Source organism: Mesorhizobium sp. M0998 (assembly GCF_040318885.1).
Taxonomy (GTDB): Bacteria; Pseudomonadota; Alphaproteobacteria; order Rhizobiales; family Rhizobiaceae; genus Mesorhizobium.
The window spans coordinates 53,862-162,715 of record NZ_JAMYND010000010.1; the positions used below are offsets into that span (position 1 = coordinate 53,862).

At 63.4% G+C, this 108,854-nt stretch carries 118 protein-coding genes, 2 tRNA genes, 3 pseudogenes and 1 riboswitch (2 of these 124 cut by a window edge); of the genes and pseudogenes, 61 read left to right on the forward strand and 62 right to left on the reverse strand.

Annotation, left to right across the window (positions count from 1 at the left end):
- From NKH59_RS11910 to NKH59_RS11925, 4 genes are all read left to right on the forward strand, one after another.
- Positions 1–356, forward strand: partial view of a VOC family protein gene (locus NKH59_RS11910; RefSeq protein ID WP_352540230.1) — the final stretch only. The gene continues 577 nt to the left of window position 1, outside the view; the window shows 356 of its 933 coding nt (coding positions 578–933); the start codon falls outside the window, past its left edge; its stop codon occupies positions 354–356.
- A 10-nt stretch (positions 357–366) separates the two neighbouring features.
- Entirely contained in the window at positions 367–1,002 is a 636-nt protein-coding gene (locus NKH59_RS11915) for an alpha/beta hydrolase (protein WP_353021994.1), read from the forward strand.
- Positions 995–1,294, forward strand: a complete 300-nt coding sequence (locus NKH59_RS11920) for a GNAT family N-acetyltransferase (protein WP_352451160.1) — start codon at positions 995–997, stop codon at positions 1,292–1,294. Before NKH59_RS11915 ends, NKH59_RS11920 begins: the two co-directional genes overlap by 8 nt.
- A 188-nt stretch (positions 1,295–1,482) precedes the next feature.
- A complete protein-coding gene (locus tag NKH59_RS11925) occupies positions 1,483–2,541 on the forward strand; it encodes a dipeptidase (protein WP_353021997.1) in 1,059 nt (352 codons plus the stop codon).
- Positions 2,542–2,583: 42 nt separating this feature from the next.
- Here the strand turns inward: NKH59_RS11925 and NKH59_RS11930 are convergent, their stop codons facing one another.
- Together NKH59_RS11930 and NKH59_RS11935 are read right to left on the reverse strand one after the other, a co-directional pair.
- Positions 2,584–2,844, reverse strand: a complete 261-nt coding sequence (locus NKH59_RS11930) for a hypothetical protein (RefSeq protein ID WP_352814978.1) — start codon at positions 2,842–2,844, stop codon at positions 2,584–2,586.
- 2 nt (positions 2,845–2,846) lie between these two features.
- Positions 2,847–3,107 carry a hypothetical protein gene (locus NKH59_RS11935; RefSeq protein WP_352831459.1) on the reverse strand — a complete coding sequence of 87 codons (261 nt, stop codon included), beginning with the start codon at positions 3,105–3,107 and terminating at the stop codon, positions 2,847–2,849.
- A 72-nt stretch (positions 3,108–3,179) separates the two neighbouring features.
- Here NKH59_RS11935 and betI point away from each other — a divergent pair, with 72 nt between their 5' ends.
- The 4 genes and pseudogenes from betI (at position 3,180) to NKH59_RS11955 (ending at position 6,587) form a co-directional block, all read left to right on the forward strand.
- A complete protein-coding gene (gene betI, locus NKH59_RS11940) occupies positions 3,180–3,896 on the forward strand; it encodes a transcriptional regulator BetI (protein WP_502895733.1) in 717 nt (238 codons plus the stop codon).
- A gap of 76 nt (positions 3,897–3,972) precedes the next feature.
- Positions 3,973–5,274, forward strand: coding sequence for a flavin monoamine oxidase family protein (locus NKH59_RS11945; RefSeq protein WP_353022000.1), 1,302 nt, complete (start codon positions 3,973–3,975; stop codon positions 5,272–5,274).
- Between the two features lie 12 nt (positions 5,275–5,286).
- Positions 5,287–5,478 (forward strand): annotated as a pseudogene (locus NKH59_RS11950) (aspartate aminotransferase family protein); the annotation flags it as partial.
- Positions 5,479–5,792: 314 nt separating this feature from the next.
- Positions 5,793–6,587 carry an inositol monophosphatase family protein gene (locus tag NKH59_RS11955; RefSeq protein WP_353022003.1) on the forward strand — a complete coding sequence of 265 codons (795 nt, stop codon included), beginning with the start codon at positions 5,793–5,795 and terminating at the stop codon, positions 6,585–6,587.
- Between the two features lie 20 nt (positions 6,588–6,607).
- Here the strand turns inward: NKH59_RS11955 and NKH59_RS11960 are convergent.
- The 6 genes and pseudogenes from NKH59_RS11960 to NKH59_RS11985 form a co-directional block, all read right to left on the reverse strand.
- A pseudogene (locus tag NKH59_RS11960) lies at positions 6,608–6,873 on the reverse strand (substrate-binding domain-containing protein); the annotation flags it as partial.
- A 225-nt stretch (positions 6,874–7,098) separates the two neighbouring features.
- The gene (locus NKH59_RS11965; protein WP_353022006.1) at positions 7,099–9,630 is read right to left on the reverse strand and encodes an NAD-dependent epimerase/dehydratase family protein; all 2,532 of its coding nucleotides are present in this window, start codon (positions 9,628–9,630) and stop codon (positions 7,099–7,101) included.
- Positions 9,631–9,818: 188 nt separating this feature from the next.
- Positions 9,819–10,706: an arginase family protein gene (locus NKH59_RS11970; protein ID WP_353022009.1), complete on the reverse strand. Its 888-nt coding sequence runs from the start codon at positions 10,704–10,706 to the stop codon at positions 9,819–9,821.
- 370 nt (positions 10,707–11,076) lie between these two features.
- A complete protein-coding gene (locus tag NKH59_RS11975; RefSeq protein ID WP_352451168.1) occupies positions 11,077–11,577 on the reverse strand; it encodes a DUF6496 domain-containing protein in 501 nt (166 codons plus the stop codon).
- A gap of 122 nt (positions 11,578–11,699) precedes the next feature.
- A complete protein-coding gene (locus NKH59_RS11980) occupies positions 11,700–12,377 on the reverse strand; it encodes a dienelactone hydrolase family protein (RefSeq protein WP_352471474.1) in 678 nt (225 codons plus the stop codon).
- A gap of 11 nt (positions 12,378–12,388) precedes the next feature.
- Positions 12,389–13,105: a phosphoribosyltransferase gene (locus NKH59_RS11985; RefSeq protein ID WP_353022012.1), complete on the reverse strand. Its 717-nt coding sequence runs from the start codon at positions 13,103–13,105 to the stop codon at positions 12,389–12,391.
- 297 nt (positions 13,106–13,402) lie between these two features.
- On the opposite strand from NKH59_RS11985, the gene NKH59_RS11990 reads away from it, so the two are divergent.
- Positions 13,403–13,831, forward strand: coding sequence for a CBS domain-containing protein (locus tag NKH59_RS11990; RefSeq protein ID WP_023677862.1), 429 nt, complete (start codon positions 13,403–13,405; stop codon positions 13,829–13,831).
- Between the two features lie 87 nt (positions 13,832–13,918).
- On the opposite strand, the gene NKH59_RS11995 is transcribed toward NKH59_RS11990, so the two are convergent.
- A complete protein-coding gene (locus NKH59_RS11995; protein ID WP_352471471.1) occupies positions 13,919–14,398 on the reverse strand; it encodes an Hsp20/alpha crystallin family protein in 480 nt (159 codons plus the stop codon).
- Between the two features lie 279 nt (positions 14,399–14,677).
- On the opposite strand from NKH59_RS11995, the gene NKH59_RS12000 reads away from it, so the two are divergent.
- Positions 14,678–15,115: a DUF2267 domain-containing protein gene (locus NKH59_RS12000; protein WP_353022015.1), complete on the forward strand. Its 438-nt coding sequence runs from the start codon at positions 14,678–14,680 to the stop codon at positions 15,113–15,115.
- A 49-nt stretch (positions 15,116–15,164) separates the two neighbouring features.
- Entirely contained in the window at positions 15,165–15,635 is a 471-nt protein-coding gene (locus NKH59_RS12005) for a YbhB/YbcL family Raf kinase inhibitor-like protein (RefSeq protein WP_352471470.1), read from the forward strand.
- A gap of 24 nt (positions 15,636–15,659) precedes the next feature.
- On the opposite strand, the gene NKH59_RS12010 is transcribed toward NKH59_RS12005, so the two are convergent.
- On the reverse strand, positions 15,660–17,135 hold the full coding sequence (locus NKH59_RS12010) for an FAD-dependent oxidoreductase (RefSeq protein WP_353022018.1): 1,476 nt from the start codon (positions 17,133–17,135) through the stop codon (positions 15,660–15,662).
- Between the two features lies 1 nt (position 17,136).
- Positions 17,137–18,189 carry a hypothetical protein gene (locus NKH59_RS12015; RefSeq protein WP_353022021.1) on the reverse strand — a complete coding sequence of 351 codons (1,053 nt, stop codon included), beginning with the start codon at positions 18,187–18,189 and terminating at the stop codon, positions 17,137–17,139.
- A gap of 232 nt (positions 18,190–18,421) precedes the next feature.
- On the opposite strand from NKH59_RS12015, the gene NKH59_RS12020 reads away from it, so the two are divergent.
- A complete protein-coding gene (locus NKH59_RS12020; RefSeq protein WP_352471467.1) occupies positions 18,422–18,691 on the forward strand; it encodes a hypothetical protein in 270 nt (89 codons plus the stop codon).
- A 24-nt stretch (positions 18,692–18,715) separates the two neighbouring features.
- Positions 18,716–19,150: a YqaA family protein gene (locus NKH59_RS12025; protein ID WP_353022022.1), complete on the forward strand. Its 435-nt coding sequence runs from the start codon at positions 18,716–18,718 to the stop codon at positions 19,148–19,150.
- Positions 19,151–19,349: 199 nt separating this feature from the next.
- Here NKH59_RS12025 and NKH59_RS12030 read toward each other — a convergent pair whose 3' ends face one another.
- The 4 genes and pseudogenes from NKH59_RS12030 to NKH59_RS12045 form a co-directional block, all read right to left on the reverse strand.
- On the reverse strand, positions 19,350–19,805 hold the full coding sequence (locus NKH59_RS12030; protein ID WP_353022025.1) for a TSUP family transporter: 456 nt from the start codon (positions 19,803–19,805) through the stop codon (positions 19,350–19,352).
- Positions 19,806–19,842: 37 nt separating this feature from the next.
- Positions 19,843–20,127, reverse strand: a pseudogene (locus NKH59_RS12035) (TSUP family transporter); the annotation flags it as partial.
- 224 nt (positions 20,128–20,351) lie between these two features.
- Positions 20,352–21,239 carry a DUF1259 domain-containing protein gene (locus NKH59_RS12040; RefSeq protein WP_352471465.1) on the reverse strand — a complete coding sequence of 296 codons (888 nt, stop codon included), beginning with the start codon at positions 21,237–21,239 and terminating at the stop codon, positions 20,352–20,354.
- A gap of 92 nt (positions 21,240–21,331) precedes the next feature.
- Complete coding sequence (locus tag NKH59_RS12045) at positions 21,332–21,958, reverse strand: hypothetical protein (protein WP_353022028.1); 627 nt, start codon at positions 21,956–21,958, stop codon at positions 21,332–21,334.
- Positions 21,959–22,221: 263 nt separating this feature from the next.
- Here NKH59_RS12045 and NKH59_RS12050 point away from each other — a divergent pair, with 263 nt between their 5' ends.
- Complete coding sequence (locus tag NKH59_RS12050; RefSeq protein ID WP_353022031.1) at positions 22,222–23,127, forward strand: alpha/beta fold hydrolase; 906 nt, start codon at positions 22,222–22,224, stop codon at positions 23,125–23,127.
- Here NKH59_RS12050 and NKH59_RS12055 read toward each other — a convergent pair.
- Both NKH59_RS12055 and NKH59_RS12060 read right to left on the reverse strand, forming a co-directional pair.
- Positions 23,122–23,198: transfer RNA gene (locus NKH59_RS12055), tRNA-Arg, on the reverse strand. The genes NKH59_RS12050 and NKH59_RS12055 overlap by 6 nt on opposite strands.
- Before the next feature lie 47 nt (positions 23,199–23,245).
- Positions 23,246–23,938 carry a winged helix-turn-helix transcriptional regulator gene (locus NKH59_RS12060; RefSeq protein ID WP_352457625.1) on the reverse strand — a complete coding sequence of 231 codons (693 nt, stop codon included), beginning with the start codon at positions 23,936–23,938 and terminating at the stop codon, positions 23,246–23,248.
- 338 nt (positions 23,939–24,276) lie between these two features.
- Here NKH59_RS12060 and NKH59_RS12065 point away from each other — a divergent pair, with 338 nt between their 5' ends.
- From NKH59_RS12065 to NKH59_RS12080, 4 genes are all read left to right on the forward strand, one after another.
- Complete coding sequence (locus NKH59_RS12065; RefSeq protein ID WP_023677873.1) at positions 24,277–24,603, forward strand: DUF1330 domain-containing protein; 327 nt, start codon at positions 24,277–24,279, stop codon at positions 24,601–24,603.
- 127 nt (positions 24,604–24,730) lie between these two features.
- Positions 24,731–25,255 carry a hypothetical protein gene (locus tag NKH59_RS12070; protein ID WP_502908698.1) on the forward strand — a complete coding sequence of 175 codons (525 nt, stop codon included), beginning with the start codon at positions 24,731–24,733 and terminating at the stop codon, positions 25,253–25,255.
- Between the two features lie 135 nt (positions 25,256–25,390).
- Complete coding sequence (locus NKH59_RS12075) at positions 25,391–25,681, forward strand: hypothetical protein (RefSeq protein WP_353022036.1); 291 nt, start codon at positions 25,391–25,393, stop codon at positions 25,679–25,681.
- Between the two features lie 38 nt (positions 25,682–25,719).
- Positions 25,720–25,866 (forward strand): glycine zipper domain-containing protein, encoded by a 147-nt coding sequence (locus NKH59_RS12080; protein ID WP_353022038.1) that lies wholly within the window; start codon positions 25,720–25,722, stop codon positions 25,864–25,866.
- A gap of 72 nt (positions 25,867–25,938) precedes the next feature.
- On the opposite strand, the gene NKH59_RS12085 is transcribed toward NKH59_RS12080, so the two are convergent.
- Positions 25,939–27,102: a M20 aminoacylase family protein gene (locus tag NKH59_RS12085; RefSeq protein WP_352616115.1), complete on the reverse strand. Its 1,164-nt coding sequence runs from the start codon at positions 27,100–27,102 to the stop codon at positions 25,939–25,941.
- 270 nt (positions 27,103–27,372) lie between these two features.
- On the opposite strand from NKH59_RS12085, the gene NKH59_RS12090 reads away from it, so the two are divergent.
- Together NKH59_RS12090 and NKH59_RS12095 are read left to right on the forward strand one after the other, a co-directional pair.
- Positions 27,373–28,551, forward strand: coding sequence for a D-alanyl-D-alanine carboxypeptidase family protein (locus tag NKH59_RS12090; RefSeq protein WP_353022126.1), 1,179 nt, complete (start codon positions 27,373–27,375; stop codon positions 28,549–28,551).
- A 4-nt stretch (positions 28,552–28,555) separates the two neighbouring features.
- Positions 28,556–29,653: a CobW family GTP-binding protein gene (locus tag NKH59_RS12095; RefSeq protein WP_353022040.1), complete on the forward strand. Its 1,098-nt coding sequence runs from the start codon at positions 28,556–28,558 to the stop codon at positions 29,651–29,653.
- Between the two features lie 190 nt (positions 29,654–29,843).
- On the opposite strand, the gene NKH59_RS12100 is transcribed toward NKH59_RS12095, so the two are convergent.
- The 5 genes from NKH59_RS12100 to NKH59_RS12120 all read right to left on the reverse strand — a co-directional run bounded on the left by NKH59_RS12100 (position 29,844) and on the right by NKH59_RS12120 (position 33,774).
- On the reverse strand, positions 29,844–30,119 hold the full coding sequence (locus NKH59_RS12100; protein WP_352683120.1) for a sulfurtransferase TusA family protein: 276 nt from the start codon (positions 30,117–30,119) through the stop codon (positions 29,844–29,846).
- A 5-nt stretch (positions 30,120–30,124) separates the two neighbouring features.
- On the reverse strand, positions 30,125–31,450 hold the full coding sequence (locus NKH59_RS12105; RefSeq protein WP_353022127.1) for a L,D-transpeptidase family protein: 1,326 nt from the start codon (positions 31,448–31,450) through the stop codon (positions 30,125–30,127).
- Positions 31,451–31,660: 210 nt separating this feature from the next.
- The gene (locus tag NKH59_RS12110; protein ID WP_352471457.1) at positions 31,661–32,611 is read right to left on the reverse strand and encodes an acetyl-CoA carboxylase carboxyltransferase subunit alpha; all 951 of its coding nucleotides are present in this window, start codon (positions 32,609–32,611) and stop codon (positions 31,661–31,663) included.
- Between the two features lie 99 nt (positions 32,612–32,710).
- Positions 32,711–33,628, reverse strand: a complete 918-nt coding sequence (locus NKH59_RS12115) for a site-specific tyrosine recombinase XerD (RefSeq protein WP_353022043.1) — start codon at positions 33,626–33,628, stop codon at positions 32,711–32,713.
- Positions 33,625–33,774: a hypothetical protein gene (locus tag NKH59_RS12120; protein ID WP_023677884.1), complete on the reverse strand. Its 150-nt coding sequence runs from the start codon at positions 33,772–33,774 to the stop codon at positions 33,625–33,627. The genes NKH59_RS12115 and NKH59_RS12120 overlap by 4 nt, the downstream gene beginning before the upstream one ends.
- A gap of 158 nt (positions 33,775–33,932) precedes the next feature.
- Between NKH59_RS12120 and NKH59_RS12125 the strand changes: the two genes are divergently transcribed.
- Genes NKH59_RS12125 through NKH59_RS12140 form a run of 4 tightly spaced genes read left to right on the forward strand, consistent with a single transcriptional unit; the run spans position 33,933 to position 37,414 of the window.
- The gene (locus NKH59_RS12125) at positions 33,933–34,535 is read left to right on the forward strand and encodes a shikimate kinase (protein WP_352457618.1); all 603 of its coding nucleotides are present in this window, start codon (positions 33,933–33,935) and stop codon (positions 34,533–34,535) included.
- Positions 34,532–35,674 carry a 3-dehydroquinate synthase gene (gene aroB / locus NKH59_RS12130; RefSeq protein ID WP_353022045.1) on the forward strand — a complete coding sequence of 381 codons (1,143 nt, stop codon included), beginning with the start codon at positions 34,532–34,534 and terminating at the stop codon, positions 35,672–35,674. Before NKH59_RS12125 ends, aroB begins: the two co-directional genes overlap by 4 nt.
- Positions 35,671–36,567, forward strand: coding sequence for an HlyC/CorC family transporter (locus NKH59_RS12135; RefSeq protein ID WP_353022048.1), 897 nt, complete (start codon positions 35,671–35,673; stop codon positions 36,565–36,567). The genes aroB and NKH59_RS12135 overlap by 4 nt, the downstream gene beginning before the upstream one ends.
- A 40-nt stretch (positions 36,568–36,607) precedes the next feature.
- On the forward strand, positions 36,608–37,414 hold the full coding sequence (locus NKH59_RS12140; protein WP_353022050.1) for an alpha/beta hydrolase: 807 nt from the start codon (positions 36,608–36,610) through the stop codon (positions 37,412–37,414).
- Between the two features lie 3 nt (positions 37,415–37,417).
- Here NKH59_RS12140 and NKH59_RS12145 read toward each other — a convergent pair whose 3' ends face one another.
- Positions 37,418–37,720 carry a BolA family protein gene (locus NKH59_RS12145; protein WP_352770023.1) on the reverse strand — a complete coding sequence of 101 codons (303 nt, stop codon included), beginning with the start codon at positions 37,718–37,720 and terminating at the stop codon, positions 37,418–37,420.
- Positions 37,721–37,853: 133 nt separating this feature from the next.
- On the opposite strand from NKH59_RS12145, the gene NKH59_RS12150 reads away from it, so the two are divergent.
- The 6 genes from NKH59_RS12150 (at position 37,854) to NKH59_RS12175 (ending at position 43,548) form a co-directional block, all read left to right on the forward strand.
- A complete protein-coding gene (locus NKH59_RS12150; protein WP_036238769.1) occupies positions 37,854–38,483 on the forward strand; it encodes a J domain-containing protein in 630 nt (209 codons plus the stop codon).
- Positions 38,484–38,606: 123 nt separating this feature from the next.
- A complete protein-coding gene (gene cobS / locus NKH59_RS12155; RefSeq protein ID WP_352451201.1) occupies positions 38,607–39,593 on the forward strand; it encodes a cobaltochelatase subunit CobS in 987 nt (328 codons plus the stop codon).
- A gap of 11 nt (positions 39,594–39,604) precedes the next feature.
- Positions 39,605–41,503 (forward strand): cobaltochelatase subunit CobT, encoded by a 1,899-nt coding sequence (gene cobT, locus NKH59_RS12160; protein ID WP_353022053.1) that lies wholly within the window; start codon positions 39,605–39,607, stop codon positions 41,501–41,503.
- Entirely contained in the window at positions 41,500–42,525 is a 1,026-nt protein-coding gene (locus NKH59_RS12165) for an esterase-like activity of phytase family protein (RefSeq protein WP_353014806.1), read from the forward strand. The genes cobT and NKH59_RS12165 overlap by 4 nt, the downstream gene beginning before the upstream one ends.
- A gap of 175 nt (positions 42,526–42,700) precedes the next feature.
- Positions 42,701–43,069 carry an ArsR/SmtB family transcription factor gene (locus tag NKH59_RS12170; protein WP_353022056.1) on the forward strand — a complete coding sequence of 123 codons (369 nt, stop codon included), beginning with the start codon at positions 42,701–42,703 and terminating at the stop codon, positions 43,067–43,069.
- A complete protein-coding gene (locus NKH59_RS12175) occupies positions 43,066–43,548 on the forward strand; it encodes an SRPBCC family protein (RefSeq protein ID WP_352505072.1) in 483 nt (160 codons plus the stop codon). Before NKH59_RS12170 ends, NKH59_RS12175 begins: the two co-directional genes overlap by 4 nt.
- 55 nt (positions 43,549–43,603) lie before the next feature.
- Here NKH59_RS12175 and NKH59_RS12180 read toward each other — a convergent pair whose 3' ends face one another.
- The 3 genes from NKH59_RS12180 to rpmB all read right to left on the reverse strand — a co-directional run bounded on the left by NKH59_RS12180 (position 43,604) and on the right by rpmB (position 45,414).
- A complete protein-coding gene (locus tag NKH59_RS12180; RefSeq protein WP_353022058.1) occupies positions 43,604–44,278 on the reverse strand; it encodes a spermidine synthase in 675 nt (224 codons plus the stop codon).
- Between the two features lie 76 nt (positions 44,279–44,354).
- Positions 44,355–45,035 carry a queuosine precursor transporter gene (locus tag NKH59_RS12185; protein ID WP_352451206.1) on the reverse strand — a complete coding sequence of 227 codons (681 nt, stop codon included), beginning with the start codon at positions 45,033–45,035 and terminating at the stop codon, positions 44,355–44,357.
- 82 nt (positions 45,036–45,117) lie between these two features.
- Positions 45,118–45,414 carry a 50S ribosomal protein L28 gene (gene rpmB / locus NKH59_RS12190; RefSeq protein WP_006328411.1) on the reverse strand — a complete coding sequence of 99 codons (297 nt, stop codon included), beginning with the start codon at positions 45,412–45,414 and terminating at the stop codon, positions 45,118–45,120.
- A 612-nt stretch (positions 45,415–46,026) separates the two neighbouring features.
- Between rpmB and NKH59_RS12195 the strand changes: the two genes are divergently transcribed.
- The 3 genes from NKH59_RS12195 to NKH59_RS12205 are packed head-to-tail and all read left to right on the forward strand — an operon-like array spanning position 46,027 to position 48,416.
- A complete protein-coding gene (locus NKH59_RS12195) occupies positions 46,027–46,818 on the forward strand; it encodes a DUF3108 domain-containing protein (protein WP_353022060.1) in 792 nt (263 codons plus the stop codon).
- 42 nt (positions 46,819–46,860) lie between these two features.
- Positions 46,861–47,748, forward strand: coding sequence for an aromatic amino acid exporter YddG (gene yddG / locus NKH59_RS12200; RefSeq protein ID WP_352831635.1), 888 nt, complete (start codon positions 46,861–46,863; stop codon positions 47,746–47,748).
- Complete coding sequence (locus tag NKH59_RS12205; RefSeq protein ID WP_353022129.1) at positions 47,748–48,416, forward strand: lysoplasmalogenase family protein; 669 nt, start codon at positions 47,748–47,750, stop codon at positions 48,414–48,416. Before yddG ends, NKH59_RS12205 begins: the two co-directional genes overlap by 1 nt.
- Before the next feature lie 4 nt (positions 48,417–48,420).
- Here the strand turns inward: NKH59_RS12205 and NKH59_RS12210 are convergent, their stop codons facing one another.
- Both NKH59_RS12210 and gloB read right to left on the reverse strand, forming a co-directional pair.
- On the reverse strand, positions 48,421–48,849 hold the full coding sequence (locus tag NKH59_RS12210) for a cupin domain-containing protein (RefSeq protein WP_353022063.1): 429 nt from the start codon (positions 48,847–48,849) through the stop codon (positions 48,421–48,423).
- Between the two features lie 21 nt (positions 48,850–48,870).
- Positions 48,871–49,638: a hydroxyacylglutathione hydrolase gene (gene gloB, locus NKH59_RS12215; protein ID WP_352471442.1), complete on the reverse strand. Its 768-nt coding sequence runs from the start codon at positions 49,636–49,638 to the stop codon at positions 48,871–48,873.
- A 98-nt stretch (positions 49,639–49,736) separates the two neighbouring features.
- Between gloB and NKH59_RS12220 the strand changes: the two genes are divergently transcribed.
- From NKH59_RS12220 to NKH59_RS12230, 3 genes are all read left to right on the forward strand, one after another.
- Positions 49,737–50,519, forward strand: a complete 783-nt coding sequence (locus NKH59_RS12220) for a class I SAM-dependent methyltransferase (protein ID WP_353022066.1) — start codon at positions 49,737–49,739, stop codon at positions 50,517–50,519.
- Positions 50,520–50,741: 222 nt separating this feature from the next.
- Positions 50,742–52,574, forward strand: coding sequence for an ABC transporter ATP-binding protein/permease (locus NKH59_RS12225; protein ID WP_353022069.1), 1,833 nt, complete (start codon positions 50,742–50,744; stop codon positions 52,572–52,574).
- Between the two features lie 76 nt (positions 52,575–52,650).
- Positions 52,651–53,457: a DUF1194 domain-containing protein gene (locus NKH59_RS12230; RefSeq protein ID WP_353022071.1), complete on the forward strand. Its 807-nt coding sequence runs from the start codon at positions 52,651–52,653 to the stop codon at positions 53,455–53,457.
- Between the two features lie 18 nt (positions 53,458–53,475).
- Here NKH59_RS12230 and NKH59_RS12235 read toward each other — a convergent pair whose 3' ends face one another.
- Together NKH59_RS12235 and NKH59_RS12240 are read right to left on the reverse strand one after the other, a co-directional pair.
- Positions 53,476–54,501, reverse strand: a complete 1,026-nt coding sequence (locus NKH59_RS12235) for an RNA polymerase subunit sigma-70 (protein WP_353022074.1) — start codon at positions 54,499–54,501, stop codon at positions 53,476–53,478.
- Positions 54,502–54,543: 42 nt separating this feature from the next.
- Positions 54,544–55,290 carry an SDR family NAD(P)-dependent oxidoreductase gene (locus NKH59_RS12240; protein ID WP_353022077.1) on the reverse strand — a complete coding sequence of 249 codons (747 nt, stop codon included), beginning with the start codon at positions 55,288–55,290 and terminating at the stop codon, positions 54,544–54,546.
- Between the two features lie 235 nt (positions 55,291–55,525).
- On the opposite strand from NKH59_RS12240, the gene NKH59_RS12245 reads away from it, so the two are divergent.
- Positions 55,526–55,846: a DUF1330 domain-containing protein gene (locus NKH59_RS12245; RefSeq protein ID WP_353014819.1), complete on the forward strand. Its 321-nt coding sequence runs from the start codon at positions 55,526–55,528 to the stop codon at positions 55,844–55,846.
- Positions 55,847–55,931: 85 nt separating this feature from the next.
- Here NKH59_RS12245 and NKH59_RS12250 read toward each other — a convergent pair whose 3' ends face one another.
- The 3 genes from NKH59_RS12250 to metX all read right to left on the reverse strand — a co-directional run bounded on the left by NKH59_RS12250 (position 55,932) and on the right by metX (position 58,309).
- Entirely contained in the window at positions 55,932–56,279 is a 348-nt protein-coding gene (locus NKH59_RS12250; RefSeq protein WP_352471436.1) for a hypothetical protein, read from the reverse strand.
- Positions 56,280–56,409: 130 nt separating this feature from the next.
- The gene (gene metW / locus NKH59_RS12255) at positions 56,410–57,024 is read right to left on the reverse strand and encodes a methionine biosynthesis protein MetW (RefSeq protein ID WP_352471435.1); all 615 of its coding nucleotides are present in this window, start codon (positions 57,022–57,024) and stop codon (positions 56,410–56,412) included.
- A 115-nt stretch (positions 57,025–57,139) separates the two neighbouring features.
- On the reverse strand, positions 57,140–58,309 hold the full coding sequence (metX, locus tag NKH59_RS12260) for a homoserine O-acetyltransferase MetX (RefSeq protein WP_292661143.1): 1,170 nt from the start codon (positions 58,307–58,309) through the stop codon (positions 57,140–57,142).
- Between the two features lie 76 nt (positions 58,310–58,385).
- Positions 58,386–58,463, reverse strand: a riboswitch (SAM riboswitch).
- A gap of 139 nt (positions 58,464–58,602) precedes the next feature.
- On the opposite strand from metX, the gene hisC reads away from it, so the two are divergent.
- Together hisC and NKH59_RS12270 are read left to right on the forward strand one after the other, a co-directional pair.
- A complete protein-coding gene (gene hisC, locus NKH59_RS12265) occupies positions 58,603–59,712 on the forward strand; it encodes a histidinol-phosphate transaminase (protein ID WP_352683092.1) in 1,110 nt (369 codons plus the stop codon).
- 6 nt (positions 59,713–59,718) lie between these two features.
- Entirely contained in the window at positions 59,719–60,654 is a 936-nt protein-coding gene (locus tag NKH59_RS12270) for a prephenate/arogenate dehydrogenase family protein (RefSeq protein WP_352471433.1), read from the forward strand.
- Positions 60,655–60,787: 133 nt separating this feature from the next.
- On the opposite strand, the gene NKH59_RS12275 is transcribed toward NKH59_RS12270, so the two are convergent.
- Positions 60,788–61,789, reverse strand: coding sequence for a DUF2125 domain-containing protein (locus NKH59_RS12275; RefSeq protein ID WP_352502688.1), 1,002 nt, complete (start codon positions 61,787–61,789; stop codon positions 60,788–60,790).
- Positions 61,790–61,903: 114 nt separating this feature from the next.
- Between NKH59_RS12275 and NKH59_RS12280 the strand changes: the two genes are divergently transcribed.
- Complete coding sequence (locus NKH59_RS12280; protein ID WP_352979344.1) at positions 61,904–62,437, forward strand: gamma-glutamylcyclotransferase; 534 nt, start codon at positions 61,904–61,906, stop codon at positions 62,435–62,437.
- Positions 62,438–62,482: 45 nt separating this feature from the next.
- Here NKH59_RS12280 and NKH59_RS12285 read toward each other — a convergent pair whose 3' ends face one another.
- On the reverse strand, positions 62,483–63,463 hold the full coding sequence (locus tag NKH59_RS12285; RefSeq protein ID WP_353022080.1) for a quinone oxidoreductase family protein: 981 nt from the start codon (positions 63,461–63,463) through the stop codon (positions 62,483–62,485).
- Positions 63,464–63,809: 346 nt separating this feature from the next.
- Between NKH59_RS12285 and NKH59_RS12290 the strand changes: the two genes are divergently transcribed.
- Positions 63,810–64,757 carry an aldo/keto reductase gene (locus tag NKH59_RS12290; protein ID WP_353022083.1) on the forward strand — a complete coding sequence of 316 codons (948 nt, stop codon included), beginning with the start codon at positions 63,810–63,812 and terminating at the stop codon, positions 64,755–64,757.
- 78 nt (positions 64,758–64,835) lie between these two features.
- On the forward strand, positions 64,836–65,456 hold the full coding sequence (locus NKH59_RS12295; protein WP_353022086.1) for a LysE family translocator: 621 nt from the start codon (positions 64,836–64,838) through the stop codon (positions 65,454–65,456).
- 27 nt (positions 65,457–65,483) lie between these two features.
- Here the strand turns inward: NKH59_RS12295 and NKH59_RS12300 are convergent, their stop codons facing one another.
- Both NKH59_RS12300 and NKH59_RS12305 read right to left on the reverse strand, forming a co-directional pair.
- A complete protein-coding gene (locus NKH59_RS12300) occupies positions 65,484–66,284 on the reverse strand; it encodes a lysophospholipid acyltransferase family protein (RefSeq protein ID WP_352540198.1) in 801 nt (266 codons plus the stop codon).
- 106 nt (positions 66,285–66,390) lie between these two features.
- On the reverse strand, positions 66,391–67,299 hold the full coding sequence (locus NKH59_RS12305) for a LysR family transcriptional regulator (protein ID WP_352540197.1): 909 nt from the start codon (positions 67,297–67,299) through the stop codon (positions 66,391–66,393).
- Positions 67,300–67,431: 132 nt separating this feature from the next.
- On the opposite strand from NKH59_RS12305, the gene NKH59_RS12310 reads away from it, so the two are divergent.
- The gene (locus NKH59_RS12310; RefSeq protein WP_353022089.1) at positions 67,432–68,052 is read left to right on the forward strand and encodes a pyridoxamine 5'-phosphate oxidase family protein; all 621 of its coding nucleotides are present in this window, start codon (positions 67,432–67,434) and stop codon (positions 68,050–68,052) included.
- Positions 68,053–68,081: 29 nt separating this feature from the next.
- Here the strand turns inward: NKH59_RS12310 and NKH59_RS12315 are convergent, their stop codons facing one another.
- The 3 genes from NKH59_RS12315 to ftsE all read right to left on the reverse strand — a co-directional run bounded on the left by NKH59_RS12315 (position 68,082) and on the right by ftsE (position 70,567).
- Positions 68,082–68,669, reverse strand: a complete 588-nt coding sequence (locus NKH59_RS12315; protein WP_502898558.1) for a YdcF family protein — start codon at positions 68,667–68,669, stop codon at positions 68,082–68,084.
- Between the two features lie 262 nt (positions 68,670–68,931).
- Positions 68,932–69,915 carry a cell division protein FtsX gene (locus tag NKH59_RS12320; RefSeq protein ID WP_353022094.1) on the reverse strand — a complete coding sequence of 328 codons (984 nt, stop codon included), beginning with the start codon at positions 69,913–69,915 and terminating at the stop codon, positions 68,932–68,934.
- Positions 69,908–70,567 carry a cell division ATP-binding protein FtsE gene (ftsE, locus tag NKH59_RS12325; protein WP_023677923.1) on the reverse strand — a complete coding sequence of 220 codons (660 nt, stop codon included), beginning with the start codon at positions 70,565–70,567 and terminating at the stop codon, positions 69,908–69,910. Before ftsE ends, NKH59_RS12320 begins: the two co-directional genes overlap by 8 nt.
- 236 nt (positions 70,568–70,803) lie before the next feature.
- Here ftsE and NKH59_RS12330 point away from each other — a divergent pair, with 236 nt between their 5' ends.
- From NKH59_RS12330 to NKH59_RS12340, 3 genes are all read left to right on the forward strand, one after another.
- Complete coding sequence (locus tag NKH59_RS12330; RefSeq protein ID WP_352471420.1) at positions 70,804–71,094, forward strand: hypothetical protein; 291 nt, start codon at positions 70,804–70,806, stop codon at positions 71,092–71,094.
- A 185-nt stretch (positions 71,095–71,279) separates the two neighbouring features.
- Positions 71,280–71,822 (forward strand): hypoxanthine phosphoribosyltransferase, encoded by a 543-nt coding sequence (gene hpt / locus NKH59_RS12335; RefSeq protein WP_254816654.1) that lies wholly within the window; start codon positions 71,280–71,282, stop codon positions 71,820–71,822.
- 196 nt (positions 71,823–72,018) lie between these two features.
- Positions 72,019–72,390, forward strand: coding sequence for a response regulator (locus tag NKH59_RS12340; protein ID WP_352471419.1), 372 nt, complete (start codon positions 72,019–72,021; stop codon positions 72,388–72,390).
- Between the two features lie 18 nt (positions 72,391–72,408).
- Here the strand turns inward: NKH59_RS12340 and NKH59_RS12345 are convergent, their stop codons facing one another.
- Entirely contained in the window at positions 72,409–73,359 is a 951-nt protein-coding gene (locus NKH59_RS12345) for a DMT family transporter (RefSeq protein WP_353022096.1), read from the reverse strand.
- Positions 73,360–73,582: 223 nt separating this feature from the next.
- Here NKH59_RS12345 and NKH59_RS12350 point away from each other — a divergent pair, with 223 nt between their 5' ends.
- On the forward strand, positions 73,583–74,440 hold the full coding sequence (locus NKH59_RS12350) for a LysR substrate-binding domain-containing protein (RefSeq protein WP_352616019.1): 858 nt from the start codon (positions 73,583–73,585) through the stop codon (positions 74,438–74,440).
- Between the two features lie 72 nt (positions 74,441–74,512).
- On the opposite strand, the gene NKH59_RS12355 is transcribed toward NKH59_RS12350, so the two are convergent.
- Positions 74,513–77,128 (reverse strand): TIGR02302 family protein, encoded by a 2,616-nt coding sequence (locus NKH59_RS12355; RefSeq protein WP_353022099.1) that lies wholly within the window; start codon positions 77,126–77,128, stop codon positions 74,513–74,515.
- 212 nt (positions 77,129–77,340) lie between these two features.
- Complete coding sequence (locus NKH59_RS12360) at positions 77,341–78,282, reverse strand: threonine/serine dehydratase (RefSeq protein ID WP_352979300.1); 942 nt, start codon at positions 78,280–78,282, stop codon at positions 77,341–77,343.
- Positions 78,283–78,332: 50 nt separating this feature from the next.
- Here NKH59_RS12360 and NKH59_RS12365 point away from each other — a divergent pair, with 50 nt between their 5' ends.
- Positions 78,333–78,635 carry an ArsR/SmtB family transcription factor gene (locus NKH59_RS12365; protein ID WP_352471409.1) on the forward strand — a complete coding sequence of 101 codons (303 nt, stop codon included), beginning with the start codon at positions 78,333–78,335 and terminating at the stop codon, positions 78,633–78,635.
- Positions 78,636–78,645: 10 nt separating this feature from the next.
- Here NKH59_RS12365 and lysA read toward each other — a convergent pair whose 3' ends face one another.
- The 3 genes from lysA to argH all read right to left on the reverse strand — a co-directional run bounded on the left by lysA (position 78,646) and on the right by argH (position 81,608).
- Positions 78,646–79,914 carry a diaminopimelate decarboxylase gene (gene lysA, locus NKH59_RS12370; protein ID WP_352540189.1) on the reverse strand — a complete coding sequence of 423 codons (1,269 nt, stop codon included), beginning with the start codon at positions 79,912–79,914 and terminating at the stop codon, positions 78,646–78,648.
- A gap of 15 nt (positions 79,915–79,929) precedes the next feature.
- Positions 79,930–80,136, reverse strand: coding sequence for a hypothetical protein (locus tag NKH59_RS12375; protein WP_023677931.1), 207 nt, complete (start codon positions 80,134–80,136; stop codon positions 79,930–79,932).
- A gap of 71 nt (positions 80,137–80,207) precedes the next feature.
- Positions 80,208–81,608: an argininosuccinate lyase gene (gene argH, locus NKH59_RS12380; protein ID WP_353022102.1), complete on the reverse strand. Its 1,401-nt coding sequence runs from the start codon at positions 81,606–81,608 to the stop codon at positions 80,208–80,210.
- Between the two features lie 35 nt (positions 81,609–81,643).
- Here argH and tlpA point away from each other — a divergent pair, with 35 nt between their 5' ends.
- Complete coding sequence (gene tlpA / locus NKH59_RS12385) at positions 81,644–82,327, forward strand: thiol:disulfide interchange protein TlpA (protein WP_352489427.1); 684 nt, start codon at positions 81,644–81,646, stop codon at positions 82,325–82,327.
- A gap of 2 nt (positions 82,328–82,329) precedes the next feature.
- On the opposite strand, the gene NKH59_RS12390 is transcribed toward tlpA, so the two are convergent.
- Entirely contained in the window at positions 82,330–84,762 is a 2,433-nt protein-coding gene (locus tag NKH59_RS12390) for a bifunctional diguanylate cyclase/phosphodiesterase (RefSeq protein WP_353022105.1), read from the reverse strand.
- Positions 84,763–85,059: 297 nt separating this feature from the next.
- On the opposite strand from NKH59_RS12390, the gene ugpB reads away from it, so the two are divergent.
- The 4 genes from ugpB to ugpC all read left to right on the forward strand — a co-directional run bounded on the left by ugpB (position 85,060) and on the right by ugpC (position 89,268).
- The gene (gene ugpB / locus NKH59_RS12395; RefSeq protein WP_353022106.1) at positions 85,060–86,370 is read left to right on the forward strand and encodes a sn-glycerol-3-phosphate ABC transporter substrate-binding protein UgpB; all 1,311 of its coding nucleotides are present in this window, start codon (positions 85,060–85,062) and stop codon (positions 86,368–86,370) included.
- Positions 86,371–86,451: 81 nt separating this feature from the next.
- Entirely contained in the window at positions 86,452–87,336 is an 885-nt protein-coding gene (gene ugpA, locus NKH59_RS12400; protein WP_353022131.1) for a sn-glycerol-3-phosphate ABC transporter permease UgpA, read from the forward strand.
- Between the two features lie 8 nt (positions 87,337–87,344).
- A complete protein-coding gene (gene ugpE / locus NKH59_RS12405) occupies positions 87,345–88,193 on the forward strand; it encodes a sn-glycerol-3-phosphate ABC transporter permease UgpE (protein ID WP_352616000.1) in 849 nt (282 codons plus the stop codon).
- A 7-nt stretch (positions 88,194–88,200) separates the two neighbouring features.
- The gene (ugpC, locus tag NKH59_RS12410) at positions 88,201–89,268 is read left to right on the forward strand and encodes a sn-glycerol-3-phosphate ABC transporter ATP-binding protein UgpC (RefSeq protein ID WP_352452447.1); all 1,068 of its coding nucleotides are present in this window, start codon (positions 88,201–88,203) and stop codon (positions 89,266–89,268) included.
- Between the two features lie 22 nt (positions 89,269–89,290).
- On the opposite strand, the gene NKH59_RS12415 is transcribed toward ugpC, so the two are convergent.
- From NKH59_RS12415 to NKH59_RS12425, 3 genes are all read right to left on the reverse strand, one after another.
- Positions 89,291–90,373 (reverse strand): ABC transporter ATP-binding protein, encoded by a 1,083-nt coding sequence (locus NKH59_RS12415; RefSeq protein ID WP_023677939.1) that lies wholly within the window; start codon positions 90,371–90,373, stop codon positions 89,291–89,293.
- Complete coding sequence (locus tag NKH59_RS12420) at positions 90,370–91,953, reverse strand: ABC transporter permease (RefSeq protein WP_352540184.1); 1,584 nt, start codon at positions 91,951–91,953, stop codon at positions 90,370–90,372. Before NKH59_RS12420 ends, NKH59_RS12415 begins: the two co-directional genes overlap by 4 nt.
- 169 nt (positions 91,954–92,122) lie before the next feature.
- Positions 92,123–93,130, reverse strand: a complete 1,008-nt coding sequence (locus NKH59_RS12425) for an iron ABC transporter substrate-binding protein (RefSeq protein ID WP_352540183.1) — start codon at positions 93,128–93,130, stop codon at positions 92,123–92,125.
- A 202-nt stretch (positions 93,131–93,332) separates the two neighbouring features.
- On the opposite strand from NKH59_RS12425, the gene NKH59_RS12430 reads away from it, so the two are divergent.
- A complete protein-coding gene (locus NKH59_RS12430) occupies positions 93,333–93,875 on the forward strand; it encodes a sigma-70 family RNA polymerase sigma factor (protein WP_352489432.1) in 543 nt (180 codons plus the stop codon).
- Positions 93,876–93,882: 7 nt separating this feature from the next.
- Entirely contained in the window at positions 93,883–94,521 is a 639-nt protein-coding gene (locus tag NKH59_RS12435) for an NrsF family protein (protein WP_352471395.1), read from the forward strand.
- An 8-nt stretch (positions 94,522–94,529) separates the two neighbouring features.
- Here NKH59_RS12435 and NKH59_RS12440 read toward each other — a convergent pair whose 3' ends face one another.
- From NKH59_RS12440 to NKH59_RS12470, 7 genes are all read right to left on the reverse strand, one after another.
- Positions 94,530–95,408, reverse strand: a complete 879-nt coding sequence (locus tag NKH59_RS12440) for a 3-hydroxybutyryl-CoA dehydrogenase (protein WP_023677945.1) — start codon at positions 95,406–95,408, stop codon at positions 94,530–94,532.
- Positions 95,409–95,522: 114 nt separating this feature from the next.
- Positions 95,523–96,452: an electron transfer flavoprotein subunit alpha/FixB family protein gene (locus NKH59_RS12445; RefSeq protein WP_352615990.1), complete on the reverse strand. Its 930-nt coding sequence runs from the start codon at positions 96,450–96,452 to the stop codon at positions 95,523–95,525.
- Between the two features lie 19 nt (positions 96,453–96,471).
- Complete coding sequence (locus NKH59_RS12450) at positions 96,472–97,221, reverse strand: electron transfer flavoprotein subunit beta/FixA family protein (RefSeq protein ID WP_023677947.1); 750 nt, start codon at positions 97,219–97,221, stop codon at positions 96,472–96,474.
- Positions 97,222–97,429: 208 nt separating this feature from the next.
- The gene (locus NKH59_RS12455) at positions 97,430–98,233 is read right to left on the reverse strand and encodes a rhomboid family intramembrane serine protease (protein ID WP_353022108.1); all 804 of its coding nucleotides are present in this window, start codon (positions 98,231–98,233) and stop codon (positions 97,430–97,432) included.
- A 25-nt stretch (positions 98,234–98,258) separates the two neighbouring features.
- The gene (locus NKH59_RS12460; protein WP_352540181.1) at positions 98,259–98,840 is read right to left on the reverse strand and encodes a cob(I)yrinic acid a,c-diamide adenosyltransferase; all 582 of its coding nucleotides are present in this window, start codon (positions 98,838–98,840) and stop codon (positions 98,259–98,261) included.
- A 25-nt stretch (positions 98,841–98,865) separates the two neighbouring features.
- Positions 98,866–99,057 carry a twin transmembrane helix small protein gene (locus NKH59_RS12465; RefSeq protein ID WP_023677950.1) on the reverse strand — a complete coding sequence of 64 codons (192 nt, stop codon included), beginning with the start codon at positions 99,055–99,057 and terminating at the stop codon, positions 98,866–98,868.
- Between the two features lie 23 nt (positions 99,058–99,080).
- A complete protein-coding gene (locus tag NKH59_RS12470) occupies positions 99,081–99,947 on the reverse strand; it encodes an SDR family oxidoreductase (protein WP_352540180.1) in 867 nt (288 codons plus the stop codon).
- 57 nt (positions 99,948–100,004) lie between these two features.
- Here NKH59_RS12470 and NKH59_RS12475 point away from each other — a divergent pair, with 57 nt between their 5' ends.
- On the forward strand, positions 100,005–100,859 hold the full coding sequence (locus tag NKH59_RS12475; RefSeq protein ID WP_352540179.1) for a YihY/virulence factor BrkB family protein: 855 nt from the start codon (positions 100,005–100,007) through the stop codon (positions 100,857–100,859).
- Here the strand turns inward: NKH59_RS12475 and NKH59_RS12480 are convergent.
- Positions 100,826–101,716, reverse strand: a complete 891-nt coding sequence (locus NKH59_RS12480; RefSeq protein WP_352540178.1) for a DMT family transporter — start codon at positions 101,714–101,716, stop codon at positions 100,826–100,828. The genes NKH59_RS12475 and NKH59_RS12480 overlap by 34 nt on opposite strands.
- Positions 101,717–101,843: 127 nt before the next feature.
- A complete protein-coding gene (gene gluQRS / locus NKH59_RS12485; protein ID WP_352471387.1) occupies positions 101,844–102,719 on the reverse strand; it encodes a tRNA glutamyl-Q(34) synthetase GluQRS in 876 nt (291 codons plus the stop codon).
- A 122-nt stretch (positions 102,720–102,841) separates the two neighbouring features.
- Here gluQRS and NKH59_RS12490 point away from each other — a divergent pair, with 122 nt between their 5' ends.
- On the forward strand, positions 102,842–103,483 hold the full coding sequence (locus tag NKH59_RS12490; protein WP_352471385.1) for a DNA-3-methyladenine glycosylase family protein: 642 nt from the start codon (positions 102,842–102,844) through the stop codon (positions 103,481–103,483).
- 129 nt (positions 103,484–103,612) lie between these two features.
- Complete coding sequence (locus NKH59_RS12495) at positions 103,613–104,170, forward strand: HNH endonuclease (protein WP_023677956.1); 558 nt, start codon at positions 103,613–103,615, stop codon at positions 104,168–104,170.
- A 151-nt stretch (positions 104,171–104,321) separates the two neighbouring features.
- On the opposite strand, the gene NKH59_RS12500 is transcribed toward NKH59_RS12495, so the two are convergent.
- Entirely contained in the window at positions 104,322–104,840 is a 519-nt protein-coding gene (locus NKH59_RS12500) for a disulfide bond formation protein B (protein ID WP_352540177.1), read from the reverse strand.
- Positions 104,841–104,869: 29 nt separating this feature from the next.
- Positions 104,870–105,457, reverse strand: a complete 588-nt coding sequence (locus NKH59_RS12505; RefSeq protein WP_023677958.1) for a YqaA family protein — start codon at positions 105,455–105,457, stop codon at positions 104,870–104,872.
- 456 nt (positions 105,458–105,913) lie between these two features.
- Between NKH59_RS12505 and NKH59_RS12510 the strand changes: the two genes are divergently transcribed.
- The 3 genes from NKH59_RS12510 to NKH59_RS12520 all read left to right on the forward strand — a co-directional run.
- Positions 105,914–105,998 (forward strand) — tRNA-Leu (locus NKH59_RS12510).
- Positions 105,999–106,641: 643 nt separating this feature from the next.
- Positions 106,642–108,081: an NAD(P)-binding domain-containing protein gene (locus NKH59_RS12515; RefSeq protein WP_353022110.1), complete on the forward strand. Its 1,440-nt coding sequence runs from the start codon at positions 106,642–106,644 to the stop codon at positions 108,079–108,081.
- 24 nt (positions 108,082–108,105) lie between these two features.
- A protein-coding gene (locus NKH59_RS12520; RefSeq protein WP_352540175.1) for an acyl-CoA dehydrogenase family protein crosses the window boundary here: on the forward strand, positions 108,106–108,854 show its 5' portion. The gene runs 427 nt beyond the window's last position; the window shows 749 of its 1,176 coding nt (coding positions 1–749); it begins with the start codon at positions 108,106–108,108; the stop codon falls past the right edge of the window.

Consider the following 108,854-nt stretch of genomic DNA (forward strand, 5'->3'; position numbering starts at 1 on the left):
GCAACGGCGCCGACGTCGTCGATATCGAATCGCTGCCAGGGGCCGGCTTCGCCAATCTCGGCGCCGGCTCGGTCCACCATGTTGCTTTCGCCGTCGAGAACCGCACCAAGCAGCTCGAAGTGCGCAAGGCACTCCTCGACACAGGTTATCAGGTGACGCCGGTGATCGACCGCGATTATTTCTGGGCGATCTACTTCCGCACACCGGGGGGCGTGCTGTTCGAAGTCGCCACCAACGAGCCGGGCTTCGACCGCGACGAGGATACCGCCCATCTCGGCGAGGCGCTGAAACTGCCGTCGCAACACCAGCATTTGCGGCCCTATCTCGAGCAGCATCTGCAGAAACTGGAAGACTGAGGGCAGGGTTATGAGCAAGGATTCGTATATTCACAAGGTGCTGCCCGGTTCGCTGGACGGACCGTTGCTCTTCGTCTTCCATGGCACTGGCGGCGACGAGGATCAGCTTCTGTCGCTTGGGCGCGATCTTGCGCCGCAAGCGACGATCGTCGCCCCGCGCGGCGATGTCTCGGAACAAGGCGCCGCACGCTTCTTTCGCCGTACCGGCGAGGGCGTTTACGACATGGGCGATCTCACGCGAGCGACGGACAAGATGGCCGGCTTCGTCAAGGCACATGTCGAGGCGGCAAAGCCATCTTCGGTGCTAGGCCTCGGTTATTCCAACGGCGCCAACATCCTGGCCTCGGTGCTGTTTGCCGAACCGTCGCTGTTCGACGCAACGGTGCTGATGCATCCGCTGATCCCGTTCGAGCCGGAGGTCAAGGGCAGCCTTGACGGCAGCCGCATCCTGGTCACCGCCGGCAGGCGAGACCCGATCTGTCCGCCTGATTTGACGGCGCGGCTCGAAGCCTATTTGCGCGCCGATGGTGCCGATGTCACAGTCGAGTGGCATGACGGCGGCCATGAGGTGCGGCCGAGCGAGATCGAGGCGGCGCGGCAGTTGTTCGCCGTAACGTCGGATGAAAGGACCGCAAGCCATGTCTGACCTATTGCCGGAGATCGAGCTGGAGGACCGCGGCTCTAAGGGCCGCTACTTCCTGCGTGGGCCGAGCGGCGCCGAGGCGGAGATGACCTTCACCAAGGTCGGCGAGCACCAGATCATCATCGACCATACCGAAGTGCCGGATGCATTTCGCGGCCAGGGCGCGGGACTTCGCCTCGTCACCCGTGCCGTCGAGGATGCACGTGCGGCGGGCAAGACGATCATCCCGCTTTGCCCGTTCGCCAATGCTCAGTTCCGCCGCCATCCGGAATGGGCGGACGTGCTGAAGCGGTAAGAGAGACAGCCCCTCGATGAATGAAAGGAGAAAGGGTGCGCGGCTTTACCGCGTGCCCCTTCGACCATTGGCGGCGTACAAACATAAGGCAAACATGCGGGATTTGCGCAGAGCGCCCGTCTTGCCTAAGTATTGGCAACAACCGGCTCGCCCTCTGCGGCCCGACCACTTCAACCGAATGGCCCTCCATGACCGAATCCGATCTCGTTCCCGTCTTCGACGGCCACAACGACACGCTGCTCAGGCTCTACCAGTCGAAGGATGCGGACATCGAAAAGCTGTTCGTCGAGGGGACGCCGAGTGGCCATGTCGACCTGCCGCGCGCAAAGAAAGGCGGATTTGCCGGCGGCATGTTCGCGATCTTCCCGCCGCCTGTCGAGAAATCCAAGCGCGGCGCGGTGCCGCTGGCGCCGAGCGACAGCGAGCCCATGCCGCCCGAGGTTCCGCGCGCCGATGCGCTCAACTCCACCATAGCGATGGCCTCGATCCTGTTCAGGCTGGAGCGGGCTTCGGCGCTCACTGTCTGCCGCACCGCCGGCGATGTGAGGAAGGCGATGGCGCAAGGCTCGATCGCGGCGGTCTTCCACATCGAAGGGGTCGAGGCGATCGACCCTGAGCTCACCCTGCTCGATGTCCTCCACGCAGCCGGCCTGCGCTCGCTCGGTATCGTCTGGAGCCGTCCCAATGCCTTCGGCCACGGCGTGCCGTTCCGTTTCCCGTCGTCGCCCGATACAGGGCCGGGGCTGACCGATGCCGGCAAGGCGCTGGTGAAAGCCTGCAACCAGCTGAAGATCATGATCGATCTTTCGCATCTCAACGAAAAAGGTTTCCGCGACGTCGTCGAGATCAGCGACGCACCGCTGGTCGCGACCCATTCCAACGTGCACGCGATCTGCGGCCATTCGCGCAACCTCACCGAATGGCAGCTCGGCGCGATCCGCGACTCCGGCGGCATGGTCGGGCTGAATTTCGCCACCGGGTTCCTGCGTGAGGACGGCAGGATGAACGCCGACACCAGTCTCGACATCATGGTGCGCCATGTCGATTCGCTGCTGCAGGCGCTGGGCGAAGACGGCGTCGGCCTGGGCTCGGATTTCGACGGCGCCATGATCCCGGCCGTGATAGGCGACGTTGCCGGCCTGCCAAGATTGCTCGACGCTTTCGCGGCTCGCGGCTTCGGGCGCGCGCTGATCGAGAAGATCGCCTATCGCAACTGGCTCGGCATGCTGGAAAAGACCATCGGCTAAGCGGGTGATGCCGGCTTGACCGGAATGCGATTTGGAGGCCGACTATTCGAAACCCATGCGTTTAAGCCAGTCCTGGCCAATGCCGCGGTCGCGGATGATCGGCAGCGGATCGGTCGAATCCAGCCTGGCACAAATACGGTAGGCCTCCAGCGTTTCAGCGCTCATCTCACCGCGTTTGTAGAAGAACATGGCCGCAGCATAGCGGGTGCGGCCCGACCATTTTTCGCCGAGCGGTGTGTTGATCAGCTGCCACTGTTCGGCGGCTTCGGCGGCGAGTTTGGGACTGTCGGTGTCGTCGGCCATATTTAGAAATCCGCAGGCGGATTGGCAGTGCGGCGGCCGAGCCTGACGACCAGCCGCGGCACCAGTTTGGCACGCTTCAGCAGCTTTTGATATTGCAGCTCGCGCCCGGCGTAGATCTCGACCCAAGGTCCGCTGCAGGCGGGCTCGGCGGCGCTGATCTGGTCTCCATCGCCGGGATCGCTGCCTTTCGCCGACGGATGCCTTCGACGACGTTTTATCCAAGGATGCAATCTCGACGAGAACATTCGAATATGGGCAGCCATGCAGAAGGTGCTTGACAGTGGCAAACACCGTCCCACTGATCTTCGCGGCCGATGCCGGTCGGCTAGCCGGCGATGCTGGAGACCATCACCCCGATGAAGACAACAGAGGCGCGCGAAGCCCTCCTCGAACCGGCGCGAAAAAGCGATTCCGAAAAGCGCGGCCGCAAAGCGTCGAAAGAGACAAGGCAGGTTCAACTGATCGAAGCGACTATCGATTCATTGGCCAAGCGCGGTTATTCGGAAACGACTATGGCCGACGTCGCCGACGGCGCCGGCCTGTCGCGCGGCATCGTCAATTTCCATTTCGAGAGCAAGGAGAAGCTGCTCGTCGCCACTTTGCAGTACATGCATGACGAGTATTCGGCGCATTGGCGCAGCGCCTTGCAAAGGGCCGGCGATGATCCCGCCCGCCAGCTGCAGGCATTGGTGGCAGCCGATTTCAACCGCTCGATCTGCAACAAGCGCAAGCTGGCTGCTTGGTGTGCCTTCTGGGGCGAGGCCAAATCGCGACCGAAATATCAGGCGCTGAGCAGCGCACGCGATGCCGTCTACCAGAATATATTCATCGATCTTTGCGCGGCGCTCAAGCAGAGCGGCTTCTATGCCTATGAGCCGCAAGTCATGGCGCTGGCGCTCAGCGCCATGCTGGATGGTCTGTGGCTGCATTTGATGATGGGCACCGAGGACGCCACACGCGAGACGGCGCTGCAGGCCGCGAACGAGTTCCTGTCTGCGGCATTCCCCAAGCACTATCCGAACTCAGCAGCCCGCGGTGCCAGGCCGGCGTGAACCATCAAAAAGAGGGTGGATCAGCAATGAAGACAATGATCCGGCGCCTGACATTCGAGAAGATCAAGGCCGGCTAATGAAGTTCAAGATCGAACGAGCCGATGTGGCCATCGTCGGCGCCGGCTTCACCGGCCTGTCGGCCGCGCGTGAATTGAACCACGCCGGCATCGATGTCGTGCTGCTCGAAGCCCGCGACCGTGTCGGCGGCCGCGTCGAAGCCGTGCAGAACGGGCTCGGCGAGCGGATCGACAGCGGCGGCCAGTTCTTGTGCGAAGACATGCCGGAATTAATGGCGCTGGTGCGAGCGCGCGGCAAGACATTGGTCGAGACCCATGTCGCAGGCGAATTCGTCACGCAGCCGCGAATGAGCGAGGCGCAAGCCGGGCGCACTTACGGCACCGCGATGCGAATGCGCGAGCGGATGAACGCGATCGCACCGACCGACCCGGCCATCGCCGGCTTGACAGTCGCGGCATGGCTCGATCGCCAGAACGATCCCGACGATGCCAAGGCCGCCTTTCGGTCGATGATCGAGGGCCTGTGGTGCCTGGCAATGGAAAGGCTGCCGCTGTGGTACTTGATCGACAATGATCGCCGCATCACCAACGAGGTGTCGGAGCTGCAGTATTTCGTGGGCGAAACCATGCATTCGCTGGCAGATGATCTTGCGCGGGATCTCGGCGATCGACTGCGGCTGAATACAGCCGTCGAGGCTATTGAGCACGGCCCGGGAGGGGTTCGCGTCGTTTCGCCTGCCGGCGTGACCGAGGCACGAGCGGTACTGGTCGCGCTACCGCCGATGATGGCCTCGAGAGTCGATTTCGTGCCACCGCTGCCGGCTGCGCTGGAGAGAGCCCTCGGCGTCTGGGAAAGCGGCGCAGTTATCAAAATGCTTGTGCGCTATCCCAAGGCTTTCTGGCGCGACAGGGGCTTGAGCGGCATGGTGATGTGGCGGGAGCCGCACGGACTTTTTGCCTGCGATGCCAGCAAGGACGAGGATCATGCAGCACTTGTCGTCTTCATCGGCGGGCCGCTGGCGCAGCGCTGGCGGGATATGGACAGCGCGGCGCTACGCGCTACGGTGACATCAAAGCTGCAAGATGCGCTCGGTATCGAGGCCGCCGGCGTCACCGATCTCAGCTATCGCGACTGGACCGGGGATCACTGGAGCGGCGGCGGTTACAGCGATTCGATCGTCGATGCGACGGCAACGGATGCCGAACGCATTATCCGGGCGGGCGCCCCGCCGGTGCATTTTGCCTCGTCGGAGCTGTCGCCGTCATTTCCGGGCTATGTCGAGGGCGCGATCGTCGCCGGTCGCACTGCTGCGCAAAAAATTATTCAGTCGGTTATCGCCAGCAGAGCCTCAGGGTCATAAGCGAGGCGGATCGAGGTGCCGACCGGCATCGACGCGCATTGCCACGAGCTCGGCCTGTTGGTCCGGCTACTGATCAACATGTGCGTGATGTCGCCGCCATTAATCATCAAGCGCCAGCAGATCGACGATATGGTGTCGATCCTGCGCGAAGGCATTTCGCGCGCGATGGACGATCTGCGCCGCGAAGATGTCTGGCGGGGATAGGCGTTTATCGCCGGCAAGCCGTGGCATTGGTCGGCCGCTGGCAAGGTGGGCGAGGTCGATGAACTGGGCGGTGCTGCGATCTTCCCGGTTTCCGACGCGTCGAGCTTCATGACCGGCCAGATCATCTATATCGAAGGCGACATGACCGGACCCGTATGAGCGCGACTGTCGCTGTCGGGCGCATGGAAGACCGGTCGGCCTCGGGGCCGCCCCGCAAAAGGCAGGGCTCGTCATTTGCACGCTCTTAGCTTCACCGCTAAGCTTCTTTGGCTGGGGTATTTTCCTCAGATCACATTCGCCATCCCAAGGATCTCATGACACCCGACACAGCAACGCGCGAACAGTTCGCCATCGATCTCGCGCGGCGCGCCGGCGCGCTCGGCCTGAAGTATTTTCGCGACCTCGACAGCCTCGCCATCGAGAGCAAAGGTCATCAGGACATGGTCTCGCAGGCTGACCGCGAGGTCGAGCTGTTCATCCGTGCGGCAATGAAAGCCGCTTACCCGACCGATGGAATTGTCGGCGAGGAGCATGCCTCGGTCACCGGATCGAGCGGGCATGTATGGGTGATCGATCCGATCGACGGCACTGCGAACTTCGTGCGGGGCATTCCGGCCTGGTGTGTGGTCATCGCCTGCGCCAAGGACGGCGACACTGTCGTGGGTGTCATCCACGAGCCCTCTACCGGCGAAACGTTCCATTGCCGCAAGGGCGGCGGCGCTTTTCTCAACGGCAAGCCGATCAGGGCAAGCGCGGCCACCAGCCTGACCGACGGCTCGTTGGGCACCGGCTTTTCCAACCGCGTCGAAATTCAGAACGTCGCAACGCTCATCGGCTTGCTGTTTTCAAAGGGCGGCGTGTTTTTCCGTAACGCATCCGGCGCGTTGATGCTCGCCTATGCGGCCGCCGGCAGGCTGCTCGGCTATGTCGAAGAGCATATGAACGCCTGGGACTGCCTGGCAGGCATGCTGCTGGTGGAAGAAGCCGGCGGCACTATAGTCAAGCCCGACCCAAAGACGGTGCTGGAAAACGGCGCGCTGGTGATTTGCGCCGGCAGCGGCGTGTTCGCCCAGGTCCGCCAGCTCTGCGTGCAATCCTTCAAGCTTTGATCAGAACCGGTCCGCATGAGCAGCGGCGATTTGTATTCCACTGTCAGGCCCTCCTCGGCTGCCTGCAGATGCGGATCGCCGGCTCCGCCCCACCAGATGTCTCCCTTTGGGTTGGCGGCCTCGGCGCGCAATTGCGCATAGATTTCGCCAGCGCTCTTGCGGGTCATATTGACGTGATGCCGGTCTTCTCCTCGAACGCCCGCGCCGTCTGCTGGCACCAGACCTCGTCAACGCCGCAAGACATGGTCAGGCTTTCGGCGGACGCCGATGACGACGCGGCCCACATACCGGCGGCGAGGATGCCGGCGCAGAGAATTGCCCTTTTATCATGCTGAAATTCCTCCCTAATTTATTTGCCGACTTGTGAAATGCAGATACGCGGAAAATTCAAGTTGGAAGGGTACGGCCGCCTTTGCGCCTTTCGCCGACTTCCCGCTCGATGTGTTCGACAGGTTGATGCGGATCAATCTTTGCAGCCACCTGGCCGACCGTCCTGCGCCGCCGAACATTCTCAGACGATGGCCCGGTCCCAGCCGCCATAATGCGCAGCGCTGCGCGTGCCGCGCGGCAGGCTGAGCCCGACCAGCAGCGCTCCGATCGCCAGATTGGCGAGGCTCGCCGCCGCGCCGCCGGCGAGCATGAACGGAGAGAGGGCGATCCAGGCTCCAAGCGCTATGTTCACAAAGCGGACGGCGCGCGCCACCTCGGCCATCGCCGTGACGGCGATCATGATGACCAGGCAGCCGGTGACATGGTCACTGAAGTAGAGCGGCGGGCTGGTGCCGAAGACAAGCGGCGTGATCATCAGCAGGGTGCCGGCGAGTGTGCTGGCGACAAGGGTCCGGGGGAAATTCACACCGCCAGTGACGAAGTCCCGCGCCACTGCCGATAGCGGCCGGTCGAGATCCGGCGTTGGCGTCTGGTCCTCCGAAAGTGCCGGACCTCCGCACCAGAATGTGCGCCAGAACGGCTCTCCCGCTTGTTTCGCTTGCCAAAGATACTGGCAGCTCGCCAGCACCTCGTCGACCGAATAAGGGATGAGGACGACGGTGACGGCAGCCTGGACGATGCAGAGCGTGCACAGCGCTCCGATGAGCGGTGGCTGGATGATGATGAAGCCGACGCTGACCACGCCGAGCGGAACGACCAGCAAGCCGAACAAAAGCACCATCCACGGCATGGTGCGCCAGCGGCGGCGATCGCCGATCGCGCCCGCGAGGATATCCAGCGCATAGGCGAAGGCGCCCAGCCCGGCATCGGCGATCGGAAAACCCTTGGAGACCCAGGAGGTGACCACCGCCTCGCTGCCATTGCCGGCCGGCGTTTCGCCCGGGCCGAAGAACGGATCCCAAAGACTGTCGATGTGCCCTAGCTGATAGGCAGCGAGATAGCGCGAGACGAACAGGCCGACAAAGGCGAGGCCGATTATGGGAATGCGCTGGGTGAAGAGGGAGGGCGAATAGCTCCAGCCGAGCGGGCGGTCGTCATCGGCGGCAAGGGCACGCCGGCTGATACCCGGCGTCGGCGGGATCATCACCGCGAACGCGACGATCAGCATGCCGGCCAACGTGTCGGTCGCGTAGGCTCCGGCGCTGGTGGTCCAGAACAGCAGCGGCGCGAACATCACCCAAACCCCGATCGAGGCGGTGATCCATTGCAGCCCGTGCCAGCGCCGGCGCGTGCCGACGAGCGCCAGCGACAGGATGGCGAGGCCGGATACAATCTCACTGATGCCGAGCCTGCCGTCGCGCGTCTCCGGCGAGGCGATCTCATGTCCGAGCGCCGGCGGAATCGGTGCTGATGCGGGATCGAACAGGCCGAGCGTGAAGGGCGACGCCACGAGCCAAAGCCCGATCGCAACGTTGGTCAGCGGCGCCCAGAGCGTTGCGGCCCGGCGGTGTTCGGTTTCCGCCTCGACCTCGTCGTCCGAGCGCTCGAGCGGGCGCTGCAGCCGTTCGGCGGCCTGGTCGAGCTCGGGCGCGGAAGCGGCGGCCGCCGACGGTTCAAGCTTGTTCTTCTTGTACCAGTCGGTAGGATCCGCCTTCAGTCGCCGGATCATTTCCGGCAAGGTAGCGGTCAGGCGGTGCCGCGGGTTCCAGCCAAGCAGGCGCCTGGCGCGGGAGATGTCGATCTCGTAGTGATCGTCGGCGTTCTCGATCATCCATGGTTTGATGTCGGTCTCCTGGTCGAGAACCTTCTCCTGCATCCAGGCGCCGAGCTTCGTCACCTCTTTCGGCAGGGACAGGGTCCGCCAGGTCTCGCCATGCAGGAGCTGCCCGATCTGCTTCTGCATCTCGTCGTAGGACGGCGTCTCTTCTTCGCCGATCAGCAGTACGGTCTCGTCGGGAAGCGGGCTGCGCCGGTCGACAGTGCGCACCACGGCGTCGACGAGATCGTCCAGATGCAGGTAGGGCTGGCCGGTGGTGATGTCGCCGGTGAAAAGATAGGCGGTCGGCATGCGCTCGAAAATGCGGGCGATCTGCTGGGCGATGAAGGCCGCGTGACAATCCTCGTCATAGACACCCGCCAGTCGCAGGATCGCAACCTTGATGTCGCCGTGCTCCTTCTGGATCAGCGTCTCGGTCTCGGCCTTCGATCTCGGATAGGCCCAGGCCGGATCGATCGGCGATCGCTCGTCGATCCTGGCGCCCTTTGCCGGGCTCGGCGCATGCACCAGCAGCGTGCTCGAAAACACGAACTGCTCCGTCTCGAACCCCCTCAGCGCGTTCAGCAGCCGGCGCGTTCCCTCGACGGTCACCGCGCCGTATTTCGGATTATCCTCGCCGGTCGTGTCGTAATAAGCCGCGAGATGGATCACCGAGGCAACGCGGCCGCCGCTCCGCTCGCGCACCTCGGCCAGTGCCTTCGCAACGCTCGCGTCCGAGGTAAGGTCGATCTCGATCGTCTCGACGCTGGGCAAGGTTCGTCTGGCAACATCAAGGCCGATGATGTCGTAGCGCTCCATCAAGCCGCGAGCGATGGCCTGGCCCAGAAACCCGCTGCTGCCTGTGATCAGGACGGTGGGACGGGTTTTGCCGGTCATGGCGAATCTCCTTGGCGATAGCCGGGTAGAAGAAGCCGAATGCTTCGGTCGCACTCCGAACCATGTTCGTTGAGAACGGTTCCCGATGAGGTAGCACCACAGAATGGGTGCGCGCGGCGATCCGTCAGACCGACGGCCATTCGTGCCGGCGGATTGCGTTCGTGCACAAGTGCAGGACTCCCATTGGTCTACCGGCCGCGAAGGGAAGCGACCAGAATGTCGATCAGCAGCTTGCCGCAGCGACGATCCGGATCGCGGTCGGGATTATAGATCGTCACCTCCATCCCAATCACGCGTGGATCGTTGCACCATGTGCGAAGGGCTTCGACAGCTTCGTCGGGCAAGACACCGCCGGCCTCCGGCGTATCGACAGCCGACATGATCTCGCTGTCCAGCACGTCGACATCGAAGTGAACGAATACACCCTCGACGTCCTGCCCTGCGACCGCGTCAAGCGCTATGCGTGCCGCATCGGCGATGCCGCGCCGCCGCACTTCAGCCAAATCCATCCGGTGAACATCGGTGTCGAAGACGGCCTTGGACGTGTAAGTCGCGGGGTCCTGCACATCGCGATAGCCAAACGCGACTACGTCGGCCTCACGGACCAAAGGAGTGTGCTCGCCGAAATCGATCAGGAGCGTCGGGCCATGGCCGGTCACGAAGGCCAAATCCATGCCCGCGGCTCCCTTTGACGGCGAGGTATCCGGCAATTTGAAATCGGTGTGCCCATCGAAGAAGATAAGGCCGTAGCGGCCACGACGCCGTAGCGCGAGCGCAGGGCCAAGCAACACACTGCAATCGCCGCCGGGCATGAGCAGGAACCCTCCCGAGTTCAGCTCCTCGTCGACCGCTTCGGCAAGCGTCTTGGAATACTGGCGCAGGGCCTGGGCATTGCGCACGCCCGTCGCAGGATCCACCTCAGGCCGATAAGGCGGAGCCCGAACCGAGCGCAACGGACCGGCGCCCAAACGGTCGGCGAGACCAAGCGATTGAAGTGTCTCCGGCGCCTTCCACACGCCGGGCTCCGGCTCACCCTCCTGCGGCATCAGCCCAAGATTAGAGGGCGCGCCGAGCAAAGCGATATGTCTCGTCTGAGTGGTGTCTCGCGGCATTGTCGTGCTGGCAGCTGAGGTCATGATCAGAGTTCTCCGCGTTATGGGCGATACGCATCATGCTCAAGAAACAGGCTGCGCTTTCCTGACCGGTCTCCCGCTGCCCTTGCCGCCGTGTACCTCCGGTTGGTGTCACGCGTCAGGCAGCGTCGCGAGTGACGCGTATTGCTCGTTCAGCGCCACCGTTTCGTCAGCGGTGATTTCGAAGTCGATGTTGTCCCGCGGATGCAGGTTCGCCTTGGGCAGCGGCGTTGTCCCGCGCTGCCGGGGCAGATCTCGATACCGGTCGCTTGGGCCATATCGGATTTCCAGGAGGCGAACTGCCGTCTTTGAACTATGCGTGGTGCGCGCGCGTTCTGGCCGCCTTCTGCGCCGCCGCCTTCCTTCCGCTGGCGCCTTTCGTCTCGGCGGCTTTCTTGGCAGCGGCCGAGCGCTCCTCAGCCGTCCGGCGCGAGGCCGCACGCTTGGCTTGCTGCGCCAGCGCCTCGTGCGACGCCGTACTCCTCGGCTCGTGCTCGAGCACCTTGGAGACGGCTTTCGAGACCCGCGGGCGGCGTTTCGGCGTGCGTTCACCCTGGCCGGCCTCATAGGCGTATTCGGCGCTTTTGCGCGTGCTCTCCTTCACCTTGCCCTTTTTGGGCGGGGGCAGGTCTACGCCTGCGCGTCTTGCCTCGGAAAGCCCGATGGCGATGGCCTGCTGGGTCGAGCGCGCGCCGTGCTCGCCGCGGCGGATTTTATCGATCTCCTCGTGCACGAACTCGCCGGCCTGTGTGCTCGGCGATTTGCCCTCGCGCTTGTCCTTTCGGGCCTTCTCGATGGTTTTCTTGTCCGGCATTGTCTTTCTCCCTCATACGGGTTGCGACAGCCATTCGGGTTGCAGCTGCGCGCGGTCTTATGAGGATCATAACGCGTTGAGGACGCAAATGATCCCGGGACTGGTGATCCAAGCCCCAGCTGTCAGGACGTCGACGCCGATCTGTCCGAAATCAGATGGCGCAAGAACCATCGGCTCGCCAGGCCCGCGACTTCGTCCAGGGCGCCGGGTTCCTCGAACAGGTGCGTCGCGCCAGGGACGATGGCGAGCTCCTTCTCGCAGTGGAGCGCCGCCAGCGCCGAGCGGTTGAGCGCGATCACCTGCTTGTCCGCGCCTCCGACGACGAGCAAGGTCGGCGCCCGGACGCGCGGCAGGGCGTGCGCTGCAAGATCGGGCCGGCCACCACGCGAAACCACGGCCGCGGCCTGGTCGGGCCGCTCGGCCGCCGCCACCAGGGCGGCACCGGCGCCCGTGCTCGCGCCGAAATAGCCAAGACGCAACCCCGATGTTTCCGGCGAGGCGCCGAGCCAATCCGTGACGCCGACCAGCCGGTCGGCGAGCAGTCCGATATTGAAGCGCAACTCGGCCGTGACCTGGTCGATCCGCTCCTCTTCGGCCGTTAACAGGTCGATGAGGAAGGCGGCGAGGTTCGCCTCGTTCAGCCTTCCTGCCACGTAGCGGTTGCGCGGGCTGTGGCGGCTGCTTCCGCTGCCATGGGCAAAGAGCACAAGGCCACGAGCATCCGAGGGCAACGAAAGATTGCCCTCAAGCGTGACAGGTCCCGCGGGAACATGCACGACGTGCTCGCTATCCCGGTCCATATCCATCTCCGCTATGTCGATCTGGTGCCAGGCGCCGGACCCGCGCCTGCGCGCCCAGCCAATTCCTGTTCGGAAGCGGCGGGCTTGGGCCCGGACCTGGCGAGGAGCGCGCGGACCTCTTCATCGCTCGTCTGCGAGAAATCCACGTACCAGCGCCCGACACCCAGCAACGGCTCTGGTGTCGTCGCGCAAACGACCTCGTCGGCGTCCGCCCGCATCGCGTCGCAAGTGTCGGGGCTACCGACGGGAACGGCCGCGACAATATGGGCGGCGTGGTTTTTTCGCAGCGCCTTGATCCCGGCCCGCATGGTCGATCCGGTCGCAAGCCCGTCATCCACGAGGATAATGGTTCGTCCATTCAACTGCGGTGGGGGTCGCCCGTCCCTATAGAGGTGCTCGCGGCGCAGAAGCTCTTTTTCCTCCCTTGCAGCGACCGCGTCGATGACATGTGGCGGGATCGCGAGACCGTTGACGATTTCGTCGTTCAGGACACGTACGCCTGAGGGCGCGATCGCCCCCATGGCCAGTTCCTCGTGGCCGGGGACGCCGAGCTTGCGCACGACGAAGACGTCGAGCGGTGCCTTGAGTGCCTGGGCGACCTCGTAGCCGACCGGCACGCCGCCTCGGGGCAGCGCCAATACGATCACATCGTCGCGGCCGGCAAAGCGAACGAGTTCCCCGGCGAGTTGCCGCCCGGCCTCGCGGCGATCTGAAAAGATGATAGCCATGACCTTCAATCCGCGTGCATCTGTTTTCCCGGTGGATGTTTTTTCACCAGCCTGCGTCCACATTCCGTGGGATGGCTGCGGCACCGGTACCATTTTGGAACTCGCTCGCTGCCTGGACGTTCCAAGAATAGTTTCGATCGCGAGGTGCCGGCACCGGCACGCGCCTCAGCGCGGATCGGGAAGATCGAAGATAGTGATCCGTACATGCCTCGTCCGGCCAGCTGGCAATCTAGCGATGCGTCGCAACAGGTCCGTCTGGCGACTTGTTGCCTCAGCAATCAGGGAAAGGAAGATCCCATGCAAGTTCAGGAGATCATGAGCCGTCGGACCGAGCTGGTCGGCCCGAACACGACAATCAGGGATGCCGCCCGGAAAATGCGGGCCGACAATCTCGGCGCCCTTCCGGTCGGCGAGAATGACAGGCTGGTCGGCATGGTGACAGACCGCGACATCGTGATGCGCGGCGTCGCCGAGGAGCGCTCAGCCGGCAACACGACCGTTCGCGAGGTCATGTCCGAGCATGTCTATTGGTGCTTCGATGACGCCGATATCACCGATGCGGCGAAGATCATGGCCAAGCATCAGGTGCGTCGTCTTCCGGTGATCAATCACGACAAGCGCCTCGTCGGCGTCATCGCCCTGGCCGACCTCGGGCGGACCGATGAGGAAGCCGCCAAAATCGCTCTCGAAGGCGTTTCCGAGGCAACGGACGATCCCCGGCGCTAGACGCTCGCTGGCCGGTTGCCGCCGTGCTCGCCGTTCTTCTCCATCTGGGCTGAACGCCGCCTGCTCAGGCAGCCTTCAGTTTGGCAACTATCTCGCTTTCACTTCTATGCGGCGTGTCTTGTCCTTTGCAGCGGGGTTCTTCGGAAGCTCGACAGCCAAAATGCCGTTTCTGAAAGTGGCCTGCACCTTGTCGGCATCGATCTCCGCTTCCAGCGGGATGGTCCGCTGAAACCGGCCATAACTGCGTTCGCTGTAGGTGCGGCCGCCTTCGCCTTCCTTGTGCTCCGAACGCTTCTCGCCCGTAATAAAGAGGGTGTTTTCGCGCAGCTTGAGCTCAACGTCCTTCTGCTCGAGCCCCGGCAATTCGGCGGTGACCTTATAGGCTTGGTCTGTTTCATGTACGTCGACGCTCGGCCAAAGATCGCCGGCCGTAGTCGCTTCGGCCATCGGCGCGAAGAAGTCGTCGAACAGGCGGTCAATCTGCCGGTGGAATGACGTGAGCGGGTCGCGCGCGGATGGGTAGAGGCTGCGCGATGGCGTCCGGGGCGCCAAATCGTGATGTGCCATGGTTCTTCTCCTGTTTTTTGTGTCTGCATCACTCGTCGCCATGTGATCGGCGACGGCAAACAAAACTCGTCCACCCATGAGGATGTTCCGGTGCCGGCCAAGAAAGGTGGTCGAAAAACAGCGGCAAAAAAGCCGGCCCGAATTCCCTCATGACGGGCCGACAACAGACGGGACCTCCGACAATAAATGCGCATCAGGACATGCGCATGGGGGAACAACGGGCAGGTACGGCTGTTTGGTCACATCACCTAGTCGGATTTGAACGGAAGGAGGATCTCGATGAACGCCACCGGACTCGACGTATTCGACAAGACACTGCAGACCACGAACATCTGGCTCGACGAGATCATGGACGAGATTGGACCGGATCGGCAGGTCGCCTGGCACGTTCTCGGAGCGGTGCTGCACGCCCTGCGCGACCGTATGCAGCCGGATCTTGCAGCCCACCTCGGCTCGCAGCTGCCGATCCTGGTGCGCGGCGCCTTCTATGACCAATATCAGCCTTCCAAAGCTCCCGAGAAGATGCGGTCGCTCGACGAGTTTCTGGCCAAGATCAAGGCGGAGCTGGAATTTACCCGCCCGGTCGATTCCAAGGATGCATTCAGGGTCGTGTCCAAGGTACTCGCCTATCACGTCGGAGAAGCACAGATGCACAAGGTCTGGGAATCCCTGCCGGGCGAGATAAGACGCGTCGCCGAAGCTCAGCAAGCGGCGTGAACGGCGCAGGCGCGGGCTTCTCGGTCGCAACCTCCTTGGGGAAATAGCAATGCCACTCACCCTTATCAGCCCGGCGTTCCGGGCAGGCGGAAGAATTCCCGAAAAATATGCGCGTGACGGCCAGAACGTCTCGCCGCCGCTGAAGTGGTCCGGTGTCCCGGATGGTACCAAGAGCCTTGTTCTTGTCGTGCGGGATCCCGATGCACCAAGCGGGATTTTCGGGCACTGGGCGGTGTTCAACATCCCGCCGGATGCCGGGGGACTAGCCGAGGCCGAAGACGGCAAGCCCGGCCCGTCGGCACTCAGGCAAGGCACCAACGATTTCGGCAATGCGTATTACGATGGTCCGCAGCCGCCTGCAGGGCACGGCGTCCACCATTACCACTTCCTGCTGGCCGCGCTCGATGTGCCGAGCCTCAGCGTACCAGGACAGGCGGGCGTGCATCAGGTCTGGAAGCAAGCCCAGAAACACGCATTGGAGGAGACGGAGTTGGTCGGAACCTACGAACGGCCGGCGTGACGCGGGCCGTGTCGGTCGCCGCCTTCACAATGTAATCTGGGCAAGCGGTTTTCGGGCAGGGCCGTGGATGACCGAACCGTCGGCGGCGAAGATCGAGCCGTGGCAGGGACAATCCCAGGTGTGGTCCGCATTGTTCCAGGTTACGGTGCAGCCCTTGTGGGTGCAAATCGCCGAAACCGCCTGGAGTGCGCCTTCGGTGTCTCTCCACGCCGCAATCTTTTCGTCTCCCCTGACGATCACGCCGCCCATACCAGGCGCAATGTCGTGGGTGCTCGAGACGATCGATTGACTGCGGCCGTTCTTGTGGAAGTCCTCAGGATAGGGCCGGGCCGGATCGTAGAGTTTTTGCCATGGGCTCGGGCGGCCGCAGATCAGGTCGGCGATCATCTCGCCCACGGCCGTCCCGTTGGTGATGCCCCAGGCGTTGAAGCCCGTGGCAATGTGGAAGCCGGCGGCCTTGGCGGGATCGGGTTCGCCGGCATATGGGATCCTGTCGGCCGTATCATAGTCCTCATTGCACCAGCGCCAGGCGACGTCGCCGACCGGAAGGTTCTTTCTTGCCCAGTTTTCCAGTTCGACAAACCGCTTGGCCACGTCGCCGTCCCAGCCGGTGTTGAACTTGGGGCCGAGCGTGACCAGCAGTGGCCCTTCGGCATCACGGCCCGTGCGGATGGAATGCGTCGGGTCGTCGATGCCGATGAACATGCCGTCGACAGGGAGGGGATCGTCGATCCGAAAGGCCATGGCGGTGTGGCAGCGCGGTTGCGTCCGGTTCGCCATGCCGACGGGGCTCTTCACCGTCATGTTGGTGGCGACGACGACGTACCCGGCATCAACGGCGCCGCCATCGGTGACGACGCGCCAGCGGCTTGCCTCGTCGATCGAGGTGGCGCGGCTGTTTTCGAAAATCCGACCGCCACGGGCCGTCACCGCTTCCGCCAGGCCAACCAGATACATCGCCGGATTGAACTGCGCCTGGTCGGGGAACCGTAGCGCGGCGGCCGTTACGAAAGGCAGCGGTGCGCGGTCGAGGATCTCGGCCTCCAGCCCGACCTGGCGCGCGGCCTCCGCCTCGGCCGCAATCTCCGCGCAGCGGCTTTCACTGCAGGTGTAGGTATAGGCGTCCTTGCTCTCGAAATCGCAGGCGATGGCGCAGTTGTTAACCCAATCGCGGATTTGGCGCGCGCCGGCGGAATTCGCATCGGCATAGGTCTGCGCCAGGTCCCGGCCAACGCTGTCGATGAGATGACGATAGATCAGCGCATGCTGCGTGGTGATCTTGGCCGTCGAGCGGCCGGTCACCTGGCCGCCTGTGCGCAGGCCTTCGAGGACGACCACCGACCGGCCCGCCTCGCAAAGCCGAAGCGCCGTCGTCAGCCCGACAATTCCAGCACCCACGACAACGGCGTCTGCACGGATCGAACCTTCGAGCTGGGGATAGTTCGTGGAGGCGGCTGCCGCCACCCAACAGCTTCCCGGTTTTCCCAAGAGAATGGCCATTTCAACCCCGCCCCTTGCGTCTCCATGCACTTCCATCGACAACCGCGCCGGCGGAGGAACGTTCCCGAGCTTGGTCGCTTTCAATCATTGTCTCGCCACCCCGGGTCAGAAAAGCGCCGGGAAGGTGCGAGGTGCAGGCCATCACCCACGTGATCGCCTCGCGGTCGTATTCGTCGCCGGAGCGCCAGTCCTCGAAGAAGGCGTTCAGCCTATCGACACGCCCCGGCCAGATACCGGCGGCCTGCAGGCCGAGCGAAACGCCGTAATTGGTGAAGGCGAACTTGGTGTCGCGCAGCCATGGCGCGCGGCTGAAATAACCGGGCGGGTCGACCCACATCGTTTCCAGGGTTCGCAGCGAACGCCTCGTCTGGGCCTCGGCCCACGGCTCGTCGGGAGAGAAATGGGCGAGCCACAGCATCATGCCGAGGCCGAGGTCCTGGTCGATGTCGAGGCTGCGCCAATCGCGCTCCATCAGGGCACGCATCTGCGCGATCTCGGGCGCCAGTTCCTCGTCGTCGAGCATTCGGTAAGAGACGTAGCCGTCATAGGCATCCATGCTGCCGAGGCCGTAGCCGGGGTAAGGACCGCTCAAATCCTCCTGCATCTTCCAGATCACGCCGCGGCCAGGGACCACAAACGCCGGGTGAATGTCCCTCGCCAGCGCAATGCCGCGCTTGCGGTATTCCGGCTTCAGATCGCCGAGACGCGCCAAGGCGAACAGCCACATCGCCAGATAGTGGAAATACTGGCCGTCGCGATCGGCCGCTTCGCCGATCCTCAGTCCGCGCCGGCGGCCGAGCACACGCTCGACATCGGCCACCAGCCGCTCGGCCTCGTCCAGCCAGCGCTGTTCGCCAGTTTCTGTGCAAAGCGAGACGTAGAGCACGACCCCGAATGCATCGGTCCACAGATACCGCAAGCCGTTGGGCCAGATGCCTTCGCCGCGCATCCAGTCGAGTTTTTGCAGGACATAATCGACGTCACGCAGCATCGCGCCAAGGCCCGAATCCACGGCAGACTTTGCCGATGTTCGGTTCCATGCGATTGCGGGCATGCGGCATATCTGCCTCCGCTCCGGTTGGCCTTAGCCAGATACCGCGAAACGATCTGATCGGCGGCAGGTTCCTTGGCCGCTTTCACCGGCGCGACCCTCACGATTCTCGCGGAGACTTTGCAGGCTGAAGGAACAGCAGAATTATGATGCGCTGCGCTGGCCACGGATCGGTATCGCAACTGACGCTGCGCCGGAGCCCTTTAAGGTCGCCTGCGGTCTGGCTGCGGGGACGTTGGAAATCGTCGACACACCGGCCGGCGAGCGGACGCGGCTGACCATCGATCGCCAGGCCGACGATCTGGCAGCGACGGTGATCATCGACCGGCCCGGCGGGCCGGAGACGCTTCGCCTCGAACCTGTCGGCGACAACCATCACCGCCTTGAGAGCACCGTCGCCCCTGCCGAACCGCATGAGTTCCAGGCAGGTCTGGTGCTGACCGCGAAAGATCGCGAACAGGTGCTGCCGTTCAAGATGGTCGAACCCGAAGGTCACCATCATTAGGTCGACTGGCGGATATGCGGTTCAATGACCGATCTCGCGGCCTGTGCTGGTCTGTTCCTGGCGGCCTTGCTCGCCGCTACGATCCTGCCGATGCAATCGGAAGCAGTGCTGGTCGAGCTCGTGCTTGCGGATTACTCGCCCTGGCTGCTCATCGGAGTCGCGAGCGTCGGCAACGTGCTTGGATCGGTGATCAACTGGCGGCTCGGACGAGGCATCGAGCGCTTTCGGGGCCAACGGTGGTTTCCGATGAACCAAGCGCAACTGGACCGCGCGCAAGCGTGGTATCGCCGCTATGGAAAGTGGTCGCTCCTGCTGAGTTGGCTGCCGGTTGTCGGTGATCCGCTAACCGTCGTCGCGGGCGTCCTGCGCGAGCCTTTTCGGGTTTTCCTTTTGCTGGTCACTGCCGCCAAGGTCGGCCGCTATCTGGTTCTTGCCGCCGTGACCCTGAGCGTGATCTAATCTCACGAAGCTTCTCGAAGCTGAGCTGGTTAGGTCGGCTGGTTCGAAGAGCCCTGTATGATGCGCGCGGACGGGAAGCGCTAGCTCTTTTTGACGGCGACCTTGTCGAGGGCTGCGCGCAGGCCTTTTGCCAGCTTCTGCGTATCGCGCGACCGGTCAACCAAGCTACGGCGCAGCGCTCCAGCCAACATCGACATTGTTAAGACATTCCTGTGGCCGCGCGCCAGGCCTGCACAACGAAGCTGTGCTGGTTCCAGATCATCAGCGCTCCACTCACAGCCATGAGCGCGACCACAAGGCCGCGGAACTGTCGTCCACTTAGGCGTTCGAGCCAGCGCTTGGCCAGCAGATTGGCAAGCGCAGCGCCCAAACCCGCGGCTGCGCCGTACATGACCGCCTGACCACCGAGCGCGCCGAGTCCGGTGAATACCGCGATCTTGACGACATCGGTCACAAACGAGTTCACCGATTTCGTGGCGACCAACGTCTCCTTCTCCGAACCGTAGTTCAGATAGAGCGAATTCAAGACGGGTCCCACCGTGCCCATCAGCGCCGACAACAGCGCGACGATCAGGCCGGCCGGGAGGAACCACCAGCGGCCGGCGGGCTCGGTAGCTCCGCTCGCGCGCGCCGCCGCGAAATTCCCAGACTGCACTGATCAGATAGATCCCTATGAGTATCTGGAGCCATTCCGCCCGACTGTTGGCGAAGAGCCAGGAGCCCGCAGCGGCACCGGCGATGGCGCCGGGCAGGTACCAACGGACCAGGCTCCAATCGATGTCGCGCCGGAACGCCAGGGCGCGGATGGGATTGCCGATGAGCTCGGTCAAGGTGATGACCGGCGCAACCGCCGCGCTCCCTGTGATGAAAGTCACGGCGGGGATCAGCAATAGACCTCCGCCTCCGGCCGAGAGGGTGTTCAGTGTCCAGGTGAGGAACCCCGCCAACGCCAGGAGGCCTAGTCTAATCCAGTCCATCCGATCAGAACGAAGCGGACCTTTGATCGTTCCGAACGCGTTAGTTCGCAAAAGCCCGGCCCGCCCCTTGAGTCTCGTGTGCGATGGAAAGGTGATCTCAGGCGCAATGCTGGTGGCGGAGAGACGCCGTGCCAGAGAACCATTCCCGAGGCGGCGGGAAGAAGGCCGACGATCGCTCCGAGTCGGCCGAACTCCGCCGTTGGACGCGCGCGCGGACGCCCAATCTAGCTCTTTTTGACGGCGACCTTGTCGAGGGCTGCGCGCAGTCCTTTCGCCAGCTTCTGCGCATCGTCGTACGCCCAGAAATGCATGAAGAAGAGCCGCGGTTGCTCATCGAGCATGTGGCTATGCAACGCGGTGATCTCGATGCCGTTATCCAGCATGGCTTTGATAACCGGATTGACCTCCTTTGCTGTCAGCACAAAATCACCCGTGATCGCCGCCTTGCCGCCACCTGTCGATTGGAAGTTAATCGCTATTGCCGAGCCCATGGCCGCCGGCACTTCCATTCCATTTTCCTCGACCGGCTCAGCGCGCGAGATCGTGAACTGGTAGACCGCGCCATTGGCCTTACCCTTATAACCGATGGTTTGGTCGACACCGGCCGTGTCGAACTCGATCTGTGGTGCGGCTTGCGGCTGGGCGCCGCCTCCCATCGGTGTTTTGCTCAGCGCCAATCCGGCATGAAGCGCTGTGGCGAGCGTAACCGGGTCGCCCTGGCCGAAGACGTGCATGTAGAGTGTCATTGGCTCCGCGCGCAGCAAGTGGTTGTGTACCGCAGTGATCTCGATCCCGCTTTCTTCAAGCTTCTTCATGACCGGGTTCACCTCGTCCTGCGTCAGAACGATGTCGCCCATAACCATTGCCTGATCTCCCATGGGTTCGAACGCAATCCAGCCTCCAAGCGCAAATCCGGGTTTCAGGGCCACGCCGTCGAGCGAAACCTTCAGGTCCGTTCGCGGCAGCCCGACCCGGTAGACGCCATCAGGCGTCTCGGTTCCGGATTTGCCGAGCGCCTTAGCGATTGTTTGCCAATCGGGTGCCGCCGATGCCGGTTGGAGCAGCGCCGACATCGCGATCAGCATTGCTCCGGTCACGAGTTTTGCATGCATGGGATTTCTCCTTGTGATCTGCCCCCCAATTTGTCATGCGGCTGCTGGCTTCGTGGCGGGAGGGTCGGCGCCGCGCATGATCGCGGCAATGATTACGATCGCCGGGTCGCGCTCGAGCCCATTTTTGGATCGGGCTCGCCGGCATATGGAATCCTGTCGGCCGTATCATAATCCTCATTGCACCAGCGCCCCACGACGTCGCCGACCGGAAGGTTCTTTCTCGCCCATTTTTCCAGTTCGGCAAACCGCTTCGCCACGTCGCCGTCATAGGCATCCATGCTGCCGAGACGGTAGCCGGGATATGGGCTGCTCAGATCCTCCTGCATCTTCCAGATCACGCCGCGGCCAGGGACCACAAATGCCGGGTGAATGTCCCGCGCCAGCGCAATGCCGCGCTTGCGGTATTCCGGCTTCAGATCGCCGAGACGCGCCAGGGCGAACAGCCACATCGCCAGATAGTGGAAATACTGGCCGTCGCGATCGGCCGCTTCGCCGATCCTCAGTCCGCGCCGGCGGCCGAGCACACGCTCGACATCGGCCACCAGCCGCTCGGCCTCGTCCAGCCAGCGCTGTTCGCCAGTTTCTGTGCAAAGCGAGACGTAGAGCACGACCCCGAATGCATCGGTCCACAGATACCGCAAGCCGTTGGGCCAGATGCCTTCGGCGCGCATCCAGTCGAGTTTTTGCAGGACATAGTCGACGTCACGCAGCATCGTCACGCAGCATCGCGCCAAGCCCCGAACTGGCAGAGCCGGCCCGTGTTCGGTGTCCCGCGATTGTGAGCATGCGGCATGTCTGCCTCCGCTCCGATTGGCCTTAGCCAGATACCGCGAAACGATCTGATCGGCGGCAGGTTCCTTGGCCGCTGTCACCGGCACGACCGGGAACCCTCGACCTGATCATGAGTTTCGGATCCAGGCGCTCACAACGGGATGCGGGGGTTACCAGTCATTTTCGGAGCCTTTCGATCGAGGAGGCAAAGTTGCGACACCGCCAAATCAGAGTTGACGGAACTACTGTCTTCTTTCGCGAGGAAGGCCCGGCCGACGCTCCCGTGCTTCTGCTGCCGCACGGCTATCCCTGTTCGTCCTATCAGTTTCGAAGGCTGATGCCCGGACTGGCTGATCGCTGGCACACGTTCGCCCCGGATTTTCCTGGCTTCGGCTACAGCGCTACGCCCGACATGGCTGCATTCGGCTACGATTTCGAGACCTATGCCGGGTTTTTGGCGGCTTTCGCGGACGCGCTCGGCCTGTCTCACTATACGCTCTGGCTGCACGATTACGGCTCGCAGATCGGATTGCGCCACGCCATCGCCTATCCGGAGCGCGTTGCCGCGCTTATCATCCAAAACGGCGACATCTACGAAGACGTGCTCGGCCCGAAATACGCAGCCATCAAGGCGTATTGGAACGACAAGACGCCCGACAAGCATCGCCCGCTGGAAGAAGCGGTGAGCGAGGAGGGCTTCCGGCACGAGTTCATCGGTGAGGTTGGCGAGGCCGTGGCCGAGCGCGTGCCACCGGATCTGTGGAAACTCCATTGGCCTCTGATGGACACGCCGCCCCGTCGGCGGCTTGCGGTCGGCCTGATGGAGAAGCTGGAGGCGAACCTCAACTGGTTCCCGAAATACCAGGCTTATCTGCGCGAACGGCAACCACCGACACTGATCGTCTGGGGTCCCGAGGATGGCTATATGCCGGCCGCATCGGCCCGCGCCTACAAGCGCGACTTGCCGCAAGCAGAGCTCCATCTCCTCGATGGCGCCGGCCACTGGCTACTGGAAACCCATTTCGATGAGGCGCTTGCGTTGGTGCGCGACTTCCTCGCACGCGTTCACAGCCGAGCACCGACGCGACCGTCAGGTAACCAGTTGAAAGCGTGGTGATCCCGACAGGAATCGAACCTGTGACCTACAGATTAGGAATCTGCCGCTCTATCCTACTGAGCTACGGGACCATCGCGCCCGACACATAACCGCTTCGGGAGGTTTCGCCAAGAGGCAGCTAGGCCGCTCGCTTGGGTTCGACCGCGAACGGGCTCAGGCCCAGCCAGGTCTGCATTTTACGGGCGATATCCTGGTCGCCCGTCAAGATGACTTTCGGCCCGGCCTTCTCGACGGTGATCAGCCCCATCCAGATTTCGGTCATCGTGTGCAGGTCGGTCGAGACGTAGAGATCGACATCGAAGCCCGGATCGTACCAGCAGAGGTCGACCTCGCCGTGCTTCTCGACGATCAGCCACCATGACCGCTTGGAGGCGGGGAGCTCCTGATACAGAAATTGTATTACTGTGCGCCCGTCGGGAAGCGGCGACGCGTTGAGATTGCGCCGCATGTCCCACATCAGCAGCGACGGATCGAGGTTCTTCAGCGACAGCCGGGACTCGACCCATTTCTGGCCCCAAAAACCCATCGCCTCGACGACGGAACGCAGATCCCTGCCTGCCTCGGTCATCCGGTATTCGAAGATGCCTTTCTCGCCGCGCACCTCCTTGCGCTCGACGATCCCGGCCAGTTCGAGCTCCTTGAGCCGTTGCGACAGAAGGGTCGGCGACATTTTGGGGACGCCGCGGCGCAAATCGTTGAAACGGGTCGAACCCGCCACCAATTCGCGAAGCAGAACCATGGTCCAGCGGGTGCACAGCACCTCGGCGGCCATCGATAACGGGCAGAACTGTTTGTATCCAGACTGGGTCACGATGTTGCCTTCCCTCAAACTCCGCCGGAACCATAGGCCTTTCCCGGCGACGCGGCGAGTACAGAAACTGTACCGGCCCAGTGCGGTGGGTTCGAAGTTCCTGCTTTCTGGGTGGCATCAGCATTAGGAACTTCAAATCCAAAACCACACTGGAAATCCAAGCACTTGCTGGTGTGGCTTTTGAATCCGAAATTCGCTCGCTGCGTTGCTCCAAAGTGAATGCGAATTTCGGATTCGCCACACCAGTACAGATCGGGGACTGGCTGGCGCGACCCTTGCCATGCGACCCCTCTGCCGCTGCACGGGATACCCCTGTGCACGACCAGGAGACATGACCCATGACCGCTTACGTTATCGCAGACATCAAGGTGAGGGACCCGAAGTGGATGCCGGCCTATGCCGCGTCGGTCCACGACCTCGTTCACAAGCACGGCGGCAGATATCTGTCGCGCAGCGGCAATGTGAAGACGCTCGAAGGCAAGCCGCTCGACACGACGCTGATTGCCTTGATGGCGTTCCCGACCGAGGCCGCGGCTCGCGCCTTCACCGACGATCCTGCCTACGCACCCTTCGTTTCGGCCCGTCAGGGCGGCAGCGACAGCCGTTTCCAGCTGATCGACAATTCCGATCTGGCCGGAACCATCCCCTATCTGCCGAAGGGATGATCTTCCCCTGCATTCGTCGCATCGGGACAGGGATCTCCCAGCAACAACAGCCACAGCGCCCACCTGCCGGACCTCCCTACTTCCGGTGGCCGGCCGGGCTGTGCTTTTCAAGAAGAATGGAATGACTATGACAATCAACTTTCGCAATAGAGTTCTCGCTGCCGCGGCGCTGCTGTCGGCCTGCACTGCGTTGGCGCAGGCGCATCAGGCAGCGCCCGCGTCCGGTCCCAATCCGCTGGCCGACAAGGTACGCGCGGCCAACAGCCGCTTCGAGAATGTGGCGGCGGCGACCGCTGAGGGCTATGCGCCAATCCCTTGCGCCAGCGGCATCACCGGCGGCGCCATGGGCATCCATTACGTCAATCCCGGCTACCTCAAGGACGACCCTGTCGATGTCGCCAAGCCGGAAGCGGTGATGTACGAGCCGATGGCCGACGGCACGCTAAAACTGATCGCGGTCGAATACATCACCTCGAAAGGCCCGGCCTCGCTCGACGGGCATCTGTTCAACTTCAACAGTGCGCCCAATCGCTATGGCCTCGGCCCGTTCTACGAGCTGCATGTCTGGGCCTGGAAGGGCAACCCGACCGGCGCCTTCGCGGACATGAACCCGAATGTGTCGTGCGAACCGACGACTGCTGCCAGCCAGTAAGCAGCCGAGCCAGGCGGCGCCAACGCCGCCTGGCCGCGCTGAATTGCGGGGCAGCCGGCAACGGGCGCAAAGACGGCTCAGATAGCGGAACTTTCGGGATGCCGGCGCGCTTTAGTGTCCCGAAGGAGACATCGCATGAGCGCCACCAAAGAGTTCTTTCAAACGTGGCTGCAGGAGAATGTCGGCAATCTGCCGGCCGAGAGCGAGGTGAGCGTCGCCGTCCTGGCGCAGCAATTCGAGCAGGATGCCGATGCTGCCGGCTATGGCCACGAGGTTCGCGAAGACGAACTCGGCGATATCCAGGAGGCGATCGAGGCAGCCCTGACGAAGGCGAGGACAGGCGAAGAGCCGCAGGCTTCCGACGACAATGAGCTGGCGCCGGTCATGGAGGCGCTGGAGGTCGAGGATCCGAAGAGCGGACCGTAGCCGTTGCGGCTCTTGCCTTCCACGCTACATGACCGGGCATGATGGATGCCAAACACCTCACACTCGGCGTCGTGATCGGCGTGGCTATCGGCGTCGTGTTGGACAACATTGTCGCGGGCATTGGTATAGGTATCGCTCTGGGCATTTCCTTCGGCCTTGCCCGGAAGTCGTCCGGCCGGAAGTGACCAGCAGAACATGTCCTGCCCTATTTTGCCACCCAGAGGTGCGGCGGTCGCCGCACAGCCGATGCGGAAGGGCTACGCCGCCAGCGCTGTTTCCGCCAGCTTCACCCAATAGCTCATGCCGTGCGGGATGACCTCGTCGTTGAAGTCGTAGGCTGGGTTGTGCAGGCCGGCGGTATCGCCATTGCCGATGAAGATGAAGGCGCCCGGCCGCGCTTCAAGCATGTAGGAGAAATCCTCGCCGCCCATCACCGGCTGGATGGCGCGGTGCACATGGCTGTCGCCGGCGACGTCGGCCGCGATGTCGCTGGCAAAGACCGTCTCTTCCGGATGGTTGAAGGTGACGGGGTAATTGGCATTGTAATCAACCTCGATTGTCGCGCCGAAGGCAGCGCCCAGGCCTTGGCAAAGTGCGCGGATGCGCTCCTCTGCCTTCTTGGCGACTTCCTTCTTCAGCGTGCGTACGGTGCCGGCGATCTCGGCAGTCTCGGGAATGACGTTATAGGCGTCGCCGGCGTGGAATTTCGTCACCGAGACGACCACCGCCTCGACCGGATCGGTGCTGCGCGAGGCGATCGTCTGCAATGCGCCGACGAGTTGGCTGGTGATGACGATCGGATCGATGGTGCCGTGCGGCATCGCCGCGTGGCCGCCCCGGCCCTTGACGGTGATGGTGAATTCGGCGGTCGCCGCCATGATCGGGCCCGGCCTGATGGCGAACTGGCCGACCGGCAGGCCCGGCATGTTGTGCATGCCGAAAACCTTGGAGATAGCGAAGCGCTCCATCATACCGTCCTTGACCATCTCGTTGCCGCCGCCGCCGCCCTCTTCGGCCGGCTGGAAGATGACCGCGACGGAGCCTGCGAAATTGCGCGTTTCGGCGAGGTATTTGGCGGCACCCAACAGCATTGCGGTGTGGCCGTCATGACCGCAGGCGTGCATCTTGCCGGGGACGGTCGAGGCATAGGATTTGCCGGTGATCTCGTTGAGCGGCAGGGCATCCATGTCGGCGCGCAGGCCGATGGTCGAGCCTTCGCCGTGGCGGCCGCGGATGATGCCGACGACGCCGGTCTTGCCCAAACCCGTCACGATATCGTCGCAGCCGAAAGCCTTCAGCTTCTCGGTGACGAAAGCGGCGGTCTTGAAGACGTCGAAATTCAGCTCCGGCGTCTGGTGCAAATGGCGGCGCCAGCCGGCCACCTCGTCCTGCATTTCGGCGGCTCGGTTCAGGATCGGCATGATAATTCCATTTCGCTGTTGGAGCAGGCGGTCTTGGCCTGCTGCTTTGCAATTGTGCCTGCTGCCTTGCAACCATGCACGCTGCTTTGCATTGTGCTGCTGCTTCCACATTGTGATCGGCAGCACTTTGCCATGTTGACGTCACATAGAGTAAATAGCACCGCGACTGTGGTCCGGGAACAGAGGGCCGGACCATTATCCTGGCGATCGTGTAACGAAATCTTATGGAGCCAGGTGCGACTGCGGCAAGAGGCTATTTCGGTTTTCATGATGCGCTACAGGCATTTCCTCAGACTGTTGGTGGCCGGCACGGTGGTGCTTGCGTCGCTGGCCGGGCCTGCCTTGGCCAATCCGACAATCCTGTTCGACCTGAACAGCGGCAAGATCCTGCAGCACCAGGAGGCTTTCAGGCGCTGGTACCCGGCGTCGCTGACCAAGCTGATGACCGCCTATGTGGCGTTTCGGGCGATTGCCGTGGGCGAGGTCCAGCTCGATTCGCCGATCAAGGTAACGAAACATTCCGCCGGCGAGCCGCCGAGCAAGATGGGCTTCAAGCCGGGCTCGGTGATGCGGTTGGACAATGCGCTGAAGATGATGCTGGTCAAATCGGCCAACGATATCGCCATGGCGGTCGGCGAGAATATCGGCGGTTCGCAAGCGGCTTTCGCCGAACGCATGAACGCCGAAGCGCAGAGGCTCGGCATGAGCGGGTCCCATTTTGTCAATCCGAACGGGCTCTATTCGCCGGACCAGTATACGACAGCGCGCGATCTCGCTTTGCTGGTGATGGCGATTCGCAAGGAATTTCCGCAATATGCCCCCTGGTTCTCGATCGAAGGCCTTGCGGTCGGCAAGAAGGCGATCTCCAACTACAACCTGCTGATCGGCCGCTATCCGGGTGCCGACGGCATGAAGACGGGTTTCGTCTGCTCGTCCGGCTTCAACATGATCGGCTCGGCGACCCGCAACGGCCGCACCCTGGTCGCCGTAGTGCTCGGCGAGCAATCGGCCATTACCCGTGCAGAGGCGGCGGCAAAATTGCTCGACCAGGGCTTTGCAACGCCGGCGCCGAGCTGGCTGACGGTAGCGGCGCTACCCACCTATGGCGATACCATGTCGGCCAACGACATGAATGACGAAATCTGCAAGAAGAAGCCGGTCGAGGAGCAGTCGGAAACCGCACCCGCCGTCGGCGACAAGGGCAAGGACGTGCCGAAATCGCCCTATCAGGAAAAGCTCGACCATGTACCGACGCTGATCGCCGTCGGCCTCGGCGGCGCCACGGGACCGAAGCCGAAGGCGATGCTCGACGCCTCCGGGCAGGAATATGCCGACGTGCCGCTGCCGACATGGCGGCCGGACCGGGCGCCGCCGGCCGGCGCCGAGCCAATTGTGGCCGGATCCGCCACCGCCGCGCAGGTCCAGCAGCCGGCCAAGGCGCTGAACTAGCCGCATGGCCGGCTTCCCGATCCCCGTTTCGGTGCTCACCGGCTTTCTCGGTGCCGGCAAGACGACGCTGCTCAACCGGCTGCTCCGAGATCCGGCGCTCGCCGACACCGCCGTCATCATCAACGAGTTCGGCGAGGTGGCGATCGACCATCTCCTGGTCGAGCAGGCCTCCGACGGCATCATCCAGCTCTCCGACGGCTGTCTCTGCTGCACGGTGCGCGGCGAACTGGTCGACACGCTGGCTGACCTCGTCGACCGGCTGCAGACCGGCCGCATCGACCGGCTTGCCCGCGTCATCGTCGAGACCACCGGGCTCGCCGATCCCGCCCCCGTGCTGCAGTCGATCATGGCACACCCCGCCCTGGTCCAGGCCTTCCGGCTCGACGGCGTCATCACCCTGGTCGATGCCGTGAACGGCAATGCGACGCTCGATGCGCATGTCGAGGCGGTGAAGCAGGTGGCCATCGCCGATCGCATGGTGCTCAGCAAGGCCGACCTGACCACGGATGCAGGCGATGTCGAGGCGTTGCGGGCGCGGCTCAGGCAGCTCAACCCGGGCGCCGTGGTGCTCGACGCGGGCGAGGCAAGCACCGCGACCCTGTTCGATAGCGGCCTCTACAATCCGGCCACCAAATCCGTCGATGTGCAGCGTTGGCTGGGCGAACAAGCCGGCCACGACCATGACCACGGCGGGCATGACCATCCCGACCATGATCACCATGACCACAGGCACGATTCCCGTGTGCGTTCGTATTCGCTGGTTCATGACGGGCCGGTGCCGTTTTCGGCAATCGAGATGTTCCTCGATCTGTTGCGCTCGGCGCATGGCGAGCGCCTTTTGCGGATGAAAGGCGTCATCGAGCTTGCAGAAGACCGGTCGCGGCCGCTGGTTATCCATGGCGTGCAGAAGATCCTGCATCCGCCGGTGCAACTGCCGGCCTGGCCGGACAGCCAGCGCGGCACCAGGCTGGTGCTGATCACGCTCGACATGCCCGAAGACTATGTCCGGCGGCTGTTCGCCGCCTTCACCAACCGGCCGTCGATCGACACGCCGGATCGCGCAGCACTGGAAAGCAACCCGCTGGCTATTGCCGGATCGTGATCTCCCCCCTTGAGGGGGAGATGTCGCCGAAGGCGACAGAGGGGGTCGCCTCGGCTGGCGCCCCTGTGGGACGAAAGAAAAGGTTGGCGCTTCACGCGCGGCAACCCCCTCTGGCCTGCCGGCCATCTCCCCCTCAAGGGGGGAGATTATCCCGCTCAGCCGCTTTCGCCAGAACGAGCTAAGTCGAGACTCAGCCGATCCCGCGCTCGACCAGGAAGCGGTGGCCGCCTGCCATCGCCGTCGTTTCGATCAGCCGATGGCCGCTCTCGGCGCAGAAGGCGGGAATGTCGATGACGGCGAGCGGGTCGGTGGTTTCGAGCCACAGGCGGCTGCCCGGCTGCATTGCGGCCAGGCGCTTTTTTGCCTTGAGCACGGGCAACGGGCAGTTCAAGCCTTTGAGGTCGTAGACGGCGGCGGGGCTGGTTGAGGGCCTGTCTTCCTGGCCCCCATCTTCCTGTTCAAGCATGAACCTCAGCCGCCAAACATGCCGAGCAGCTTCTTCTTCAGCCTTGTCGCCGTGCTTTCGGCGTCCGCAGCCTGCGTTTCGACTGCCGGGGCGGCCTCCGATGGCGCTACGGTGGCGGTGGCGACAGGCACCTCGGCGGCGGTCTTGGCAGCTTCCTTTTCGGCTAGCGCCTGGGCTTTTGCAGCTTCCTTCTCGGCCAAGGCCTGTGCCTTGGCTGCCGCTTTCGCTGCCTTCGCCGCTTCTATCGCGGCAAGCCGCTGTTCCTCGGCCTTCTGCTTGGCAGCCTTTTCGGCGTCGAGCGCTGCCATCTTGCGGCCCGCCGGCGAATCGATGCGGCCCATGCGCGCCGTTTCGGCCACCGTGCCGTCCGGGTTGAGCGAGGGCGGCTCGATCGGAACGCGTTCGCCGCGGGCACGCCGCTTCGACCAGTCGGAAACGATGCTGGCTTCCTTGATCCCGGCGATGGTTGGCTTGGGCGCCGGCACGCTGGCCTTTATGGCGCCGTTGAAGGCCGCCTCATAGGTGCTTTGATAGGCGTTGATGGCGCTCTTCAGCGAATCGGGCTGGGTGGTCGGAGGGCAAGGGCCGGTCGGATTGAAGGTCGAGCCGTCGGCCGCAACCTGGTTGAACACGTAGCGCTTCTCGCAGACGTCGACTTTCGGCGGCACCTTGGTGACCTCGAAATTGTCGTAGCCAACCTTCAGCATCTTCCAGAATTCGTAGTTCGGGTCGTTGCGATAGCGCGCCATGTTGGCGGCGGTCATGCGGAACGGAAAAGCCTGGATCTGAAACTCGGTCTGGCCGCCCTGGAAGGCGTCGCGGCCGAAAGCGTAGATCTGCTCGATCTGGGCGTCGGTCATCGAATAGCAGCCGGACGACGAGCAGGCGCCATGGACCATCAGGTTGGAACCGGTGCGGCCATTGGCGCGGTCATAGGCGTTCGGGTAGCCGATATTGAAGGACAGGTGGTAATTCGACCGCGGGTTCATCTGTGCCGGGCGGACCGTGTAAAAGCCTTCCGGCGCCTGGCGGTCGCCTTCGGTGAATTTCGGGCCGAGCTTGCCCGACCATTTGCAGATGTCGTAGCTGGCGACCAGGTCGTAGCGGCCGTTGGTCTTGGCCTTCCAGATTTCGAGCTTGCCTTCTTCCTTGAAGATGCGGGCCATCACCGAGGAGGTGCGGACCATGCCCTTGGCTTTCATTTCGGCCAGGACTTTGTCCGGCAGCGGCTTGTTGGCTTGCGGCGCAAAATCCTTCATCGAAGCGTCATTGCAGCCGGCGACGCCGATCGCAGCGATCAGAACTCCGGTGCGGGCAAGCTTGGCAAACATGGATATGGCTATCGTCTTCATCTCTGCGCCGCGGATGCCGCAGCTGCTAAACCGACCGCTGACGGACCTTAAGCCCGTTAACCTTGAAAATTCCTTACCGCAAGCATGCGGCGCGTCCCCTTGCGTTAAGCTCACTGAGCCGAATGCAGCGGCATTTTTGTGGCGAAACTGGTTCACGCCGCCACATTTCAGGCCGCGTGCCTGCGTTGGTTACAGATTGCGGCCCATCGCCAGGTATTTCTCGCGGCGATGCTCGCGGAAGTCGGTGTTGGCGCCGGAGAATTCCTTCATCGTCCTGGCGATGAGGTCGCCGGTGGCGGCGATCACCGTTTCGGGGGCGCGATGGGCACCGCCGAGCGGCTCGGCGATGATGGCGTCGATGATCTTCAGCTCCAGCAGGTCCTGCGCCGTGATCTTCATATTGGTCGCAGCATCCTTGGACCGCGTGGTATCGCGCCACAGGATCGAGGCGGCGCCCTCCGGCGAGATCACCGAATAGATGGCGTGTTCGAGCATGTAGACGCGGTTGGCGGTGGCGATCGCTATAGCGCCGCCCGAGCCGCCTTCGCCGATCACCACCGAGATCGACGGCACCTTCAGGCCAAGGCAGGCCGAGGTCGAGCGGGCGATGGCTTCCGCCTGGCCGCGCTCTTCGGCGTTGACGCCGGGATAGGCGCCGGCCGTGTCGACCAGCGTCAGCAGCGGGATCTGGAAGCGGTCGGCGAGTTCCATCAGCCGCACCGCCTTGCGGTAGCCCTCCGGCCGCACCGAGCCGAAATTATGCTTCAGCCGGCTTGCCGTATCGGAACCCTTCTCCTGGCCGATGATCGCCACCGGCTCGCCGCGAAAGCGGGCGAAGCCGCCGACGATCGCCTGGTCCTCGCCGAAATTGCGGTCGCCGGCAAGCGGCGTGAAATCGGTAAGCAGGCCCTTGATGTAGTCGATGCAATGCGGCCTGTCCGGATGGCGCGCCACCTGCACCTTCTGCCATGGCGTCAGCGCCTTGTAGGCGTCGCGCAGCGCATCGCGCGAGCGCTTCTCGAGACGTGCGATCTCATCGCCGACGTCGACCGCCTCGCCGTTCTCGGCAAGCTTCTTCAGCTCAAGGATCTTGCCTTCGAGATCCTGCACAGGCTTTTCGAAATCGAGGTAATTGTACATTCTTGGGCGAACCGGCAAGTCGGAAGGCAATGACTGACGCAAGCCCGAAAATGCAGGCTGGGCGCGGTGGAGCGTCGTTCTCACATAGCGACATGACGCCTAGTCGGCAAGCGGATGATGATCGTTGACCAGACGCACCAGCCGCTCCTCCAGCACATGCGTGTATATCTGCGTGGTTGAAATATCGGCATGGCCGAGCAGCTGCTGCACGGCCCTGAGATCGGCGCCGTTCTGCAAGAGATGGCTGGCGAAAGCATGGCGCAGCACATGCGGCGATATCTTCGCCGCGGCAATGCCGGCCCGCGCGGCAAGCCCTTTCAGCTCGCGGGCAAAGACCTGTCTCGAGAGATAGCCGCTGTCGGCGGCGGCCGGAAACAGGAACGGGCTGTCGGCAAGAGCCGGCACCGCCGCCCGGGCGGCAAGCCAGGTCCGCATCGCCGTGCGCGCCTTGGCCGACAGCGGCACCATGCGTTCCTTGTTGCCCTTGCCGCGGACCATGAAGAAGCGGTCGTCGCGCTGCGCCACCGTCACGGGAAGGCCGACCAGCTCCGAAACGCGCAAGCCGGTGGCGTAGAGCACCTCGACCAGCGCGTGCAGGCGCAGCGCCGCCAGGCTGTCGCCGTCATGCAGGGAGGGGTCCATTGCCTCCTGCGCGGCACGGTCGAGCAGCCGGCCGGTATCGGCCTCGCTCATCGTCTTGGGCAGCGGCCGGCCTTTCCTCGGACTGCCCAGCGTGCCGGTCGGATCGTCGCCGCGCAGGCCCTCGGCATAGAGGAACTTGAAGAACTGCCGGATCGCCGACAATTTGCGCGCCTGCGAGGTGGCGGCAAAGCCGCGCGCGGCGATGTCGTCGAGATAGGCACGGATATCGGCGCTGGTGGCAGCGGCAAGCCCACCGCCGATCCCGGCGGAAGCGTCTTCGAGGTCGCGGCGATAGGAGGAAAGCGTGTTTTCGGCGGCGCCGCGCTCGGCGCTCATCATCTCCAGGAAGGCTTCGATGCGAGCGGCGCTGTTCATTTTTTGGGATTGAGCTTTTCCGGAGGGATACGCACGCTCATTTCCGCCTTCCTCGGCTCGACGAACATGACCAGGGCGAACATCGCGCCATAGACAATGCCGGCCAGAATCGCGAGCGTCACGACAAAGCGAAACAGTGTTGGCATTAATTTTCGCCCGTCGTCTTATTCTGCATTTCCAACCCTGTGCCCTTATGAGACGCCAATCCGGCCAATTCAAGGGTGAAGCCCATAGTCCCGGTTGCGCCGCGCTTGACGCAAACAGGCTTTTGATGTCGATACGCCGCCAAAGAGGCCCTAGAAGCATGAACGCGCTACCAGCAAATCCTCCGGGCGAGAGCCATGCCGCGCTGCTCGGCCGGCTGGGCGGCCGTTCCATCGTCTTTGTCGGGCTGATGGGCGCCGGCAAGACGGCGATCGGCCGCAAGGTGGCGGCGATGCTGGCACTGCCCTTCATCGACAGCGACCAGGAGATCGAAACTGTTTCGCGCATGAGCGTCCCGGACCTGTTCGAGCGCTATGGCGAGGCGGAGTTCCGGGCACTGGAGCAGCGCGTCATCCTGCGTGTGCTGGAGCACGGGCCGCAGGTGCTGTCGACCGGCGGCGGCGCCTTCATGAACGCGCAGACGCGCGAGGCGATCGCCAGCCATGGCGTTTCGGTTTGGCTGAAAGCCGAGATCGACCTGTTGATGGAGCGCGTTTCCAAGAAACAGAACCGGCCGCTGCTGAAAAGCGCCGATCCACGCGCCGTGCTGGAACGGCTGATGGCGGAACGCTACCCGGTTTATGCCGCGGCCGACGTCGTCGTGCCGACCCGCGACGACCGGAAGGAGATCATTGCCGCCGAAGTGGTGGACGCGCTGCGCGGCCATCTCGGCGTTGCCGACATTGACGAGGTGCGGTCGTGAGCGCTGATGCAACGGTCTCTGTCGAAGTCGGGCTTGGCGAGCGTGCCTACGATATTTTGATCGGTCCCGGCCTGCTGTCACGCGCCGGCGCCGAGATTTCGCGCCGTCTGCCGGGGACGCGGGCGGCGGTCGTCACCGACGAAAACGTCGCGGCCGCGCATCTCGCGACGCTTGCGGCCGGCCTGGCAAGCGGTGGCATCCAACATGCCGTCATCACGTTGCCGCCAGGCGAAAAGACCAAGAGCTTTGCGCATCTCGAAGAGGTGGTCGACGGCGTGCTGGCCGCCAAGCTGGAGCGCGGCGACGTCGTCATCGCGCTCGGCGGCGGCGTCGTCGGCGACCTCGCCGGCTTTGCCGCCGGCATCGCGCGGCGCGGCATGAACTTCGTGCAGGTTCCGACCTCGCTGCTGGCGCAGGTCGATTCCTCCGTCGGCGGCAAGACCGGCATCAACAGCAAGCGCGGCAAGAACCTGGTCGGGGTATTCCACCAGCCCAGGCTGGTGCTGGCCGACACCGAAGTGCTCGACACGCTGCCGATCCGCGAGTTTCGCGCCGGCTATGCCGAACTGGCCAAATACGGGCTGATCGACCGGCCCGAGTTTTTCGCCTGGCTGGAAGAAAACTGGCGTCAAGTGTTTGCCGGCGGGCCGGAGCGGGCTGCGGCCATCGCCGAGGCCTGTCGTGCCAAGGCCGACGTCGTTGCCCGCGACGAGTTCGAGACCGGCGACCGCGCGTTGCTCAATCTCGGCCACACCTTCGGTCATGCGCTGGAGGCGGCGACCGGCTATGACGGCGCAAGGCTCGTGCATGGCGAGGGCGTCGCCATCGGCATGGCGCTGGCGCACCGCTTTTCGTCAAGGCTCAATTTGGCGAGCCCCGACGACGCGGCGCGTGTCGAGGCGCATCTTCGCGCCGTCGGTCTGCCCTGGCGCATGGCCGACATTCCAGGCGAACTGCCCGACGCCGAGACGCTGTTCTCCTTCATCACCCAGGACAAGAAGGTGTCGCGCGGCGCGCTGACCTTCATCCTGACGCGCGGCATCGGCCAGGCCTTTATCGCCCGGGATGTGCCGCCCTCGGAAGTGCTGGCGTTCCTCCGGGAGAACCATCCGGGTCGGCAGGAAAGCCGCCCGGGATGAGCCAGGCCGGCTGGATCGCGGCTGCCGTGCTCGCCGGCCTCGGCCTGCTGGGCTTCGTCTTGCGCCGGCGCCTGCTCGCCGCCTTCGGCTACGAGCTGCAACGCATGGAGCCGCAGCGCTCGGCGCGCGAGGAACTGCGCGGCGCCGTCGACGATTTCCGCCGCGACGGCCAGGTGGTGCGCGAGGACCGCGCCCGCATCGGCGGCCTGTTCGACCTCGAGGAGCTCGAAGTGTCGGACGTCATGGTCCACCGCACCAATATGCGCTCCGTCAACGCCGACGACCCGCCCGAAGCGGTGGTGCGCGAGATCCTGCAGAGCCCGCACACCCGCATGCCGTTGTGGAAGGGTTCGCTCGACAACATTGTCGGCGTGCTGCACGCGAAGGATCTGCTGCGCGCGCTGAACGAGGTCGGCAACGATTTTTCCAGGATCGACGTGATGAAGATCGCGTCGAAACCGTGGTTCGTGCCCGACACCACGACGCTTCAGGAGCAGCTCAATGCCTTCCTGCGCCGCAAGGCGCATTTCGCCATCGTCGTCGACGAATATGGCGAGGTCGAAGGGCTGGTGACGCTGGAAGACATCATCGAGGAGATCGTCGGCGAGATCGCCGACGAGCACGACATCGACATCCAGGGCGTCAAGCAGGAGGCCGACGGCTCCGTCGTCGTCGACGGCACGGTGCCGATCCGCGACCTTAATCGGGCGCTCGACTGGAACCTGCCGGACGAGGAAGCCACCACCATCGCCGGCCTTGTCATCCACGAGGCGCAGTCGATCCCGGACGAAAAGCAGGCCTTCACGTTTCACGGCAAGCGCTTCGTCGTCATGAAGCGCGACAAGAACCGTATCGCGCGGCTGAGGATCAAGCCGGCGATGCTTGGAGAATGACAGTGCGCACCTTGTGGCAGCCGTGGGCAGTCAGGAGGTGATGACGATCGATCGGCGAAGCCTGCTTCTGGCGTCGATGGCGGCGCTGCTGCCGGGACAGGCGGCGGCATTGCGGCTGCGTTCGCCGTCGCCCGAAACCTTCGACTATGGGCCGGCCAAGCTCGATATCTATTCCCGCGATGGCGCAGGCGGCCTGCCGGTCGTCTTCTTCGTCCATGGCGGCGCCTGGCGGGTCGGCAACCGCAACAATGTCAATTCCAAGCCTGGTTTCCTGCTCGACAATGGCTTCGGCTTCGTCTCGATCGACTACCGGATGCTGCCTGAAGCCGACGTCGCCACCCAGGCGGCAGATGTCGAACTGGCCTATCGTTACGTCCGCGCCAACATCGCCAGGCATGGCGGCGATCCGGACCGGATCGTCGCCATGGGCCATTCGGCCGGCTGCCATCTCGTCGCATTGACCGGGCTGCGCGGCGGCCTGCCCGGCGTCGCGGCGCTGGTTCTCGACGACACCAGGGCCTACGATCTGGAGGCGCTGGCCAGAAGCGGCGGCATGGCAGGGGTCTATGCCCGCGCCTTTCCCGATCCGGCACAGTGGCGCGCGCTGTCGCCTGTCACCTATGTGGAAGGGCGCAAGCACCCGCCGACCTTCATCGCCCATTCGCGGGCGAAAGCCCGCGCGGCGGACGCGCAGGCCTTCGCCGGGCGTCTGCGCGCCACCGGAACCAGGGTCACACTGTTCGACGGCAGCGCCTATTCGCACATGTCGATCAATCGCGACTTCGGCACCGAGGGCGATGCATTGACCGCAGCGGTGATGGCTTTCCTGAGGGCGAGCCTCGGCTGAAATTTACCAGCGGGTCTTTTCGCCGGGCGCCGCCGGCTCGATCGCTAGGGCATGCACGCCGGATTTCAATTCCTCGGCCAGCAGATCGTTGACGGCGCGGTGACGTTCGACGCGGCTCATGCCGGCAAAGGCTGGCGCGACGATGCGGACGCGGAAATGCGTCTCGCCGGCGCCGTCGAAGGTGGCGTGATGGCCGGAATCCACATGATGATGGCCGGCATGGAGATGGCTTTCGTTGATGACGGCCAGCCGTTCCGGCGAAAACGCCTTTTTCAGCTTGTCTTCCATCGTTGCCTGTATGGACATCGCCGCTTCCCTTCACCACATCTATGTCATCGCACAAAATTCGCAATTCGCCGGTTTTATGCCGCGATTCAGCGGTTAGGGCGATCATCGCGAAAATGTCAATTCTTGTTTCGCATCCGCGAACAGCCCATAAATGGGTGAGATGAAGCCGTACCCAAAATATTTCGAGAAGATTCGCATCCGCCCGGAGAAGGACGCGGAGCTGAAGTCGCGTTCGCCGATCTGCCAGTGGGATGGCTGCAAGGAGGCCGGTACCCACCGTGCCCCGGTCGGACGGATGAAGGAAGGCGAGTATTTCCAGTTCTGCTTCGACCATGTGCGCGAGTACAACAAAGGCTTCAATTATTTCTCGGGCGTTCCCGACACCGAGATCGCCCGCTTCCAGAAGGAAGCCATGACCGGCCACCGGCCGACCTGGAAAATGGGCGTCAACGGCGCATCGACCCGCTCCTCGCCGGACTTTGCCCAGGCGCGCTCCGGTCGCGCCGGCTACTACAATCGCATGCGCGATCCGTTCGACCTGTTCAAAGGCCCGAAGGACCCGCGCGAAGCACGCGAGCGCAAGGCCAAGCCGCTTGAGGCCAAGGCACTGGAGACGCTTGGCCTTGATACAAAGGCAACTGGCAAGGATATCAAGGCGCGCTATAAGGAACTTGTGAAACGCCACCATCCGGATGCGAATGGCGGCGACAGAGGTTCGGAAGACCGGTTCCGCGATGTGCTCCAGGCGTATCGCGTGCTCAAGCAGGCAGGTTTGTGCTGAGCGACCTTACGGTTCGTGTCGTTTTCCAACTTTCATAAGGTTGGAAAAGGCTCTAAGACCGCCCCCGAACAAAATCGATTGCCGGCGAAACGCGGCGTTTCGCTTGTGGAGACGTTGATAGAGATGAACAAGGTCGATCGCGACATCGCCAACCTGCCCGACACCACGGTGTCGGTGAAGGAGACATTCGGCTTCGACTCCAAGATGGTGGTGCCGGCCTATGCGGTGACGAGCGAGCATGTCCCCGACATCGACCCGGACTACCTGTTCGACAAGAACACGACCATGGCGATCCTCGCCGGCTTTGCCTACAACCGTCGGGTCATGGTGTCGGGCTATCACGGGACCGGCAAGTCGACGCATATCGAGCAGGTCGCCGCCCGGCTCAACTGGCCTTGCGTGCGCGTCAACCTCGACAGCCATGTCAGCCGTATCGACCTCGTCGGCAAGGACGCCATCGTCGTCAAGGACGGGCTGCAGATCACCGAATTCCGCGACGGCATCCTGCCCTGGGCCTATCAGCACAATGTCGCACTGTGCTTCGACGAGTACGATGCCGGCCGCCCGGACGTGATGTTCGTCATCCAGCGCGTGCTGGAATCGTCGGGCCGGCTGACGCTGCTCGACCAGAGCCGGGTCATCCGCCCGCACCCGGCGTTCCGGCTGTTTTCGACCGCCAACACGGTCGGCCTCGGCGATACCACCGGCCTTTACCACGGCACCCAGCAGATCAACCAGGCGCAGATGGACCGCTGGTCGATCGTCACCACGCTAAACTATTTGCCGCACGACAATGAAGTGAACATCGTGCTGGCCAAGGCCAAGCATTACCGTGACGGCAAGGGCAAGGAGATCGTCAACAAGATGGTCCGCGTCGCCGACATGACGCGCTCGGCCTTCATCAACGGCGACCTGTCGACTGTGATGAGCCCGCGCACGGTTATCACCTGGGCCGAGAATGCCGAAATCTTCGGCAATATCGGCATGGCATTCCGGCTGACCTTCCTCAACAAATGCGACGAGCTCGAACGCTCGCTCGTCGCCGAATTCTACCAGCGCGCCTTCGGCGAAGATCTGCCGGAATCGGCTGCCAATGTGGTGCTGGGCTAAGCAGAGTCTCGATGGCGGGTCCGGGCGACAATACGCGAAACAAATCCAAGACCGGCGCTGAGAACGACAGCTTCAAGCGCGCGGTTACCGTCTGCATGCGCGCCATCGCCGGCGACAAGGATCTCGAGGTCGGCTTCGCCAAGGATCGGCCGGCACTGGCCGGCAGCCGCGCCCGGCTGCCGGAACTGCCGAAGAAGGCATCGAAGGCGGACATCGCCATCACCCGCGGGCTCGGCGATTCCATGGCGCTGAAGCGCGCCTGCCACGATGCGCGCATCCACACCAGGCTGGCCCCGGAAGGCAAACAGGCCCGCGCCATCTATGACGCGGTAGAGCAGGCCCGGGTGGAGGCGATCGGCAGCCGCGCCATGCAGGGCGTCGCCGACAATATCGGCTCGATGCTCGAGGACAAATACGCCAGGGCCAACCTCGTCGACGTCAAGGACAAGGCCGACGCGCCGATCGAGGAAGCGCTGGCGCTGATGGTGCGCGAAAAGCTGACCGGCCGCACTGTGCCGAAGAGCGGCGAACGGCTGGTCGATCTCTGGCGCCCCTGGGTCGAGGAAAAAGCCAGTGCCGACCTCGACGGGCTGTCGGCAAAGCTCGATGACCAGCAGGCGTTCGCCCGCGTCGTGCGCGAGATGCTCGCCTCCATGGAAATGGCCGAGGAGCTCGGCGATGACCAGGAGACGGAAGACTCCGAGGACAACGACGAAAACCAGCCGCAAGGCGAGGAGCAGAGCGAGGAGGGCGGCGAAGACGATTCGGGCTCCGAGCAGTCGCAATCCGAGGATACCGAGGCATCGTCGGACGACGAGCAATCGGCCGAGACGGAAGCCTCCGACGCCACCGCCGAGGATCTCTCCGACGATGACGACGCCGATGCGGAGACGCCGGGCGAGGCGCGCCGCAACGACAATCCCTTCACCAATCTGCCGAAAGAGATCGACTACAAGGTCTTCACGACCGCCTTCGACGAGACCGTAGGTGCGGAGGAACTGTGCGAGGAGGAGGAGCTCGACCGGCTGCGCGCCTTCCTCGACAAGCAGCTCGCCAACCTTTCCGGCGTCGTCGGGCGGCTGGCCAACCGGCTGCAGCGCCGCCTGATGGCGCAGCAGAACCGCTCCTGGGATTTCGACCTCGAAGAAGGCTATCTCGATCCGGCACGGCTGGCGCGCGTCGTCATCGACCCGATGCAGCCGCTGTCCTTCAAACAGGAGCGTGATACCAAATTCCGCGACACGGTGGTGTCGCTGGTGCTCGACAATTCGGGTTCGATGCGCGGCCGGCCGATCACCGTCGCCGCGACCTGCGCCGACATCCTGGCGCGCACGCTGGAACGCTGCGGCGTCTCGGTCGAAATCCTCGGCTTCACCACCCGCGCCTGGAAGGGCGGACAGGCGCGCGAGAAATGGCTGAAGGAAGGCAAGCCGCCGAACCCCGGCCGGCTCAACGATCTGCGCCACATCATATACAAATCCGCCGACCATCCGTGGCGGCGGGCGCGCCGCAATCTCGGCCTGATGATGCGCGAGGGCCTGCTCAAGGAAAACATCGACGGCGAGGCGCTGCTGTGGGCGCACAACCGGCTGATCGCGCGGCCGGAGCAGCGCAAGATCCTGATGATGATCTCCGACGGCGCGCCGGTCGACGATTCGACGCTGTCGGTCAACCCCGGCAATTATCTCGAGCGGCATCTGCGGGCCATCATCGAACTCATCGAGACGCGCTCGCCGGTCGAGCTTTTGGCCATCGGCATCGGCCACGACGTCACCCGCTACTATCGCCGCGCCGTCACCATCGTCGATGCCGAAGAACTGGCCGGCGCCATGACCGAGCAGCTGGCCTCGCTGTTCGCCGAGGAAACCGTGCGCGACACGCGGCGCGGCGGCATGCGGCGCGCCGGATGATTTTTTCCCGCGGCGGCTTTTGGCAGAAGCTTTTGGCCGCCATTGCGTTGTTAGGCATCAGTTTGGCGCCAGCTGTCGCTGCCGGCCCGGCCTCGGTCGAGCCGGCCGAAATCACGGCACGGCCGATCAGCGAATTCCACATCGGCCGGCCGGACAAACAGTTCGGGCCGCTCGAATTCATCGGCGGGCTCGAAATGACCTCGTCGACGCGCGATTTCGGCGCGCTGTCGGCACTTCGGTTCCTCGAGCCCGGCAGCGATTTCATCGGCGTCGCCGACACCGGCTTCTGGTTCTTCGGCACCCTCGTCCACGATGCCGAGAAGCGGCCTTCCGGCATCCAGAATTTTCGCATGCAGCAGATGGTCGATTCGGCCGGTCAGCCGATCGACGAGAAATGGGCGGTCGATGCCGAAGGCCTCGCGGTGAAGGACGGCATTGCCACGGTCGGTTTCGAGGGCGATCACCGTATCGCAGAGTTCAAGATCGATCCGGACGGCATGAAGGCGCCGTTCAGGCAATTGGACTTCCTGATTCCAGCCTGGGAACTTCGCCGCAATCGCGGCTTTGAGACCGTCACCCGCGCCAACCCCAACGGGCAGCACGCGGGCGGACTGGTCGTGGTGTCGGAAAAGAGCCTCGACAAGGCCGGCAACATCTTTGCCGCGATCATCGAAGGGCCGCACAAGGGCGTCTTCACCGTCAAGCGCAATGGCGATTTCGACATCACCGACGGCGCCTTCCTGCCGGACGGCGACCTGTTGCTTCTGGAGCGCAGTTTTTCGATGGCCGGCGGCGTCAAGATGCGGCTGCGGCGCATCTATGGCGAAAGCGTCGAGAAGGGCGCCGTCGCCGACGGGCCGGTGCTGCTCGAAGCCGACATGGGCTACCAGATCGACAACATGGAAGCGCTCGACGTCTGGACCCGCGACGATGGCGCGCTGATCGTGTCGCTGATGTCCGATGACAACCACTCGATCCTGCAGCGCAATCTTTACCTGGAATTTGTGCTGCACGAGGATTGACGCGCGACAGGCCTGCTGGCTGACAGCATCGCTGGTATTTCCGCGCCGTTTTGCAGCGCAGCCAATTTCCCCTGGCAATGACCCGCGTCGCGGGTTTTCCAGCCGGCTCTCACCATCCGAAAAAATACTTTAGTCGTGACTTGACAATTGCGTCATCGGCGAAATACTCAAGTCCATGCTTAAGTATTCCGAGATCGACAGCATCCTGCGGGCTCTTGCCGAGCCGAAGCGCCGGGCAATCCTGGAAAGGCTGAGCCGCGGGCCAGCCACCGTCAGCCAGTTGGCGGAGCCGTTCGGCATGACCTTCGCTGCCGTACTCCAGCATCTCCAGGCGCTGGAAGCGTGCGGGCTGATCCGCAGCGAGAAGGTCGGACGCGTGCGCACCTGCCGGATCGAGCCCGGCGGGCTAGCCCCGCTCGCCGACTGGATCGCCGCGCGCCGTACACCGGCCGAACGCCAGCTCGACCGTCTCGGCCAGATCCTGGCGGAGACTGACCAACCGGACGCAACACCCCACGACCAGGAAAAGGACGAAAAGAAATGAACCAGATTGCCCCCGTGAACGACCAGTCCGTCATCCATTCAAGCTTCACGATCGAGCGGACCTACCCGCAATCGCGCGAACGCGTCTTCCTCGCCTTTGCCGACAAGGCGACGGTGCGGCGTTGGCGCGTCGAAGGCGACGGCTTCACCATCGCCGAATTCACCTTCGATTTCCGTGTCGGCGGCAGCGAGGTTTCGCGGTTCAGCTACCAGGGCGGCCCGGAGATCAGGCTCGATGCGCAGTTCCAGGACATCGTCCCTGACCGGCGCATCGTATTTTCATACCGGATGGCGGTCGGGGCGCAGCCGCTGTCGGCGTCGCTCACCACGGTCGAGCTTGCACCTTCCGGCGAGGGCACCCGCCTGACCTATACCGAACAGGGTGCGTTCTTCGATGGCGTCGATTCAGCGCAAGGGCGCGAGGAGGGCACACGCGGGCTGCTGCAGGCGCTCGCCGCCGAGCTTCAGAAAGCGAAGTAGAGGCTCGTCGGCGTACCGGGCGGCGTCCAACAAGGCCGCCCGGATTGCGAGGGGTCTATTGCCCTTTGCTCGCGAGCCAGATGACGTGCCGGGCGCCGCGCTTGCCGTGAGCCCGCACCTTGACCTCCTCGACCGTGAAGCCGGCCTGCTTGAGCCTTCGGGTGAAACCTGCGTCAGGGCCCTGCGACCAGACCGCCAGCACACCGCCGGGCTTGAGAGCTGCTCTCGCGCTGATCAGGCCGGCTGCGCTGTAGAGCGCATCGTTGGCCTTGTAGACGATGCCCTCGGGGCCGTTGTCGATATCGAGCAGGATCGCGTCCCAGGCCGAAGCTTGCGATCGGATGAGCTGACCGACATCGGCCTCACGAATGCTGACGCGCGGGTCGTCAAGGCAGCCGCCGAACAGCTCGGCCATCGGGCCGCGCGCCCAAATCACGACCGCCGGCACCAGTTCGGCAACGGTGACCTGGGCGTTGTCGGCAAGCTCGGCCAGCGCCGCGCGCAAGGTAAAGCCCATGCCGAGGCCGCCGATCAGGATGTTTGGGGTCCGGCGGCCGGCAATCCTTTGGCAGGACAGTTTCGCCAGCGCCTCTTCGGAACCGCTGAGCCGGCTGTTCATCAGCTCGTTCGCGCCAAGCATGATCGAGAATTCGCCGCCGCGCCGCTTCAGGCGGAGTTCCTGTCCGCCGTCAGGCGTTTTTGCCGAGTCCAGTTGAAGCCAGGGGATCATGCTCGATAGTCTTTGAGCATGATCTTGTCCGAAAACCGGTTCCCACTTTTCGCTAACGCGGACCTTTGGTTCGGGATCATGCTGCCAGTGCCGGCTGGCTCCAGCGGGCGGCAAGCAGCCGGTAGGGGATCAGCGCCACCACCGCTATGATCAGCTTGACGCTGAGATCGCCGAGCGCCCAGGAGACCCAGCGCATCGTCTCGACCGGCAGCACGCCCATCAGCGGCGCGGTTTCCAGCGCAAAGCCGTCGTTGGGCCCGGCGAAGGCGAACGCCGCCGCGAAGGCGACGGTGAAAAACACCACCGTATCGAAAACGGAGCCGACCAGCGTGCCGACGATCGGTGCGCGCCACCAGCTCTGCCGGCGCAGCCGGTTGAACACGGTGACGTCAAGCAACTGCGCGGTGAGGAAGGCGGCACCCGACGCCGCGGCAATGCGCACCAGCCGGTCGGCGGCGGTCTCGAATTCGATCAGGCCATGGCGAAACAGCAGCGGTGGGATGACGATCGAGCAGATCACCGCTGTCATGAAGCCGACAAAGACGATCCTGCGCGCCACCGCCGGCCCATAGCGGCGGTTGGCGAGATCGGTGACCAGGAAGGAGAACGGATAGGTGAAGGCGCCCCAGGTCAGGATGTCGGCCAGCGACAGCCCGCCGATTGCGCCTTGCATCGGGAACTGCACGAGGATGTTCGAGGCCACGACGACGAGCGCCATGGCCGCCACGAAGGGCAGGTACCGCGAGAGGAAAATCATTTTTTTATCCTGGGTAATGGAACCAGCGGAACGCGATCCGGAGTTCGGACCACGCCCTGGAAGGCGGCTGCCGCCGAAAAACTCAGGCGGCCGGCTGCTCGGCGAGCTTCTTGGCGATCTGCTTCTTCAACAGGCGGGCGCGCTGCGACAATTCCTTGGCATCGGCCTTGGCCAGGAAGGCGTCGAGGCCGCCGCGATGCTCGACCGAACGCAGCGCGTTGGCCGAAATGCGCAGGCGCACGTTCTGGTTCAGCGCTTCCGAGATCAGCGTCACATTGACGAGATTGGGCAGGAAGCGACGCTTGGTCTTGTTGTTGGCGTGGCTCACATTGTTGCCGGACATGACTGCCTTGGCAGTGAGTTCGCAGGTGCGGGACATGGTTCTAACCTTCGGTTCTCGGTCCTGGCCAAACATTCGACCCGCGCCGGGTGGCGCGCGGTTTCGGTCAGGCGGCCTTATGGAAAAAGTTGGCGTTCCATAGTTGCATTTCGCCGAGGCGTCAAGCTTGGGGTTGGTTAGTGCCAAGGGAATCAATCAAAAGATGACCGATGCCGGCGCTGCCCCTCATCCGCCTGCCGGCACCTTCTCCCCGTATAGTGACGGGGAGAAGGGGCTTGGCCGCAGGCTCGGCGCTTCTGCAACTTCGCAAATTGGCGAAACCCTTTGCAAGGCGACCTTCTCCCCGTCCCTATACGGGGAGAAGTGCCCGGCAGGGCGATGAGGGGCTGCGCAAACCTGTAGCGATTTTCCAGGTGGCCACATTTTGTTCTTGCTTTGTGCCGGCAGCTATGCTACTAATTTCGGTATGGTGCTAATTGGCTCCAACGACCCGCCCGCCGAGGCGGGTTTTTTATTTTGGCTGTCGACCAGCCCCAACGTTGCCTGCCGACGGCGCCTTTCACATTAAGGCCGGAATTCAGCCTATAAGCGGTCGCACAGGGACATGCCAGACCGGAGCCGCCCCGTCCGGTCGACAATCAAGGACCCGCCATGCCTCGTTCTTTCCTCCATGCCCTGGTCGTGCTGATGGCCGTCGCGCCGCCGACAACGGCTTCGGCCGCTGAGCCGCAATCCTTCACGGGCGAATATTCGGTGTCGTTCCTCGGCCTCTCCGTGGCCAAGGCGAAATTCTCCAGCCAGTACGAGGGTGACAGCTATTCGATCGAGGGCAGCGTTTCCGCCGCCGGGCTCGCCACTTTGTTCGACGATACGCGAGGCACGATCTCGTCGAAGGGCAAGATTTCGGGCAAGCAGTTGCAGCCGCAAGCGTTCCACGCCGACTACACGTCCGGCAAGAAGGCATCGATGATCGACATCCAGTTTGCCAACGGCGTCGTCACCTCGACCAAGGTCGTGCCTGAGCCGAAGAAGCGCAATCCCGAGAATTGGATACCGCTGGCCGGCAGCCATCTCGTATCGGTCCTCGATCCGATGGCCGCCACCGTCATCCATGCCGACAGCCTCGACCAGGTCTGCGGGCGCACGGTGAAGCTCTATGACGGCGAAATGCGTGCCGATCTGAAACTGACCTACGAGTCCAAAGGGTCGATCTCGGTGGCCGGCTACAAGGGCGATACGGTCACCTGCAGGCTGGGCTTCGAGCCGGTGGCCGGTTACCGCAAGAACCGCAAGGCGCTAAACTACCTGAAGAAACGCAGCCGCATCATGGTGACGTTTGCACCGGTCGGCCAAAGCGGCGTATATGCGCCGATCCGCGCCACGGTCAGCACGCAAATCGGCCCGTTGACGATCAGCGCGGAGCGGTTCGAAGCAAACGAATAGGCGTGACGGTGCGCCGCCAACGATGGGCAGGGGGCGACCGGTATGGCGCGCGCAACACTGATCGGCTTCTCCGCGGTCGCCATGTGGGCGCTGCTGGCGCTGCTTACGGATGCTTCGGGCGCCGTGCCGCCGTTCCTGCTTTCGGCAATCACCTTTACGATCGGCACTTGCGTCGGGCTGGTTGCCCGGCTGTTCATGCCGGCAGCTGATGGCGCCGCGAAGATACCGCGCCAGGTTTGGGCGATCGGCATTGCCGGCCTGTTCGGCTACCACTTCTTCTATTTCACCGCGCTGCGCAATGCGCCGGCCGTCGAGGCCAGCCTGATCGCCTATCTGTGGCCGCTGCTGATCGTGCTGGGGTCGGCGCTGATGCCGGGCGAGCGGCTGGCCTGGAACCACGTCGCCGGCGCGCTGCTCGGCCTTGCCGGCACGGTCCTGATCGTCACCAAGGGCGGCGGGCTTGCCTTCGATGCGCGTTATGCCTTCGGCTATGCAATGGCCGGCGTCTGCGCGGTGCTGTGGTCGTCCTATTCGCTGTTGTCGCGGCGCTTCCCGTCGGTGCCGACCAGCATCGTCACCTGGTTCTGCGCCGCCACCGCGGCCCTTTCGCTGGTCTGCCATCTGTTGCTGGAAGAAACGGTGCTGCCCAACGGCGCCGGCCAGTGGCTGGCCGTGCTCGGCCTCGGTCTGATGCCGGTGGGGGCGGCGTTCTATGCCTGGGACATCGGCGTCAAGCGCGGCAACATCCAGGTGCTGGGGGCGGCGAGCTATGCCGCGCCGCTGCTGTCCACCCTGGTGCTGATCACCGCCGGCTTCGCCGAGCCGTCATGGCGCATCCTCGCCGCCTGCGTGCTGATCACCGGCGGCGCGGCACTGGCGGCGAAATCGCTGTTGCTGCGCAAGAGGGCCGCGAGCGAGGCAAACGCGTGATGCCGTTTTCCGGCGGCATCGATGCCAATGCCAATGCGACGCTGCTGTTTTCGCTGGCGGCGGCGGTGATTTACGCGTTCAGCCTCGGCATGCCGCCGCGCCTTTCGCGGTCGGCGGCAAGGACATTGGCGGTGGCGATGCTGGCGGTGCTGGTCGCGCAGCAGGGCGGCCCATGGCTGCTCGTCGCCGCGCTGGCGCTCAGCGCCGTCGGCGACGCCTTCCTGTCGCGCGACGGCGAGAAGGCATTTCTTGGCGGCACGGCCAGTTTTCTTGCCGCGCATGTGCTTTACGTCGTGCTGTTCCTGCGCGCCGGCAGCGGCCTCGGGCTGCTCTCGGCCGAACCGTGGCGAGGAATTATTGCCCTGGCGATGGCCGTGTTGGCGCTGGCGATGATTTTCGCGCTCTGGCGCCGCATCGGCCCGGCCTTGCGTTTGCCGATTGGCATCCATGCCGCGGCGCAGCTTGGCATGGGCATTGCGGCGCTCACCCTGAACAGCGTCTGGGTCGTCGGCGGCGTCATCCTGCTCATGCTGTCCGACGGGCTGCACGCCGCGGAAAAGTTCCTGCTGCCCGCCATCTCGGCGCACCGCATTTGGGTGCGCCATGGGGTCTGGGCGCTGTATTATGCCGGCCAGCTGGCGATCACGCTGGGTTTGCTGCTGGGCTAGGTGCCTAGGGCGTTCCCGGCAGCCAGCCTGGTTCGGCGAGTTCGAAGGCGGAGAAATCGAAACCCGGCGCCACGGTGCAGCCGACCAGGGTCCATTCGCCGAGGCTGCGTGCCGACTGCCACCAGCCTGCCGGCACGACGATCTGCGGCCGCTCGCCCGCGGCAAGCGCCGTACCGAGGATCTCCTCGATGACGGGACCGCCTTCTCGGTGTATCGACAGCGCCAGCGGTGCACCGTCATAGAAATGCCAGACCTCGGCCGCGTCCTTGACCCGGTGCCAGGCCGACAATTGGTCCTTCTCGAGGAGGAAATAGATCGCCGTCGAATGGCCGCGCGTGCCTGCCGCGCCGTCGCGAAAGGTCTCGGCATACCAGCCGCCTTCCGGATGCGGCGTCAGGCCGAGCAGGGCGATGATTTCGGCGGAACTGGTCATGACCCTAGCTCCTGGCGCCGCTCAGAAATTGTCCTTGCGCTTGCGGATCTCGGCGAACACTTCGGCGTCGGAGGCCTTCTCCAGGCCGAGATGCCTGCGGATCGCCGGATCGTGCCAGCGCAGGAACGGATTGGTCGACAGTTCCTCGCCGATCGTCGTCGGCAGCGTCGGCTTGCCGTCGGCGCGCAGCGCCTCGACCTTGGCGGCACGCTCTTTCAGCGCCGAATTGGTCGGGTCGACGGTGAGCGCGAAACGGGCATTGGCCAGCGTATACTCATGGCCGCAATAGACGACCGTCTCGGCCGGCAGCGCCGCGAGCTTCTTCAGGGATTCGTACATCACCGGCGGCTTGCATTCGAGCAGCCGCCCACAGCCGAGCGCAAACAGCGTGTCGGCGGCGAATGCTACTTTCGACGCCGGCAGATGATAGGTGACATGGCCGGCGGTATGGCCGGGCGTGGCGATGACCTCGATCCGCTCGTCGCCGAGATGGACGACCGAGCCTTGCTCGACAGTTTCGTCGATGCCGGGAATCTTCGCCTTTTCGGCTTCCGGCCCGACAATGCGCAGCTTGAAACGCTCCTTCAGCGCCAGATTGGCCTCGACATGGTCGAGATGGTGGTGAGTGGTCAGGATCATCGTCGGGGTCCAGCCGGTGCGCTTGATCGCCGCCAGGATGGGCGCCTCCTCGGGCGCATCGATGAGCGCCGTCTGGCCGCTTTTCGGGTCGTGCACCAGCACGCCGAAATTGTCGCTGCGGCACATGAATTGTTCGATCTCGACCGGCATCGCATCTCTCCCATTATTGCCGCAGACATAGGGCGCCTGCCAGCCGATGTCATCTGCCTTTGTTGAACTTGGACTGCTTCGAAGCTACCGTTCCGCGCATGCATTCAGACATTGTCGATCTCCGTTCGTTTTATTCGACCACGCTCGGCCGCCTGGCCGAACGCTCGATCACTATGGCGCTGTCCTCGATATGGGCCGTCGTGCCCAACGAGCGGCTGGTCGGCCTCGGCTACACCTTGCCGTGGCTGGAGCGCTTCGGCAGCGATGCCGAGCGCGTCTTTGCCTTCATGCCGGCAACCCAGGGCGCGGTGGTCTGGCCGGCGACCGGGCCGACGGCGACCGCCCTGGTCTTCGACGAGGAACTGCCGCTGGTTGATTCCTGCATCGACCGCATGCTGCTCGTCCATTCGCTCGAACATGTCGAGAACCCGCGCGAGACGCTGAACGAGATCTGGCGGGTGCTGTCGCCGGCCGGCCGTGTCGTCATCGTCGTGCCCAACCGGCGCGGCGTCTGGGCACGCTTCGAGCATACGCCTTTCGGCAATGGCCGGCCGTTCTCGCGCGGCCAGCTGACCGAATTGCTGCGCGAAGCGAATTTCACGCCGGCGGCGTGGTCCGATGCGCTGTTCTTCCCGCCGTCGCCGCGACGTTTCATGATGCAGTTCCATAATGTGCTGGAACGCGCCGGCCGGCGCTTCTGGCCGATCTTTTCTGGCGTTATCGTCGTCGAGGCGCAGAAGCGGCTCTATCAAGGCGTGCCGGTTGCCCAGCGCGCGTCCCGCCGCGTCTTCGTGCCGGTTCTCTCGCCGCATGGCGCGCCGACGCTTGGCCGGGCTGTCGCGGGCCGGACGTCCGACGCCGCCAGGATGACGCGTTCGTGATCCGACGCAGGCTTTTTCTCACCAAAAGCGCGTCGCATTAGACCGGCCTCGTACGACGCGCTTTAGGTTGTTGTTTCATGCATGTCGTTATCGCAAAACCGCTGCACACTTTTGCGCGACATGCATTGTCTGTCGCGGATGGGTTGGCTACCCGATTGAAGGCATACGCGGTCGATTCTATGACCGGGTTTCAGCATCGCTTCCGAATGCAAGGATCCACTCATGGCTGATCGTCCGGATGTCGAGGCCAGCGCCCAGAAGCTTGCCACGTCGATCGAGGCCAGCAGCCTGCGTGAGCAGCTGGCAACAATCAAATTGGCACTGACCAGCTCGCCAGTGCGAAAACAATTGCTTTGGGCAGCGATCGGCATCGTCGCCGTCATCGTGGCGAGCTCGATCGGGCAGGTTCTGCTCAATCGCTGGAACCAGCCTTTCTACGACGCGCTTGCGCGGCGCGACATGCCGGCTTTCCTGCATCAGCTTCTGGTCTTTGCCGGCATCGCCGGCGGGCTTGTGGTGCTCAATGTCGGCCAGACCTGGCTCGACCAGATGCTCCGCCTGAAGCTGCGCGAGGCGCTGACGCTCGACCTGATCGACGAATGGATGCGGCCGGCGCGTGCCTTCCGGCTGACCCATGCCGGCGCCATCGGCGTCAATCCCGACCAGCGCCTGCAGCAGGATGCCGGGCATCTCTCCGATCTTTCCACCGGTCTTGGCATCGGCCTGCTGCAGTCCTGCATCCTGCTTGCCTCGTTCGTTGGGGTCCTGTGGTCGCTGTCTTCCGGCTTCGTCTTCCACATAGGCGGCCATTTGCTGGCCATACCCGGCTACATGGTCTGGGCGGCGATCCTTTATGCTGGCACCGCCTCCTGGTTGAGCTGGCTGGTCGGGCGACCGTTGATCCGCTTCAACAACGATCGCTATACGCGTGAAGCGGAGCTGCGCTCCTCGGTGGTTCGCGTCAACGAGAATGTCGATGCCATCGCGCTGGCGCACGGCGAGGCCGATGCCAGGCGCCGGCTCGAATTCGATCTCGGCATGGTGCTGGGCGCCATGCGGCGCATCTACAGCGCCCAGATCAATCTTTCCTGGGTTACCGACACCTATGGCTGGATCACTGTCGTCGCGCCGATCCTGGTCGCCTCACCGGTCTATTTCGCCGGCGATATCAGCTTTGGCGGCCTGATGATGGCAGTCGGCGCTTTCAACCAGGTCCATTCGTCGCTGCGCTGGTTCATCAACAATATCGGCGGCATCGCCGATTGGCGCGCTACGCTGATGCGGGTCGCCGACTTTCGCATCGCGCTTGCCGACACCGACGCGCTGCACCATACGGAAAGGCGCATTTCGTTCGGCGAAAACCCGGACGGCAGCCTGAGCTTCGAGAAACTCGAGGTCGCCTCGCCGGAGGGATGCACCAAGCTTGCCGAGCCGCATGTCGAAATCCGCGCCGGCGACCGGGTCATGATCACCGGAGATCCGGGCGCCGGCAAGACGCTGTTCTTCCGGGCCATTGCCGGTCTGTGGCCATGGGGCAGCGGACGGATCGGCATGCCGGCCGGAGAAGCGCCGATCTTTGTTCCGCGTACCCCCTATTTCCCGCTCGGCAAGCTGCGCGAGGTGCTCAACCATTCAGACGGCGCGGCGGAGGCGAGCGATGCCGAGATCTCGGAGGTGCTGGCCGATGTCGGGCTGCAACGCCTGTCGTCCTCGCTCGATCGCTCGGCGCGCTGGGAGCGTGAGCTCAGCGACGACGAGCAGCGCCTGCTGGCCTTTGCCAGGCTGGCCTTGCGACGGCCGAAATGGGTGATCATCGACGAGGCGCTGGACGCGTTCGACGGCCCAACGCTGAGGCAAGTGCTGTCGATGCTGGAGAAGCGCCTTCCCGACGCCGCGATCCTCAATATCGGCCGCGGCCAGCACAATGCCCGCTTCTTCCGGCGGGCGTTGACCATCGTCAAGGATGCCGGCCAACCGCCACTCAAGCCGGCCCGTATCAGGGCAGGTGCCATCGAACCGCCCCCGGTTGTCGTTTCGGCTGGCCGAAAGAAATAGAAGGCAAGCTTTATTTCGCCGCGATCGCAGCGAAAAACTGTCGCGATCGTTTCAGATGGGAACGTTCCGATCGGCCATGCTTGACGCTCTCGCCCTGCTCGCCTGCCTTGCCTGCACCCCGGCGGCACCTGCGGCCGCACCGGCCAATGCAATTGCCGTCGATGTCGAGCTGGTGCTGGCCGTCGACATCTCGCAGTCGATGGATGAAAGGGAGTTTGCCCTGCAGCGCGCCGGCTATGTCGCGGCGCTGCGCCACCCCGACTTCATCAACGCCGTGCGTGCCGGCACCTTCGGCCGCATCGCCATCGCCTATTTCGAATGGGCCGGCACCATCCGCGACGATGCGGTCATTGCCTGGCAGGTCGTCGACAGCAAGGAGAGCGCCAACGCTTTCGCCGACAAGATCGCGGCCCGCCCGTTCAGGAGCTTTCGCGGCACCTCGATTTCCGGTGCTGTGGCTTTCGGTGCCGAGCTTTTCAACGGCACGGCCTTCACCGGCAAACGCCGCGTCATCGACGTCTCGGGGGACGGCCCAAACAACACCGGCTTGCCGGTCACAATGGCACGCGATGCGGCGCTGGCGAAGGGCATCGTCATCAACGGGCTGCCGATCCTGATCAGCCCGTCACCCACCTTCAGCCATCTCGACCGGTACTATGCCGAATGCGTCACCGGCGGGCCGGGCTCGTTCGTGCTGCCGATCTATGCTGCTTCCGAATTCGCCACCGCCACTCGCCGCAAACTGATCCTCGAGGTCAGCGGCATCGAGTATCCCAAGGTGGATCCGAGGACGATCCGCATCGACGCACCGATCGACTGCCTGCAAGGCGAGCGCGACCGAAGGTTTTTCTCGGACCCATATTTCCCGGAACTCGACCGATAAGGCTGGCCCAGGGGTAAGCTAAGCTGGTGGCAGGCCGAAGGCCGGGAACAGAGATGGCCCGAGCGGCCCTATGAAGATCGTCAAGGAAGCGATCCCGCCCTCGGCTGCGTCGAACACATGCAGGGAATGGGCCCGCCATTCAGGGCCGTCGTGGCTGCGGGAATAAACCCCGACCGCCGGCTGGGCATTGGCACGGGTGGCCAGCGTGCGAAAGCCGCCAAACCTCGGCCAGACGGTCTCGAAGAAACCGCGGATCGCTTCGCGGCCTTGATACCATTCACGCCAAGGCGGCATGGTATAGATGGCGTCCTCACGCAGCAGCTCGATCAAGCTGTCGAGATTGGCGGCCTGCCAAGCCTGCATGTAGCGTTCGAGCAGCAGGCCTTCTTCGGGGCTGGGCCGTGATCGGCTGGCAGGCCGTCCCTGAGGATAGCGCGCCGCCAGCGTTGCGCGGGCGCGCTGCAACGCGCTGTTGATCGAAGCCGCCGATCCGCCCAGCAAACGCGCCGCCTCGACAGCCGACCATCCGAGGACGTCGGCAAGCAGCAGCGCGGCGCGCTGCCTGGGCGGCAGATCCTGGATCGCGGCGACGAAGGCGAGCTGGACGGCCTCGCGGCTCTCGTAACGGGCTTCTGGACCTGGCTCGCTGCCGGCAATGTCTGGAAGCTCGGCGTCGGGGTAGGGCTCCAGCCAGGCGATGTCGGCTACCGGCCCGCCTATGGCCGCCCCGTGCGAGGGCGGCCGTCCGGGTTCCCGGAGAATGCGACGCGCCCTCGACCTCGCCTTGATGGCGTTGAGGCAAGCGTTGGTCGCGATCATGTAGAGCCAACCGCGAACCGAACCTCGCCCGTCGAACTCCGATCTTGCGCGCCAGGCGCGAAGCAACGTGTCCTGGACGAGGTCGTCGGCCTCGTGCAGCGAACCCATCATGCGATAACAATGCAGCTTGAGCTCGCGGCGATGCGCGGCCGTGACCTTCTCGAAGGCCAGCCGATCGAGGATCGGCTGGCGTGATGGTTCCAGAGGTGGTTGAGCGTCTGTCATGTGGCTTGTGCGGTTACGAGCGAGCGTTGCATTACGCGCCCCTCAGGCGGCCGGGGCAAGCCCGCTGCCGCTCACCATGAAGGAACTGCCTTGCGGCTGGCCGGTGGCGAGTGCGACCACCGCCCGTCCGACATCGGCCGGCGTTTGCATGTCGGTCATGGCGGCGATGAAGTCCGCCGGCTGGATGCCCATATAGGCCGCTATGCTGTCGACGCCGGCTTTGCCCACGCCGGTTTCCGGCATGATGCGCATCGGCGCGAGCGCCATGAAGCGCAGGCCGAGGCCAAGCCGGTCGGCCTCCTTCTGGCTATGACCGGCCAGGAACATCTGCATGCGTTTTGCGCCAGCATAGCCGCCGGCGTTCGGTGGTCCGCCGGTCAAGGCCGCGCCGCTGGAGATCAGAACGATCCGGGTCCCCGGCTTGAGCGGACGCCGCAGAGCGGCCCGGCAAAACAGGAACGACGCCTTGACGTCCGTGTCCCAATTTGCCGAGAACGCCTTCCAGTTCTGTTCATGCACCGGCGCAGAAGGCGCCAGCGCACCTGCGCAGATCACCAGTACGTCCGGCTCAAGCGCGGCGAAGACCTTATCCGGGGCGGAGTCCATCGTAGCATCGACCGCGAGCGTCTTCACGCCCGAGACCTCCCAGGCAAATTGCGCCAGGGCCTGTTTTCCGCGGGCGACGGCCAGCACTGTCGCTTTCTCCTTGAGAGCGGCCTCCGCGATCGAGCGGCCGACACCACGGCTGCCTCCGACGACGACGACATTCTGATTTTGCAACGATCCCATGGATCACCTCTCGTTCCCGGCCGCCGGACCATCCAGGCGCGCTCATCGATAAGGACAGCGCAGGCGGGTGGAAATCATCGGTGCCAGGCGGAAATATCTTTCAGGTGACAGCAGCCGCGCGTCGGTTTTTGTATTCAGTGTCATTACCTCTGGGGTAATCGACCAGCGCACTACGTCTCGGCAAAATGCTCCCATCAAGCCGGTTGTCCGGCCTTCGACCACAAGGAGATACGCCATGACCGCCTACGCCGTCGCCCATATGCGCCAGGTCACGCCGGGGCCGCAGATCGTCGAGTACCTGCACAAGATCGATGCCACGCTGGAACCGTTTGGCGGCCGCTTCGTGGTGCACGGAGGCGAGGTGGAAGTCGCTGAAAACACCTGGCCGGGCTATCTCATAGTCATCGAGTTTCCCAACAGGCAGCAGGCACGTGCATGGTACGACTCGCCCGCCTATCAGGAGATATTGCCGCTGCGTACCGGCAATTCCCGGTCCGACGTGGTCTTCGTTGATGGCGTCCAGCACCCGCACAAGGCCACGGACGTGCTTGAATAGAGGGAATGATCGGGTACAACCGGCGTCTATGGTGCCGCCATCTATCTGGCGGCACCGAATTTGGATCGCGTCTGCATCGGCAGCTTCACCGCCCCTGCAGCACCTTGATCGCGTTGGACATGTCGCCATGCGACAATGCAGCCAGGTAATCCGAGTAGTTGATCCTCCCGTTCGCGAAGCCGTTCATCAATCGCGTGCAGAACGTGTGTTCCAATCCGGCATCCGGGACGTTCATGAGCGCGGCGAGGTTTGCCCTTTCAACCTTGCCGAACCGCATCTTGAATTTGGTCATGCACCGCTGGATCGCCTGCCGTTTCAGCGCCGGGCTGCCGCTCAACGCGACTTGTCCATTCTGGAAATCGGTCTTCGACGTCGTGCATCCGGAAATCAAAGTGGCCGACATCAAAGCTGTTGCTAATACTAACGTCTTCATTGCTTCCCCCAAACCAACCCGTTTGAGACCTGTTAAAGCAACAAAGAATGCCGGGCAACTTCATTGGATTGAAAATTGAAAATATGGTTTCTTGCGCAGGTCTGAGGTTCGTTGCTTCTGCCTGTCAAACCTATCGTTTCAGCAGGAATACCGCTTGCTGGCCGAAAAAGTTCCAGAACCACCAAGGCATGGAGAAGCCGATCCGCTGGCCGTTGGCGTCGAGCGCGGTTGCCTTTTCCACCGTCGCGCCAAGCTCGTCGCACAGATTGACGAAGTCGCGAATGGTGCAGAAATGGATGTTGGGCGTGTCGTACCAGGAATAGGGCAGGTCCTTGGTCACCGGCATGCGGCCGTTGAAGAGCAGCGAAAGGCGCACCCGCCAGTGGCCGAAATTCGGGAATGAGACGATGGCGCGGTTGCCGATCCGGAGCAGTTCGTCGAGCACCAGCTTCGGATTGCGGGTCGCCTGCAAGGTCTGCGACAGAACGACGAAGTCGAAACCCTTGTCGGGATAGAATTGGAGATCCTTGTCGGCATCGCCTTGAATAACCGACAGGCCGCGCGCCACGCATTCGTTGACGCCGCGCTGCGACAGTTCCAGCCCGCGGCCATCGACCTTCTTGGTCTCCTGCAGCAATTCGAGCAGCAGGCCGTCGCCGGAACCGACGTCCAGCACCCGCGACTGCGGCGGGATGAGATCGGCGACGACTTCGAGGTCGACGCGCTGGGCGCGGTTGACGCTCATGCGTTCGCCTCTTGCCTGACGCATGACCCTGATCCGAAAAGCCTGCAACTTTTCGGGGTCATGCGCTGATGCCTGGCACATGGTCCTGATCCGAACAATCCGCAACTTTTCGGGGTCATGCGCCGAGCCCTCTCGCCCGCGCGGCCGAGGCGATGAAGCCCTTGATGGCGGCGAACAGTTCGGGCTCATCGAGCAGGAAGGCGTCGTGGCCGCGGTCGGTCTCGATCTCGACGAACGATACCGAGGCGCCGGCCGCGTTCAGCGCGTGCACGACCGAGCGGCTCTCCTCGGTCGGGAACAGCCAATCGCTAGTGAACGAAACCAGGCAGAAGCGCGTCTTGGTGCCGGCGAAGGCATCGGCCAACCGGCCGCCATGGTCGGCGGCGAGATCGAAATAGTCCATCGCCCGGGTCATGTAGAGATAGGAGTTGGCATCGAAGCGATCGACGAACGTCATGCCCTGATGGCGCAGATAGCTCTCGATCTGGAAGTCGGCATCGAAACCGAAGGTCAGGGCTTCGCGGTCCTGCAGGTTGCGGCCGAACTTGCGGTGCAGCGCTGCTTCCGACAGATAGGTGATGTGGGCGGCCATGCGCGCCACCGCCAGCCCCTTTTCCGGCCGCTTGCCATGCTCGAAATATTTGCCGCCATGCCAGTCGGGGTCGGCCATCACCGCCTGCCTGCCGACCTCATGGAAAGCGATGTTCTGCGAGGAATGGCGGGCGCCGGTGGCGATCGGCAGCGCCGAGAAGACGCGCTCCGGATAGCTGGAGGCCCATTGCAGCACCTGCATGCCGCCCATCGAGCCGCCCAGCACGCTGAACAGCTGTTCGATGCCGAAATGCTCGACCAGCATCAACTGCGCCCGCACCATGTCGCGGATGGTGATGATCGGCAGGTCGAGCCCGTAGGGCTTGGCGGTGGCGGGATTGGTCGAGGCGGGGCCGGTGGAGCCGAGACAGCCGCCGATGACGTTTGACGAGATGACGAAGAAACGGTCGGTATCGATGATCTTGCCGGGACCGATCAGCACTTCCCACCAGCCCGGCTTGCCGGTCACCGGATTGGTGTTGGCGACATGCTGGTCGCCGGTCAGCGCATGGCAGACGAGGATGGCGTTGGAGCGCGCGTCGTTGAGCGTGCCATAGGTCTGGTAGGCGATCTGGAACGGCGACAGCAGCGTGCCGGCGTCGAGCTTGAGCGGCTTGTCGGCGCCGAAACGCAACACCGGGCTCGACGGCTGGTCGGCCTCGTTGTTGGTTTTTCGCGCGCGCAAAGCGACCATCACATCTCCTTGCCCGGCCTTCAGTTGTCCACCGGTCTGGGCAACAAAAAACCGGCCATGCCTTCGCAAAGCCGGTTACAAGATGCAAACGGCCCTTTAGCAAGTTGTTTAACGTGGCTGCAAGCCGACCGGCCAAATCACCACGGAACTGTAGCCGTTCTTCTATGACTCGCGCATGGCTTCGTCAACGGCAAGTTCTTGATCCCGAATTGCCGGCCCCTCGACATTCCGGGCCACGGCTTGTATTTCCGCTGCGGCTTCCGGATGGAGGCACTCTCGACGGATTTCATGAAATGAGCCAGACACCGGATCAGACACGTCCAAGGCCCCGCGCCGGCATCATGGACATCGAAGCCTATGTGCCCGGCAAGAGCGCGGCGCCTGAAGGTGTCGCCAAGGTCCATAAATTGTCGGCGAACGAGAACCCGCTCGGCCCTTCGCCAAAGGCGATAGAGGCCGCGCGCGCGGTCGCCGACAAGCTCGCGGTCTATCCCGACGGCAGCGCCAGGCGCCTGAGGGAAGCGATCGCCGAGGTGCACGGGCTCAACCCGGCGAACATCGTCTGCTCCAACGGCTCCGACGAGATTCTGGGCCTGCTGGCGCAGACCTACCTCGCGCCCGGCGACGAAGCCATCATCACCGAACACGGCTTCATGGTCTACAAGATCTACATACAGTCGGCCGGTGCCGTCCCGGTGACGGTCAAGGAGACCGATGAACGCGCCGATATCGATGCGATCCTCGCCGCGGTGACGCCGGCTACCCGGATCATCTTCCTTGCCAATCCAAACAATCCAACCGGCACCTACGTGCCGTTCCAGGAGGTGCGCCGCCTGCATGCCGGCCTGCCGCGAAACGTGCTTCTGGTGCTGGATGCAGCTTACGCCGAATATGTCCGGCGCAACGATTATGAAGCCGGCGTCGAGTTGGTGGCCAGCGCGGAAAACGTGGTCATGACCCGCACTTTCTCCAAATTGGGCCTGGGCGGGGCGCGGATCGGCTGGATGTATGCGCCAATGCACGTCATCGACGCGATCAACCGCGTGCGCGGGCCTTTCAACGTCAATGCAACGGCAATCGAGGCCGGCATCGCGGCGATCCACGACCGCGCCCATATCGAACGCAGCGTCGCGCACAACGAGACCTGGCTAGCCTGGCTGAGCGAGCAACTAAGCGGGCTCGGGCTGCGGGTGACACCGAGCGTCGGCAATTTCATCCTCATCCACTTTCCCGAGGACAAAAAGCATTCGGCGGCGGCCGCCGACGACTACCTCAGTGCGCGCGGCTACATATTGCGGCGCGTTTCCGGGTACGGTTTTCCCAACGCGCTGCGCATGAGCATCGGCACCGAAGAGGCCAATCGCGGCGTTGTCGCAGCACTCGCGACATTCCTGAAAAGCTAGAACACCATGACATCACCGATGTTCGAAAAAATCGCGCTGGTCGGCATCGGCCTGATCGGCTCGTCGCTGGCCCGCGTCATCCGCCGCGAGGGGCTCGCCGGCCAAATCGCGATTTCGACGCGCAGCGAAGCGACGCTGGCACGGGCGAGCCAACTCGGCCTTGGCGACACCTATACGACGGATGCGAAAGAGGCGGTTCGCGATGCTGATCTGGTTATCGTTTCGGTGCCGGTCGGTTCTTCCGGTACGGTCGCCGCGGAGATCGCGCCGGCGCTGAAGAAGGGCGCCATCCTCACCGATGTCGGCTCGACCAAGGCGTCGGTGATCGCGCAGATGCAGCCGCACGTGCCTGATGGCGTGCACTTCATCCCCGGCCATCCTTTGGCCGGCACCGAAAAATCGGGACCGGACGCCGGTTTTGCCGAACTGTTCGAGAACCGCTGGTGCATTTTCACGCCGCTGCCCGGCACCGATCCCGCAGCACTGGAAAAGCTCTCGGAATTCTGGCGCCGCTGCGGCTCCAACATCGACACGATGGACCCGCAGCATCACGACATGACGCTGGCCATCGTTTCGCACCTGCCGCATATCATCGCTTACAACATCGTCGGTACCGCCGACGATCTGGAGTCGGTGACCAAGTCCGAGGTCATCAAATACTCGGCTTCCGGCTTTCGCGACTTCACCCGTCTCGCGGCGTCCGACCCGACCATGTGGCGCGACGTCTGCCTGCACAACAAGGACGCCATTCTCGAAATGCTGGCGCGGTTTTCCGAGGATCTGTCCTCGCTGCAGCGGGCGATCCGCTGGGGCGACGGCGAAAAACTGTTCGACCTGTTCACCCGCACCCGCGCCGTCCGCCGCTCGATTATCGAGGCCGGCCAGGACATCGACGTACCGGATTTCGGCCGCCAGGCAGTCGAACACCCGCCGAAGGGATAAGCCGCGGCAGGCCGATCGCAGGCCGGCCCGGCTTAGAGCGGTTCATCGTTTCACAGAAACGCCGAACCGCTCTATCTCTTTGTTTTGCGCAATTCCGGACGGAAAACCGTTTCACACTTTTCCTGGAGTTGCTCTAGTCGAGCGGCTTGATCTTGCCGAGCGGGATGAAGCCGAGCGAGGCCTTGCCCCTGACGATCTTCAGCGGCATTGACGGCTGGTTGCCGAGCAGCGCCAGTCCGGCAAAGCCGGTCTGGATCTCTTTCTTCTGCTCGGGGATGGCGGTGGCGAGGATTGCCGCCACGGCCTTTGGATCATTGAGCCTGATTGTCAGGTCGGCATTTATGAGACCGTCGTCATCGACCGACAGCGGTCCGGAAACGGTGATGCGCGCAGTTCCGGACGACAGATCGAGCTCGTGGATTTCGGCCGCCTGGCCGCGCAGGCTCGTCGGATTTGCCTTGATCAGTGTCAGGCCGTTCTTCAGCGTCACGTCGCCGCTGCCGTCGAGCGGCGGCAAGACGCGCCCGCCGATGGCCGCCGCGTCGATTTCAAGATCGGTGAAATTGCCGGCATAGTCGATGTCCGGGCCGTTTGGGCGCAATTGTCCGGTGGCGGTTCCGGCGCTGAACAGCGAGACGGGATCGGTGTCGTCTGCCGGATCGGTCTGGCCGGACAGGCCTTCTGCCTGCAGCGAGAGGCGCCTCGGCAGCGGCCAGGACAGCTTCATGTCGGCCCGCAGATCATCCCAGTCGATCCAGAGCGGGGTCATGCCGGGAACAGAGGTCCTGAGCGGCCCCCTGAGCTCGGCGGCAGGCGACAGAAGCCGGGTGATCTGCGTGGCGGCGTTGATCTTGCCTGTCGATGCCGCGACGTTGCGGCTGTCGTCCTCGTAAGCCAGGCTGTCGCAGGAAACGGTGAAGCTGAAGGGATAGCCGCTGACCGCGAGATTGGCGCAGTCGGCCTTGATGCCTTTGTCGTCGAGATCGGCGACCGCCTTTTTGGTGGCGCTCTCGACCAGGTCCGCCAGGTAGAACCAGCCGGCGCTGTAGATGCCGAACAGCACGAGGATGAAAGCGGCAAGCCACAACAGGCGGCGACGTTGGCTGGGCGGCGGGCGCTCGTCACTTGACGTCATGCTGCGGCTTTCGTTAACGCGGGGTGGCACGGGCGGGCTGTCGCTTGCGGCACCAACAGGTAGACGGACTGAAACACCACCGGTGAGGTGGTCGTCACAATCAGGCTTGGCGATATGGGCGATTTTTGGGTTTTTGGCTACGGCTCACTGATCTGGCGACCGGGATTCGCACATGTCGAGACGCGGCGCGCCCGCCTGCATGGCTACCGCCGTTCGCTCTGCGTCTATTCTTTCGTGCATCGCGGCACGCGCGAACGGCCGGGCCTGGTGCTCGGCCTCGACCGCGGAGGCTCCTGCATCGGGCTGGCGTTCCGGGTTCCAGGCGAGCTGCGCAACGAGGTCATTACCTATCTGCGCGAACGCGAGCTGGTCACCAACGTCTATCTCGAACGTGTGCTCAGCGTTCGCCTCGACAAGGGTGAAACGGATGGGGGCAAGACGGTCGACGCCGTCGCCTATGTCGTGGACCGCAGCCATGAGCAATATGCCGGTGCGCTCGACCCGGCCGAGGCGGCGGCCGTCGTTCGCGGCGCCGTCGGCCAATCGGGGAGGAATGAGGATTACGTGCTCAGCACGCTGGAGCACCTCGAAGCACTGGGTATAAGCGACCACTGGCTGGAAGAAGTGACAAGACGGGTCGCGACGTAGCTTCTTTTACCGTTGACGATGATGATTTCGGTGTCGTGATGCGGGCTACATCTCGAAAATCTGTTTGCCAAGATCGGCGCGATCCAGGCTGTTTGCCACGGCCAGCTTGAACTCGGTCAGCGGGTGGAGACCGCCGACAGGAACGTGGAAGCCGGGCTGGCCGAAGATGTCGATGATCTCGCGTAGCACAGGCCGGTCGGCTTCGACCGGCGGCGAAAAGAAATAGCGATAGATATTCGCCCTGATCTCGACGCCGCTCAGCAACACATCGAAATTGTGCAGTTCGAAGCGCTCGGCACTCATGCCGCCATTGATCACCATCTGCCCGCCGAGCGCCAGGGTGCGGATCAATTCGCCGCTGACAGGTCCGCCGACATTGTCGATAATCCCGTTCAATCCGGCGCCACCGGTGATATCCATCACGGCTTCCCGGATACTTGTCTTCAACTCCGAAAGGTCAAGAGTGGCGGCGGCGCCAAGCGTCTTCAGATCGAAGCTTTGGTGCGAGCGCCGCACAAGAGCGATGACGTTGATGCCGCGTCGTTGGGCGAACTGCATCACCATTGTCGAAATTGACGAATAGCCGGCCGTGACAGCTAGCCATTGGCCAGGCCGCACACGGGAATCCACCAGCAGATCCCACGCGGTAATGGGGTTCACCATCTGCCCGGCGCGTTCGACAGGATAGCCGGCAGGCAACAGGATCAGCCATTCGGCGGGAATGGCGGCGTACTCGGCCCAGCTGCCATAATAGCTGAACGCGACAAGCGTGCCCGGTTCCAGCAAGACGTTCGCGCCAACGGCTTCGACGATGCCGGCGCCATGGTTTCCGGCGATCTGCCGGGGAAAATGCGGCTTCTTCGGTTCGGGATAGAGGTTCTGGATAAACAGGAAGTCGCCCGGATTGATCGAGGCCGAGACCATCCTGACCAGCACCTCGCCGTCGCTGATCCGTGGCATCGGCAGGTCATCCACATAGAGCACGTCGCGCGGCGAACCGATGGCGTCAAATACAATTGCTTTCATGCCGGTCTCCATAACAAACGATCCGAGGCCAACAGTCTGAGCCCCGGCCAGGCCGTGCCGAGACTTGCGTCGGCGCGGCGGAACCTATGGCCGGCCGGCAAAGGTCTGAATTGGCAGATTTGACAATCTATGTGCCAAACTTGCCAGATCGTTTCTTCAGAGGCTGCTGGTTTGGATGCCCGGGACCAGCGCCTTGGGGCCGGACACGGCGCGGCGGGTCGCGGCTTTGTGAAGCGCCGGCGGACTGGAAAAGAGGCTATGCGTTTGACGTCGCCACGGCGCGACATAGGTTAGCCCGATCGGCGGCTCCCATCCGCCCCAGCATGAATCACCATGGAGATCAGCCTTGCAGAAACGTCGTCTCGGTCGCACCGACCTATCCATCGCGCCATTGGTTCTGGGCGGCAATGTGTTCGGCTGGACCGCCGATGAGAAAACCTCGTTCGACTTGCTCGACCGCTTTGTCGACGCCGGTTTCAACGCCATCGACACGGCCGATTCCTATTCGCGCTGGATTGCCGGCCACCAAGGCGGCGAATCCGAAACCATCATCGGCCGATGGATGAAGAGCCGTGGTAACCGCGACAAGGTTGTCGTCATCACCAAGGTCGGTTCGGATATGGGACAGGGCAAGAGGGACCTGTCCGCCGCCTATATCGAAAAGGCCATCGACGCTTCGCTGAACAGGCTGCAGGTCGATAGCGTCGATCTCTACCTGTCGCACTGGCCCGACCCGGCGACCCCTTATGAGGAAACGCTCGGCGCTTACCAGAAACTGCTCGACAAGGGCAAAATCCGTTATACCGGCGCTTCCAACCTCGACGCCGCCCAGTTGCGGGCCGCACTTGACGTAGCAAGCCTGCGCGGCCTGCCGCGCTACGAGGTGCTGCAGCCGGAATACAACCTTTACGACCGCTCGTCCTTCGATGGTCCGCTGCGCGATCTGTGCGCGGCCGAGGACATCGGCGTCATCACCTATTTCAGCCTCGCGAAGGGGTTTCTGAGCGGCAAGTACCGGAGGGAGGCCGACCTCGGCAAAAGCCCGCGCGGTGGCGGTGTGAAAGGCTATCTCAACACCCGCGGCATGCGCATTCTCTCAGCGCTCGACGCGGTGTCGGCCAGACATTCGGCCAAGCCGGCGGAAGTGGCGCTTGCCTGGGTCATGGCGCGGCCCGGCGTCACCGCCCCGATCGCCAGCGCGACGACCCTCGACCAGCTCGACAGCCTGATGCGTGCCGCGTCGTTGCAGCTCAGCCCGGACGATATCGCCGAGCTCGACAAGGCCAGCGCGTAGCCGCGCACGATCGTTCAAGACCGGCGCCGCTGCCTTGCCCTACCGTCCCTGCCTCGTCACAGGATGCAGGGACGCCGCATGGCCGGACAGGGTCTTCTCGATCAGCAGCTATGGCAGCGATTGCTGGCGTTTGTGTTGGCGTCGGCCATCGTCATGGGCAGCCCGGGGCCGGCGACGATAAGCGTCACCGCGATCGGCGCCGCGTTCGGCCTGCGCGGTTCGCTGCGCTATGCCTCGGGAATCGTTGTCGGGACGGTCCTCGTGCTTTTGGTGGTGGCGACGGGCATCATGGCCGTTCTCACCGCGCTGCCGAAGCTCGCAGCGCTGTTGGCGGTCGCGTCAGCAGCCTACATCCTCTATCTGGCGTTCAAGATTGCGACGGCGCCGCCACTGGCGGCACGCATTGGTGGGGCGGCGCTTCCCACTTTCCTGGGCGGGTTCCTTCTGGCCGTTGCCAATCCGAAAGCCTATGTGGCGATTGCCGCCGTGTTTGCCGGCGCGTCTTCCGGCGCCGGCGGTCTTGCTATTTCAGCCAAGCTGGCGGTCCTCGCCTTGATGATTGTTGCCATTCATCTCTTGTGGCTTCTCGCCGGCGCGGCTTTTGCACGTTTGCTGCGCAAACCGCTGGCGTCGCGGATCATCAATCTGGTGTTTGCCGTGACGCTGGTTGCAACAGCCGCCCTGGCTGCCTTGCCGTGAGCCTTTCTGGCATCCGCGGCGGGTGTCTCAGCCTTTCAATTCAGGTTTCGCATCGAGCTCACCAAGCCGTTTCATTGCCGTCGGCGGCATCGGCGGCGGGTTCGGCGTCTGTGCCGCCTCGACGAGAAGCTGGTCGCAGGCGGCTTCCGTCTCGCCGATCAGCCGTTGCATGAATTCGTCCTTGCCGAGGCCGGGCGGGATCGGTGGCAGGAAGCGCGCCTTGATCGTGCCGGGATAGCGCAGGAATTTGCGGCGCGGCCAATAGAGACCGGCGACGTGGGCGACCGGCACCACCGGAATGCCAAGCTGGGCATAAAGTTCGACGATGCCGTATTTGTAGACCGGTTCGTCGCCCGGCGCCCGGCGGGTGCCCTCGGGGTAGATGATCAGCTGGCGCGGATTGCGCGCCAATTCCTGTTTGGTCGCGGCGATCACCGTCTTCAATGCCTTCGAGCGGCTGCCGCGGTCGACCGGAATCATCCGCATCTTCAAAATGTACCAGCCGAAGAACGGGATCCAGGTCAGCTCCCGTTTCAATATGTAAACGGGATCGTCGAGATAAGGCAGGAAAGCGATCGTGTCCCAGAAGGACTGGTGCTTCGGCGCCAGGATGAAGGAGCCGCCAGGCAGGTTTTCCCGGCCGGTGATCTCACTTCTGGTGCCGGCGATCTTGTCGTAGAGCCACATGCTGGTGCGCGACCAGAATTTCGGCACGAACCAGGCGCGATGGCGTGGCGACAGGAAATAATACGGGGTCCAGAGGATCATCTGGACGATCAAATTGAGGTAGAAGGCGAGATTGAACGCCAGCGAGCGGAAATACAGCATACAGCAAGTGCCCGGTGAGGAGGTGTGCGTTGGTTACACCAAGCGCCCGCAAAAAGGAAACGCTGCGAGGCGGGCGATCGGCCCGGCCTTGCGAGGGCCGTCTTCGTCACGTTTCCCATGCGGCCTGCAGCAGGCGCTGTCTCAGGCGCGGGGCGGCGAAGTCGAGGAATGCGCGCAGCTTCACCGGCAGTAGCCCCTGGCCGGCATGGACGAGGCTCACCGGCCATGGGTCTGGCTCAAACTCTTGCAGCACCGGGCGCAGCGTACCCGACCGGACTGCGGCGGCGATCTGGTAGGAAAGCAGCCTCGTCACGCCGACGCCGGCAATCGCCGCATCGATCGCTGCCTCAGCCGTGTTGACCCGTAACCTGGAGCGGATCGGCACGCTGAATTCGGTCTTGCCGGTGGCGAAGCTCCAGGCTGCGGCGGTGAGCCCTTCGAAGGTGATGGCACTGTGTGCTGCAAGCTCCTGCGGCGTTTTCGGTGTGCCGTGCTCGGCGAGATAGGCCGGGCTCGCGCAAACGACGCGGCGGATTGAGCCCAGGCGGGTGGCGATCAGGCTCGAATCGGCAAGCTCGCCGATGCGGATGGCGAGGTCGATGTGCTCTTCGACCAACTGGGTTATCCGGTCGGCGAGTGTCAGCCGCACACCTACCTCAGGATAGACGGAGAGGAAGCTGGTGACGACCGGCAGCACATGCAGGCGGCCGAAGACGATCGGCGCAGTGACGATGAGTTCGCCGGTCGGGGCATTGTATTCGCCGGCGGCTATTCGCTCGGCCTCGCCGACCTCGTCGAGAATGCGACGACAGGCGGCGAGATAGGCATGGCCTGCATCGGTCAGCGACAGCTGCCGCGCCGAGCGGTTCAACAGCCGTGTCTTCAGGTGCTTTTCCAGGTCCGAAACCTTGCGGCTGACCGTCGTCAGCGGAATGCCGAAGCGGCGCCCGGCAGCCGAGAGGCTGCCTGTCTCCGCCGCGGCAACGAAAAGCGACATGGACTGGAGGCGATCCATAGCTCTCCCGAAAATTTGCCCTTCCGGAAAACGGAAGGATGGATTGCAGATATGGCATCTGCATCTCGAAGATGGAAGGACGTATTTTCCTGACTAGCAATGCAGCGCAGCTCGGCGCTTGAGGAGGCTTCCATGAACGCTCACACCAGCGATGTTGCTTTCACCCCGACGGTGAAGGCGATTCAGGCGCGCAAGGGCTCGCGCCAGGCCTATGCCCGTGTCGAGGAGCGTGGCGGCTGGCAGGCGGCAATTACGCCCGATCTCGCCGCCTTCATCGAGGCGCAGACCAGCGTCTTTCTGTCGACCGCCAATGCGGACGGGCAGCCTTACATCCAGCATCGCGGCGGGCCTGCCGGTTTCCTCACGGTGCTCGACGAACGGATGATCGGCTTTGCCGATTTTTCCGGCAACAGGCAGTTCATCACCCAGGGCAACCTCAGCGACAACCCACAGGCTTTCCTATTCCTGATCGATTATGCGCACCGGCAGCGCATCAAGATCTGGGGCACAGCGCAAGTCGCCGAGGGCGATGCCGAGCTGACGGCAAAGCTGATGCCGCAAGACTATAAGGCGCGACCCGAGCAGGTCATCCTGTTTACGGTTTCGGCTTGGGATTCAAATTGCTCGCAGCACATCCCGCAGCGTTTCGAAGCGGCCGACGTGGCGGCGGCGCTGGGCGAACGCGACAAGCGCATCGAACGGCTCGAACAGGAGATCGCACGCTTGCGATCGGATGCAGCAGCCAGGGAATAAGAGCCAGGGAATAAAAGTGCCGGTGCCGTTCAGCTTCCGCCTGCGGCGTCGGCCAGCGCGACGCTCTCGGTTTGCTTCACCGGCATGATGCCGCGCGCCAGCGCCAGCAGGTATTTGTTGTATTCGGTGAACAGCACGCGCAGCGCTTCCGGCTTGGTCAGCCAGCCGCCATTCTCGAGGTTAGTGTTGACCACCGGATAGGGCTCGAGCCTTGCGCCGTGCAGCAGCCGGCCCATTTCCAGCAGGCTACGCGGCATATGATAATTATTGGTGACGAGAATGACGGTGCCGTAGGCATGGTCCTCGACCCATTTGGCACTTTCCTCGGCATTGCCGATCGTGTCGAGCGCGGCGCGGTCGATGTCGACGCAGCAGGAAAACAGCCTCTTGTCGCCGCCGGTCGCGGCCTGAAGCTGGCGGCGGCTGGCGGAGGGATGGACGCCGCTGATCAGCAGCCGCTCGCCCTTGCCTAAGGCAAGCAGGCCCATCGCAGCGTCGAGGCGCGATTGGCCGCCGGTCAGCACGATGATAGCGTCGGCCCTTGCCGGATTGGCGGGCGTAGTCAGGCGGCTGACGGTATTGGCGAACCAGCCGAAGCCGGCGACAAACAGCGCCATAAAGGCCAGCAGAAGGAGAGCCGAGATGCGCAAGGAGCGCCCTGCCAGCAGCCGCCCATGTTTGGCAAACTGATCCGGCTTGGCAAATTCATCAGGCTCGGCGAATACAGGCGGGCGCGCAACCAGCACTGGCATGCATCCAGCGGTATCGGTCGAGTCCCGAACGTCCATCGTGAAATGGTTAATCCCGAAATACGGCCTTTGGTAGGAAAAAAATGCAATTTTCGTGACGATGCGTTTTCATCCGTGATCGATCTTTCCTTTAGCCGGCGTCCGGCTGGCGAATGTCGATGTCGCTGAGATAGGTAACCACGGTAAAATGGGAAGTTGCCGCCGTCAGCGCGCCGATCACCAGCACCATGACAGCGACCCCGAGATAACCCGCCGAGCCGATGGCGAAATTGCCGAACAGGGCGGTCGCCTGGTCGGCCTGCGGCGTTGCCATGTTGTGTGACGACCACCAGGAGAAGACGATGAAGACCAGGATCGCCGCGGCGCCGCCTGCCGCGGCGCCCTTCATGCCGGTGACCAGAAAATGCCGGCGGAATTCGCGCGCGATGAAGCGCGCCTCGGCGCCGACGAAATGCAGCACCTCGATGATGTGGCCATTGCCGGCCATGGCGCCGCGCGTCGCGAATACAACGGTCAGCACCGTCGCCGACAGCATCAGCGCCAACACTGCGATACCGATCGTTACCGTGGTGCGGGCCATGGCAACCAGCCGGTCGACCCAGGTGCGATGATCGTCGAGCGAGGCGCTCGGCAGCTTCGGCGTGATTGCCGCGCGCAGTGCGGTGAAATCGGGCGGACTATTCTCGTCGATGGTGATGATGATCAAGCGCGGCACCGGCAGCTCATCGATGTTCAGGCCCGAGCCTAGCCAAGGCTCGAGCAGTCGGGCCGTTGCTTCGCGATCGATGATCCTGGCGCTTTTCACGCCAGGGAATTCGCCGGCGATCTGCGAGGCCAGCGCAAGTGCGGCCTCCATGTCGAGGCCGTCGACCGGCTTGATCTGGATGGTCGCTTCGCGCGAGATCTGGTTCTCCCAGACGGAGGCGGTGTCACGCACCAGCGTGACTGCGCCAAACGTCAGACAGGACAGAAACGTCATGATGGCAATGACCAGCACCAGCGCCCGGCCGGCGATGTTCTGCGCCGGCACGATCGGCGCCATTTTGCGCTGGACGCGGGGCTTTGCCGCCGCGGCGTCCTGACCCTCGAAATGTTCGACGGAGAGCTCAGTCATAGATGTCCAGCCTTCCGCCGGCCAGGATCATTCGCCGTGCGTCGACCTGTTCCATCAGGCCGAGGTCGTGTGTGGCGATCACCACGGCGGTGCCCAGCCGGTTGAGCTCGATGAACAACCGCAGCAAGCGTCGCGCCAGCGGCGGGTCGACATTGCCGGTCGGCTCGTCGGCGAGCAGGATCTCGGGCTGCTCGATCAACGCCCGGGCAATGGCGGCGCGCTGCTTCTCGCCGCCAGACAGCACCGGTGGCAGCACATGCATGCGCTCGCCGAGGCCGACCCATTTCAGCAGCTCGGTGACGTCAGTGCGATAGGTCGCCTCCTCGCGGCCGCGCACGCGCAGCGGCAATGCCACGTTCTCGTAGGTGGTCATATGGTCGAGCAGGCGAAAATCCTGGAACACCACGCCGATGCGACGTCTCAGATGCGGCAATTCGGTGCGCGAGATGCGCGAGCGGTCCTTGCCGAAAATGGTGATCAGGCCGCGCGTCGGCTTCAGCGACATGAACAAAAGCCGCAGCAACGTCGTCTTGCCGGCGCCTGAAGGTCCGCTCAGGAACTGAAAGGAGCGCTCCGGAATGTGCAAGGAGATGTCGCGGAGAATCTCCGGACCCATGCCATAGCGGAGGCCGACATTTTCGAAGCGGATCACTTTCGACGACCTGAAATTCTCGGCGGCAAGATGCCAGCCCTTTCTGTGGAAAGACCATCGGCCGGCATGGTTAACCGACGGTTAATTTGGGGGCTTTTCGAGCGAGTCACAGGGGTTCCGGTGGGGAAGCGTTAACCATTTCCGTTTACCCAAAAGAAACGAACAGCGAACAGGTGCGGTAGTGTTGGGCCATGATGGCTGAGGATCGAACCGCGCGCCCGGTTTCCGGCGAAATCATGACCGATCCGGCCGCCGAGCCGGAACGCATCATGCACGACGTGACCGCCGAGGTCATCGATGCCGACTATGAGGTGCTGCCCCGCCATTTTACACGTCAAGACTTTGCGCCGCCGCCTGCGCGCATGATTTCCATGCCTTCGATCGAAGGCATGGACATGTTGCGCAAGCCCGAAACCGCCGTCGAACAGCCGTTGTGGGTGCATGGTGGGCCGATCTTCTGGATTGTCGGCGTCGGTGCCGCCTTTGCCGCCTTCTGGATTTCGGGCGGCCATGCGCTGGTTCGTTAGAACGGCGCCAGAAGATCAACAGGTCACCAGATAAACGATTCGCGACGCGCTGGGACATCCGACCGTTCGCGGGCGCCCTGCGAAAGATTTGGCCTTGCCAGACGGCACGACATGCCTAGAAACGGGTTGAAGACCGTTTCGGTCGGCTTCGCCTACAAAGGCGATCATTTCTGGAAGGGCAGCCAATGCCAGTTGTGCGCGGCAAGGACATCGAAGTCCTGTTTTCGGCGTCCGCCATCGCGCGGCGGAACCTGGAACTTGCCAAGGAGATCGCCGGGCACGACTACCACGACCTTCTGGTAATCTCGGTGCTGAAGGGATCGTTCATCTTCGCCGCCGATCTTATCCGTGCCATGCACGATGTCGGCCTGTCGCCGGAGGTCGAGTTCATCTTCATCTCCAGCTATGGCGCCGGCACGACCAGCGGTGAGGTGAGGGTGCTGCGCGACATCGACAACGAGGTCGCCGGCCGCGATGTGCTTTTGATCGACGACATTCTGGAATCCGGCAAGACGCTGAGTTTCACCCGCGACCTCATGCTGTCGCGCGGCGCGAGGAGCTGTGCCATCGCCGTGCTGCTCGACAAGCGCATGCGCCGCCAGACCACGCTCAACGCCGACTATGTCGGCTTCGACTGCCCCGATTATTTCGTCGTCGGTTATGGCATGGACGTCGCCCACGCGTTTCGCGAATTGCCGTTCGTCGGCATCGTCAAGGGCGACGCCTGAGGCCTTTTGAAAATTCTACTCCGGCGGTCATCTGACGCGGTTTTCTGCGCTTCCGGTGCTCACGGACTCGAACGTCCGCTCCGCTCCGGGTCTCGAAAACCACGTCATATGACTCGCCGGAGCGAATTTTGAAAAGGCCTCATGGCCTTCCTGGCTTTCAGGAAACATCAACTTTTCCTCGCCAAATATCCTGCCCATGGCAAATCTCCTGATCGTCGAGGACGATGAATCCGTCCGCACTCTCGCCGCTCGCGCGCTCGAACGCGCCGGGCATAATGTCACTGTCGCCGCGGACGGCGCACATGGCCTTTCTCTGGTCCGGGCGGCGCAAGGGAGCTATGACCTTGTGCTGTCCGACATCCGCATGCCGGAGATGGACGGCATCGAGATGGCCAAGGCGGCAGCGGCGCTGTTCCCGGCGATGAAGATCATGCTGATGACCGGCTATGCCGACCAGCGCGAGCGCGCCGAGGAATTGGACGGCATTATTCTCGACGTCGTGCAAAAGCCGTTCACGCTGGCTGAAATCCGCGCCCGCGTCGAACAGGCGCTCGCCTGCTTCGCCTAAGCCCAAGGCCGACCGCCTTCAGGCAGGGTCGCAGGTCGCCGTATTGGCTGGCGCGCCGCTCCGGCGCCGGCCGGCATTGAGCGCAAAAAGCCCGGCGCCGATGATGAGGGCTGCGCCGGCCGCCGTCGCTGGTCGCGGCACCTCGGCAAAGAACAGAAAACCCCATAGCGGCGACCAGATGATACCGGTGTATTCGAAGGTGGCGACGCTGTTGGCGGGCGCCAGCCGGTAGGCCTGCGACAACAGGATCATGCCGGCCGAGGCAACGAAGCCGCATGCCCCCATCTTGAGGAGATCCGGCGTCGCCGGCCAGACCCATGGCCGGACGAGGAATTCGAGACTCGGATGCACGGCGTGGTCAATGCCTGCCAGCCAAAACAATGCCGCCACAAATGCGGCGCCGACCAGATAAGCGCCGTTCTGATAGAAAGCCATGACAGTCGAGGATTCGGTGTCGCCGATCTTGCGTGCCATCAGCTGCGAGAAACCGTAGAGCAGAGCCGAACCTAGCGACAGCAGCGCTGCCCAGTCGAACAAGCCGGCGCCCGGGCGCACCATCACCAGCACGCCGAGCATGCCGACCAGGACGGTGGCGAGCGCCTGCCAGGACACGCGTTCGCCGAGATAGGGGCCGGCCAACGCCATGATGAACAGCGGCGCCATGAAATAGAGCGCCACCGCGTCAGCCAGCGGCAGGGCGGCGATTGCCAGGTAGTAGGCCGTATAGGAGGTGAACTGGATGAAGGCGCGCATCGTCAGCATGCCGAACCGCTTCGACAGGATCGCCTGCAATCCGACATCGGCGTGGACAAGGAAAACCAGGATCGGCAGGGCGACGATCGAGCGGATCGCCATCACCTCGGTGACCGGATAGTGGCTCGACACCGCCTTGACCAGCGGGTCCTGCAGCGAAAAGACCAGCACGCCGAGACAGAGGCTGAAGATGCCGAGCACAAGCCGATTCTGCATAGGCGCTCCTGTCTCCCGCGTGCGTGGCCGAAGGCAGGCCTGCATCCGGGTAAAAAGAACCCGCCACCGTTTCGGGCAGCGGGTACGAGTGAGGACTTTTGATTGGTCCGCAGCCGATTTCGCGGCCGCATATCCAATGGGTAAGGCGACTATCGTCCCCCGTTTGACATGTTGCAAACGAATTGGAATGATGCCAGCAATCAGATTTTCTTATGGTGGGCACATGCGACCCAATCTCGACAGCGACCTGTTGCGCACCTTCGTGGCGGTCGCCGACACCGGCAATTTCACCAAAGCGGCGGAGCGGGCCGGCCGCACCCAGTCGGCAGTCTCGATGCAGATGAAGAGGCTCGAAGGCATGATCGGCGACAGCCTGTTCGAGCGCGGGTCGCGCGGTGTAGCGTTGACGCAGCGCGGCGGCGAACTCATCGCCAACGCCAGGCGCATCGTTTCACTGCTCGACGAGACGGCGGCATCGATGGTCGCGGCGCCGCTTGGCGGGCCGGTGCGCATCGGTATCCCGGAGGAATATGGCCACGCGATCCTGTCGCGGGCACTCGGCGTCTTTGCCAAGCGCCATCCTCAGGTCGACATCACCGTCCGCTACGCGCATTCCGGTGCGCAGATCGCGGCGCTCGCCGCCGGCGAGCTCGATCTGGCGGTGGTGTTCGAATGGCAGGATCTGTCAGGCGGTGAGGTGCTGATGCATGACCCGACCGTATGGGTGACGTCGGAGCTGCATCACATGCATGAGGAGCGGCCGGTGCCGATCGCGCTCTACAACCGTGCCGGTTGGTGCAAGGATTTCGCCATAAAGTCGCTGGAACAGCGCGGTCTCGCCTATCGTGTCGCCTATACCAGCGATACCAATGGCGGCCTGCGGCTCGCCGTCACCTCCGGGTTGGCGATTGCGCCGATCTCGCGCAGCAACATCCCGGCCGGCTGCCGCGAGCTTACGGCCGCCGACGGGTTCGGCGACATCGATTCCTCGAACGTGGTGCTGCGGCGCAATCCGAACGCTTCCGGCGAGGCCATCGACGGCATGGAAGAGGCGATCCGCGAGGCGTTCACCAACCGTTAAAACGTGCCGCTCAGTCCGGCGGTGGCGGCCTCCACGGACCGCACGGCGATCTTCCGAATATTGGGGGCAGCCTTACTTCAGCTCCAGCAACCGCTCCAGATAGCTGCGCTCGATATCGGGGCTGAGTGCGTTGCCGAGCCGCTTGCGGATCGCTTCGAGGATCTGGCGGGCACGCTGCACGTCGATCTCGTCGGGCACTCTCACCGAACTTCCGTCGTCGGGACCCTCGCTGGTGCGAGGCCGCCCGAGCGGGTCACGGTCGGCATTCTGCTGGCGTCCGCCCTGGCCGTTGCCGCCCTGGTCGCCTTGCATCGCCTGCAGTTGCTTCATCATGTCCTTGGCGCCCCTGCGCAAGGCTTCCAATGCGCGGCCCTGGTGACCGACGGCCTGGTCGCCTTCGCCCTCGCCGAGCGCCTGTTCGGCATTGCCCATGGATTTGCCGGCCTCGCCAAACCCCTCATTGGGGTCGAGGCCCATGCCTTCGAGGCTCTTCCTCAATTGATCGAGCTCGCTCTGCAGCTTGCCCTGGCCTTCCTGCAATTGCTTCAGCGCGTCAGCAAATTCCTGCGGCGTCATCGGGTTCGGCCGGCCGAGCGGATCGCGGTCGTCACCTGGGCCGGGCTTGCCCTCTTCGCCCATCGGGCCTGGCTCACTGTTCTCGCCGAGCTGCTCGTCGCGGTTCTGCCCGCGCTGTTGCTGGCCGCGCTGCATCTGGTCCATGCGGAAAGTGTCGTTCATCATCTCCTGCTGGCGCCGCATGATTTCGCCCAGCTTGTCCATCTGCTGGCGCATCTCGCTGTCCTGCTGGCCGCCTTGCTGCTGGCGGCCTGCCTGCAGATTGTTCATCATATCCTGCAGCTCCGACAGCAATTGCTGCGCCTGGTCGCGATTGCCGGATTTCGCCAGGTTCTCGATCTGGTCCATCATGCGGTCGATGTCGCTCTGGCGCAGTTCCTGGCCGTTCTGCTGCATCTGTGGCGCATTCGGATTCTGCTGCGCCCGCGCCGCGAATTCCTGCAGGAACTGGTTCATCGCCTCGCGCAGTTCCTTCATCGCCTTCTCGATCTCTTGGTCGCTGGCGCCGTTCTTGATCGCGTCCTGCAGCGCCTGCTGCGCCTGGCGCAGCCGCTTCTCGGCCGCCGACAGATTGCCTTCCTCGATGCCGAGCGCGATCTCCCAGAGGTAAGCGACCTCGTCGCGCAACTGGTCGTCGCTGTCGGCCATCTTCAGCCGGGTGCGGGCGCTCATGATGGCGAGATAGTGCGTCATGTTGTCGAACGTGTCTTCGGGCCTGAGCGTGATCGCATCCATCAGGTCGAGCACGCGGTCCTTGGCATAGGCGTCGAGCGCCAGCATGCGGCGCTGCTCGACCACAGCCCGCGCCAACGGGTTGGAGAATGGCCGCTCCGGCATCACCAGCGTCTTGGTTTCGCTGGTCGCCGTGTGTCCGGCACCGTCGGTGACGACAAGCGACAGCTTGACGTTGCCACCGGCCCAGACATGGTCGGTCAGATCCTTCGTCGTCTTAGCAGCATTGGCCTTGCCGCCGCGGCGCGGCAACGTCAGCGGCATTTCCGGCGGGCCATAGAGCGGATGCGCGTTGGGCACTTGCGGATCGGCCAATGCGAAAACCGCCTTGGCGGAGGCCGCGCCATAGTCGTCGTCGATCTGGTAGTTGAGTTCGAAGGCGCCGTTGACGGCGCGCTTCGGCTCGCCGACAAAGCGGATCTGCGGCGGCTTGTCGGGAATTATGGCGAAGGCCCAGCGGCCGAGCTCGCCGTCGCTGGACTGCAGCGTCAGCGTGCCGTCGGCCGTTAACTTGCCGCTGAACTGGCGCACGGTGGAAGGCGGTGCCGGACTTGCCTCAGTCTTGGCGGCTTGCGGCCCGGTCGGATCGATGGCGCGGGTGTTGCCGCCGGTGTCGGCGTAGCTCAGCGTTTCCTCGCCCGAACCGCCGGTGACGCGCAGCGACACATCGCTGCCCTCCGGAACCGCGAAGGTCGGCGGCGCTTGAGTGGCGTTGTTGGCCAGGACCGGGGCGTTCAGGAATACCGGCGGCCTGCCGGTATAGGCCGGCGGCGTCACCCAGGCATCAATGCGCGGCGGCACGACGTCGCGGGCGGCACGGGCAACAAAACCGTCGCTCAGCCTGCCGCCCGATGGCCCGAAGGAGAAGGCAAAGGCAGTGACCAACAAAAGCGCGGCAACGGCGCGCAGCGCCCACGGGTCGCGTTCCGGCACGCGTGTGCGCGGCACGTCGCCGCCAAGCTCGCCCAGCCGGTCCGCCATGCGCCGCTGATGCTCGCGCCACAGGGCTTGCGAAAAAATGCTTTCCTTGCCGCTCGGGCGATCGGTCTGGACCTGCACCGGGCTGTGCAGCAATCGGTTGGCCGCCTCGATGCGGCGGTCGACCTCGGCACTGGATGGCGTGCGGAAGAAACGCAGTGGATAGAGTGCGGCAAGCGCTGCGACGCCGAATGCCGTGATAAGACCGATCCGCGCCAGATCGGGCAAAAATGGGAACAGGCCGAGCCACGAAATGCTGAGGAACAGGCTGGCGACGATGATCAGTGGCAGCAGCAATGGCCAGCCGCGTTCGACGATTATCGAGACCTGCGTCCCCAGCCGGCTCAAGGCAAGGCGCCTGGCCAGACTGCGATCGCTGGTGAAAATGGGTCGTTGTGTCATCGGCCCTTCCTGGCCGGGCGGGATAGCCCAGGCCTCACGAATCTATCGCATGGGCCCGAAAAGTCGATTTTCGGGAAGCACGATGCGAAGACCTAAAATCTTAGCGCGTACTCCGTGCGTCCAAGCGGATGCACATCGCCCTAAGGATACCAACAAACACGGCGAAGGCGAGGCGGTTCCCCAAAACGTGAACAATAATGCCCCGGATATTGTCAGAATTTCGCCGGATTGGCGTTTGCGCCGCAGACCAGTACGGCAACGCGCTCGCCTGCAGCCGGTGCGTAGCGGCCGGACAGGAGCGCCGCGAAGGCGGCCGCACCGCCCGGCTCGGAGATGATTCGCACGCGGTCCCACAGCGCCGCCTGGGCGGCGATAATGTCGTCGTCGCCGACCAGGATCGAGCGCTCGACGAATGCCTCGGCGATAGGAAACATCATTTCGCCGACACGCTTTGGCGCGAGCGAATCGGCGGCGATGCCCTCAGCCGGCGCGTCGACGGGTCGGCCCGCCTCGAAGGCGCGATGAAGCGTCGGCGCACCCTTCGGCTCGACCGCGATTATCCTGATGCGGCCGGAAAACCAGGCAGCGATGCCGCCGACCAGCCCGCCGCCGCCGACGGCGACCAGCAGGGTGTCGAGCTTCGGCAGGTCGGCCTCGATCTCGAGGCCGAGCGTGCCTTGCCCGACCAGCGTCTCCTCCTGGTTGAAGGCGTGGATCTGCAGCGCGCCGGATCTTTCGGCGAAGCTCTCGCTGGCGGCCAGCGCCTCGGCATAACGGGCGCCGCCGACGATCAACTCGGCGCCGTAGCCGCGGATGCGGTCCAGCTTGGCCTGCGGGCTCACTTCGGGAACAAAGATGGTCGCCTTGTGGCCGAGCCGCATGGCGGCATAGGCGACGGCGGCACCGTGGTTGCCGCCCGACGCGGCGACGACGCCGGCCGCAGGAACCGGCCGTTCGAGGAGATTGGTGAACGCACCACGTGCCTTGAACGAGCCGGAATGCTGCAAGCACTCAAGCTTCAGGTCGACAGGCAGAGGTGGGCGGCCGAAATCGGCCATGTCGACGCGCAGCACCGGCGTGTGGCGCACGAAGGGCCGGATGCGGGGTTCTATCGCCGCAATGCGCTCGCGTGTGATCGTGTGGCCGTGCAGCATGCTTTCACTCCCAGAGTTGACATTACTTAGTAACTTGGCAAAGTGCCTAAATGCAAGAGGTCGACGTTTTCAAAGCGATTGCCAACGAGCGCAGGCTCCAGATCCTCGATTGGCTCAAGGACCCGCGGGCGCATTTTCCGCCGCAGACGGACGGCGATCTGGTCGAGGACGGCGTCTGCGCGCTGCTGATGGCGGAGAGGCTGGGGATCACCCAGGCTACGCTCAGCGAGCATATGCGCGTGCTCACCCAGGCAGGGCTTTTGCGCAGCAAGCGCATCAAGCAGTGGATATTCTATCGCCGGAATGAGGACAGAATCGCCGAAATCAGGGCGCTCATTCAGCACCGGCTGTAGCTGCAGAGTTCTACTCCAACCAGTCCGGCACCGAGTCCAGTCCGATCAGCTCGTCATAGGTCTGGCGCGGACGCACAACGTGGAAGCGGTCGCCGTCGACCAGCACTTCCGGTACCAGCAGCCTGGTATTGTAGGTGCCGGCCTGAACGGCGCCATAGGCGCCGGCGGTGGAGACAGCGATCAGGTCGCCGGATTTCAGCCGGGGCAGGTCACGGTCGAGCCCGAGATAGTCGCCGGTCTCGCAAACCGGGCCGACGACGTCGACCTTCATGCGTGGTGCAGCGGCCGGCTGCTGCGCCACCGGCTTGATGTCGTGAAAAGCGTCGTAAAGCGTCGGCCGGATCAGGTCGTTCATCGCGGCGTCGACGATGAGGAAGTTCTTGGCGTCGCCCTCCTTCACGAAGATTACTTCCGACACCAGGATGCCGGCATTCCCGACGATCAGCCGGCCTGGCTCGAACATTACCTTCAGCCCAAGTTTGGCAACATGTTTCCTGACGATCCGGGCATAGGCATCGGGCAAAGGCGGCGGGTTGTTGTCGACGCGGTAGGGAATGCCAAGGCCGCCGCCGACATCGATGTGCTCGATGGCATGACCGTCGGAGCGCAAGGCGCCGACCAGCTCCACCAGCAGCGCAAAGGCGTCGTCGAAGGGCTGCAATTCGGTGATCTGGCTGCCGATATGGGTGTCTATGCCGGTGACCTTGATGCCCGGCAGCTCAGCCGCGCGCGCATAGACCTTCCGCGCATGCTGCCACGGAATGCCGAACTTGTTCTCGGCCTTCCCAGTCGAAATCTTCTTGTGCGTCCTGGCGTCGACATCCGGATTGATGCGCAGCGAGATCGGCGCGATCTTGCCCAGCGCGGTGGCGCGGGCCGACAGCAACTCCAGCTCCGGTTCGGATTCGACGTTGAAGCAGAGAATGCCGGCCGAGAGCGCAGAATCCATTTCGCGCGCGGTCTTGCCGACGCCCGAAAACAGGATCTTGCTTGCCGGGATGCCGGCCGCCAAAGCGCGGCGCAATTCGCCCTCCGAGACCACGTCGGCGCCGGCGCCGAGCCTTGCCAGCACCCTCAGCACGGCCTGGTTGGAATTCGCCTTCATGGCATAGCAGACGAGAGCATCGAGCCCGGCAAAGGCCTCGGTGAAGACGCGAAAATGCCTGGTCAGCGTCGCCGTCGAATAACAGTAGAACGGCGTGCCGACGCTGGCGGCGATGTCTGATATCGCCACGTCCTCGGCATGCAGCGCGCCGTCGCGGTAGTCGAAATGGTTCACGAGATTGGTCCGAAATCAGAGCAGCGGGTCGAGGATGAATTTCTTGTCCTCGACAGGTTTTTCCGGCTCCGGCGGCAAAGGTTGCTTGGCCTTCTCGGCGTCCTTGCGGGCCTGCACGGCTGCCGCGTACGGCGTGTCGAGCGCAGCCTTCCTGCCGCAGGCCGCAACGGTGGCCATTGCCGCCAGCAGCGTCAGCGTCACCAAAATCCTGCTTCCGGTCATCGTGCCATCCGTCCGAAACTGTTACCCGCAGCCGCTTCTAGCCGAGTTTTGCGGCCATTGCACCCCGCGTCTTACGCCTTGGCGAGCCGCTTTTTCCAGTAGCGGATCTGCTTGCGCACCTCGGACGGCGCGGTGCCGCCGAAGCTCGTGCGGCTCTTTACAGAATTCTGCACGGCAAGAACCGAAAACACGTCGGCGCTGATACCGGGGTGAATGGACTGCAGATCCTCCAGCGAAAGCCTGTCGAGCCCGACCTTCTTCTCCTCGGCTAGCGCCACCGCCCGGCCAGTGATATGGTGCGCCTCGCGGAACGGCAGGCCGAGCGTGCGCACCAGCCAGTCGGCGAGGTCGGTCGCAGTCGAATAGCCGGCGCCGGCCGCCTTCTTCATCGCGGCAGTGTTCACCGTCATATCGCGCACCATGCCGGTCATCGCCGCCAGCATCAGGTCGAGCGTCTCTGCCGCGTCGAAGACCGATTCCTTATCTTCCTGCATGTCCTTGCCATAGGTCAGCGGCATGCCCTTCATCACCGTCAGCAGACCGACGAGATGGCCGGTGACACGGCCGGTCTTGCCGCGCACCAGTTCGGCAGCGTCGGGATTCTTCTTCTGCGGCATGATCGACGAACCCGTCGAGAAACTATCCGACAGCCTGACGAAGCCGAATTGCGGCGTCGACCAGATGATGATCTCTTCGGCCAGCCGCGACAGATGCGTCGCACAGATCGCCGCCAAGCCCAGGAACTCGAGCGCGAAATCGCGGTCCGAAACACTGTCGAGCGAATTGCGCATCGGCTCGCGGAAGCCAAGCGCCTTCGCCGTCTGGTGCCGATCGATGGGAAAGCTGGTGCCGGCGAGGGCCGCGGCGCCGAGCGGGCTTTCATCCATCCGCTCAATCGCATCGCGGGCACGCGACAGGTCGCGCGCAAACATCTCGACATAGGCCATGCAGTGGTGGCCGAAGGTCACCGGCTGCGCCGCCTGCATGTGGGTGAAGCCCGGCATCACTGTTGCCGCATGCTCCTCGGCCCGATCCAGGAACGCCGTGATCAGGCCCTTCAGCGCCTCGGTGACGCGAAAGCACTCGTCCTTGACCCACAGCCTGAGGTCGACCGCCACCTGGTCGTTGCGCGAGCGGGCGGTATGCAGGCGGCCAGCGGCGGGGCCGATCAGCTCGGCCAGACGGGCCTCGACATTCATGTGGATGTCTTCCAGCCTGGTCGAAAACTCAAATGTACCAGCCTCGATCTCTGCCAGGATCGTGTTCAGCCCGTGAGCGATTTTCTCTTGGTCGGCCGCCGAAATAATGCCCGTTTGCGCCAGCATCTGGCTATGGGCGATCGAGCCGCGAATATCTTGCGCATAGAGTTTGCGGTCGAACGAGATCGACGCGTTGATCGCTTCCATGATTGCGGCCGGACCCGAGGCAAAACGTCCGCCCCACATCTGGTTGCTGGCCTTCTTGTCATTCATCGCTATAACCCGTGCTCCGGAGCAGTTTTTGAAAAATGGCAGACGGCAATAGATTTTTCCCGGCTTTGCGTCTCATCCTCGCCGCTTTGGTTGCGGGCGTGCTGGCCGGCGCGGTCGCGGTATATGTCAGGGAAAGCAGTTCTGGCAACAAGGCGCCCGCGCAAGTGGCCGCCGGCGGCGGCAAGGACGACGTCGCCTGCGCCGCCAAGACCGACCGTGCCAAGAAGATCGCCGCCGCTGCCACCGGCCAGGTTGCCGCGCTTTTGCCGGCGGATCCGCCGCAATCGCTGAAAAGCCTTGCCTTCAACGGCCCCGACGGCAAGCCGACGACGATCGCCGATCATGCCGGCAAGACGGTGCTGCTCAATCTGTGGGCGACATGGTGCGCACCTTGCCGCGCCGAAATGCCGGCGCTCGATGCGCTGCAGACGGAGATGGGCAGCGATGCGTTTCAGGTTGTTGCCGTCAACGTCGATGCCGGCGACGATGCCAAACCGAAGAAGTTCCTGGAGGACACCGGCGTCAAGTCGCTCGGCTACTATCGCGATGCCACGATGGCGCTGTTCAACGACGTCAAGACGCGCGGCCTGGCGCTCGGTCTGCCGGTCACCATGCTGATCGATGGGCAAGGCTGCCTGATCGCCCATATGAATGGCCCGGCCGAATGGTCGGGGCCGGATGCCAAGCGTCTGGTCGAGGCGGCGCTTCAGCCGGGATAGGCTCAGACCGTGCGCAGGCGCGGCTTGAGCACAGCAATGCTTGCGCCGCGTCGGCTGGCGGTGCGGATTGCCGGAGCGGCCACGCCCGTCAGTTCCCCGAATGTCTCGATCGGAGCCGGTTTGCCGAGATAGTAGCCTTGCCCGATCTCGCAAGCCTCGGCGTCCAGGAACTGCAATTCACCCGGCGTCTCGATGCCTTCTGCCAGAACCGGTAGGCCGAGACCGCGTCCAAGCCCCAGCACGGCGCGAACGATCGCCGCGAACTGGGCGTTCTTGTCGACCGATTTGATGAACGACCCGTCGATCTTGATCTTGTCGAAGGGAAAGGCGCTGAGGTTGGACAGCGAAGAATAGCCGGTGCCAAAATCGTCCATCGCCACATGCACGCCAAGCGCCTTGACCTGCCTCAAGGTTGCCAGCGCGCGCGGCATGTCCTTCACCAGGGCCGTTTCGGTGATCTCCAGTTCGAGCCTGCCGGGGGCCAGGCCGGATCTCGTCAATGCGTCGTGCACCTTGCGGCTGAAATTCGGATTGTGAAGTTGCACGGCGGAGACGTTGACGGCGACCATCAGCGGGTTTGTCCAGCGAACAGCATCGTTACAAGCCGTCGTCAGCACCCAGTCGCCGATCTGCGCGATAGCGCCACTGTCCTCGGCCACCGGGATGAAAACGGCCGGAGAAATGTCACCCCGCTCAGGGTGCTGCCAACGGACCAGGGCTTCGAAGCCGATCATCCTGCCGCCGCGGATCTCCTTCTGCGGCTGATAGAAGAGGTGGAACTCCTTGCGGGCGATCGCCTGGCGCAATTCATGCTCCATCACGCGCTTGTCGCGGGCCGCGGTGCCCATGGCCATCTCGAAAAACCGATAAGTGTCCCTGCCTTCGGTTTTGGCGCGATGGAGTGCCGTGTCGGCATGGCTGATCAGGCCGGCCTGGTCTTCGGCATCCAGCGGAAAGAAGGCAATGCCGATGCTGGCCGAGACGAGGCCGGAGCCGACCGAAACCCTGTTTTCCTCCCGGATCGCCGCCAGCAAGTCCTCGGCTATCCGGCCTGCGGCCAGGGGGTCGGGGAGGTTCGGAGCTATGATGGCAAATTCATCGCCGCCGAGACGCGCGAGCATCTGTCCGTTGCGCGGGATGCCGGAAATGCAGTGCGCCAGCTTCTGCAGCATAGCATCGCCGGCGCTGTGGCCGTAGAGGTCGTTGACTTGCTTGAACCGGTCGAGGTCAAGCAGCAGGAGCGCCAGATATCCATCCTTGCCGCCACGATCCATCGACGCGAATTCTGCTTCCAGCCGGGAAGAAAAGCTCCGCCGATTGGCAAGCCCGGTAAGCGGATCGAAATGCGCGAGGCGGAGGATCTCTTGTTCTGCCTTCTTGCGCTCACGGATGTCGCGAACGGCAAGCACCGTATGAGGCCTGCCGCAGTAGGTGATTCTCCTGGCGATCAGCTCGACAGGAATTCTCGCGCCGTCGCTGCCCCTTAACTTCGCTTCCTGCGCCTGTTCGCCGAAGCCGGACATATCGGCTGCGCTCTGTCCGTCGAAAAGCTCGCCGAATTGCATCGTGTTCAGGGTGGCTGTCGCTGTTCCGGTCAGCTTCGCCATACTGTCATTGGCGCTGACAATGCGGGTGCCATCGCAAACGATCAGACCTTCCACCGCCGCATTGGCGAGATCGTGCATGCGATCGGCCTCGAGCTTCTGGCGGCGAAAGCGCAGGTCGATCCACAGCGCGGCACCCGATAGCACAAGGATTATCAGGCTGGCGACCGCTGCGGCAAAGGCCTGGGAAATGGGCTCGATGGAATGTTCGGATATTTCAATCGAGGAATCCGGAATGATCGACACCGCAGCCATCGCGATGAAATGCAAGCTGCAAATCGCCAGCGTCAAAAGCGCGGCGCCGCCGAAAGTCGCGAGCGCTGACGGACGGCGCAAGACGACAAGGAGCGCCAGTGCCGCGAGGGTCACGCCGGCCAGAAGCGATATCGCGACAAGGAGCAGGTTCCATGCGACCCGGCCTTCGACCTCGAAAGCTGCCATGCCGATGTAGTGCATCGTCGCGATGGCGCCGCCCAGAATGGCGCCACCGACGAGGAAATGGTCGATGCCGCGGCGCAAGGTGGCGACCCACATCCCAAGCGCGGTCATGATAATGGCGGCGGCAAGCGAAAAGGCGGATAATCCCGGATTGTATGCATTCGGTATTCCCGGCGTAAACGCGGTCATGGCGATGAAATGCGTCGCCCATATGCCGAACCCGGTCGAGGCCGCGGCGATCATCAGCCAGACAAGCCGGTTTCGCTCGGTCGATCGGCCGACATGCTTAAGGAGATTAACCGCCGAGAAGCAAGAAATTCCACAGATGAGTGCGGCAAGCGCAACCAGTCTCGGATCGTGCTGACTTACAATACAATTATAGACCGTCAGCATCCTGGTTCACTCGGTCTGCCAAAATTAACAGGGGAGGTGTGACGGATTAGCTCTTGGAGATTTTAACGAATGGTTAACCCGTGGGCCATGAGGCGGGTCTTTTCGGGGGAAAACCGACGCCGCTGCGCCCAAAAAGACGGTGATGTGATTTCTGGCGCCCGGTTTCAGTAGCGAGTGCACTTTAGGAAGGAATGATGTTCATTGATCCGCAATAAAACCGTTGTCCGATTGTCATCAGCGCCACATATTGGCTTTGCGGAAGTGCCCCTTTCGCCAATGACAAACGGGAGATGAAACATGAAGTTCTTCGGCTTTGCGGCCGGTATCGCCGCCACCGTGACCCTGCTTTCCACCACCTCCGCCTTCGCCGTCACGCAGATCAGCTGGTGGCACGCCATGACCGGCGCCAACGCCGAGGTCGTCGCCAAGATCTCCAAGGATTTCAACGCCAGCCAGAGCGACTATGAGCTCGTTCCGGTGTTCAAGGGCACCTATCCGGAGACGCTGAATGCCGGCATCGCTGCCTTTCGTGCCGGGCAAGCGCCCGATATCCTCCAGGTGTTCGACGTCGGCACCGGCGTGATGATGGCGGCCGAGGGTGCGATAAAGCCGGTGGCCGATGTGATGACCGGCGCCGGGATGACTTTCGACAAGAGCCAGTATCTGCCCGGCATCGTCGGCTATTATTCGAAGCCGGACGGCACCATGCTATCGTTCCCCTACAACTCTTCCTCGCCGATCCTCTATTACAACAAGGACATCTTCCAGAAGGCAGGCCTCGACGTGAACAATCCGCCCAAGACGTGGAACGAGGTGTGGGAAGCTGCCAAGAAGATCAAGACGAGCGGCGCCGCCCCTTGCGGCTATACCTCGACCTGGCTGACCTGGATCCACCTGGAGAATTTCGCGGCGTGGAATGACGTGCCTTGGGCCACCCAGCAGAATGGCCTGGCCGGCGGTGATGTCGAACTCAAGATCAATGCGCCGATTTTCGTCAACCACTTCCAGGCGCTCGCTGACCTGGCCAAGGACGGCACGTTCAAATATGGCGGGCGCACCTCCGAAGCCAAGCAGATATTCCTCGCCGGCGAATGCGGCATCTTCACCGAATCGTCGGGCGGCCTCGGCGATATCGTCAAGTCCGGCATGAACTATGGCATCGGCCAGCTTCCTTACGACAGTGACGCCAAGGGTGCCCCGCAGAACACGACGCCGGGCGGTGCCAGCCTGTGGGTGTTCGGCAACAAGTCGGACGAGGAATACAAGGGCGTCGCGGCCTTCTTTGCCTATCTGTCCAAGACCGATGTGCAGGAATATCTGCACCAGAAGTCGGGATACCTGCCTGTGACGCTCGCCGCGTATGAGGCGACGAAGAAATCAGGCTTCTATGACAAGAACCCCGGCCGCGAGACACCCATCCTGCAGATGATCGGCAAGTCGCCGACCGACAATTCGAAGGGCGTGCGCCTGCCGAATCTGCCGCAGGTGCGCGATATCCAGAACGAGGAGCTGGAGAAAATGCTGGCCGGCCAGCAAACCGCCCAGCAGGCGCTCGACAATGCGGTCGCGCGCGGCAACGCCGCGATCAAGGAAGCCCTGGACAATTAACGAGATTAGCTCGTTTAGTCGGTTGGAATATCGCCCACGCGAGCTCGCGCGGGCGATACCTGGATAGCGAGGGAAATCAGCCTGTCTCCACGCGTCGTCTTTCCCAACAAGATCCTGCCCTACCTGCTGGTGGCGCCACAACTCGCCATCACCCTGGTTTTCTTCTACTGGCCGGCCGGTCAGGCGCTTTACCAGTCCATGCTCAGGCAAGACCCGTTCGGGCTGAAGAGCAGGTTCGTCTGGTTGGCCAATTTCCGGAAGGTGCTGGCCGATCCGGCCTACCTCAACTCGATCAAGGTCACAGTAGTGTTCTCTCTTGCGACCGCGACCGTTGCCATGGTTGTGGCCCTGCTGCTCGCGGTCATGGCCGAGAAGGCCGTGCGCGGCAAAGGCCTCTACCGCACACTGTTGATATGGCCTTACGCCGTGGCGCCGGCGATTGCCGGCATGCTTTGGCTTTTCCTGTTCAATCCCTCGATCGGCTCGTTGGCCTATTTGCTGAGAAGCCTCGGCGTCGTATGGGACCCGCTGCTCAACGGCACCCACGCCATGATCCTGCTGGTGTCGGCTGCTGCCTGGAAGCAGATCAGCTACAACTTCCTGTTCTTCGTCGCCGGCCTGCAGGCGGTGCCGAAAACGCTGATCGAAGCGGCGGCCATGGACGGCGCCGGCGAAACCAAGCGCTTCTGGACCATCGTCTTCCCGCTGCTTGCGCCGACAACCTTTTTCCTGCTGGTCGTCAACACCGTCTATGCCCTGTTCGACACGTTCGGCATCGTTCATGCCGTCACCGGCGGCGGGCCGGGCAAGACGACAGAGACGCTGGTCTACAAGGTCTACAATGACGGCTTCGTCAATCTGATCCTGGGCGACTCGGCGGCGCAGTCGGTCATCCTGATGGCCATCGTCATCGCGCTCACAGCAATCCAGTTCCGCTATGTGGAACGCAAAGTCCACTACGGCTGAGGGCAGCGATGATCGGCCAGTCCCCGCTCCGCACCTTCATCGCCCATGCCGTGCTCATCCTCGGCATAGTGATCGTGGCTTTTCCGATCTACTACACCTTCGTTGCCTCGACGCACACGCTGCAAACGATCCTCAGGCCGCCCCTGCCGCTCTTGCCCGGCGGCCAGCTATGGAACAATTACAGCGAGGCGCTATTCGGCGGCATCGGTCGTATCGGCGGGGTCAGCGTCGGCAGGCTGCTGCTCAACACCACGATCATGGCGCTCGGCGTTGCGGTGGGAAAGATCTTCATCTCGATCCTGTCGGCCTACGCGATCGTGTTCTTTCGCTTTCCGCTGCGCATGACCTTCTTCTGGCTGATCTTCATCACCTTGATGCTTCCAGTCGAGGTGCGCATCCTGCCGACCTACAAGGTGATGGTCGATCTTGGCATGATCGACACCTATGCCGGCCTGATCGTCCCGCTGATCGCCTCGGCCACCGCAACGCTGCTGTTTCGCCAGTTCTTCATGACCATACCGGGCGAATTGGTCGAGGCGGCGCGTGTCGACGGTGCCGGGCCATGGCGCTTCTTTTTCGATATTCTGGTGCCGCTGTCGCGGACAAACATCGCCGCGCTGTTCGTGATCCTCTTCATCTATGGCTGGACGCAGTATCTTTGGCCGCTGCTCGTCACCAACAGCAACGACATGAACACCATCGTCATCGCGCTGAGAAAGATGGTTTCCTTCGCCGATGCCGACACCCAATGGCACCTCGTGATGGTCACGGCAATGCTGGCCATCGTGCCGCCGATCCTGGTGGTCGTGCTGATGCAACGCTGGTTCGTGCGCGGTCTGGTCGAATCCGAAAAGTGAGAAGCCGATGGCGACCGTGGATCTGAAGGATGTCAGGAAAATCTATCCCAGCGGCGTCGAGGCCGTGAAGGGCGTTTCCATCGCCATTCCCGACAAGGAGCTTTGCGTGCTGGTCGGCCCGTCCGGCTGCGGCAAGTCTACGCTGCTGAGGATGATCGCCGGGCTGGAGACGATTTCTGCCGGTACAGTCGCCATTGACGGCAAGGTGGTCAACGCCATTGGCCCGACCGAGCGCGACATCGCCATGGTGTTCCAGAACTACGCGCTCTACCCACATATGAAGGTCTATGACAACATGGCCTATGGCCTGCGCAACCGCGGCACGCCGAATGACGAGATCGACAGCAGGGTACGCTCGACTGCCAAGGTGCTGGAGCTTTCGGCGCTGCTCGACCGGCGCCCGCGCGAGCTTTCCGGCGGTCAGCGCCAGCGCGTCGCCATGGGTCGCGCCATCGTGCGCAACCCGAAGGTCTTCCTGTTCGACGAACCGCTGTCCAACCTCGATGCGAAATTGCGCGGGCAGATGCGCATCGAGATCAAGAATCTGCAGCGCTCGCTTGGCGTCACCTCGGTTTATGTCACGCACGACCAGCTTGAGGCGATGACGCTGGCCGACATCCTCGTCGTCATGAACGCCGGCCTGGTCGAGCAGACCGGCGCGCCGCTTGATGTGTACGAGAAACCGGCCTCGACCTTCGTCGCTTCGTTCATAGGCGCACCGCCGATGAATCTGCTGGCGCTCACAGGGGCCTCCCCAAGCTCGGTATTGGCGGACGGTACTGTGATTGGCTTGGCGCCTCGACAGGGCAAGGCAGTGACGCTAGGCTTTCGTCCGGAGGACGCCGACATCACCTTCGCGGCAGAGGCGCCGGCCGGCGCGCTCGCGCTGCCGGCAACAGTGGAAGCGGTCGAACCGGTCGGTGCCGAAAGCTTTCTCCATTGCGTGGCAGCCGGCAGCCGCATCGTCGTGCGCGTCTCAGGCCGCGCCAGCGCCAAGCCAGGCGACCAATTGCGCGTCGTGGCCAGGTCCGAAAAGCTGCATTGGTTCGATCAGGCGGGCAAACGGGTCGATTGAAGTCGGCCTTGCGCAAAACCGTTCAGGCAAACACATGCGCCTTGCCCGACACGGTCAGCCGGACGATCTCGCCGATCGCCGGCGCGTCCATGCCCGGCTTGCGCAGGATCAACGGCGTATTGCCGATAGCGGCGGCGTCGGGCGGATCGGGGCTGTTCAACAGACGCACCGCGATGGTGCACATCGAGCCGGCGAACTCCGATTCTGTCACCTCGCCGAACAGCATGTCCGGCGTGCCGGACATGCCTTCACGCGATGTGCGCTTAAGCAACACCTGCTCCGGCCGCAGCATGATGCGGGCGACGTCGCGCCGCTCCGAGCTGTCGACAGCGATGCGGCCGAGCGGCGAGATGGCGAAGCCATCGGCGATCCTTGCCGGCAGGACGATGGCGTCGCCAAGGAACTCGGCGACCATCCTGTCCTTCGGCTTGAAATAGAGCTCGCGCGGCGTGCCGACCTGCGAGAATTTGCCGTCGCGCATCACCGCGACCTGGCTGGCGAATGACAGTGCCTCGGCCTGGTCGTGGGTGACCAGGATGGTGGTGATGCCGGCGGTTTCAAGGAGCTCGGCCACGGCCTTGCGCATCGAGGCGCGCAGGCCGGTGTCGAGCGCCGAGAACGGCTCGTCGAGCAGCATCAGCCGCGGCTTCATGGCCATAGCGCGGGCGAGCGCGACGCGCTGCTGCTGGCCACCGGAGAGTTCGTGCGGACGGCGCTTCAGGATACCTTTGTCCAGCCCGACGACATAGGCGAGCTCGGCGATGCGCTCACTGCGCTTTTCCTCGTGACGGCCCATGCCGAAGCCGATATTGGCGGCGATGCTCAGATGCGGGAATAGAGCGCCGTCCTGCGCCACCAGCCCGATGCCGCGGCGATGCGCCGGCACGGCCGTGTCGCCATCGGCCAGCACCTCGCCATCAAGCACGATGCGGCCCTGGTCCGGCGCCTCGAAGCCGGCGATCAGCCGCAGCAAGGTGGTCTTGCCGCAACCGGACGGCCCGACGATTGCCGTACGGCTGCCGCTGGCCACGCTGAGGTCGACGCCGGCAAGTGCTGCGACGGGCCCGTAGTGCTTGTGGATGCCGCTCAGCTCGAGAAAGCTCATCGCCCGGCCATCCGCTTCGACTGGACGTAGAGCAACCAGGTCAAAGGCAGCGACATCGCCACCATGATCAGGGCATAAGGCGCCGCCGACGCATAGTCGATCTCGCCGCTATAGGACCAGAACGCCATGGCCAGCGTGCGGGTGCCGTTGGGCGCCAGCATCTGGGTTGCGGTCAATTCGTTCATGATACCCAGCGCGACCAACGCCATGCCGGCTGCGGCGCCCGGCGCCGACAGGCGGATGGTCGTCGACCACAGCGCCTTGAGCGGCGACCGGCCGAGGCTGGAGGCGGCGCGTTCGAGCTCGACCGGCGCCTGTGCGATCGACGCCCTGAGGCTAATCAGGGCGCGCGGCAGGAACATCAGCGCATAGGCGACCAGGATGGTGAACAGGGTCTGGTAGAGCGACATGGCGATACGCACGGCGATGGTGACCAGCGCCAGGGCGATGACAACGCCGGGCAACGCGCCGACGATATAGTTGCAGCCCTCCAGGACGCGTTGCAGCCGCCCCGGCGCGCGGATCGAAATCCACGCCATCGGCATTGCCGCGACGGTGGCAAGCAGCGCGCCGGCAATTGCTAGGAACAGCGTTTGGCCAAGCGCCAGGCCGATCTCGTCGAGCCGCCAGACATCGGCGCCGCCGGCCATGAGCCAGCGGCCGATAGTGGCGAACGGCACGCCGAGCGCCAGCAGCGTGGTAATGGCAGGCAGCAGCAGGCAAGGAATGGTGGCGCGCCCAAGGCCCGTGCGCTGCTGCTGGCGCGCAGCACCCGAACCGACGCGGGCATAGCGCTCCTCGCCGCGCACCAGCACCTCCAGCCCGAGCAGCACAAGGCAGCAGGTCACCAGCACGCCGGCCAGCATGTTGGCGGCGGGACCGTTGAAGGTCGACTGGAACTGGTCGACGATCGCGGTGGTGAAGGTGTCGAAGCGGATGAAGACATAGAGCCCGTATTCGGCCAGGAGATGCAGGCCGACCAGCAGGGAGCCGCCGCAAATAGCGAGCCGGAGCTGCGGCAGCACGACACGCCTGAACACACGCCACGGGCCGAGACCAAGGGCTGCCGCTGCATCCTCGAGAGCGGGATCGAGCCGGCGCAATGCCGCCGCCACCGGCAGATAAAGGAAGGGGAAATAGGCGATGACCGACACAAGCACGCCGGCCCACAGGCCGTGCAGTCTGGGCACCATGGTGACCCAGGCGTAACTGTGGACGAAGGCCGGAATGGCGAGCGGCGCCACCGACAGCCAGGCCCATAGGCGGGCACCCGGCAGATCGCTGCGCTCGGTCAGCCAGGCCAGCGTGACCGACAGCACGATCGAGATCGGCACCGCCAGCACCACCAGCAGGCTGGTGTTGACCAGAAGCTCGCCGACGCGCGGCCTGAACACCAGCGCCGCCACCGTTTCCCAGCCGGTCTGCACCGCCACCCAGACGATGAAGGCAAGCGGCAGCAGCGCGAAAAGCGAGACAAAGACGGCAGCCAACGCAATCCATGAGACCGACCAACGACGTGCCCGCACGGCCGTGGCGTCGGCCGGCAAGCCTGGGCGTGCGAGATCGATCGCGGATTGCATCAGATCAGACGTTGCGCCAGCTCCGCCCGGAGGCGGAAACGATCGGCGGCGGATAATCTCGCGGGTAGCTTGTGGTCATAGGCAAATGCCATCTTGAAAACAGAGCGCTCCTGTGGAAAGCGAATTCCCACAGGAGCGCAGTCGGTTGCCCTTTTAGGACGAACGCCGGCTAAAGCAAGCCGGCCGCCGTCATCAGGTCGGTCACCTTTTTCGAGTTCAGCGTCGTCGGGTCGACTTTCGGCGCCTGCAGATCGGCCAGCGGCACCAGCTTCGGATTGGACTCGGCGCCCTTGCCGACTGCGTATTCGAACGAATCGCCTGTTTTCAGCACGTCCTGGCCGCCATTGCCGGTGACCCATTTCAGGAAAGCCTGCGCTTCCTTCGGGTGCTTGCTCGAGGCCAGCACGCCGCCGCCGGAAATCGAGACGAAAGCACCGGGATCCTGATGCTTGAAATAGTGCAACTCGACGTTCTTGCTGTTCTCGCCGGTCTTGGCCTGATCGCCGTAGTAGTAATAGTGATAGATCACGCCGCCTTCGACCTCGCCGGCATTGACCGCCTTCATCACCGTGCTGTTGCCCTTATAGGCGGTAAAATTCGCCTTCATCGCCTTCAGCCATTCGGCCGTCGCCGCCTCACCCTTGAGCTGCAGAAGCGCGCTGACGATCGCCTGGAAATCGGCGCCGGAGGGCGAAGCGGCCCAGCGGCCCTTCCAGCTCGGATCGGCGAGATCGAGCAGCGATTTGGGCAGCTGGTCGGCGCTCAGCTTGGTCTTGTTGTAGGCAAAGACGGTGCTGCGCGCGGCAACGCCGACCCATTTGCCGCTCGCCGGCTGGTACTCCTGCGGAACCTGGGCCAGCGTCTCGGTGTCGACCGGTGCGAACAGGCCGGCCGCCTCGACCAATGCCATGGCCGGCGAATTCTCCGTCAGGAATACATCGGCGGGCGAAGCGGTGCCTTCCGCAACGATCTGATTGGAGAAATCGCTGTCGCCGCCATTGCGGACGGTAACCTTGATGCCGGTTTCCTTGGTAAATCCCTCCGCCCAAGCCTTGGTCAGGTTTTCGTGCTGGGCGTTGTAGACGACGATGCCCTCGTCCTCTGCCATTGCCGGGCCGGCGATCAGGCTGATTGCAAGTGCTGTCGCACCGGCAAGGGCGGAAAGAGCATATTTCATGGCGTCGTCCTCGATTTCGATTGGCTTTGGCTTGGCACGCTGCACCTATCAATACCTGACTGGTGCAGTCAACATTGCTGGCCCACTCAATCGCTCAAAAGGAGCAAACTTTCGTGATGCTCAGCTAATTTGCCTTGGACATTATTTCGCCGGCCACGTAACAAATCAGCGCCGAGACGCGAATATCGGGGAGTGAACTCTTGTGAGCGGCAAGGACGAAGCCGAGCTTTCACGGCTGTTGCGGGCCGCGATCGCCGGAGACGAAAGAGCCTATGCCGACTTTCTGCACCGGATCGCCGCGCTCGTTCGTGGCTTTGCCCGGCGCAAGATCGTGCAGGGCGGGGTGGATCCCGAGGATGTCGTGCAGGAAACCTTGCTGGCCATTCATGTGAAACGACACACCTGGCGCCATGATGCGCCGGTGCTGCCTTGGGTCTATGCAATAGCCCGCTTCAAGCTGATCGATGCGTTCCGGCGGCGCGGTCGGCGGATCGAGATCGAGATCGACGAAATCGCCGAGACCTTTGCCGAGCCGGAATCGGAGACGGTGAGCGAGCGCGACGTCAACCGGGCGCTCGACAGCCTGTCGCCGGCACAGCGTTCCGTCGTCTCGGCCGTATCGGTCGAAGGCCGGTCAATCGGTGAGACCGCGGCCAAATTCGGCATCAGCGAGACGGCTGTGCGGGTGTCACTGCACCGCGGGCTTGCCGCCATTGCCAAACGGTTCAGGGCGGGGCGGGAATAAGAATAACATGAGGACCGAAGATTTCATCAGGGCGCTTGACGCCGATGCCCGCAGCAAGGCGCTGCCGCTAGGCACCGCCTGGTGGCTTGCCGCCGGCGTGGCCATCGTGATCGCGGCCGCGGTTTTCTGGCTGACGATCGGCCCGCGCCCCGACATTGCGATCGCCATGCACACGATGCGGTTCCTGTCCAAATTCGTCTTCACGATTGCTCTTGCCGTCAGCGCCTTTGTCCTGGTGCGTGGGCTGTCGACGCCCGGTGCATCGACCGGCCGGGCGGTGAGCTGGATGATCGCCGCGCCGCTGCTGGTGATTGTGGCTGTGATTTTCGAACTCTTCGCCGTGCCTGCGTCCGACTGGGGCACGCGCCTGGTCGGCACGAACATGGTCATCTGCCTGACCTTCATTCCGTTGATCGGGATCGGCCCGCTTGCCGTCTTTCTCGCGGTGCTGCGCCATGGCGCGCCGACAAGGCCGGTGCTTGCCGGTGCGGCCGCGGGCCTGCTTGCCGGCGGGCTGGCGGCGACCTTCTATGCGGCGCATTGCTTCGACGATTCGCCGCTTTTCGTCGGCACCTGGTATACGATCGCGGTCGCCATCCTTGCTGTGCTCGGGGCGCTCGGCGGACGACTTTTTGTGCGCTGGTAGCGAGGCGATCAGCGTGTCGGAACGGGATGCTCGCCGCGATAGTCGTAGAAGCCGCGCCCGGTCTTGCGGCCGAGCCAGCCGGCCTCGACATATTTGACCAGCAGCGGGCAGGGGCGGTATTTCGAATCCGACAGCCCGTCATGCAGCACCTGCATGATCGATAGGCAGGTATCGAGCCCGATGAAGTCGGCAAGCTGCAGCGGCCCCATCGGATGGTTGGCGCCGAGCTTCATGGCGGTATCGATGGCGTCGACCGAGCCGACACCTTCATAGAGAGTGTAGATCGCCTCGTTGATCATCGGCAGCAGGATGCGGTTGACGATGAAGGCCGGGAAATCCTCCGAGACGGTGATCGTCTTGTCGAGCTGCTTCACATAGGTTTTTGCCGCCTCGAAGGTCTGGTCCTCGGTGGCGATGCCGCGCACCAGTTCGACCAGTTTCATCACCGGAACCGGATTCATGAAATGTATGCCGATGAAGCGTTCCGGCCGGTCGGTCTGCGAAGCCAGCCGTGTGATCGAGATCGATGACGTGTTCGTCGCCAGGATGGCCTCGGGGTTGAGCTGCGGGCAGAGCTGGGCGTAGATCTTGCGCTTGACCGTCTCGTCCTCCGTCGCTGCTTCGATCACCAGATCGGCGCCCGCAAGGTCGGCCATGGCCGGTGCCGCCGAAATGCGCGCCATCGCCTCATTGCGCAGCTTTTCCTCGAGTTTGCCGGAGCCGACCTGACGGGCCATGTTGCCGCTGATCGTAGCGATGCCCTTTTCGATGCGGTCGGGCGAAATATCGTAAACCAGCACCTTATAGCCCGCCAGCGCCGACACATGGGCGATGCCGCCACCCATCTGGCCCGCGCCGATGATGCCGATCGTCTCGATCTTGCTCATTACCCGATCCCGTCGAGGCCTTTGCGGCCCGTTTTTTGTGCAGTGCAAACTAAAAGGGCGGGGCGACTTCGTCTACCCCACCCCTCAGAATTTAATACGCTTTGGCAGAAGGCGTCAAAGCGCCTTTTGCAGTTCCGGCAGAATGACGAAGAGATCGCCGACGAGACCGTAGTCGGCGACCTGGAAGATCGGCGCTTCCTCGTCCTTGTTGATGGCAACGATCACCTTCGAATCCTTCATGCCGGCAAGGTGCTGGATGGCACCGGAGATGCCGACGGCAATATAAAGGTCGGGCGCTACCACCTTGCCGGTCTGGCCGACCTGCCAGTCGTTCGGCGCATAGCCGGCATCGACGGCGGCGCGAGATGCGCCAACCGCCGCACCGAGCTTGTCGGCGACCGGCAGGATGACCTCCTGGAACTTCTCGGAGGAGCCCAGCGCACGGCCGCCCGAGATGATGATCTTGGCCGAGGTCAGCTCTGGACGGTCGGTCTCGGAGAGCTTGTTCTCGACAAAGCTCGACAGGCCGGGATTGGCCGCCGCCTGGACCGTCTCGACCGACGCGGAACCGCCCTCGGGCGCTGCCTGGAAGGAAGCGGTACGCACCGTGATGACCTTCTTGGCGTCACTGGACTGCACCGTCTGGATGGCGTTGCCGGCATAGATCGGGCGCTTGAAGGTGTCGGGCGACACGACTTCGATGATTTCAGATATCTGGGCGACATCGAGCAGCGCCGCCACGCGGGGCGCGACGTTCTTGCCCGACGAGGTCGCCGGCGCGATGATCGTCTCGTATGGCTCAGCAAGCGAAACGACGAGTGCCGCCAGCGGTTCGGCGAGACGCTCGGTCAGTTCGTCGGCGTCGGCGAGCAGCACCTTAGTGACGCCCTTGAGCTTGGCGGCGGCGTCCGCTGCCGGCTTGGCACCTTTGCCGGCAACCAGCACATGCACGTCCGAACCGATCTGCAGCGCCGCCGAAAGCGCCTTGGCGGTCTGGTCGGAAAGCGCAGCGTTGTCGTGTTCGGCAATCAGAAGAATTGTCATTTTTTATCCCTTCCTGGCCTTACAGCACGCCGGCTTCGTTTTTCAGCTTGTCTACCAGTTCGGCGACGCTCTTGACCTTGACGCCCGCCTTGCGGCCGCCCGGCTCCTCGGTCTTGATCACTTTAAGCCGCGGCTTGACGTCGGCGCCGTAATCGGCAGGGCTCTTCTCGTCGAGCGGCTTCTTCTTGGCCTTCATGATGTTGGGCAGAGACGCGTAGCGTGGCTGGTTCAGCCGCAAATCGGCCGTGACGATCGCCGGCATCTTCAGTTCCAGCGTCTGCAGGCCGCCATCGACCTCGCGCGTCACCGTGGCCTTGTCACCGTCGAGCACGATCTTGGAGGCGAAGGTGCCCTGCGCCCAGCCGAGAAGTGCGGCCAGCATCTGGCCGGTCTGATTGGAATCGTCGTCGATCGCCTGCTTGCCGAGAATGACAAGACCGGGCTGTTCTGCCTCGACGACGCCCTTCAGCACCTTGGCGACGCCCAGCGGCTCAGTCTGCTCGTCGGTCTTGACCAGGATGGCGCGGTCGGCGCCCATGGCGAGCGCCGTGCGCAAGGTCTCCTGTGCCTGCTGCGGCCCGATCGACACGACGATGATCTCTTCGGCCTTGCCAGCTTCCTTCAGCCGGATCGCCTCTTCGACCGCGATCTCGTCGAACGGGTTCATCGCCATCTTGACGTTGGCGAGTTCCACCGCCGAACCGTCCGCCTTCACCCGGACCTTGACGTTCGCATCCACAACCCGCTTCACGGGCACAAGGATCTTCATTTGCCTATCACCTCTTTCACGATAGTCTCTTCACGCTCGTCGGGCGCGCTATAGCAGCGTGCACCTCTTCAGAGTTGTCGAAAGCCGACATTCCGGACGGAATTCTGGTCTTCGCCACGCCAGTAGGGTGGCGCTTCCGTAGTTGCGGCGACCCCGCGCGTCAATATCCGGGGCGCACTCGGATGCTCGGCGAAGCACTCAAATCGGTTCAGTCCGGACCGGAAACGCTTCCCCGGCCCCAGCGCGGCGCCGGCTGCGCAGGTTGTGGGTCGCTTGGCGCCGGCTCCACGGCTACGGGCACCGGACCGGCGACCACGGCCGGCTCCTCGTCCGCGCCGGCGAGTAGCGGTACGCCGCGGCTGCGCAAGACAAGCACCAGCACGGCTCCAGCGATGATGCCGCCGATATGGCAGGCCCAGGAAACCTGATCCTCGCCTCCCTGGGCAAACATGAAGATCTGGAACAGGATCCACAGGATGAGCGGGATGAAGGCCGGGATACGCAACGGGATGCGGGCGAAGGCCAGCACCCACACCTTCACGCGCGGATAAAGGATGAGATAGGCAGCGACCACACCGGCGATGGCGCCCGACGCGCCGATCAGCGGCACCTGCGAATCCCAAGCCACCAGACCCTGGAAGAAAGCGCCGGCAATGGCGCAAAGCAGGTAGAAGACGAGGTAGCGGATGTGGCCGAGTGCATCCTCGACATTGTCGCCGAATACCCACAGGAACAGCATGTTGCCGCCGAGGTGGAAGATATCCGCGTGCAGGAAGGAATAGGTCAGATAGCTCAGGCTCTCCGGAATGACGACAAATTGGGGAGCGAGCTCGACGCTGTCATGCACAACCGACGGGATGAAACCGAGGCCCAGCACCGCGGCGTTGGAGAAGTCCTCACCGCCAAGCGTAGTGATAAGGTAGATCAACACATTGAGCGCGATCAGGCCGATGGTCACATATTGCAGCTTGATGTGCCGCAGCCTGTTGGTGTCGTAAAGCGGGATAAACATCAGGCCTCTCCCGGTTCCGGCAGATTCAGCGGTTCTTGCCGGGAACCCATAGCACGTCGGCATTTCCGTTGTCATTGACCGCGCGTGCGGCGACGAACAGAAAGTCCGAGACACGGTTGATGTATCTTATCCCCTCGCGGTTGACCTGCTCGTCTGGATCTTGCGACAGCGCAACCATGACGCGCTCGGCGCGGCGGGCCACCGTGCGGGCGAGGTGAAGGGCAGCCGCTGCCGGCGTACCGCCGTTGAGCACGAAGGATTTGAGCGGCTCAAGGTCCTTGTTGAGGAGATCGATATCCTGTTCGATGCGGTCGGTCTGCGAGGCGATGATGCGCAACGGCTCGTAGTCGAGCGGCTTGCCATTATCGGGGACTGCCAGATCGGCGCCGAGGTCGAAAAGGTCGTTCTGGATGCGGCCGAGCATCGCATCGATCGCCGGATTTACTGCCGCGGTATGAATGCGGGCCATGCCGATGCAGGCATTGGCCTCGTCGACCGTGCCGTAGGCGTCGATGCGAAGGTCGGATTTCAGCCGCCGCTCGCCGGAGCCGAGACCGGTGGTGCCATCGTCGCCAGTGCGGGTGTAGATCTTGTTGAGTTTGACCACGGGGTACCTCCCGGCTGGTGCTGCGTCACTTACGGGTGAAATACACCGCCAGCATGATCAGCACCAAGGCCACGAACTGCAAGAGCACGCGCGTCTGCATCAGCTTGTTGGAGGTCATGCTGGAGCCGCCGCGCATCATGTTGATGAGGCCGCGGATCAGCACGATCACCACTGCGACCATGACAAGAACGGCGAGGATGTTGAAGACGGTTGCCATGGTGTGTTCCAGTTGAATTGCGTTCAGGCGCGATTGGCGAGCAGACGGTAGAGTGCAGAAGCCGGCAGGATGCGTTTAAGGATCACACCGATCCTGGCCGGCACTGTTACCACATAATGCGGGCGCGGGCGCCGCGACAGAAGCGCATGGTGCAAGGCGGCATAAACCACCTCCGCCCCGGGCTTCAGCCGCGATGTGCTGCCGCCGGCCCGCAGCCGTTTGAGTTGCGCCGCATAGGCGAGGCGATGAACGGAATTCTCGTGATCGATATTCGCCAGGAACCATGCGAGGCTGTTGCTGGCGATCTTCGATTTCACCGGCCCCGGCTCGATCAGCGAAACATGGATGCCGCTACCCCGGAGTTCTTGATAGAGGGACAGCATCAGCCCTTCGATAGCGTGCTTCGATGCCGAGTAGGCGCCGCGAAAAGGCACCGGCGCGAGGCCGAGGATCGATGAGCAATGAACGAGACGACCATGGCCCTGACGGCGCATCACCGGTACGACGCGGCGAGTGAGATCATGCCAGCCAAAGACATTGGCCTCGAACTGCTGCCGTAAAGCCTCGACCGGCAGGTCCTCGACGGCGCCGGGTTGTCCGTAGGCGCCATTGTTGAAGAGCGCACCGAGCCGGCCGCCGGTCCGTTCCAGCACCGACGCCACCAGCGCCTCGATCGATCCGGGCTCGGTGTAGTCCAGATAAAAGGCCTCGATGCCGTCGGCCTCGAGCGCGGCGATATCTTCGGGCTTTCGGGCCGTTGCGAACACCCGCCAGCCTTCCCTCTTAAGAGCATAGGCGCAATAGGCGCCTATACCGGAAGAGGCACCTGTGACAATGATGGTGCGCAACTCTTCTCCGGGAGGAATGGTGGTTTGACCTAGGGTTGTCATTTACCGCAAACCCTTCCCATATTCGCGGCGTCGGGACAATCGAAGGGAACGCGGTTCTTGTTGCGGAAGATCGTAGCCCTCAAACGCGTCCTCTACGACGCGCTCGGCCATTTCAACACCGACGACGGCTGGGCAATGGCCAGCCATCTGGCGATCACCGCGCTGATGGCGCTTTTTCCTTTCCTGATCTTCGCCACGACGCTGGCGAGTTTTTTCGGCGCGCAGGCTTTCGCCGACACCGCCGTGCACCTTGTGTTCGACACATGGCCCGAGCAGATCGCCAAACCGATCGCGCGCGAGGTACTCAACGTGCTTACCGTCCGGCGCAGTGACCTGTTGACCTACGGTATCATGCTTGCCGGATATTTCGCCTCGAACGGCATCGAGGCGCTGCGCACCTCGCTCAACCGGGCCTATCGTGTCTCGGAAACGCGCGGCATCATCTACCGGCGGGTGCAGAGCATCATCTTCGTGCTGATCGCGACGGCCGGGTTTTTGGCCATCAGCGTGCTGCTGGTCTTCGCGCCGTTGCTGGCACGGCTGGCCGAGTCGCATTTCGAATGGATAAAACCTTATATGGGCACGATCACGCTGTGGCGGTACGTCATCGCCTCGGTCGTCATCATCGGCGGCCTGTTCGCCGTGCATTTCTGGTTGCCGGCCGGCAAGCGCCGCTTCGTTTCGATCGTGCCTGGCATCATCTTCACGCTGGTCGGCTGGCTCATCGGGTCGACCATCTTCGCCGCCTATCTCGATCATTTCTCGTCCTATGTGACGACCTATGCCGGCCTCGCCTCGATCATGATCGCCGTCGTCTTCCTCTACATCGTATCAGCGATCTTCATCCTCGGCGGCGAGCTCAACGCCGCGATCAGCCGCTATTTAGAGGCGCGTGCCCGCGTCGGCGGCTGAGCCGTCGCCAGCCCGACGCCGAGCGTCGCGATCGCCATGCCGGCGATCTGGAGCGGGCTCAAGTGCTCACCGAACAATGCCCAGGCGATGACCGCGGTGACGGCCGGCACGAGGTAAAACAGCGAGGCGACCTTCGACATTTCGCCGTCGCGGATCATCACCATCAACAGGAAGATGGCGCCGATCGACAGCACCAGCACGAGCCAGGCCATGGCGAAGATCAGTTCGCCATTGACGATGACCGTTCGCGTCTCGAAGGCTAGCGAGGCCAAGGCCATTACAGATGCGCCGCCGACATATTGCCAGAACGTGGCAGCCACCAGATCGCCGCCTGAAGCAAAGCGCTTCTGCCAGATCGTGCCGGCGCTCATGCCGAGCACCGAGACAAGTGAGGCGCCCAGCGTCTCGGCCGTCACCCCGCCGCCGAGCGCGCCGAGCTTCGGCCAGAGCACGATCACCACACCGATCAGCCCGAGGCCGAGACCGGCCCAGTGGCGCGGCAGGATGGCCTCGCCGAGAAGCCGGCCGGCGAACACTGCCGTGATCAGCGGCTGCAGGCCGACGATCAGGGCTGAAAGCCCAGCGGGCATGCCCCGGTGGATGGCCCAGAACACGCCGCCGAGATAGACCCCATGCATCAGGATGCCGGCGCCGGTCGCGTGCAGCGCCTCGTCGCGGGTGGCGCGGCTCGAACCAAGTGCGGCCATCAAAGCGACAAGCAGGATTGCGGCCAGGACAAAGCGCGCGGCCAGGAACGTAAAGGGCTCCGCCCACGGCATGGCATAGCGCGCGCCGATGAAGCCGGTCGCCCACAGGACGACGAAAGAGGCGGGGATGAACCGCTTGAGGCTGTGCATTTTTCCGGGGGCCACGCGTCGGTGAGGACTGATTGTCGCGCTTGCTCTAATGCCGTTCCGAGCGGAAGGCAAAACCAAACCGTTGATCCATAGACTCATTTCCATTCAAGGAATGCCGTTGGCGCCGCTAGAGACCGACCAGCCGCCTCACATCGTCCGGCGATGCGCCGGTCTTACGCTGGGCGGCAAGGCCGGTATCGCCAAGACTCTTCGACAGTTTTCGTCCGTCCGGGCCGAGGATCAGGCGATGGTGAAAATAGGCCGGCTGCGGCAGGCCAAGCAGTTGCTGAAGCAGCCGCTGCACGCTGGTCGCGGAATAGAGATCCTGGCCGCGCACGACATGGCTGACGCCCTGCAGCGCGTCGTCCATGGTGACGGCGAGGTGATAGCTGGTCGGGATTTCGCGGCGCGCCACGACCACGTCGCCCCAATCCTGCGGATGGGCTTCGACACGACGCGTCGCGGAGAGCGTCTCGTTCGTGTATTCGGCCCATGACAGGTCCTTGCCGGCGCGCGCTATTGCCGCATCGACGTCCAGCCGCCAGGCAAATGGCACATTTTCGGCCTGGCGCCGCTTGCGTTCGCTCGCCGTCAACGCCTTGTCGGCGGCAGGATAGAGCGGCACGCCGTCCGGGTCGCGCGGCCAGTCGCGGCCACGCTTCTCGCTGTCGGCGATGAAGGCGCGGATCTCACTTCTGCTCATGAAGGCCGGGTAGACAAGTTCTTCCTCGATCAGCCGCTCGAGCATCGCCCGATATTCGGCAAAATGCTCGGACTGGCGGCGCACCGGTTCCTCCCAGCCAAGCCCCAGCCATTTCAGGTCGCGAAAAATGCCTGCCTCGAATTCCGGCGTGCAGCGTGTCGTGTCGATATCCTCGATGCGCAGCAGCAGGCGTCCGCCCGTCGCCTTTGCCAATTTCTGATTGAGCAGCGCCGAATAGGCATGGCCGAGATGCAGTTCGCCGTTCGGGCTCGGCGCGAAGCGGAATGTCAGCAGTGTCATTGTCCGGCGGCAATCGGGTTGTGTGGCGCTTTCGCCAATTGCTACTTTGCGCCGGTGGCGTCGTGCGTCCAGAGGGACACGTGACGAAGCGTGCGGCACTTTTGATTTTGGAACAAGCAGACATGCAACGCATCGCCAGTCTCGACGACATTGCGCAAGGGCTGGATAGGCTTTGCTTACTCGACCCACGCCTGGAAAGAGTGCGCGGCATGGCCGGCGAGGTGCCGCTCAGGCTATCGGAGCCGGGGTTCAGGAGCCTTGCTTCCATCGTCGTTTCGCAACAAGTGTCCCGCGCGAGCGCCGACGCCATCTTCGGCCGGCTGACGAGACTGCTCGATCCGCTGACGCCGCAGGCGATACTTGCCGCCGACGAGGTGATCTTTCGCGAGGCCGGGCTGTCGCGACCCAAGCAGCGCGGCCTGCTTGCCGTCGCCCGGGCGGTGGCCGACGGGCTCGACCTCGATCACCTCTGTCGGCTCGATGCAAGCGAGGCGATCGCGGCCATGACCAGGGTGCCGGGGATCGGCCCGTGGACGGCTGAAGTCTACCTTTTGTTTGCCGCCGGACACCCGGACATCTTTCCGGCGCGCGACGTTGCATTGCAGAGCGCGGTCGGCCATGCACTAGGCATCGACCCGCGTCCGCCGGAGAAAATGCTGATCCGGCTTGCCGAATCATGGAGCCCGTGGCGCGGTGTCGCATCGCGGCTTTTCTGGGCTTATTATCGCGAATTGAAGGGCAGGGATGCCGCGCCTCCGGCCTGAATCCGCAAAAAAGCATTGAAATCATGCGTTTTTGAGACCCGGCATGATCGACAATCCGCTTCACATCCCTGTCATGTCGGGCTTACAGTATCCGCGCCGACCGGTTCTAGGGTGAAGGAGGTCAACGACGTGACGGTTGCCGTATCTCCGGATGGGCTTCCAGCGCTGGTGCTGAACGCGGATTACCGTCCGCTCAGCTATTACCCCCTGTCGCTCTGGTCCTGGCAGGATGCCATCAAGGCGGTGTTCCTCGAGAGGGTGAACATCGTCGCCGAATACGAACACGCCGTCTCTTCACCGACATTTTCGATGAAGCTGCCGAGCGTCGTCAGCCTGAAGGCTTACGTGAAGCCGTCGAGGCATCCGGCGTTTACCCGTTTCAACGTCTTCCTGCGTGACCGTTTCCAATGCCAATATTGCGGCACGCCGGACGATCTGACGTTCGACCATGTCATTCCTCGCCATCGCGGCGGCGCCACGACCTGGGAGAATGTCGTCGCTGCCTGCTCGCCCTGCAATCTGAGGAAGGGCGGCATGATGCCGGCCCACGCCAAGATGTGGCCGCTGCAGAAGCCCTACCAGCCGACGGTGCATGATTTGCATAATAACGGCCGGCTGTTCCCGCCCAACCATCTACACGAAAGCTGGATGGATTATCTGTACTGGGATGTCGAACTCGAGCCGTGAGATCATCCGATAATTCGGGAGGCTGGCCGTCTGAAGCGATTTTCTGCGCTTCCGATGCTCACGGACCAATGTCCGCTCCGCTTCGGTTCTCGGCAATCACTCCACCCGACTCAGCCTGCCGAATTCTTGGATGATCTCGTGTCGCGCTAAATCAGTCGCGGGCGAAGGCGCTGCGGAAGGCTACGACTGCCAGGACAAAGCTGGCGATGGCGTTCCAGCCGGCCAGCGACAGGCCGAGGATGCGGAGCGCCGCCTTGTCGCAGGAGGGCGGGACGAATTTGTCGAGCGCATCGAGCACGCCCTTGCCGCCGGTGTCCACCGGCCCGGCGGCTGCGGTGCAATCGGTCGGGCCTGGCCACCACGCCCATTCGACGCCGGAGTGATAAACGCCGAGATAGCCGCCGTAGAGCATCAGCAGGCCGCAAATAGCCAGCAGGCCACGGCTTACCCAGGCTGGCGCGTGAAGAGCCGACGCAAGCACCGCCAGCAGCATCAAGGGCACGCCGACGTAGTAAGGCGTGCGCTGCTCGAGGCAGAGCTTGCAGGGGATGTAGCCGCCGAGATACTGGAAGGCCAGCGCCGAGCCGACCGTGGCGGCCATGGCGACAGCGAGAAACAGGGCGGTGCGCAGCCGCTGGCGTCCGGTATCGGCATTCACGGTCGCTGTCATCGGGCTCAGTCCATTCGGTTCGATGCCGTTCAGACGGCGTATTTGACGACGATATAGAGCAAAATCAGGGCAGCGGCGGCGGCGCCTGCAATCTGGCCGAGGCGCTTTTCGATGAAGTGGCGGATCGGCTCGCCATAGCGGCGCAAGAGCCACGCGAGAAACAGGAAGCGAGCACCGCGCGCCACGATTGCCAGCACGATGAACAGCAGCAAAGGAACACCGATGACGCCTGACAGGATCGTGACAACCTTGATCGGCGGCAGATGGGCGAGGCCGGAGGTGACCAGCATCAGGATGATGAAGCCAACACCCGACGAGACGCGCATCGCCTCGAACTCGTCATATTTGCCATAAAATTCGAGGATCGGCCGCGCCACCGCATCATAGGCATAATGGCCGATGAACCAGCCGGCGATGCCGCCCAGCACCGAGGCGACGGTGGCGACCAGCGCGTAACGATACGCGCGATCCGGCCGCGACAGCGCCATCGGCAGATAGAGGACGTCGGCCGGCACCAGGAACACCGAGCTCTCGACGAAGGCGATGAAGGCCAGCCACCATTCGGCGGATTTGCTCGCCGCCAGCGACAAGGTCCAGTCGTAAAGTCCGCGAAGCATCGGCACTCCTAATGCACGCCCAAACCAGAAGCGGTCTTGGGATCACGACATGTACAAACAAGACTTGGAAGCGCCCAGCATCAACCTCGTCGGACGAGGTGCGCTTCAATGACATGCGCCGCCTGTCTAGAAAGATTTTCCGCGCTGCACAATGGCAGATGCTTCACGAAATCGAAAGGCTGAGCCTTGAGCGAGCTCAGATGTCGGGATTTGGCCAGTTGACGAACAGGCCTCCAACCGTATAGTCCGCGCCCATCCAGGCCGCCCGGCCTGAGCCCCTATGGCGGAATTGGTAGACGCGCTCGACTCAAAATCAGGATGCGTCTACCGTCAGCCCGCAGGGTAATAGGATTGGAGGTCAATGGGTTAGGAGTTAAGAGCCGCTTAATTCTCGAACTGCCACCCTCTGCGTAGGTGCAGCATGAGAGCGTTGAGAGGTAAATGAGTTAGCGCCTTGCGGGTGTGGTGGAATTGGTAGACGCGCTGGATTCAAAATCCAGTTCCGAAAGGAGTGTCGGTTCGAGCCCGACCACCCGCACCAACTATCGGCCAACAAACTTTGAGAACGGCGGTCATTTCACCTGTCGCGCCAGAGTTCGAATCGTGTCGGCCGCCCACCTCCACCAGGATACTCCGCAATGTCCGGTGATGGATGGGACAGATCAATACATAAAATCAATATGTTATGAGAGATCGTGTGCAAAAACTGCACACGAAAGGTCCGCTACTCTTCTGGTTTTCGTTCCTGCGATGGAGTAGCCGACGGGCCTCTTGGGACGCCTGTTGAGTAGCTGCGCTGTCCTATCCTGCGAGGACCGTTGCTGGTGTATCCGCGATCTGCCGTCTTTCAGATGGCGGACGTCACCCATGTCGGTCGACCAAGATCAAGCTTGATCCCGCTGACCACGCGACGCCGCTGATGTGCTCGACACCAATGCCCGACTGCGTCGGCGCATTACGCGTGAGCCGTAAGAAATAAAATGACCAGTGCGCTTGAGCCCGCTGCAATATCAAAAAGATGCCCCGGCTTCAGGGAGGCCACACGCGCCGCCCATTCGTCGGCTGTGAAAGCGCGTCGTTGCAATGCAAGTGAAAAAAACTACCGGCCAATCAAAGCGAACATTTCTGGACTGTTTGCCGACCGAGGCGGAGTTTGATGAGGCTCAACTTCAGCCGGGACCGAAATGGCCTTACCGACCGATCCAGATCACCACGCCCGGGAGACGCTCCGGCTGATCGGCCCCGATCCGCAGAACTGGGTGCCGGACCGGGAAGGCATCGACCACAATGTCTTCATCGTTGGCGGTGGGCAGACGGGGGCGACCTTTGCCTTCGCGTTGAGGCGTGCCGGCATCGGCAAGGTTACTGTCGTCAACGCGGCACCGGATGAAAGCAAGGCCGGCATCTGGTTCACTCATGCACGGATGAACCGGCTGCGAACGCCAAAGGGCTTGCCGGGGCCGGAACTCGGCTTGCCGGGCTTGAGCTTTCAGTCCTGGTACGAAGCCCGCCACGGTGCGGAAGCCTATGCCGGATTCGACCGCATCGCACGGACGGATTGGGCGAACTACCTGAAATGGTATCGCGCGTTCCTCGGTATCGGCATCCGTTACGGCACGCGTCTCATTCGCATCGAGCCGGCCGGCGGGCTTTTTCGCCTCCACCTCGAAGCCGACGGCACGCCATCGGTCGAAACGGCGCGCAAGATCATTCTGGCCAATGGCTTTGGCGGCAGCGGCGGTCCAGTGATACCGGCGGTACTTGCCGCCTTGCCGCGGGGCCTTGTCGCACACAGTTCGGCGGCAATCGATTTTGCCTCGCTCAAGGGCAAGGCAATGGCTGTCGTCGGGTCGGCGGCTTCGGCATTCGATGCGGCCGGAGCTGCCCTTGAGGCCGGCGCGAAATCGGTGCGTCTCTTTGCCCGCCGCAACAGCATTGCCAGTGTGCCGATCAACCGCGTGCGCGGCTATCCCGGCGCCTATGACAATTATCCTCGGCTGCCCGATGCGGTGCGCTGGCGCCAGGCATTGCGCTTCCGCGAGGCCGGTTCAACGCCGCCGCTCGATGCGGTGGAGCGGGCGGTGCGGCACCAGAATTTTCATCTCCATCTCGGTGCCCCCTGGACAAATGCGGATGTCGAAGACGGCAAGGTCGTCACCGATATCGCAGGCGAGACGTTTGCGTTCGACTTCGTCGTCGCCGGCACCGGCTATTTCGCCGACCCGACGCGCAAGCCTGAGTTCGCCGATTTCGCCGCCACCATCCGGCTATGGCGAGACCAGTACGCGCCGCCGGAAGCAGAGCTGGATGAATTTTTCGGCGCCCATCCCTATCTCGGCCTCGGCCATGAATTTCTCGAGAAGGCGCCGGGGGAGGCGCCATTCCTGAGGAATATCCATGTCTTCAATCCCGGCGGCTTTGTCAGTTTCGGCCTGCCGATCGGCGATGTGCCGTCGATCAGGCGCGATGTGCCGGCCGTTGTCGCGCGCATCAGCCGCGATCTCTTCCTCGCCGATCTCGACAGCCATGAGAGCCGCATAACCGGGAGCCATCCGGCCGAGTTCGGCGAAGACGCCTATGCCGCTTCCGTCTCGCGGCCGGCGCAGACCATCGCGGCGGAATAGACGCATTTCCATGGACAAACGCCGATGACCTTCAGCCCTGACCTTTCCGACCCGTTCGTCGCCACGGCGGTCGAACTGCGCGAAATCTTCGATCGGGATGCCGTGGCGCGCGACAAGGCCGGCGGCCGGCCCGTCGAACAGATCCGCCTGCTGAAGGAAAGTGGTTTGCCGTCGGCGCAGATTCCCAAGCGCTATGGCGGCAAGGGCGCACCCTGGCTGTCGGTGCTTCGCGTCGTGCGCGAATTCGCCCGCACCGACGGCTCGCTCGCCCATCTCTACGGATACCATCATCTGCCGCTCAATGGCGTGCTGTTCCGTGGCACGCAGGCGCAGAGGGACCGGCTGCTGACACGCTCGGCAAGGGAGAACTGGGTCTGGGGCAATTCCGGCAACGCCATGTCGAAGACGTCGACGGCCAGGCGCAACGGCACGGGCTGGATCCTGAGCGGCTTTCGGCCGTTCTCCTCCGGTTCCCACATCGCAGACTACATCCAGGTTGCCTGGGAGGACGGCCAGGATAGACTAGCGGCAGCGATCCCGGCTGACCGTGAGGGCATCGTCATCGAGGATGACTGGGATGGTGTCGGCCAGCGGCAGACCGGCAGCGGCAAGGTGACGTTCAAGGACGTGCATGTCGGCGACGACGAACTGATTGGCTCGCCCGCGGTGCCGCTGACGCCGTTCCAGACGCTGACGTCACTGTTCCAGCAGGCAGTCCTGCTCAACCTGTTCGTCGGCAGCGCGCAAGGAGCGCTGAGCGAAGGCCGGGACTA

Bases quoted from the DNA above. Each gene is read 5' to 3' on its own strand.
- NKH59_RS12275 (WP_352502688.1), bottom strand. From the start codon at position 61,789: ATGACGTCAAGTGACGAGCGCCCGCCGCCCAGCCAACGTCGCCGCCTG.
- NKH59_RS12005 (WP_352471470.1), top strand. From the start codon at position 15,165: ATGCCACTCACCCTTATCAGCCCGGCGTTCCGGGCAGGCGGAAGAATT.
- NKH59_RS12340 (WP_352471419.1), top strand. From the start codon at position 72,019: ATGGCAAATCTCCTGATCGTCGAGGACGATGAATCCGTCCGCACTCTC.
- cobT (WP_353022053.1), top strand. From the start codon at position 39,605: ATGGCGGGTCCGGGCGACAATACGCGAAACAAATCCAAGACCGGCGCT.
- NKH59_RS12210 (WP_353022063.1), bottom strand. From the start codon at position 48,849: ATGACCAGTTCCGCCGAAATCATCGCCCTGCTCGGCCTGACGCCGCAT.
- NKH59_RS12300 (WP_352540198.1), bottom strand. From the start codon at position 66,284: ATGCTGTATTTCCGCTCGCTGGCGTTCAATCTCGCCTTCTACCTCAAT.
- NKH59_RS12280 (WP_352979344.1), top strand. From the start codon at position 61,904: ATGGGCGATTTTTGGGTTTTTGGCTACGGCTCACTGATCTGGCGACCG.
- NKH59_RS12125 (WP_352457618.1), top strand. From the start codon at position 33,933: ATGAACGCGCTACCAGCAAATCCTCCGGGCGAGAGCCATGCCGCGCTG.
- argH (WP_353022102.1), bottom strand. From the start codon at position 81,608: ATGAATGACAAGAAGGCCAGCAACCAGATGTGGGGCGGACGTTTTGCC.
- NKH59_RS12115 (WP_353022043.1), bottom strand. From the start codon at position 33,628: ATGAACAGCGCCGCTCGCATCGAAGCCTTCCTGGAGATGATGAGCGCC.
- NKH59_RS12165 (WP_353014806.1), top strand. From the start codon at position 41,500: ATGATTTTTTCCCGCGGCGGCTTTTGGCAGAAGCTTTTGGCCGCCATT.
- ugpC (WP_352452447.1), top strand. From the start codon at position 88,201: ATGGCGACCGTGGATCTGAAGGATGTCAGGAAAATCTATCCCAGCGGC.
- NKH59_RS12105 (WP_353022127.1), bottom strand. From the start codon at position 31,450: ATGTTTGCCAAGCTTGCCCGCACCGGAGTTCTGATCGCTGCGATCGGC.
- NKH59_RS12425 (WP_352540183.1), bottom strand. From the start codon at position 93,130: ATGAAATATGCTCTTTCCGCCCTTGCCGGTGCGACAGCACTTGCAATC.
- NKH59_RS12090 (WP_353022126.1), top strand. From the start codon at position 27,373: ATGCGCTACAGGCATTTCCTCAGACTGTTGGTGGCCGGCACGGTGGTG.
- NKH59_RS12320 (WP_353022094.1), bottom strand. From the start codon at position 69,915: ATGACTGAGCTCTCCGTCGAACATTTCGAGGGTCAGGACGCCGCGGCG.
- tlpA (WP_352489427.1), top strand. From the start codon at position 81,644: ATGGCAGACGGCAATAGATTTTTCCCGGCTTTGCGTCTCATCCTCGCC.
- NKH59_RS12365 (WP_352471409.1), top strand. From the start codon at position 78,333: ATGCAAGAGGTCGACGTTTTCAAAGCGATTGCCAACGAGCGCAGGCTC.
- NKH59_RS11980 (WP_352471474.1), bottom strand. From the start codon at position 12,377: ATGGACCGGGATAGCGAGCACGTCGTGCATGTTCCCGCGGGACCTGTC.
- NKH59_RS12225 (WP_353022069.1), top strand. From the start codon at position 50,742: ATGGCTGATCGTCCGGATGTCGAGGCCAGCGCCCAGAAGCTTGCCACG.
- NKH59_RS12390 (WP_353022105.1), bottom strand. From the start codon at position 84,762: ATGCTGACGGTCTATAATTGTATTGTAAGTCAGCACGATCCGAGACTG.
- NKH59_RS12360 (WP_352979300.1), bottom strand. From the start codon at position 78,282: ATGCTGCACGGCCACACGATCACACGCGAGCGCATTGCGGCGATAGAA.
- gluQRS (WP_352471387.1), bottom strand. From the start codon at position 102,719: ATGACACTGCTGACATTCCGCTTCGCGCCGAGCCCGAACGGCGAACTG.
- NKH59_RS11935 (WP_352831459.1), bottom strand. From the start codon at position 3,107: ATGGCTGCCCATATTCGAATGTTCTCGTCGAGATTGCATCCTTGGATA.
- NKH59_RS12000 (WP_353022015.1), top strand. From the start codon at position 14,678: ATGAACGCCACCGGACTCGACGTATTCGACAAGACACTGCAGACCACG.
- NKH59_RS12440 (WP_023677945.1), bottom strand. From the start codon at position 95,408: ATGAGCAAGATCGAGACGATCGGCATCATCGGCGCGGGCCAGATGGGT.
- ugpB (WP_353022106.1), top strand. From the start codon at position 85,060: ATGAAGTTCTTCGGCTTTGCGGCCGGTATCGCCGCCACCGTGACCCTG.
- NKH59_RS12175 (WP_352505072.1), top strand. From the start codon at position 43,066: ATGAACCAGATTGCCCCCGTGAACGACCAGTCCGTCATCCATTCAAGC.
- NKH59_RS12075 (WP_353022036.1), top strand. From the start codon at position 25,391: ATGAGCGCCACCAAAGAGTTCTTTCAAACGTGGCTGCAGGAGAATGTC.
- NKH59_RS12285 (WP_353022080.1), bottom strand. From the start codon at position 63,463: ATGAAAGCAATTGTATTTGACGCCATCGGTTCGCCGCGCGACGTGCTC.
- NKH59_RS12110 (WP_352471457.1), bottom strand. From the start codon at position 32,611: ATGTACAATTACCTCGATTTCGAAAAGCCTGTGCAGGATCTCGAAGGC.
- NKH59_RS12490 (WP_352471385.1), top strand. From the start codon at position 102,842: ATGCAACGCATCGCCAGTCTCGACGACATTGCGCAAGGGCTGGATAGG.
- NKH59_RS12470 (WP_352540180.1), bottom strand. From the start codon at position 99,947: ATGACAACCCTAGGTCAAACCACCATTCCTCCCGGAGAAGAGTTGCGC.
- NKH59_RS12015 (WP_353022021.1), bottom strand. From the start codon at position 18,189: ATGCCCGCAATCGCATGGAACCGAACATCGGCAAAGTCTGCCGTGGAT.
- metW (WP_352471435.1), bottom strand. From the start codon at position 57,024: ATGAGCGTCAACCGCGCCCAGCGCGTCGACCTCGAAGTCGTCGCCGAT.
- NKH59_RS12070 (WP_502908698.1), top strand. From the start codon at position 24,731: ATGACAATCAACTTTCGCAATAGAGTTCTCGCTGCCGCGGCGCTGCTG.
- gloB (WP_352471442.1), bottom strand. From the start codon at position 49,638: ATGCCGGTCGAGATCGAACAATTCATGTGCCGCAGCGACAATTTCGGC.
- NKH59_RS12515 (WP_353022110.1), top strand. From the start codon at position 106,642: ATGGCCTTACCGACCGATCCAGATCACCACGCCCGGGAGACGCTCCGG.
- NKH59_RS11915 (WP_353021994.1), top strand. From the start codon at position 367: ATGAGCAAGGATTCGTATATTCACAAGGTGCTGCCCGGTTCGCTGGAC.
- NKH59_RS12080 (WP_353022038.1), top strand. From the start codon at position 25,720: ATGATGGATGCCAAACACCTCACACTCGGCGTCGTGATCGGCGTGGCT.
- NKH59_RS12270 (WP_352471433.1), top strand. From the start codon at position 59,719: ATGACATCACCGATGTTCGAAAAAATCGCGCTGGTCGGCATCGGCCTG.
- NKH59_RS12240 (WP_353022077.1), bottom strand. From the start codon at position 55,290: ATGGGATCGTTGCAAAATCAGAATGTCGTCGTCGTCGGAGGCAGCCGT.
- NKH59_RS12305 (WP_352540197.1), bottom strand. From the start codon at position 67,299: ATGGATCGCCTCCAGTCCATGTCGCTTTTCGTTGCCGCGGCGGAGACA.
- NKH59_RS11925 (WP_353021997.1), top strand. From the start codon at position 1,483: ATGACCGAATCCGATCTCGTTCCCGTCTTCGACGGCCACAACGACACG.
- hisC (WP_352683092.1), top strand. From the start codon at position 58,603: ATGAGCCAGACACCGGATCAGACACGTCCAAGGCCCCGCGCCGGCATC.
- NKH59_RS12185 (WP_352451206.1), bottom strand. From the start codon at position 45,035: ATGATTTTCCTCTCGCGGTACCTGCCCTTCGTGGCGGCCATGGCGCTC.
- NKH59_RS12480 (WP_352540178.1), bottom strand. From the start codon at position 101,716: ATGCACAGCCTCAAGCGGTTCATCCCCGCCTCTTTCGTCGTCCTGTGG.
- NKH59_RS11955 (WP_353022003.1), top strand. From the start codon at position 5,793: ATGACACCCGACACAGCAACGCGCGAACAGTTCGCCATCGATCTCGCG.
- NKH59_RS11990 (WP_023677862.1), top strand. From the start codon at position 13,403: ATGCAAGTTCAGGAGATCATGAGCCGTCGGACCGAGCTGGTCGGCCCG.
- NKH59_RS12350 (WP_352616019.1), top strand. From the start codon at position 73,583: ATGCGACCCAATCTCGACAGCGACCTGTTGCGCACCTTCGTGGCGGTC.
- NKH59_RS12205 (WP_353022129.1), top strand. From the start codon at position 47,748: ATGCCGTTTTCCGGCGGCATCGATGCCAATGCCAATGCGACGCTGCTG.
- NKH59_RS12330 (WP_352471420.1), top strand. From the start codon at position 70,804: ATGACCGATCCGGCCGCCGAGCCGGAACGCATCATGCACGACGTGACC.
- NKH59_RS11920 (WP_352451160.1), top strand. From the start codon at position 995: ATGTCTGACCTATTGCCGGAGATCGAGCTGGAGGACCGCGGCTCTAAG.
- NKH59_RS12065 (WP_023677873.1), top strand. From the start codon at position 24,277: ATGACCGCTTACGTTATCGCAGACATCAAGGTGAGGGACCCGAAGTGG.
- NKH59_RS12040 (WP_352471465.1), bottom strand. From the start codon at position 21,239: ATGCATGCAAAACTCGTGACCGGAGCAATGCTGATCGCGATGTCGGCG.
- NKH59_RS12120 (WP_023677884.1), bottom strand. From the start codon at position 33,774: ATGCCAACACTGTTTCGCTTTGTCGTGACGCTCGCGATTCTGGCCGGC.
- NKH59_RS12170 (WP_353022056.1), top strand. From the start codon at position 42,701: ATGCTTAAGTATTCCGAGATCGACAGCATCCTGCGGGCTCTTGCCGAG.
- NKH59_RS12135 (WP_353022048.1), top strand. From the start codon at position 35,671: ATGAGCCAGGCCGGCTGGATCGCGGCTGCCGTGCTCGCCGGCCTCGGC.
- NKH59_RS11975 (WP_352451168.1), bottom strand. From the start codon at position 11,577: ATGCCGGACAAGAAAACCATCGAGAAGGCCCGAAAGGACAAGCGCGAG.
- NKH59_RS11965 (WP_353022006.1), bottom strand. From the start codon at position 9,630: ATGACCGGCAAAACCCGTCCCACCGTCCTGATCACAGGCAGCAGCGGG.
- cobS (WP_352451201.1), top strand. From the start codon at position 38,607: ATGAACAAGGTCGATCGCGACATCGCCAACCTGCCCGACACCACGGTG.
- NKH59_RS12355 (WP_353022099.1), bottom strand. From the start codon at position 77,128: ATGACACAACGACCCATTTTCACCAGCGATCGCAGTCTGGCCAGGCGC.
- NKH59_RS12180 (WP_353022058.1), bottom strand. From the start codon at position 44,278: ATGATCCCCTGGCTTCAACTGGACTCGGCAAAAACGCCTGACGGCGGA.
- NKH59_RS12375 (WP_023677931.1), bottom strand. From the start codon at position 80,136: ATGACCGGAAGCAGGATTTTGGTGACGCTGACGCTGCTGGCGGCAATG.
- NKH59_RS12310 (WP_353022089.1), top strand. From the start codon at position 67,432: ATGAACGCTCACACCAGCGATGTTGCTTTCACCCCGACGGTGAAGGCG.
- NKH59_RS12345 (WP_353022096.1), bottom strand. From the start codon at position 73,359: ATGCAGAATCGGCTTGTGCTCGGCATCTTCAGCCTCTGTCTCGGCGTG.
- NKH59_RS12415 (WP_023677939.1), bottom strand. From the start codon at position 90,373: ATGAGCTTTCTCGAGCTGAGCGGCATCCACAAGCACTACGGGCCCGTC.
- NKH59_RS11995 (WP_352471471.1), bottom strand. From the start codon at position 14,398: ATGGCACATCACGATTTGGCGCCCCGGACGCCATCGCGCAGCCTCTAC.
- NKH59_RS12025 (WP_353022022.1), top strand. From the start codon at position 18,716: ATGACCGATCTCGCGGCCTGTGCTGGTCTGTTCCTGGCGGCCTTGCTC.
- NKH59_RS12140 (WP_353022050.1), top strand. From the start codon at position 36,608: ATGACGATCGATCGGCGAAGCCTGCTTCTGGCGTCGATGGCGGCGCTG.
- NKH59_RS12315 (WP_502898558.1), bottom strand. From the start codon at position 68,669: ATGGCGCTGTTTGTCGCCGGCTTCGGCTGGTTCGCCAATACCGTCAGC.
- hpt (WP_254816654.1), top strand. From the start codon at position 71,280: ATGCCAGTTGTGCGCGGCAAGGACATCGAAGTCCTGTTTTCGGCGTCC.
- NKH59_RS12100 (WP_352683120.1), bottom strand. From the start codon at position 30,119: ATGCTTGAACAGGAAGATGGGGGCCAGGAAGACAGGCCCTCAACCAGC.
- NKH59_RS12220 (WP_353022066.1), top strand. From the start codon at position 49,737: ATGCATTCAGACATTGTCGATCTCCGTTCGTTTTATTCGACCACGCTC.
- NKH59_RS12145 (WP_352770023.1), bottom strand. From the start codon at position 37,720: ATGTCCATACAGGCAACGATGGAAGACAAGCTGAAAAAGGCGTTTTCG.
- NKH59_RS12435 (WP_352471395.1), top strand. From the start codon at position 93,883: ATGAGGACCGAAGATTTCATCAGGGCGCTTGACGCCGATGCCCGCAGC.
- NKH59_RS12230 (WP_353022071.1), top strand. From the start codon at position 52,651: ATGCTTGACGCTCTCGCCCTGCTCGCCTGCCTTGCCTGCACCCCGGCG.
- NKH59_RS12420 (WP_352540184.1), bottom strand. From the start codon at position 91,953: ATGCAATCCGCGATCGATCTCGCACGCCCAGGCTTGCCGGCCGACGCC.
- NKH59_RS12250 (WP_352471436.1), bottom strand. From the start codon at position 56,279: ATGAAGACGTTAGTATTAGCAACAGCTTTGATGTCGGCCACTTTGATT.
- ugpE (WP_352616000.1), top strand. From the start codon at position 87,345: ATGATCGGCCAGTCCCCGCTCCGCACCTTCATCGCCCATGCCGTGCTC.
- rpmB (WP_006328411.1), bottom strand. From the start codon at position 45,414: ATGTCCCGCACCTGCGAACTCACTGCCAAGGCAGTCATGTCCGGCAAC.
- NKH59_RS12235 (WP_353022074.1), bottom strand. From the start codon at position 54,501: ATGACAGACGCTCAACCACCTCTGGAACCATCACGCCAGCCGATCCTC.
- NKH59_RS12505 (WP_023677958.1), bottom strand. From the start codon at position 105,457: ATGCTTCGCGGACTTTACGACTGGACCTTGTCGCTGGCGGCGAGCAAA.
- NKH59_RS12295 (WP_353022086.1), top strand. From the start codon at position 64,836: ATGGCCGGACAGGGTCTTCTCGATCAGCAGCTATGGCAGCGATTGCTG.
- NKH59_RS11985 (WP_353022012.1), bottom strand. From the start codon at position 13,105: ATGGCTATCATCTTTTCAGATCGCCGCGAGGCCGGGCGGCAACTCGCC.
- NKH59_RS12455 (WP_353022108.1), bottom strand. From the start codon at position 98,233: ATGTTTATCCCGCTTTACGACACCAACAGGCTGCGGCACATCAAGCTG.
- NKH59_RS12195 (WP_353022060.1), top strand. From the start codon at position 46,027: ATGCCTCGTTCTTTCCTCCATGCCCTGGTCGTGCTGATGGCCGTCGCG.
- NKH59_RS12245 (WP_353014819.1), top strand. From the start codon at position 55,526: ATGACCGCCTACGCCGTCGCCCATATGCGCCAGGTCACGCCGGGGCCG.
- NKH59_RS12150 (WP_036238769.1), top strand. From the start codon at position 37,854: ATGGGTGAGATGAAGCCGTACCCAAAATATTTCGAGAAGATTCGCATC.
- NKH59_RS11945 (WP_353022000.1), top strand. From the start codon at position 3,973: ATGAAGTTCAAGATCGAACGAGCCGATGTGGCCATCGTCGGCGCCGGC.
- NKH59_RS12085 (WP_352616115.1), bottom strand. From the start codon at position 27,102: ATGCCGATCCTGAACCGAGCCGCCGAAATGCAGGACGAGGTGGCCGGC.
- NKH59_RS12465 (WP_023677950.1), bottom strand. From the start codon at position 99,057: ATGGCAACCGTCTTCAACATCCTCGCCGTTCTTGTCATGGTCGCAGTG.
- NKH59_RS12095 (WP_353022040.1), top strand. From the start codon at position 28,556: ATGGCCGGCTTCCCGATCCCCGTTTCGGTGCTCACCGGCTTTCTCGGT.
- NKH59_RS12450 (WP_023677947.1), bottom strand. From the start codon at position 97,221: ATGAAGATCCTTGTGCCCGTGAAGCGGGTTGTGGATGCGAACGTCAAG.
- NKH59_RS12445 (WP_352615990.1), bottom strand. From the start codon at position 96,452: ATGACAATTCTTCTGATTGCCGAACACGACAACGCTGCGCTTTCCGAC.
- betI (WP_502895733.1), top strand. From the start codon at position 3,180: ATGCTGGAGACCATCACCCCGATGAAGACAACAGAGGCGCGCGAAGCC.
- NKH59_RS12500 (WP_352540177.1), bottom strand. From the start codon at position 104,840: ATGACAGCGACCGTGAATGCCGATACCGGACGCCAGCGGCTGCGCACC.
- yddG (WP_352831635.1), top strand. From the start codon at position 46,861: ATGGCGCGCGCAACACTGATCGGCTTCTCCGCGGTCGCCATGTGGGCG.
- metX (WP_292661143.1), bottom strand. From the start codon at position 58,309: ATGGTCGCTTTGCGCGCGCGAAAAACCAACAACGAGGCCGACCAGCCG.
- NKH59_RS11930 (WP_352814978.1), bottom strand. From the start codon at position 2,844: ATGGCCGACGACACCGACAGTCCCAAACTCGCCGCCGAAGCCGCCGAA.
- NKH59_RS12010 (WP_353022018.1), bottom strand. From the start codon at position 17,135: ATGGCCATTCTCTTGGGAAAACCGGGAAGCTGTTGGGTGGCGGCAGCC.